The sequence below is a fragment of the Paenibacillus pseudetheri genome (genome assembly GCF_924513355.1).
GTDB classification, from domain to species: domain Bacteria; phylum Bacillota; class Bacilli; order Paenibacillales; family Paenibacillaceae; genus Paenibacillus_AQ; species Paenibacillus_AQ pseudetheri.
Genome location: NZ_CAKMAB010000012.1, coordinates 1 through 115,343, shown reverse-complemented (window position 1 = coordinate 115,343; position 115,343 = coordinate 1). Strand labels below are relative to the sequence as shown.

Below are 115,343 nucleotides of genomic sequence, written 5' to 3'. Positions count from 1 at the left end.
AGCCTCTAAATTCACAAGGCATGTCCTATCTTGAACATTTTAACGTATTCAATGCGGAAAGCCACAAAAATTACATATGTTATCTATTGCCCTTTTGGCTTCAGAAAAGCTGTGGGCTTTCAGCAGAAATTACCCGTCAAATGTCGATGGGCAATGTCTTCTTCATGCTATATTTTTTCATACAGGATGACCTGATGGACAGCAAAGAATCCTCTACATACGAAAGACTACCTTTAGCGAATCTACTCTATGTTGAATTTTTGAATATCTACAGAGTTTTGTTTCCGAATGACTCCTCTTTCTGGACATCGTTCAATCGTTATATTGCTCAATGGGCAGACAGTGTTAGTAATGAAACCGCCAGTGATTATTTTCTTAACGATCGGATCAAGATCCCTTATAAAGCCAGTCCGCTCAAACTATCCAGCACCGCTGCCCTTCTGCTATCTGGTAAGGATTCTCTTATACCGCAGTCTGAGGAAATGATCGACTCTGTTCTACTTACACTACAAATGCTTGATGACTATGAAGACTGGAACGAAGATTTATCAGAAGGCAGTTATAATTGTCTCCTCTCACTCACACGAAGCTACCTATCCACTGATAAAACAACCACACTCACATCAAAAGAGGTCGAATTCTTCCTGTTTACAGCAAACGGACTACGTACCTATGCTGAACTAGCGCAGGATACGCATCGCAAAGTGATGTCTTCCAGCTTGGATGTACCTCATCTCCTGGCATTCCACTCCATGTTGGTGATGAACTTACAACAGATCTCCGATTCCATCGAAGCAGAAAAGCAGCTTTTAAAAGGTGGAGGCTTGTTTTATTATTTGTCAAAAAATATATAATAATTCTATTATTTTGTAATAAAAAGAATAGTATTAGCACAATTGCTATGTTATATTATTAAAGGTAAATATATACATTTTGGAAAGGGTGATTATTTTGTCAGAAGCAGTTCTTAGAAATCAAGTCATTCAAAAGGCATGGGAAGATCCAAGTTTTAAGCAAAGACTACTCGCAGATCCAAAAGCAGCTCTCCAAGAAGCACTTGGCGTAATCATTCCCGACAGCGTTACCTTGAAAGCCGTTGAAGAAGGTTCAAATGAATTCTATCTTGTAATCCCACCAAGTCCATCCTCAGATGTATTGAAAGCAACCGCAGCACCACGCGGTTCTTGGTAAGACAGCAGGATTAACCTCATAGGGAGTAGGAATCATCCGGAGCTTCTGCCAATGGCAGTATGGTAATGGATTCGGTTCCTACTCCTTTTTTGCTTGTAAATCTCACTTCACCTTGCATAGCTTCAATGATGCGGAAGGTGACCATCAATCCTAAACCTGTTCCTTTATTTTTTTTGGTAAAATACGGTTCTCCGAGCCGGTGCAGAACATCTGCGTCCATTCCCTCCCCGTTATCTTTGATGTGAATAATCACTTTATCATCTTCACCGTATACCGACATATAAATGAACCCTTCTTCACTGAATGATTCAATACTGTTCTTGATAATGTTAATGAACGCCTGCTTAAATTTCGAGGAATTTCCTTTTACCCATAATTGGCCGGATACATCCAGAATCATTTTTCCTCCATTGATGTGACACAGGGGCTGCATAATACTCTCAATATGCTTGAATTCATCATATAAATTCAGACTAGAGATCGTCTCAAATTCTGGTTTAGCAAAAGTCAAGAAATCAGTAATAATATTGGATGCTCGATCTAGTTCACTTAGGGCCATTGACATATAAATTTGCTCTTCGTTAACGGATTTCTCGCTAAGCAGCTGAAGAAAGCCCCGAGTGACTTGTAGTGGGTTTCTTACTTCATGAGCTACAGATGCAGCAAGCTCGCTAATGATCTCCATTTTTTCCGAACGCTCCAATTCATTGTTGAAACGCTCTAGTTCTCTAGAGTAATTAACAACCTGTTGATGGTTATAGGCTAATCTTCGTTCCAGAATTACGATCAAGGAAATAATGAAAGCAACCAGCCCCCACTTCCACAAGAACAAATCATAATTCCCTTTTTGGATGTAATACCATAATAGCTCTGCAACTACAGTAAACGCAGCGGTTCCAAATCCAATAGCAAACACAATAGCATCTTTATTTCCTTTAAGAGAGAACATAACCACACATGCGATCAGCAGGATGAATTGGAGGATAAGGATGAACCCTATAATGGTGGTAGAAATAAAATAATAAAATTCAATATAGTGATTATTTGATAGGAGATTGATTAAAAGAAATAACAAGCAAAAAGAAGAGTAAAGTACTTGAAATTGACGAAATTTTCGAATGATACTGAACTTACCACTACCGAATAATTTCTCAAATAAAAAGGTAAGCGCTGGGAGAAGTGAAAAAAGGGCTAAGTCTAAGCATACGTTACTAATCGGCCCCAATTTATTGTAAAAGGTATAGATGAAGGGGGAGTAGGTTATAGAAAGGATCCCGGTAGCCGCTATAACCACTGCTAGTGAAGCAACACTGGAGAAATAATCTTTGCTTATGTATAGAGCACTTATAAATAGAACGATAGCCACCAGAAAAAAAGCGCAGCCCAAAATCACATCACTTAGTCCATTCTCAATATATTCATTAATTAATTGACTGTGTTCACCGATCACTACACTTTCTTTAATTCCAATTCTGTCTTGCATGGTTTTTGTCCAGATATATAACGTTTTCCCGTTATCTGCTTTACTTAAAGGCAACAGCAAAGAATAGTTATCCTTGATATATTTACGATTCTCCTCGAAGATCAAACGATCCTCCACATACACTCTCACATGAAGGGCATATAAAGTATCGATATACACCGAAGGTGACACATAACTTAAATCGGGTAAGGAAATACGGGTCCAAGAAGAGGATACTCCTGAAGGTAACTCTGGGAGTCCCTTCTTAGAATCTACGTTCATCCAGCTTTGCTGGCCTTCGCTCCACGGAATCTCTTTTCCTGCATTTCCTGTTTCATCCCCCCATTTCATTTGCCACTTTGTAATTTCTTGAGATGGATTTGGGTTCGCCGCCGATACAATATTAGAGCCGTAACCTATCAGGAGGAGTGAAAGGGTGATTGTAATGTGGAGTATTCTAACCATCAAGCGCATATAGGCACCTCAGAAGGAAGTTTCAGAAACAATATTCTGTGTATTACTACTTCGCTCACTATACTACCCTTTCCTTCTAAAAAACGGAATAAATCATTAAATTCTCCTAATTTTTTCTAGCCATTGGCAATTTAATAATAATCACCGTTCCTTCTCCCTTCTCACTCTTAAACTCAGTTGTCCCTTCCATTGCCTCAATGATCCGGAAGGTTACCATAAGTCCAAGTCCTGTTCCTTTTGTTTTATTGGAGTAGTAAGGCTCACCCAATCGAGCCAGCTCACTACCATTCATCCCTTCTCCATTATCACGTACACTGATCATTACATAGGCTTCGGATTTCCAGGCCGTAACTCTAATAAGCCCATTATCCTGCAAAGCTTCGATGCTATTTTTTATAATATTAATAAACGCTTGTTTAAATTTGGCAGATGATCCAATCACGCAGAGTTCCGGCTGTAGATTAAGTTCAATGACTCCCCCTTGCAAATTCGCAAGCGGAGCGAGAATACCCGACACATGCCGTAACTCCTCAGATACATCAAGCCTCTCAATAGTCTCTAGCCCTGGCTTAGCAAAGGTAAGGAAGTCTGAGATAATCACCGTAGCTCTATCCAGTTCTGCGATAGCCATCTGCATATATTCCCTCTCCTTATGATCTGAACGTTCTCCTAGGATCTGAAGGAAACCACGGGTTACCTGTAAGGGATTCCGTACCTCATGCGCTACAGAAGCCGCTAATTCACTTATAATCTCCATCTTCTCGGAACGCTGCAAATCATTATTAAACGTCTCAAGCTTACGAGAATATTCAACGAGTTGTTCATGGTTTCTCGTAAACCTTCTCCCCAGAATGACGATTAAGGATAATACGAAAACCATCATCCCCCACTTCCACCAATATAATTGATAGGATTCTCTGGATATGTAGTATACGATCAATTCGACAAGAGATATAAAGGCAAAGATTGTAAACCCTGTAGTAAAAACAATAGCATCCCCATTGCCGCGATAAGTATGAATAAACGCTAAGCTTACCAATAATATAAATTGCACAATCATAATGACGCCTAGAATATCAGCAGTCATGAATCTATAAAATTCTTCCAGCTGATACGACAGAAGGATATTAATAACCATTAGTGAAAGACAGAATATAGAATAAACCAATTGAAACTTACGGAATCGGGTGACGACTTGTTTTTTCCCTGAACCGAATATTTTCTCAAAATAAAAGGTTACGGATGGCAATAAGGTGTACAACGCTAAATCAAAGAAAACAAGTACGATTTCCCCATAATCCCCGAGGATGATCGGCAAGAACGAAGAATAAGTAACCACTATGACTCCAATGGATAAGAGAATTAACACTAACAAAAATCCGTCCGTATAAAATCCTTTTCTCAAAAATAATGAACAAATAAACAGGACAATAGCTATAAAGATAAACGTCGCCCCAATGATGATATCCATTAAGCCCTGCTTTACATAAATGGACAACAGCTCACTGTAGCGATCTACCCTTATTTCGCCTTCTATTCCTAAATCCTTGCTTCCTCCCTGGGTCCATATGTATAGTTTCTTTCCTCCATCTTCTGTGGATAAAGGAATTAAAATTTTTCTGCCATTGAAATTATATTTATTCTCAGAATTATATACTAACGCGTTATTCACATAAGCCTTGACGCTATTTCCATATACTTTATTAATGAATAACGCGGATTTCTCGCTCATTTGCGGCAAAGAAAACCGGAGCCACGCTGAGGATGTACCTTTTGGCGTCTCTGGTTTGTTATTATGAGGCGTTACGCGAATCCATTCATCGTCTGAAGCTGCTACAGCTTCTTCGACAGTCTCTGCTTCTGTATTTCCAAATCTAATCTCCCAACTTGGTAGCGCAGAGTCTGATGATTCAGCACTCATTATCGCCGCACCGTATGGCACTATTGCTGTTAGCAATAGAAATAATAGCAAAGTAGCCGCTATCTTTGGTTTTGGCAACTTCATCGTAGCACCTCAGTAATTCATTAGTTGTTTAAATGATCATATATGATTCTTAATTTCGACAACCTTCGCATTATTCCTGCCTATTCTTGTAAATTTTCTCGAAAAAAGACGTTATTTATCGGCGTTATTTCCCTGATTATTTATAAAACGATTCGATCATAGGCAATCGGGTAAAGATACATATGAGAAGTCCAAATCTTATCCTACTGAGGGAGTGAACGGATATGGAAGATACACCTAATAAAACTGAAGCCGATTTTGTATATGAGCGCTATATACAAGCCGATATTGATGAAGAAGATGTTGTCAATGAAGATGCCGACCCCGTGTTGGTTGGCGATAAATATTTGGCGGCGGATATTGGTTTAAACCAACCTGAGGAAACATTCGAAAGAAATGACTTACTGGAATCCGATGCATTCCTGGCTGCTGAAACGGCAGGACTAACAAGCAGCGATATGGATAATGCTGAGGACGAGGAGCTACTAAAGATGGAAGAGGAGGATCCGCCACTGGAAGATATTCCTGATGCAGATGAGGTGTATCCAGGATCCATCATCGACCCTGCTTCACCACCAGTAGATGGCATGCCTGGAACGGACGTCTTAAACGGATCACAGGGAGATTAGAATATATAAGGCTGCCGGGCTAGGATCCGGCGGCCTTATGTGTTTTTCAATATGAGCACTGGCTTCAGTAAGGGTTGCTCTTGTAGCTACCGGTTATTCTGCTGAACGCGCTGCAGCAATTTGGGAATCGAGCTTGCGGGTCTTAACCAATACCGCTGCTACAAGCAGCATCACCCCATTGATCACAAACACCCAGCGGATCTGGATAAAAGCCCCCAGTAAGCCGCCTATAATAGGCCCGGCCATTGTCGCGAGTTGAGATGCCGCTTGGTTGAGACCAAAAGCACGTCCACGAAATCCGGGCTCAATCACTTGTACAATCATTGCATTTACAGATGGAAGCACACCTGCATAGAACAAGCCGTAAGCAAAACGAAGAACGGCGAACTCTACATAACCCGTAACAAAGAACTGAAGAATATTACCGATACCTCCACCGATTAACCCAATGAACAGGATCATCCCGAAGCCCTTCCGGCTTCCGATTCTCCCCCACTGCGGAGCCATTAGCACAGTAGCAATACCCACAGCAGAGAATACAATTCCTGAGCTTAGCGAGGCACTGCTCTTGGCGATTCCCATGTCTAGCAGATGTATCGGAATAAGCGGCTCCAGAATCATAACTGAAAAGGTGCTTATTCCCGCCAGCGATAACAAAGTCATAAATGCGCGATTGCTTCGCGCTTCCTTGATATCATCACTTACATGAGACCTCGGAGCAGATCGGTCAAAATTCTCTTCTTTAGCAAAAAAAGTAGCGATAAGTGCTGAAACGAGTACAATACCTGCTGAGAATAAAAAAGCAACCCGATTGCTTGTATAAAAACTCACTACACCGCCGATCAATGGACCAATGATACTGCCTGTTGCTCCGGCTGTAGACATAATACTCAGCGCATAACCAGTCTTATCCTCAGGTGTGTTCGTAGCCACCATGGCAATCGCAGCGGGAACAAATCCAGCAAGCAACCCTTGCAGTACGCGTACGATCAGAAAGACGTAAGGATCATGCACGAAATAATTAATCAGATATAAGGCTGCCAAACTGAAGCCCGAGCGAATAAGCATCGGCTTCCGGCCATATTTGTCAGCGAGGGAACCCCAAAAGGGAGAAATTAAAGCGCTGGCTAGAAAGGTTATACCAAAACTAACCCCAGACCAAATTTCCAAATGATTCGTAACCCCAAGCTCGTCACTCAAAAAAATAGAGAGGAACGGAATAGAGATCGAATACGCCGTACTACAAAAAAAGACACCCACCCAAAGCACGATCAAGTTCCGTTTCCATGAGAAGCGCATGATCTACACATCCTTTCTTGATGTCCTCGCGGAAACATTCCTATTATTGTAAACCTCTTTTGAGAATGTGCCAATCCCACATGTCACAACTGACCTTTGCATGTAAAGGGACAAAGAGGTTATTATGAGAAGTACCTACGAGATTATTCAAGAAAAAAGGAGAGATTGATTAGTGAAGTCTACACGAGCAAGATCTGCTATCCTAATGGTCATGTTATGCCTGGTGATGGTTATTGCAGCAGGTTGCGGTAATAAGCCTACCAATAACAATGCCAGCAGTAATAATGGAAGCAGCAGTGGAGCAGCAGGAAATAACGCAAGCAGCGAGACAAATCCTGGGGCTAACGAAGGACTTCCTTCAGCTACAGCAAGCCACCCCATTGTGACCATTGAGATGGATAACGGAGGCATCATCAAAGCCGAGCTTTATCCTGAAGTTGCCCCTAACACTGTGAACAACTTCATCTCACTGATTCAAAAGGGATTTTATGACGGCACTATATTCCATAGAGTGATCCCTGACTTCATGATTCAGGGCGGTGACCCTGATGGTACTGGTATGGGTGGCCCAGGGTATAGTATCGCAGGAGAATTCTCCGGAAACGGGTTTACTAATAACCTGTTGCATACGGAAGGTGTTCTGTCCATGGCAAGATCGCAGGCTCCAGATTCTGCCGGTTCCCAGTTCTTTATTATGGATGCAGCTTATCCTAGTCTAGATGGAAGCTATGCCGCTTTTGGTAAAGTTACCGAAGGCATGGACGTGGTTAAATCCATTGTTGGCTTGAAAACAGACAGTTCAGATCGTCCAGAAGAGCCACCGGTGATGAAGAAAGTAACCGTCGACACACTTGGCGTCACTTACCCAGAACCACAAAAGGTACAATAACAAGCAAAAACGCCTTCGGCGTCCTTAGTGGACGCAGAAGGCGTTTTTACTTACTTGTAAAAGACTAATGAAAGTACCTGAGCGTCTTATCCCCGTAGTGATCTTCTGCTAAGAGCATGTTGACCGTTTCGCAGGAAAGTACTACGAGTATTTCTTAATAAGGAAATCCGTTCCTCTGCAAGCTGATTTGCCGCAACAGAAGTAGGTATTCCATTTAGACGTGAGATTTCCAGCACGCGGGTGATGTTATCGTAAATTTTTGAAACCTGCTTAAACGCACGTTCCTTATTATAGCCATTCAGTTCATCCGCAATATTAATAACGCCACCAGCATTAATCACATAATCAGGAGCATACACAATGCCCATTTCATGCAGAGTATCGCCATGATAGGCCTCTTTTAACTGATTATTGGCTGCGCCTGCGATCACCTTCGCCTTAATTACCCGAAGAGACTCATCATTGATCGTTGCTCCGAGTGCGCATGGAGCATAGATATCACAGTCTGTACTGATAATATCTGCGGGATCGACTGCTTTGGCGCCGTAAGCCTCTACTGCACGCCCCACAGCTTCTTTATGAATATCGGTTACTATAAGCTGAGCGCCCTCTTCATGAAGATGCTTACACAGCGAAAAAGCCACATTTCCAACGCCTTGAACGGCTATAGTCTTTCCTTCGAGCGAATCACTGCCAAACGCTGCTTTGGCCGCTGCCTTCATCCCTTGGTATACGCCATAAGCCGTAGCTGGTGATGGATTACCCGAGGAACCATAAGTAGGAGATGTACCTGTAACATAATCTGTCTCCTGATAAATGATGTTCATATCTTCTTCTGTAGTGCCAACATCCTCGGCTGTTATGTATCGTCCATTCAAGCCCTGTATGTATCTTCCGAAAGCACGGAACATCGCTTCGTTCTTATCCTTCTTGGGATCCCCTATAATCACTGTTTTCCCACCGCCTAAATTTAGGCCGGATACTGCATTTTTGTACGTCATCCCTTTCGCTAATCGAAGCGCGTCAACAATCGCTTCCTCTTCTGTAGCATAGGTCCACATCCGTGTTCCACCCAGTGCGGGCCCTAAAGTCGTGTCATGAATGGCGATGATTGCCTTTAATCCTGATGCTTTATCCTGACAAAATAACAGTTCCTCGTAATCGTCCCTCTCAAGTGTTGCAAACAATTCCATTCTTAATATCCCCTATCTCTTTGTTATATTCCACATGTTGGTTGTTACTCTTACCTCTCAAAGTATTGTAGCAGAATGCGTCGTAAAACAAAAAGAACCACGTCACCATCATAACTTCCAATGGATGACGTGGCTCTTATATGAATGCTACTGCACCGAATAGAGTGCAATTGTCAAAATGTGTTACAGCTTAGCAATCGTTTCTGTAAGAACAGGAACGATTTGTGATTTACGGGATACTACACCTCTGAGAAGTGCTTTATTGTCATCCAGCTTAACATTGTACGCCGTTTCAACTGCACCTGCAACACGACCCAGAGCCAGACCTACGGAATCATTATTAAGGATATCTGTAACCACGAACAGGAACAGATCCAATTCTTTTTCGGCAATAATGGAAGTAAGTGCTGTTTCTAGTTCAGCCTGCTTGGAGAGAACATCATTAACATCTACTGCGTTCACTTGAGCGATTTCGACTTTGTATTCACCCATTTTGAATTCCTTAGCATCCAAGGAAATCAGTTGAGCGATACTCTTGTCGCTAAGATCAGCTCCAGCTTTCAGCATGTCGAGACCGTAGCTTTCTGCATCTACACCAGCGATTTCAGCAAGCTCGCGTGCTGCAGCTACATCTTCCGCTGTGCATGTTGGTGATTTAAACAGCAAGGAATCAGAAATGATCGCAGACAGCATCAATCCGGCGATTTCTTTAGGAATAGAAACTCCGTTTTCTTTATACAACTTGTTAAGAATAGTAGCTGTACAGCCTACTGGCTCAGCACGATAGTATAACGGATGTGCAGTCTCAAAGTTTGCGATCCGGTGATGGTCGATAACTTCAACCACGCGCACTTGATCAATGTCATTCGCACTTTGTTGGCGTTCGTTATGGTCAACAAGAATAACCTGATTTGCTTCACCAGCTACGTTCTCTACCAGACGAGGAGCAGCGACTCCGAAATGATCAAGCGCAAATTGCGTTTCACCACTAACGTCACCCAGACGAACGGCCTCAGCATCCCAGCCCAATTCCTTTTTGAGTGCAGCATAAGCAATTGCAGAACAAATGGTATCCGTATCCGGATTTTTGTGTCCAAAAACCAAAGTTTTTTCCATTTCCAATCTCCTTACTATGTTTTAGTGAGATTAATATACCATACATTGATAGCGGCTTCCAGATTGTGTGGTTTGAAAAGTGCCTTATCGGCATTCAATTAGCCTCTTCTAAGGTTGCTCACGCCCTAGTCTTTGGAAGTGGTACCGGCTTGTCCTCCCCATGCAGTGGCTCATTATCTGAGAAAAGGTCCGGATTCTCTGTCAGCATCTGGCTTAAAATATCCGTCGTTTCTACCGTCCCACATACCCTGACTAACGCGTCTCCAAAGTTACCCTTGCGCATGGCACCGCCCTCTTCAAGCTCACGCTCCACCTTCCAAAAATGCTCCGACCAAGAGAGGCCACAATGTCTGCGAGAAGGCACCATGATTTCATCGCCACCCGGACTCACCGTATATAGCTCCTCATGGGTATCCGTCATTCTGCCTGGAATATCGACCCACTCTTCAATGCCATGAATGAACGTATTTCGCCGAAGATCGACTCCCAGCAGTACAATTTCCGCCTTTCGATCAAGCAGCTTGCCCCATGCTGAGCCACGGGCACACGGCGTATCCCAGCGTTCATCCCCCGTAGTGAATTCCTCAGCATCTGCACCTAAAGCCGCTACAGAATGTGTCGGATGCCAAGAGCGAATAACACCTGGACGTTTACGGAACAACTCCGGTAATATCCCTACACAAGATGGGGAATCTTGAACAGAGAACCTTGGATTGTCTGCATTAATATAAGCCCATGTATGAGTTGGCAATACGAGCAGTCCGTCCTTCATATATTCACTGAGTACATCCAGTACTGTGTTCGCGCCTCCATCTACTTCCCCAATGCTTTTTAATGAAGAATGGACCAGAATAGTCCCGTGTGGATCAAGCTTTAGCTCCTGCAATTGTTTCATCAAGCTAGTTGTTGTGTGCATTGTACGCTCTCCTTATGTATGAACTGGATTTTATGATGCATAAACATCTACTTGCAAAAATCGCATTTTACTATTAAAATTATAGTAACTTAATAATACTCACTGAATATTTTAAAGATCACAATATAACTTACTCACATTTAGCATTTACACGGAGGTAATTACACATGACATTAACATTAAAAGGATTACACCACGTATCCGCAATTACAGGTAAAGCGCAAGAAAACTTTAGGTTCTATACCGAAGTACTTGGACTGCGTCTCATTAAAAAGACAGTAAACCAGGATGATATTTCAGTGTATCATTTATTCTATGGTGATGAGAAGGGTAATCCCGGAACCGAATTAACTTTCTTCGAACTCCCGATGGCGGGCCGCAACCGTGAAGGCAATAACAGCATCTCCGCGCTCTCCCTTCGAGTGCCAAGCGATGCTGCACTTACCTATTGGGAGCAGCGTTTCACCGAGCTTAACGTAGAGCATGGAACGATTCAAACACTCGGTAGCCGCCAGACTTTAGCCTTCCGTGATCACGAAGGGCAACGTTTCATTCTAGTATCTGACGAAAATGATAATGGTGTTGCCGGCGGCATCCCTTGGGCTAAAAGCCCGGTACCTGCTGAATATGGGATTGTTGGCCTAGGTCCCGCACATCTTACAGTAGAAAGTGCAGAGCATACGGCGGTTGTACTGGAGCAATTGCTTGGCTTCCGCCGCAAAGGCACTTATCCTTCAACAATTGCGGGCCAGCCAGATGTAATTGTATTCGAGACTGGAGAAGGCGGATCAGGTGCAGAGGTTCACCTAGAGGAACGTAATGATCTAGAGCACGAACATTTGGGACGAGGTGGTGTGCACCATGTTGCATTCCGCGTGGATAACGAGGAGGAATTGAAGCAATGGGTCGAGCATATACGTACAGCTCAGCTTCCTAACTCCGGATTCGTGGATCGTTTCTACTTCCGCTCCCTTTATTTCCGCGAGCCTAACGGCATTCTTTTTGAGCTAGCTACAGACGGACCAGGCTTTGCAACAGATGAGCCGATGGAACGTTTAGGCGAATCCCTTGCCTTGCCACCTTTTCTGGAATCAAAGCGTGAGCAAATCGAGGCTTATCTGAAGCCGCTGGATACTCGGCAATAAGATTCTTCAGCTCACTTAATAAAAGGTGTGAGTCGCTTATGCGCTCACACCTTATTTTTTTATTGAAAATCAGCTGTCTTCCTTACAATGTCTAAGAGCTCCGACAGAACTTGAATTTCGTATTTCGGTTGAACACCCGACGTATTCTCTTTACCAAGCGGGTTAAACCAGCAAGTATCGATCCCGTAATTGATTCCGCCTTGAATATCAGAGGTTAAGGAGTCACCTACAATCAGTACTTTTTCCTTATCCGAAATCCCCAATTTGGCAAAAGCATAATCAAAAATCCCTGTCTCCGGCTTCTGACATCCAGCCTCCTCTGAAATAATGATCTGCTCAAATGTTTCACTAAGCGGTGATCCTTGGATTCTGGAAGTTTGCACTTCTTTAATTCCGTTCGTAATGATTGTTAATCGATAGCCGGCAAGCTCCTCACACAGCTCGATCGCTCCCTGGATGAGAAAGGTTCCCTCGCCTAAGAAACGTAGATACGCTTCACTAAACGCCTCAGGATCTAGCTCGAGCGCATTCGCAGCGAATAACCGATTAAACCGTTCCACGCGTAATGCCGCAGAACTAATCTTCCCCTGCTCCAAATCCCGCCACAGCGCATGATTAATCTCCTGATAACTGGCAGCATAATCCTCAGCACCTGTGGGCATCCCAACATGTAGAAATGCATTAGATAACGCGTGACTTTCTGCCATTCCGTAATCAAACAGTGTATCGTCAGCATCGAATAAAATAACGTCGTATTTCATAAATATCCCCCAAAACTCTTTTCTCAAAAAGGTACTACAGTGATACAATCAAGTCAACTTATCAGTCAGACGACAAAAATTTACTTTTTTAAGGTAGTTTTAAGCGAATTGTGTTATTTTAAAAAGAAAACGGTGGTGAGCGTCATATTATACGTTTTATCGTTTCTAATGTCTTTTTCTATCGTCTACTTTCTAATTCCGCCGCTCGGCAGACTAGCTTTCCGACTTGATTTTGTGGACAAGCCTCGTCAGGACGTTGAGCGTAAAATTCATAGAGAGCCTATACCGCTTACGGCCAGTTACGCCATATTCATCGGATTCTTCATTACCTATCTGGTATTTGCCCGTGAATTCTCTATGGAAACCGTCGCACTGTTTGCAGGGGGCGTACTTCTGCTGACCATAGGTACCATAGATGATTGGTACAAAACAAAAGGTAAAGATTTCCCAGCGCTGCCCAAAATGATTGTGCAAGTTAGTGCGGCTGTTCTTGTTTATCTTTCCGGCAACGCATTTACAGGCTTCTACAACCCCTTCTCAGGGGATTATATCGTTCTACCCGTTGTATTACAGTTTCTGCTAACGATTATCTGGATCTTCGGTGTAACTACTGTCATTAATTTCTCTGATGGTATGGACGGTTTGGCTGGTGCCTTAACTGCGATTTCGGCCATAACACTATTTATTGTCGCGTTAACTAAAGGGCAATCCGCTTCTGCGATCATGGCAATTTCACTAGTCGGCGTTACGATTGCTTATCTACGCTATAATAAACCACCTGCCAAAATCTTTATGGGCGACGCCGGGGCTACCTTTCTCGGTTTCATCCTTGCAGTAATCGCACTCGACGGTGCGTTTAAGCAAGCTACGGCCCTGTCGCTGTTCATCCCGATTCTGGCGCTGGGCGTTCCGATCTTCGACAATATTTTTGTCGTCGTCAAACGCTTTATCCAAGGCAAGTCCATTTACCAGGCCGACGCTACCCAGGCTCATTACCGCCTGCTTCGTGCAGGTCTAAGCCAGAAGCAAGTCGTTGCCGTGTTATGCTTGATCAGCGTTTGTCTATCCTTATCCTCTATCATTCTGTTGTTGATCGAGACTTAATTATTATTTGCGGATAGTACCGTACAAGAGCAATCGCATCGGCTAGTCCAATGAACTAATAAAAACGAGCAAGTTTCCAATACGGAGACTTGCTCGTTTCTTGTTTGAAGTTCATCTTCTTTAAACCCCTACCTCGGCATCCAAACAAATCATCTCATCTGTCACTTTGCGTAAACTCGGCCAACCTTCGGTAAATCCCTACGATCTCCTCCATAGGCATCCTCACTAATCCACTGGAAGAGGGAGCTACAAATTCACGTACACCGTCTACCTCCGGAGGTACATCCCCTTGAAATCCCCAATTTGCTTTAGTCCTACGGCTAAACTCTGTATATACACCTTTTCCTACAAAACAGGCGACCTGTGGGCGATATAATTCCAGCTTGGAGCGAAGCAATTCGCGGCCCTCATTATATTCCTCACGGGTAATATCGTCGATTCCGCGTGTAGGCCTGGCAACAATATTTGTAAAGCCATAACCCAGCTTAAGTAGATCCCCGTCCTCAGATGCGTCGTATAGCCGAGGAGTAAGCCCTGAATTGTGCAAGATTCTCCAGAAATTATTTCGCGGATTCGCGTAATGGTGCCCCACTTCACCTGAACGAATACTCGGGTTAAAACCAATAAATACAATCTGTAATCCGTGATCTAGGTGATCTGATATTCCATCCATGTGATTCTGCCTCCTAACCAAACGATGTTCTATTTCTACAATGGGGTATACACATTAAGACAGGAAGACGGAATGGGGTCCGCCAGCCATACCTCATTACCCGCATAATAAAAGGTTACACCCATTTGACCAGCGCTAATCGTATCAACAGTCAGCAGTATCAAATTCCCTCTCCGACTTCCGGCCAGACTCGCAAAATGAGTCCCTTCGGACAAATGAACATATTGGCGTCCCATTGATTGGAGTCCCTCTTCCAAAATAGCAGAAAGCACACCTGCATAGGTTCCGTGATATAGCGTAGGTGGTGGATTACCCGGCTCATAAGCGATTCTGGTATGACTATGCCCGTACCGGGCTTTGATTCGGTCTCCTTCGATTTCAAATCGCTGCTTCTCGCAACTTGTAACAACTTGCCGGATGTCTCTCACAGTCACCTCAGACCATCTAGGAGCTTTCACAAGCACGGACAACAAATCATCCACCGTACAGGAACCATCCTCTGGGTCCAAAATAAGGCCATACTGCTCTGGAGTATGCCGGAGCAATTTAGTCATAAATTTACTTAACGACACTTCTGTAGCATTGCTTACCATTATATTTCCACCTCAATTCATAACTCATTTCTATTCTCTACAGCCGTGGATCTACAGGATCAGACTCCAAAGACAGCGCAGCAAGCATACATTCATGTACGCGTTCTATCGGCTCTCTACGAATAAAGCGTTCCACCGATTCCCGGCTAAGCGCACATTCCATTAAGGCATTTCGCTCTTTTTTGCTTGTTTTGCGCTGCTTGAGGCGTACAAGATTGTCCGGCTGTAAATAATCTATCCCATAGATAATATGCAGATATTTACGCCCTCTCACCTTGAGTGCAGGCTGAACCAGTTTATCTCCATTACGTGTTATAAATGTTTCCGGTTTGATGACAATCCCTTCATGCCCATCCTCCGTCATCTCTTCCCACCAACGGATGATCTGTTCCTCGTCCGCTTCATTACAAACCGTGCGGTATTCAGTCTCCATAAATAAAGGTGACAACTCCGCTAGTTCACGATTATGCTCCATATGCCAAAGATGACTGTGTTCAAAGAATGTTTGTCCGCTATGTGCTAAAGTATGGAATGGTGCAATCTTAATCCCGTCCAATCCACTTACGTCCCAGCAATACTTTTGGAAAGCTTCCTTAAAAAGATGAACATTCTGGAGCTTCTCCTCCATTTCCAGTATCCACGAGGCAACATCTCGCCCTGATTTTTCAGCCTCACGCAGCTTCTCCAAAAGATGCTCCCGATCCAGCAAAGCAGCTTCAGCCACATGGGCATATTGGGAGGAAATCAGCTCACGGGCCTTCAAGTTCCACGGTACGATCTCCGCATCTAGGAGTAGCAAATCCGTGTTATTTTTCGTGAAATAATTCGCCCGTACGAGATCCGCATTCAGCCTACGTAACATTTCAGATTCAGTATCCCTGTCAAAAAAAGCTCGGCCTGTCCGTGTATAAATCGTGCCTAACGATGGCCTGCCCACATACGATAATGCCGCCTCTTCATCCCGGAATAACAATAGGATGGCCCGGCTGCCCATATGTTTTTTCTCCGCGATCATTGTCTTCACACCTTGTGCACGGAAATAAGCAAAAGCTTCACGCGGATGCTCCAGATAGTTCTCATCTATAGACACTGAAGGCGGCGGACTCATGGTCGGCGGGATATATACCAGTTCCTCTAGTGGAACCGTAAAGTGGGAGACCGTGTCTATAGCCGCTTTAACGAACTCTCCGCGCACAGTTATCTCACCATAAAGGTCAGTCTGGACTGAGTAGCCCTCCACGAATTTGCGCAGGTTAGGTGGTGAGAATCTTCCCCGCTCCCAACGAATTAACGGACTATCCGGATCACCTGCATAATCGAGTTTTGCTTTAACACTAACAAATTTCCCTTCAGGGTAACGGTACGCAGTTAAAGATCCGCCAAATACAGCACCTTGGTCGATGTTCACTGTATTTTTCACCACGGTTGGGAAAGGTCTAGGATCATGCCCCCAGACGATGATCTCTCCAGATTCATGCTCGACATACCATTCTTTCCTTACAGGAGCACCCTTGCCATCCATTCCATCAGTGTCCCCATATCGGCAGAAGTCCTGAATCCGTTTGGACTGCTTACCGATAAATTCATCGCGCATTCCGGCATGGGTAACTACGACCCGCCGCACGCCATTAAGGCCAAACAACAAGTGACTTGGCGCGGACAACAGAAACTGCTTAAGTTCATCCCTAAGCCTGTTTGCTTCCTCATCGCCTGCTTCTAGCGCAAATGCCTCCAGCTCAGTAGAGATATTCTCATCTCCGTGACTTAATGTAACTTTGCGACCATCCAGGTAGCGGGCGATTTTCCAGCCATGGTTGCTGTCAATCATGCGGGCGATTCCAGCATCTACATGCTTTTTCCAAAACTTCATCGTCTTCAGCGATTCCGGGCCCCGGCTCATCACATCCCCCACAGAAATTAACTGCCTACCCTCGGGGTGCCTGTACAACCCTTGCTCGTCTTCCTTATATTCCAATCTTTCGAGTAGCTCGATCATCTCTTCATAACAACCATGAATGTCGCCGATGATATCAAGTCCTTTATCGATTTCAACCCAAAGTGGGTTCTGCTTACGTTCAAAAAGTACTGACTCCGTATTTTTCAAAAAATAAGTCGAGGCAAAGCCCTCGTCCTTAACACTCCGTAGCGAACGCTTGAACTGTCCATATTGTTGCTTGACCCGCTGGCGGCCGCGTGGATGCTCACGCTGAACATCCCGCTGCAGCAGCGTTTCCTCTGGAACATCGAGTACCCAAGCCATACATGGAACATTATGCTTATCTGCTATATCTAAATATTGCTTACGGTATTCCTCTTGCAGATGTGTAGCATCCACCACCGTCAGCTTTCCTAGTCGACAGCGCATGGCAATCACTGAATTCATTGCTTCAAATGCTAGACTTGAGAGCAGCTGATAATCATTAAAAATAATATCCGCCTCTTCGCGGGGACGATTCTTCCATTCCATAAAATCAGTGTCGCCAAGCATGCTACGGAAATCATCCGATGAGATGATTTCTGTCTGCAACAATGTGCCTTCATCTACTAATCTACGCAGTAAAGTGGTTTTTCCGCTATTGGAGGGACCGACCAATACAATAATTCCTGCATGCGGAAAAAGTATCGTTCGCTGCCTTTCTGTTTGCTCTTCTATAGTCATTACAATGCCCCCTCCTTACTAAATATCGCCATCTGCGTCGGGTATCCAAAAGTGTCAGAAGCTTCGCCAATTCCTTTAAAATCAACCGAATAATCAAAGGAACTCGTCCAGCGCATACACCATTCGGAGAATCCTGCTCGTCCCCATTCAAAACGGTGATCACTATGCCGCATTTCTTTCGATTCCATCTCATACACCTCGTTATACTCCTTGTTCGGTGTAGTCAGGATCAATACCTTAGGACTATATTCCGACAGAATAGTCTCCATCACTCGAGCCAGCCTATGCTCGTCGATATGCTCAATAACCTCACATAAAACCATAATATCCTTGTTCCGCAGCGTTTCATCGAAATAGAACAAAGAACCTGTAACAGGCGTCGGCACCGTAACTCCTTCTCGGTCTTCAAGCTTCGAGAAGCGATCGATTGCGCGTAACTGTGAGTTTGCCGAAGGCTCAACCGCCCAGATCTGCTTGACGCCCGGCACACTTCCAAGTCTTGCCGAAAGTTTTCCTTCACCGGAACCAAAGTCAACAATACTACTCTTGAAAGCCAACCCTTCTACTGTTTCTGCAATCGCCGCATAACGCAGATCATTTAATCTAATTTTAGGCTCAACTGAAATCTCAGCAGGAGTAATGGCCACTTTTTCAGAAGAAGGGGAGGATTCCTCTCCATCAAATTGTTTAATAAGATTAGCAAATCGTAGTGACCGCTTGAGAATTAACGCACGCAACGGATGACTATCCAACCAGCCTTCGCCATAACGCCTGATTTTTTCAATCTCATCATCACTGATAAAATAATGCTTATCATCATCCAGTGCCGGAATCAAAATGAACAATTGACGAAGGGCCGTTTGCAGTGTCTGCTCTCCGCGCAGCCTAATGTATCGAGCTGAACTGCGGCTTTTTAAATCAAAAGAATATACTGCATCTCCTCTTTCAACCTCAAGCTCGTAGCCAAGTGCATGAAACAGTTCCTCAATCGTGTGATCAGGCAGATTCGATGCAACCGGCCCAAAGGACAGCTCCAATTGAAATTTGTGATCTACCCAAGGCAAAAATACTTCCTTAGGTTTTCCGTTAAGAGCTGTACCTAACGCTGGGCGGATATAGGAGCAGAACCGGCTGCTCGTAACAAACTCCCGATCGTTAATATATTGTGTGATGTCATTATGAGCAGCACTTCCTTTGACTAGAGCAATTGGATCTGGTGTGACATAGATAACGGCCTCTGTCTCTTCGTCGGAAGCTGCAGTGAATACTATACGCACTCTAGCTTCTTTATCGCTCCTGTCATATAAATTATGCGGGTTTTTAGCCAGCAGATGGGACAACATCCCTGCTCCTGACCCCGTCGCCTTGATGATTAAATGCATATCTTCATCTCTCCTTAACCATTATTGAACTGCGGATTTACCAGCTCCATTGCCCCGTTTCTCCCCAGACCTCTATCAGTGCTGATCGGAACAAGATATCTAACGCTTCATCCATAACACCAATACTCTGTTCAAAAGCAGAAGCAACCGCCTCGTAATGAGCAATTCTCTCCTCCAAATAAGTATTGATAACATCCAAGCGCGGCTCCAGATTTAGTTCATCACCGGACATTTTACGAGATAACAGGTTCTGCACGGCTTCCTGTAATTCTGAACCTTGTGGAATCAAATCCTGTACAAGCACATTAAAATCGAGCGGCGGCACTTCGTTGTATTTTTCAATCCAAGCGCATGCTAAGAGTGGTCTTAATACGTAAAAATATTTCTTAATTTTAACCTCACTGCCTTGCAGATAATCCCGGTAATTTCCTCGCGCCATGTTCAAATAGTGGTAAATGCATGATTTTGGCGAAAAGCTTTGTGGCGAGAGCAAGCGGATGCTTTCCGCTACAGCGTACTTTTCTTCATAGCGAATCGGTGATTCTAACCATTCCAGCAGAGGCGGATTAGATTTCCGAAATAGATTAAGCCCCTTCTTCAAGTCCCAACCGTTAATATCAAGCATGTCACTAATCGGCCGCTCTATTACATCTCTGTGCTCAAAAATGGATAAATACGCCTCAGGTTTCCGTATGTATAGGAATCTAACATCATAATCACTATCTTGGGATGGAAATCCCCAAGCCCGGCTCCCCGATTCACACGCATACAAAATGCGGACTTGTTCTTCAGATTCAATGGTCCGAAGCTGCTGAATGATTGATTGATGTATTTCCGACATATTAATTCCTCCCTTAAACCTTCTAAATATGCAAAAAAGACCATGGACTCCATCGTCCATGGCCGGGCTTCACCTAAATACAGAACTCCTTACCGGTTAGTACAACGTTGTTGATTCACCGGAAACGAATATACTGGTTCTAAGGCTGACCTGTAAGCCAAGGTAACAGACGGACACAAATATGGATAAGCATTATACGATAGCTGATTATTCATATTGTTATTCATCTTTCCTTACCCCCAAGTCAAATTATATTTCATTCAGTTCTATTTCATCCTTAACATATCTCCAAAAGCATAATCCAACTATCCAGTTTCTGTCAACCAGTAGTCTTTTATCTATAATGTTCTACTTAGCATATTCCTATTTCAGCAAAGCCTTCAACCCAGGCGTCAAATCCGATGCTTTTAACATCACGAAATCCGTATAGCCGCCGTTATATATCAACTTGACGAGGTAGTCGCTGTTCTTATACGAATAGGATCGTCGCTGTTTCAAAATGTCCGCTAGCACTGCCTTGTCCTCTGTAAGAATGACTTGATTCTCATTGCCCGCAAGTTTCAACAGCAGCTCAGGGTCATATACATTTTCTGCCGTACGATTATGATCAACCTTTACAAGCTTCGCGGACTCCACATCCTCAGCGTTAGTACGCACCTTGTTAGCATAGCCTTTTTCCTCCATCCATTTCTCCAGCTCGTGATAGGAAGCGAACCATGAATAATTGAAGAAGGTGCTACTACCAATACCGTCAATATTAACAATAGGTGCTATATTCGCCACTGCTGCCCTATCATCCGTTTGATCTTCATAGGACATGTTCAGGATTTCTTTTTTCAAAATCGCCTTGAATTCCGTTATTTCTTCAGGATCTGAGATGACCACTTGTTTGTTTAGATTCCCTACCGAACTGTTAATCCGAATAAGATCTATATTCTTTTCCAATTGTGAAACAGCATACTGCGCACGCTTGAAGCCTTCAGACTCCATTACGACTTTTAGTTCTGGTTCAAACCCTTTTAATGGCACCAGATATTTTCTTAGCAATTCTCGGCCGTTATCCAAGCTATACGCTACAGTAAACGATTGGTACTCGCTATAGTCAAAATAAGGTTTGGATAATTTATTCTCCGGACGAATCGTTGCAACAGCTAGATGAAGCTTTCGGACAGCCTCGATATACTGTTTATCTTTAGAAAAAAGATCCTCATCCGTTAAAAAATTGCCTCCAAATGTATCGCCCGCCCTGTTATACATCCAATAGCTGCTTCCTGCAAATACACCACTAATTTTGTCTTCAGAAGGTACTCTAGTTTCATATCCTGTTAATCCTGATGCAGGAATATATAAGAAAAGACCTAGCAATGCAGTATAAATTGCAAATTCAACGGGCACCTTACGCGTCACAATCTGCCAAGTTTTACGAATGATCATTTCTGCGGCAATATAACCAACAATCGCTCCAATAGCGTATCCACTAATGATCCATCCTATCTGCTGATGCTTCATTTGCGCAAAATAGTTACCAGCAATAAGCATACAGCAGATCATTATTCCCGCTTTAAAAAGAGGATTAAAATACACGAAGGCAATGGCCTGACCTGCTTTTTCCGAATGCCGTTTACGGTATAACAGATAGGATAATCCAATAAATAAAGCTGAAAATCCTACATAAACCCACAACTCTACTGAGCTAAAAGGATTACCTGAAATATTCATCATTCGAATAAAAGGGGACCAATATTCTAGATTGTTATGGTATGCGGATAGCTCAGGATAACCATATAAATATATCGATAAATGACTATCCAATAGTAAGATCCCTACTGCCGGAAGGAGGAGAAGAGCATAAATTATGATTCCTTGTAAAACAGATTGACCTGAGCATATTCCAACAAAGACACTGAGACAGAACAAGAACAGCGTAAGGACAGTTACCGCGATACACCAGCTCCAAATTTCATTTCCTTGAAAAATATACAAGTTCCCGCTCCACTGCCTAACCAACGCCACAACTGCAGCTGTCAGCCATACGGGTATCAGAAGCAGAAGCAAACCACTAAATAGATGTGAAGTTAACAAATGCTCGCGACGAAGAGGCAGGCTATGCCACATATCTGATGGCGATTTCGTTTGCAGGTAATAGAATAAAAATAGACCTGCAACAACAGGCATGCTTACGATGAATATCATCTGCATTTCACCAGTAATACGGAATAAATGATCAATTTCCCGCGGTTTTGCGTTCGGATTGTTGCTCATGAACAGCTGCAATGGAAGTGCGAACATTAGGCCAAGTGCATATATAATTCCCATCCAGCCGTGCTGGCGGAGGTTCTGGCGAATAATACTGCTATTAAAGAAGTATCGGCTGCGCATCATATCCGGCATCCCCCATTTCATAAATAAAGATCTCTTCTAACGTCAATGGAAGTAAATCGAATACGTAAGGCTCATACACGTGAAAAGCTGCCGTAATTCGCTCACGATCCCCTTTTACTATGTACAGGTTCACGCTACCCCGGCGTTCTTGATGTAAAATTTGCAGTTTGGCCGATATTGCTGTCTCGTGCCGTTCATCTCGGAATGCCACTTGTATCTTATGTGTATCCGCCTTAAGATCATCCAGATCCTTCTCAATCAGCATCTTCCCACCATGCATAATACCTACGTGATCACACAGATCCTCAATTTCACGAAGATTATGTGATGAGATAAGGACTGTCAGTTCGCGCTCAGCTACTTCTTGAAACAATATGTTTTTGATCTGACGCCGCATTACCGGATCTAACCCGTCAATCGGCTCATCCATAATAAGCACATCCGGCATACAGCTTAAACATAACCAGAATGACGCTTGCCGCTGCATCCCTTTGGAGAAACGACTAAGCTTACGCTTCTTATCGAGCTGAAAGACGGTTCCCAAATCTTCAAAACGCTTCTGATTCCAGCTCGGATAGATCGAGCGATAGAAGGCTGCCATTTGCAGCATGGTGGATTGCGGGAAAAAGTAAGGAGAATCCGGCATAAAAATAACCCGTTGTTTAGTCGTCGGGTGTTCGAATACCGCTTCACCATCCACCTTCACGGTCCCTTTATCTGGAGAGTAAATGCCCGCCAAGGTCTTCAGCAGCGTAGTTTTACCCGCGCCATTAGAGCCGAGCAGCCCATAAATCGTCCCTTTACGTACCGTTAAAGAGATATCGTCGACTGCCTTCTCCCCTTGAAATAACTTACTGACGCCTCGAATCTCAATCATTACTCTTCCCTCCTTCTCTCTGCTTCTCCACTTGCTCATACAATGAACTAATCTCAGCTGCGGTGAACCCAAGGTATACCGCTTCCGCCATCAGTCTAAGCAACTCATCACGTACTTCGGCTTTTTTAATCTCATTTTGTTCTTTTTTCATTGGGGCTACAAAACTCCCTTTCCCCTGCAGTGAATAGATATACCCCTCACGTTCCAATTCACGGTAAGCCTTCTGAATCGTATTGGGATTCACGGTTAGCTGCTGGGATAACGTCCTTACCGAAGGCAGTTGTTCATCCGTCTGCAAAATACCATGCAGAATCATTTCCTTGACCTTATCGGTCAGCTGCTCATAAATCGGCTTCCGACTGCGAATATCCAGTTCGAACATAACCTTCCTCCTTCCACTATCTTGCATTAAATCCATTATGCTGTGTATTAACTGTACTACTATTATTAATACAGTTTGATCTTTATGTCAACGCAAAAAATCCCCACAGTTATTTAACCACTGCGGGGATTTTATCTCATAAATAGACACTTTATTAGTCCGAGGTATTCACAGTCTCGACTCTTGACTCAGAAACATCCGAGTTCGTTCCTGCTGTGGATGATCAAAAATCTGCTCTGGTGTTCCAGACTCCGTAATCTCACCTTTGTCCATGAAAATCACACGATCCGCAACATCACGAGCAAAGTTCATCTCATGAGTGACAACAATCATCGTCATATTCTCCTCAGCAAGTTGACGAATGACGCGTAGTACCTCGCCCGTGAGTTCAGGATCAAGCGCGGAAGTGGGTTCATCGAACAATAGAATATCAGGATTAAGCATTAATGCTCTCGCAATAGCAACCCGCTGCTTTTGTCCACCCGACAGCTTTGCAGGATACACATCCGCTTTTTCAGCAAGCCCTACCTTAGAAAGTAAGTTCTCGCTTCTAGCCATAATCTCCTTCACGCTCTCCCGTTTCAACATCCTTGGAGCTAGCTCTAGATTGCCTCGCACCGTTAAATGTGGAAATAGGTTAAAGTGCTGAAACACCATTCCCATGGATGCCGTGATCTCACGAATACTTGCTCCACTAGCGTATTTTCCATTCTCCACGAGCGGCTTTTCTTGGATGAAGATGCTTCCTCCCGTAATTTCCTCTAGATGGACTAGACTACGCAGCATCGTACTCTTACCTGAACCCGAAGGTCCGATAACAGCGACGGCTTCTCCCGCCTGGATATTGAAACTAACCTTCTTCAACACATCCAAATTGCCGAAGGATTTCTGTAAATCACTTACTTCTATCATGTTACTCATATTCAGACAGTCCCTCTACTCGAATTTAAAACGTTTCTCCAGTGCTTTGAAGAATAAAGTGAGCACCAGCGTCATCAGTAAGTAAATCACTCCCGCCACTACAAAGGGGGTTACAGTAAAGTCTCGATTCACTGCTGTTTTGGCATAGTTCAGTAGCTCAGGTACAGCAACGGCATACAGCAGAGCCGTATCTTTGACCAAGGATATCGATTCATTTGCCACTGCTGGCAAAGCTACCCTAAACATTTGAGCTAGAATTACCTTGCGCAGCGTTTGCCATTTACTCAGTCCGAGTACTTTGGCTGCTTCATGCTGCCCTTTATCAATGGAGAGCATACCCCCACGGAAGATCTCCGCGAAATAGGCCCCATAGTTAAGAATAAATCCGAGACTCGCCGCAACGAAGCGGTCCATGACCAGATATTGTCCAATCACCGGAATCTGTGGTAAACCAAAGCAAAAAAATAACAATTGCAGTAAAAGTGGTGTTCCCCGCATGACATAAATATAGGTATGTGCAATCCAAGCCACGGGCTTGATCACACTCTTCGCCATCAAAGTGACTAGGAACCCGAGCGGAATCGACACCAAGATAACAATAAGGAACAATAAAATAGTTGTACGCGCGCCTTCTAACATCGGCCCGGAAATTTGTATTATATAATCCATTTTCATTTCTCCAATAAACTCTTATATTGACCTTCTATTTCAATACCTTATTCTCACCAAACCACTTTGTGGAGATCTTCGCAGCCGTTCCGTCGTTGTTCATTTCATCCAAAGCCTTTTGAAGTAATTCTAGTAGTGCCTCATTGCCTTTCTTAATTCCAATACCATACTGCTCAGGAGCAAGCGATTCATCTAGTAACTTAAAGGTATTAGGCTCTTTTGACATATAATATCTGGCTACCACTTCATCAATGACTACACCGTCCAGGCGCTTAGTTTTCAAATCTGTGAGCGCTAGCACATTATCCGGAAATTCCGACAGATTAGCAATTTGGTCTTTAATCGGATTAGCATTTAATGCATCGGCAGCAGAGGATAGACTTTGAAGTCCTACCTCTTTACCAGCTAAATCCTCAAGCTTTGAAATAGCCGAATCCGCAAGTACGACTACTACCTGACTATTCTCAAGATAGGGCTTAGTGAATAATACCTTTTCCTTACGTTCATCTGTGATGGTATAACCATTCCAAATCATATCAATGCGCCCACTATTCAGTTCTGACTCCTTAGCCGACCAGTCAATAGGCTGAAAAGTGATTTCTTTGCCCATTTTCTCAGCTGCAGCTCTGGCATAGTCGATATCAAACCCAACAATTTCATTGTTCTCATCTCTAAAGCCCATCGGAGCGAACTTATCATCAATCCCGATCACCAGCTTTCCATCCTTGCTCCCAGAAGACGAACAGCCTGATAAAGCTGCAATAACCATGATCATAAATAAAACTAAAAGTGCATTTTTCTTCATCTCTTTTATCCCCCATCGTTGACACAGCGCTGTGTGCTTTAGTTCGCTAATACGTTATCAGAGTATCATGATAACATGAGAAATTAACTACGTCGATAGATTAAAGAAGCCTACATGTGTCAAATCCACAAATATTTCAGACATCAAAAAAAAGACGGCAGATCAAATCTGCCGCCTCAACAATATGAATGATATAATTTCACTAGCAGATTTAGCGCTTATCGTTCCAAAAATTGTTAGGCTCCATATCTGAAGTAATAATATGAAACGCATAGCCTTCTTTCTTCAGTGCCTCTAGGATACGCGGAAGAACTTTAAGTGTAGCCTTTTGATCATGCATTAGAATCACTGGGCTGCTCTTCTTCAGGCTATGAACTTCTCTCATAACCGTATTATAGATGGAATTACTATCGTTCTTATATCTCCAATCCTCAGAGTCAACGTTCCAATCCCACAGATGATACCCTTGGGTTAGTATCTTATCTCTATAAGCTTTTGTTAAATAAGGTTTACTACCATAAGGTGTACGAATCAGTGTTGTACTTTTACCTGTAATCTTCTTCAGAATTGCATTATCGTCATTCATCTCTTTCAACGCAGAAGCTGGAGAAGCATAAAATTTATCTTTCACATGTGTCATGCCATGTAAAGCAGGTGCATGTCCATCTTTCACTAAGCGTTTCACTTGAGACGCGTGTGCGTTCATGTTATTTCCTAACATGAAGAAGGTTGCCTTCGCATCATACTTCGCCAAAATATCAAGTAGTTGAGAGGTTGTAGCGGATGGGCCATCATCAAAGCTAAGATATACGACTTTCCCCTTTGTGCCTGTCGTCCCTGTAGTTACATTCTGTTGCAAAGCCTTTTTATGTTGATTCACGAATGCAGCATCGTCTAATTTAGCTCCGGAATTATACACCCTTAGTAAAGATTGAGCTGGCTTAAACGAAATTGAAAATCCAAGATAAGAGGTCATCTTCACAGGAACCATCGTTCTACCATTTTTCACAAATGTTTTCAGCGGAATAGTCTTTCCATTAGGGAGAAGAGCTGTTGCGTGATCATTCAGCAGTTCGATGGAACCGTTATTCCCTTTAACATGAATTCCAACACCCTGAAGGGTAAGATTAAGATTCAGTTCTAGGGACAAATCACGCAGTGAAACATAATATGTATCCTTTGTCGACACTGCATCAATCTTAGTTAATTTATCGTTCACCCCTAATTTCAGGGATCCTGCCGCACCCGCTGCATTCACTGTATCTATCTCTCGTACCAAGCCCGTACATACGAATAATACTATAAATAATAGCCACACTTTCTTTTTAAACATCTTAAAAAATCTCCCATCTCGTATATTTACCTATAACATTATCATAGATTAATAGTTAGAAATTTGAGAGATTGTAACTTAATACAGAATAATTTGTTACCCTTTTCGACTTTCGCAGATATTTCGACAAAATTCATCAAACGGAGATTTCGGCCAAATCCTTTCACACCAACAAAAAATGGTTAAATTCCAATCCTTTTGCACAAAATAGATGTGTCCAAATTAGCAACTTTAGTTAATTATTGAACAAAGTTTGAACGAAAAAAATAACCATTAAACAGCGCGGTTACAGTGATCTTTATCATATCATTAGGAACTTGTAACAAATTGATCACACATATTTAACTTGATCGCCATTATTAAGGTCTATTATGGCTTAAATGGGAAAATAAGTCTTTTGCTTTCTTTCTCATTAGTTCTTACTATATATGAAGGTAATGATGAGGGTTAATTAATAGAAGTATTGAAGGAAGGAGCTTAAGCATGAACAAAAAGGGACCGTTATACGCTTTATTTCTCAGCCTAATTTTACTCTTGCCAGGATGCAGTTCAATCGCTGTTCTGAATCCGAAGGGGCCGGCTGCGAGAACTCTGTCTGACACGATCATTCTCTCCATTGTTGTGATGCTCGGTGTTCTAGCAGTTGTCTACATCTTATATGTCTTTGTACTTTTGAAGTACCGCGCTAAGAAAAGTAACGAAGATTATATTCCTCCTCACGAGGAAGGAAACAAATGGTTGGAGGCCATCTGGATTACAATCCCGATTATTATCGTGGCATTCCTCTCCGTGGTCACTGTCAAAACGACAGTAGATGTAGAAAACGTTGCAGCGGATTATAAAGATCAGAAACCGCTTGTAATCTATGCTTCCTCCTCCAACTGGAAATGGCATTTCAGCTATCCTGAGGAAGGTATTGAAACCGTAAACTACGTGAACATTCCAGTTCACCGCGCTGTCGAGTTCAGATTATACTCTTTCGGTACGATCTCAAGTCTCTGGATCCCTCAATTGGGAGGACAAAAATATGCGATGAGTGACATGCTTACCACTCTGCATCTTTCAGCGGATACTGTAGGTTCTTATACCGGAAGAAATGCGAACTTTAATGGTAAGGGTTTTGCCCACATGGAGTTTGAAGCCCTTGCGATGACTGATAAGGACTATCAAGAATGGGTAAAAGATGTTAAAGAAACAGCAGGTCCATTAACCGAAGACGAATTCAAAAATCTTTTGAAAATGGAATATGTCGGACGTAAAACATACACCAACACTCACTTATCCTTTAGCCCTCCTCCGGGAGACCATGGCGACCATATGAGTAATAATGGTAAAGAAATGGATATGGATAATGGAACTATGGAGCATCAGGATAATAAAGAAATTCATCCGTCTCCAGCACCATCTAGCGAGACGGAGTTTAACAGCGAACCTAATCCAGAACTGGATGAACAGAGCACCACACATGAAGGACATTAGTCCATGTTAATTGAGCAAATTGAAAGGAGCGATTCCTAATGGATTGGGATAAATTCAAGGTTCACGGTGAACCCCTGATTTACGGAGCTATGGCAAGTATTGTTCTGGCTACAATCGGGATTATCGTCGGCCTGACCTATTTTAAAAAATGGGGATATTTATGGCGCGAATGGTTGACTACGGTTGACCACAAACGTATTGGGATTATGTATATCCTCGCTGCGCTACTAATGCTTTTCCGCGGCGGCGTTGACGCTATGATGATGAAGCTGCAAACTGCAGCTCCAGATATGAAATTCCTTGACTCACAGCATTACAACGAGGTATTTACAACACACGGCTTGATTATGATTCTCTTTATGGCCATGCCGTTTATTATCGGTCTGATGAATGTTATCGTTCCGCTACAAATCGGTGCCAGAGACGTTGCCTTCCCGCGTCTTAACGCCGTCAGCTTCTGGCTCTTCTTCTTCGGAGCAATGCTGCTTAACATTTCGTTTGTTATCGGGGGATCACCTGATGCTGGCTGGTCTGCATACTTCCCACTAGCAAGTATAGAGTTCAGCCCAACGGTTGGTAACAACTACTACTCGCTCGCGCTACAAATATCAGGTATCGGTACACTCCTCACAGGCGTTAACTTTATTGTAACGATTCTGAAGATGCGTGCTCCTGGCATGAAGTTGATGAAGATGCCAATGTTTACTTGGTCCGTACTAATCACGAACGTAATTATTGTTTTCGCCTTCCCAGTGCTTACGGTAGCGCTCGCGTTGATGATGTTCGACCGGTTGTTCGGCTCTCAATTCTTCACGATGGCCAACGGCGGTATGGATATGTTATGGGCCAACCTATTCTGGGTATGGGGACATCCAGAAGTATATATCGTTGTATTGCCGGCGTTCGGTATTTATAGCGAAATTATCGCCACCTTCTCCAAAAAGAACCTGTATGGTTATACATCCATGGTCTTTAGTATGTTGATTATTTCCCTCTTGTCCTTCTTAGTATGGGCTCACCATTTCTATACAATGGGTCAAGGCGTTATGGTTAACAGTTTCTTCTCGATTACAACCATGGCTATTGCCGTACCAACAGGTGTTAAAATATTCAACTGGCTATTCACTTTACGAAAAGGGCGAATAACCTTCACGACACCTATGCTATACACCCTGGCGTTTATTCCGATCTTTACGATTGGTGGGGTTACAGGTGTCATGTTGGCTATGGCCAGTGCCGATTACCAGTACCATAATACGATGTTCCTGGTAGCGCATTTCCACTACGTTCTTATTCCAGGTGCCGTGTTCGCCGTTATCGCAGGTTTCCATTACTGGTTCCCTAAAGTATTCGGTTTCCGCCTAAACGAACGTCTTGGCAAGCACGCCTTTTGGTGGATTATTATTTCCTTTAACGTAGCGTTCTTCCCGCTGTTTATTCTTGGACTTATGGGTATGACTCGTCGTCAATACACCTACTCCGCGGATACCGGATTTGGACCGCTAAGTATGCTCTCGTTTGTCGGGGCAGTTGGTCTAATGATTGGTTTCGTTATTCTAGTCTATAACATCTACTGGAGTACACGTTATGAGCCAAGAGATACCGATGGAGATCCATGGGATGCACGTACACTGGAGTGGGCAACCAAGAGCCCGATTCCGGCTTACAACTTCGCAGTGGTTCCAACTGTAAAAACACGCGATGCCTTCTGGACTTCTAAAATGGACAAAGTACCACTCTTTGAAGATAAGATTACTAAGATTCATATGCCTAGCAATACAGGAAAACCATTTATTCTGGGTGTTATCTTCTTCGTCGCAGGATTCTCTCTGGTATTCAGTCTCTGGATTCCAGCAATTATCTCCGGAGTAGGCATCCTCATCGTTCTAGCGGCTATGTCCTTCGATCGGGATCACGGATTCTACATCCCTGCAGAAGAAGTTATTGCTACTGAAAAGAAATTGCGGGGTGAGACAATATGAAAATAGATGCGTCTAAGCCGCTTGAATACTCAACAGAAGAGAATAGTAATAAAATCTTTGGCTTCTGGGTCTTTCTAGGAGCAGAGATTGCACTGTTCGCTACGTTGTTCACTGTTTACTTTGTAATGGTAGACCGTTTTGCCAGCGGCCCTAGCGGGCCGGACCTTTTTGAAATTGGTCCAGTGATGATCGAAACATTACTGCTGTTGACAAGCTCATTTACGATCGGTCTTGCAGTTCATGCTATGCGGCATGGTTACCAGAAAGCTATGATGGTCTTTTTCGGACTAACCCTACTAATGGGTCTCGGCTTCCTTGGTATTGAAATCATGGAGTTTGTCACTTATGTTCACGAAGGGGCTACACTTCAAACCAGCGGATTCCTTTCCAGTCTCTTTGTACTGCTGGGAACACACGGAGCTCACGTATCGTTCGGATTCCTGTGGGGTGCGGCTATCTTAATCCAGTTGAAGCGTCAAGGTATTACTCCGGCTACGGCCAATAAATCCTTTATCTTCTCGCTGTACTGGCATTTCTTGGACGTTGTCTGGATCTTTATTTTCAGCTTCGTCTATCTGAAAGGACTGATGTAGCATGATGAAGCAACTGTTTCCAATTCGCCATGTGATGGGTTTCTTAGCCTCTCTTGTCCTTTCTGTGGCTGCACTTGCTGTAATCTACCTTGATCTATCTAATAGTGCGAACATGGCTATCCTGCTTATTACAGCGCTCATTCAGGCTTCCCTGCAGCTCTTCCTGTTCATGCATATTGGAGAATCAGCTGATACCAAGAAAGAACTCTACCTCAATATCGCCTATGCCTTATTCGTTGGCTTAGTTACGATTTTTGGTACGCTCTTCATCTTCGTATGGGGCTGGTATGCTTAACTCCATTCAACAACACACAAAAGGACGTCTCCAAAGCCTAAATGGCTCTGGGACGTCCTTTTTTTTCATTTCGCGTTATAATTTAAATCGTGCTAAAGTCTTCTGCAGATCTTCCGCCAGCACCGCTAAATACTGAGCTGATGCGGACATTTCCTCCATAGCAGACAGTTGCTCCTGACTAGCTGCGCTGGTGTCTTGAACACCCACTGCCCCTTTATCGGATATAGCATTGACCTGTTCCATTGCTGCCGCTACACCTTGTGACTCTAAAGAGACATGCGCAACTGCCTCTCTAATCTCTTCCGTCTGCAGCGTAGCTTCTTTAATAGAGCTTTGAATCTCATGAAACGCTTGAGATACGAGCTGACTTTGAACTACACCGTTAGAGACTAGCTCAGAGCCGAAAGCCATTGATTCTACTGCTTTTTCAGTTTGCTTTTGAATATGCGTAATAATATCTGTTACTTTCAGTGAACTGTTTCGCGTCGCTTCTGCAAGACCCCGAATTTCTCCAGCAACTACAGCAAAGCCACGTCCATGTTCTCCAGCTCTCGCGGCTTCGATAGAAGCATTAAGCGCCAGCAGGTTCGTCTGTGTTGCAATACCGTTAATCGTAGTAATAATTGTATTTATATCCTGAGACAGTTGTCCAAGGTTACTAATAATCTCTTGGCTCCGAGTTACGCCGGAGTCGATTTCCTTCATCTGTTCAATGATGTTATCTACGGCGATTACCCCTCGATCTGTTGAACCAGAAGCGACTCCCATAAGGTCGGACATTTCAAAACTGCTACTTTCTACGGCCGAAATATTATTGGTCATAGCTTGTATAGACTGAGAGGTACGATTAATGCTTTCCGTCTGTTCATCAAACCCCGCTGCAATCTCTCCTGAAGATTCGGCGATCATTTGCGAAGCCAGCGAGGTCTGCTCAGCACTAGCGCTCATCTCTTGCGATGAGGCTGATAACAATTCTGCACTCTCAGCAATGCCTTGCATCATCTTCCGTAAGCTCTCCAGCATATTGTTAAATGAGCTATTAATTTGGCCGATTTCATCCTTAGCGGTATACGTTGCTGTGACGGTTAAATCTCCATTTTCCGCCCGCTTCATTAAACCTTGCAGTTCCTTAAGAGGTTTCGTAATCAGTCGAATGATCGCAACACTAAGCACGATACAAATAATCAAAGAGAACGATATTAATACTATACTTTTAGTCTTCATGCTCTTAGCGGTAGCCATAGACTCTGAATTATGATCTCCAGCTCCCTTTTGCAGCGAATCGCTTATTCCTTTAAGCATATTGATCATTTTCTCACGGGAATTACTAAACTCACCTGTAAATACTTGAAAGGCCTCTTGACTACCTTTGCTATCCGCAACCTGAATAATATTCTCTCTTTGTGCACGATAGTCTGTTAAGGAGGACTCATATTCCTTTATTTTACTCACTACCGTACTATCATTGTATTGGACTGTCTTCAACTTGTTCAAAAGGTTATTATTTTCCTGAACTTTCTCCGCAATGCTCTCTTTCAGTTGTTTGTTCTTATTTACATCAACGCTAATCAAGCGCTCCAAGAGAAAAGCTTCAACGGCCCGATTGTTTGTACGCATTTGTCCCACGTAAGAAACAGGCAACAAGTTTTCATTATACGTCTCTGTTGTTTTTTGGGCCATTTTGTCCATGGTGATAAAGCCAGTTACCCCCACAATGTTCAACATGACTACAGAAAATACCACTAGGATCCCAATTTTGAATTTTACTTTCATATTCTTCATCTGCATTCCGCCTTCACATGATCTTACTAACTATCTATTTTTATCGGTAAGAAAGACGAATAGTGTGATGATTTTTAAATAAAAACATGAATAAAATGTCGAAAAAAGGTTTCTGTTGTCAAATATTGCAACGAACGAAAACAAAAACGGACACTCGATCCGCTAATACCCCGAATCGTAGTGTCCCCCTAACGAATAATCAATCGTACTTATTCTCCTGATGAATAGTACCAATATAATATATCACCATTCTCTAAAATGTAGCTGTCCGCGCTGATACTTGGATCAGCATCTCTATTCGTCTTATACTTCCATCCACTGCTTTGACCGCCATCAAATTCGGACAAACCATCTATAGATTTCACGTATTTACTACCAGCGTTTCCGGATGATACTACCTTATCGCCTAATTGACTAATCAATAAGCTATGAGCCGTTTCACCTTCTTTTAGCGCTACTGTTATACTGTTCAGAATCGCACCCTTCTTGTTATCCCCAACGACTGAAATGGTAGCCGTAGCTTTAACAGGAGCAATAACATCTGAAGCAATGTTTAGTGACTGAGAATAACGCGCCACACTAGGCACACTATCTTTAGCATATCCAGTAATAATGATCGTATAGGTATTCGCTGGCAGACCTTGCTCAAAAGCAGCTACACCCTTAGCATTTGTGATTGCCTTCTGATCACCGATCAAGACCTGCACGCCAGCGGCTGGAGAAGTCACTGGATCGGAAGTAAAGGTATCCTTATTCCACACCCATTTTTTCTGAGAAACTGTTACTGTGAAAGCTTCACCCGGCTTCGGCTGTGCAGAGGATACAACCGCAGTATCAACAACCTGTGTGGTTTCTCCGGCATAATATACAAGAACACGGTCGTATTCCTGTAATTCAAAAGCGTCCATACCCACACTTGGATAGATCCATTCACCGCTACGCCATACTACGAAGCTCCACCAGCCATCATAAAGGCCTTGAGTAACTCCATGAATGCCCGATACAAAATTACCATACGACGATTTCGTGATATCTACTTTAAAATCATTAGATAACCCCAATTTCTGCAAAGCTTCAAGCGCATTGGAAGCCTTTAAAGTCCCCTCACCGATCAGTCCTTGCGGACCCTCAACGGTAAGTGAAGCCGTTACATTCTTAGGAATTACCTTTAGATCTTGAGTATATTTAGCTATCGATGGCGCTTTTCCTTCACGATAGCCTGTTACAGTCAGCTTGTAATCACCTGCTGGAACATTCCCTGCGAATAACGCCTCGCCTTTAGCATTCGTTGTTACGATGCGATTTCCAATTTGGACCTGAACGCCAGAAGCTTTGGCAGTTACCGGGGAGGACGTATTCGTTACAGCGTCCCATTTCCATGTCTTACTAGTCACTACTACAGTAAAAGAATCGCCCTCTTTAGGGCTTGGTTTGGACACCGTTACCGAATCTACAAGTTTAGTATCATCTCCAGCATAATAAACAAGTACCTGATCTGAATCTTTAAGCGCAAAATCACTCATTCCAACATCAGGGTTAATCCATTGACCGTTACGGGATACGGCATACATCCATCCGTCATAGCCGCCGTAGCTTCCGGCCGGAATGTTTCCAATTCCTGTGACATATGCACCGGAAGGATTCGTGATCAGCAAGTTCGTCTGAAGAGCCAACTTCTCTAGTGCACCAAGCACGTTATTAGCATATCCATATCCCTGTGCTAAAGTACTCTTAGGACCCTCTACAGTAACAGGTGCATAGATTAAGGCATTCTGAACGGATGACTTAGAAAAATCGTATAACTTACTGTTACTGCCTTTATATAGTAGATTGTAGGCTACAAGCGCCTGAAGGCCCTGCTCAGTAGCTAGAATATTACTGCTTCCGCCACGGCTATGAGTAAAGCTGCCGTCAGCGAGACGGTAGCTCAGTAGATTCCCGATCAGATTCACTTTATTCTTGGTAAATTCTAATCCGCTTGGATCTACATCGAAGGAAGTGAGACCTAGAATAGCTTGGGCTGCGCTCTCAGCACTATCTCCGTAACCTCCATGGCTATCTTGAGCATTGGATAGCCATGCTACGGCTTGTAGCCCTGCTGTGTAGGCTTCTGGATTACGCTTATGTGCCGCTAGAGCGGCCAAAGCTATCGCTGTCATATCAGGCTCGCTCGCGCCTGACGTTAAAGCAAAGCCACCATCTTGATTTTGCTTAGAAATAATCTCAGCAATGAGCTTATCCACTGTCCATTTTGCGTGATATGGAATGTTATATTTACCAGAATCCAGTGCAATCAAAGCATATACTGGATTATTAAGTGTCTGTCCACTGATTTTGTCATGATTATAGATCTTCTCTATTAAATTATAGCCAGGAGTTGTTCCGCTTCCAGCAAAGTTGGTAGGATCAGCACCAATTGCTCTTACTGCGAGTACGATTCTCGCATAATCCGTTACGCTCGCGAAATTGCCCTCTGCATTCTTCACCTTTTTCTCAAGGGATAGGCTATAACTCGCAGGCAGTTTATATCCTGCTTGAGCTAGTCCAATGGCTTGCCAATCTGACTGCACGCCACCCTTTAGAATAAACTCTGCAGCCGTATAGGTCGCATCCGCAACATTAATTCGCTCCGCCTTAGCAGCTGAATCGCTAGATTCATCTAGTCCTGTGCTAACGCCTGCCTCTGCGAAGATGGTTCCTGCCGGAGCAAGAGATGTTCCTAAAATTGAAATGACCATGAATATGGCCAGTCCAAGTACAAAAAACTTGGAGTTGATTATTTTCTTCATTGTTCAACCTCTTTCTATAAAGGAATGGATACTACATAATAAGAGCGCACAACATAAAGACCGCCCCTATGAAGGGCGGTATTACCTTATTTTCATAATCATATCTATTAATACATAGCATGTCTATAGAAAAGCTTTGTATGAGTAACAAAAAAAGAACAGCAGAACCAAACCTTTCGGCATCGTCCTGCTGATCAGAAATTCCTTTATTCAGCTGTTCCTTCCGGGCTTGCAGTTGGCGAAGGTTCAGCACTTGAGTTAACACCCAGTGTATCCATAGGAGCGGGATCTACAATCAGTGTAAATCTTCCCGCCTTGATCATACTTTTCTCTACGATGGTCGCTCCCGGTTCCAAGGTAACCTCCACCTGATAGGATGGCTGTACTGCTTCTGTGACAGCTGTCGCGGATGGCTCAACTGTGCTATTATCCGCATCAGATACCGGGGTAGGAGACGGTGAGGCATCAACATCTGCGTTAGTAGCGTCTGCGCCTTCAGCCGTTTCAGCAGTAGTGCCTGTGGCATCCGCTGACGGAACTGGACAAGTTCCATTGCTAGCAGCGACCTTAAAGCTCTTATCCACCACATTGGATGAAGTCATCAGACTAATCTCCGGCGGATTAAATTGCACACAATCATCCGCGTTGGCAAACGTGAACACCAATATGCTGCTCCCCTTATCTCCTTCGACGCTCTGATCCTTCAAGTATACTGAAGCCGGAGGCAGTTCATTGCCTGCACTCTGAACGGGTGTCGGCTCAGGGCTTGTCCCTGGCAGAGCCGTCTTTGAATCATCCGGGCGCAGCATACTGAATACGATAATTGCGATAATCACCAAAATGCCCGTGATGGAACCGGAGATCAGGAGTCGAAATCGACTGCGGCTGATCCAGCGCGCCAGCGGGGAAGCGAGCTGGGAGCGAGCTTCATTGTACACATTTTGAAGAGCAGGCCGTGCTGTAGCGACATAGCTTTTACGGAACTCACGATTCTTGAAGGCTTCGCGGTCACTGCTCTGGAAATACTTCAGAATCGCCCGGCGGTAACCCGGATAAAGCTTTTTATTCGATATCGTAAATAAAGAATTTCCTTGAGACCATGCAAAGAATCGATAGATAACATCCTTATCCGTACCGGCTTTATTCTTTACTAATTCCAGGAGTGCGTCATAATCCAGCGGACCACCCTCGCGCTGACTGGTGTAGTAGAAAGCTAGAGGCAGACGTTCAAATGGCTCTAGCACTCGAGCTTCCTTTAGCAAACGACGACCCAGTAGCTGCACATCGTCTAGTTCCTGCGGAGACAATCCTGCAAAAATCTCCTCATTCGGCTTCTCTTCACCAAACCAGCGGTAAGCGGCACGCAGCGCATTCTCTTTCTGCTTGCTAATCCTGTCTAGTGGCGGCTGCCAATCGACAACATTACCATAACGTAAGAAAACAACCTCTAGTAAGTCCTCCTGCGTCATTTCAGTAAGGGATAGCCTGTTCAGCAAGAATCTGTCTGCTGAAGCAGCAAGATCCTGCATTAGAGAGAGTACTTTAGGTGAAACGCCTGTACCTCTACGTCGATCTTTTTCTGCTTTATCTACAGTGCCATGAATTTCCGCCACGGCAGCAACCGGATCAGTTTCCAGTTGTAGCTTTTCCAGCAAATAGTCCCTAACGGCATCCTGAGCAAAGGGCTGCTCTAACGCAGCTGGCAGAAAACGGCCCCAATGGAGCACAAAATTCAGGATGTCCGCAGATTTAGATGCAGCAGCTAGTCTTGTCTCCATATAAGGTTCAAGTAGCTGCTTACGGAAATAAGTTTCAGACATCACGCGCTGGAAGTAGGCTGCACTTAACTCATCATTACTCTCAATGATCCCGTAAGCGGCACCCAAGATATCCTTCCGGCCCGCTTCCACGCTATGAAGCATTCCATTAATGAAATAATCGACGATTCTGATTTTGTAATTATGATCTTTGAGCACAAAATAATCCTTAAAGCACTCCATAATAGCAGGCTCCGGAACATTCCTTTGCCGGACTAAATCAAATTCTCGGTCGAACCGCTCCAAGAAAATATCATTCAGTCGGATTCTGGAATGAATAGCTCCCTCCGCTTTAAGATAAGTGAGCAAACCACTCAGCACTGCGCTCTTGTTCTCTGTATATAAGTGCTCATTCCCCTGCTCAATCTCATAAAATACGGCTAACTCATTATAAAGAGCGAGCGATAGTTTATGCTCAGGACTTTCTCCACGCAGGATCTGATCGGCAAAACTTACGAAATCGTCAAGATCCCCTGGATTCAGAAGTAAAAGCTTCCAAACCAGATCAGCATACGGCTGACGGGACTCACCAAGATCTACATTCCCCATCCGACCGGAAACCAAATCGAAGGTGAAATCCTTCTCGATGCTGCGATCACCGGAACGGAGCGAACCTTTTTCCACGAAGCTAAGATGTATATATTTACGGCTCTGCGGTTCATTAGCATACGTAATCACGCCTAATCTACGGCGGAATTCATACGGCAGCACGCTATATAAAATCTCTGTAAGCTCCACCGCACGTGCGGACAGCTCCGTGATAGGTACATTTAGAGCGATATAGATTTTTTTCTTTCCTGCCACAGAGAGCATCACTGCTTGCAGCAATGCCTTAAATATCCCTTCATTAATTCCTAACAAGCGTAAACCCGCTATAGGATCAGGGCGACGATCCGTACGTATAACTGGAATAGCTGACAGCTCCGGCAAGGTTCCGCCCAGCTCTCCTTCATAGCTTTTTGCGAAATCAGCATGCAGAAAGTCCCCGTAGCTCTGAATAATCTCCTCTGAACGTGAGGCAGGAACTACAAAGTTATGTGCAAAAAAGGCGCTCCGCTGACCCGTAAAATCCGTCGCTTGATAACGACTCATCCCAATAACCGTGTCGCCATTCTCTGCATGGAACAGGTGCAGCGCACTAGGATATTGAAACTCATCCTTCTCCCCACGCGCGGCCAGCTCTGCTGGAGCATCGTAGAGACAGAAGGGATGTAGTGTTTTTTTGATAAAATTATTGTCCAGACTGTCCGATTTCGCTACTGTATCAAAGCCTTCAGTGGAACGAAATAATCCGCGGCGTTCGCGGGTATACATTTGTTGGGTGATCTTAGACCCTGAGAAAACATTCACGGGCCGTCGCTCCCCTCAATATACTTCAGCTTATGCAGCAGCCAAATAAACGGCTCGTCTACGCGAATCGGGCTTACTACACCCTCAATCTTCTGATTCACAGGATTACTGCCCAACGCAGATACCGCAAAATAGCCCGTATTCGAAAAGTACACATCCATCGTATCTTTAAAAGGTCTGTCCACCTTACCAATAAATCTGCGGATTTCTCCGTCGATGTTATGGAATTCATCCATATTCAATGTTTTGCGATGGACATAGTTATTGAACACATTACTGTTGGACTTGATGTAATCGCCATCCTCATCCTTCAGCGAATGCAACATATCACTTTTCGCAAGAACGACTGCTGTTGGAATGTCAGTTTTGCTCTTTTCCTGATAGGCAATAAAATCACCGAACATCGTCAGCACAACATCACGCGGCTCGTCATATTGCGAGACCCATTCGCCCGGGCGATCACCGATGTTAATATGAATCTTCTCACGGATCGAACGGATTTGCAGCGGATCGACCATAAACAGAATACCGGCAGAGTTCTTAATATGTTGACCGTGTAGTCCGAGATAATCCTGATCCACCATGCCCTCACCTGCTACATCAAAGAACACAAGTGTCAGCGGCGGCTTTTCTTCATCCTTAAAAACAAATTGAAAGATAAACGGCTCCTGCATTTTCTCCTTCTGTGTGGAAGCTAGCAGATCCCCGCGTTCAAACAGCGGTTCTTCATAGAGCGTACGGAACTTACGGCTAATCTCCGCGTTGAGCGGCATACAAGCGGCATCGAAATGACCTGCTGTCGTATGCTGCAAGGTATGAATCAGCGCGGTCATATATACCGACTTCCCGACTTGGGAAGCTCCGATAATCGAGATAATGTTACTTGGAACCTTACCTGCAGTCACAGGCAGCTCGTTATGGCAAGATGGACATAGCCGTCTGCGTGTAAGCACTCCATAACGATCCGTAAGCCCTGTTAACACATGATCGGTATAATGATGGTATTCTTCCGGAATATCCGCCGGATTAATGATTGCTTCTATGTCATCCACCGTATCGAGCCCAAAGCGCTCACGGTATTTATTCAAGGCATCATCCTCGCCCAGCGCGTAATTCTCATCGTCCTCTCGGCTATGCATAGCCCGAAAGACTACATCCTCCGGAGAGAACTTAGTGAAGCAATACGGACACACAATATCATAAAAAAGCGGCCTTGGCTCCGGCTGATTCTTTTTCATAAAACGGCTAAAAAAAGACATCTACTCATCCTCCCAAAAGTTGTATCTGCGTATCTTGCTATGGACAGGCATTGTCCAACACTCGCTTGTACGCATAGACTGATCTTACTCCGGCACCAGCTCGTAATAAAGCCCATACTTAGGACCGTCGGTGAAAAAGATGCGTACAAAATCATCCTTACCGATCTCAATCGGCGGGAGTACATTGCGTCCAGGGGCGAAATCCTGTACAAAGGGAAAGAGAATACCATCCTCTTTCCCTGCCGGATGTCCTCCCCGTTTCTTAACATAACAGAGGACATCTCGAGCCACTGGAACTTCTGCCGTAATCGCCATATGTACGGTCTTTTGTTTTCCGAATAATCCTCTTTTTTGTTGAACGGAATAATAGATTCTGGCTTTGCCTGCACTGACCACCACACGGTTCGCACCGTCACTTTGCCTCACCAGCAGTGTCTCTCCGTTCTCAGCAAGGCGAGCGTATATGGTATAGGAGACTAGGCCGATCTCATCCAATCGATCACGGTATCCATTGTTAGATTTGTATTCCTCACGAGTGTAGAGCTTCATTCCGACCGGAGGAATATCCCCGGTGCCAATTGAAGCCTCTTCTGCGGAGGTCTTATGGATGTACACCGCCTGCACGCCGTCCGGCCAGCGCCATCTCAGCGTACAGAACCGTTCATCCACTTGAGATGTCACATCCGTTATTACCAGAGCGGAAGCATTATCCTCGGCGTACCTCATCACTGTAAACCCCTTTCAACTACTAGAATCCTTTGCTATTCCGATTTCTCCGTCGATCAGGAAAGCTTTCTGACGGTGGATTAGGAGCTGCATTATTTCTTCTATTACGATAAATACGTCCTTCACCTACCGGAATGACGCCTGTAAATAATGAGATGATTGCAGCCAATATAAGAACAGCAAGGAGGCGAATTAGGCCGTCAGTGAAATTGTGCCCGCTAAGCCCAAATTCCAGAATAAGCCCTGCGAACAACCCTGAGATAACGCCGCCAATCCCGAAGCTTTTTGCTAAATGACGGTTATCAAACATAATACCAAGACCGAGTCCAAGTGCAGCACCGATTAGCATCAGCGACAAAATACGAACTGCAGCATAGTATGGACTATCTGCCGTAGCATCACTACGCACCGTAAGCAATGTTCGATCTCCCAAACGATCATAGATTTGCTGGAATACATCACCCAAAAGAGCCGTATCTGTCACATCATAATAGTGACCGCCCGTTATTTTCGCAATATCCTGCAGCAACTGGGTACCGACAGGATCCTGCATCCCCAGACCAATGGTATTTACGGCAATGCCACGATCTATATAGGTCTGTAATTCTCGTGAGGTGTCGAAATTACTCACTCCGTCCGACAGCAAGATAACCATAGCGCCTTGATTTTTTCTGCCGTCACTGTCTATCTCCTTAAGTGCTTCCGAGATCGCACCACTTATGTTCGTGCCACCCTCAGTTGGTTTCAAGTTATCAATGGCAGTCAACACCTTCTCACGATTCTGCGAATCCGAGAGTGGTGTTAACGGCTGGACGACTACAGCTTCGTGGTTAAATGTCACCACCGCTACCTGATTGTCATTGTCCATTCTCGCAATTAACGCCTTAGCGGCTGAATAACGGCTGTTATCAGGATCACTCTGCGCCATACTGCCAGAGTCATCGATAGCCATTACTACATTCTTAACCGGTTTAGCACCGCCAAAATTCAGCTCATAAACGAATTCTGTTAATGCTCCAACTCCAAGCGCAAGGACAATCATCAGAGGCAGCAGCTTCCATGAAAGCCCTAGATAACGCTGCTTCCATGAGGCTCCGTTCAGTCGTGGCGAGATCATCTCTGCAATCAGGCAGCCGATACCGATACCGAGCGCCACAATGGCGAAATAAATTCCCACGAGCAAGATGGAAGGCAGATCGTTGTACCAGCTTAGCAGCCACTCGCCAAAAAGAAAGGCGACCCCGCCGCCGATCAGACTGAAGAAGAGCAGGAGCAGATTGATTTTTCTCTGCATCGTTATACTTCCTTTCCGGGAGAAACCTGAATTGTACTTTGTGCAATAGAATGGAATAAAAGAAACATCTATTTCTATTCTATTGCATAATGTGCATTGGAAATAAGGAGAAATGTCCCTATTCCAGAAATCCACTTAAAACTAATGTATCAAATACAATAGCACTCTAATTAAAGATTGTATCCGATGAATCTATTGCACAAAGTGCAATAAAGAAACTCCAAGTGAGAATATCCATCTATTACGTAATCACCGCATCTCAGGAAGCTGCTCTTCACTCACCCCATGAAGCTGATAGCCATTCTGAGCATAGGTTTCATAATAAACCTTACCATTACGGTAATAAAGCAAGTCTTCTAAATGGAAACCACCCATCAGATTTAACTTCTCCACTCCGCTCCTGCGCTGTTCATGCACGAAGCCTAAGCGATAGATGCGAGTCGTCTCATCCACACCAAATGCGTAGCGCAGGAATTCAGATGCGCTGTCTCCGAAGAAATATTTTTCCTCATGACGATGCTCTTGCGTGTATTCGAACAGACGAACATTGATCGTCGCGCTATCCTCCAGATTATGGTACAGACGCTTGAACAACTCTTCCTTAGATAGAACCTGACGGTTCTCATAAGCAGCCGCAACATTTGCACGCCGCAGCAGCTCTTCCTCGAAAGATAGAGCAAACGGATCAGCCGTTAATATTTCCCGCTGACAAACGCCAATCAAACGCTCCGCTACCGCTTTTTTGCCTTGCTCTAAAAGCTTAGAAATGCTACCCATGTACTTGTCACTAAAGAATATCCCTGGCCCACGCCGGGTCTCAATCTCTTTCATTACTTCTTCTGTGACAACTCGATAGTATTCCATCACGTTCTGGCCAGTGGTTTCGTTCGTTCGCCCAATGCTGTCCATCACAGTAATACGCAACTCTTCTTCGAGCGTCTCCATAGCTTTCACACGAGCCACACATTCCACGTGAAGCTGCTCAAGCGCAGATTCCAAACGACTGCACAGCGCAAGCTCACTTTCCATACATAATAGCTCGTATTTTTTGCCATATACCGCAGAGAATAAGTAATGAATGAAGTTGCGTACCGTTCGTTTGTCAAAAAGCGGCACACGCTGGAACGGTTGGCGCTCCACACTTTCCGCATAAAGATCCTCAAGCTCATCCTGCGCGGAGACAAGTGCTGAACGCAATCCAGTCATATGCTGACGCAAAGCATGCAGCACACTGCCACCCTCATCGCGATCAGCTGTCCAATCCGCAAGCTGATAGAATGTTACTGCTGGTGTAGCTGTTTCCTGTACCGCCAATAGGGTGCGCCATCCGCGAAGTGGATGAATACCTTCTACTCTCCGGTTAGACTCTGCGACAAAATTATTACGGAAATAAGCTTCGCCCCCATCACCGAACAACTGCTGTTCAGCTTCACGAAGTGACAACTGCTTCAGCTCATTGTAGGACGGACGTCCGTGGCTCATTAGCCCCGTCATTTCACTAAGCCCGTCTTTCTCCGGGACTAGCTGCGTAGCATGCTCCCGCAAACTATCAGGATCCAGTCCTAATAGAGATTGACGCTCGCGCATAGTCCATGGACTACCCTCACGCATATCTGCTGCAAGGCGCCGGAAGGCGTGATACAGCACGGCCAAGGCAATTTGGACATTAGGTCTTCTTACGCCAGAAAAGCCTGCGGAGGCGTAGCCCTGTCTTCCTGTGCTACCTCTGATACCGCTTTTGAAGGTCATATTGTTATAACCACCGTGTCCGGTTGCCTGATCAGAGGTCGGGCGGACACGGTTCTTAAGTAAACTAATATGGGAGATGATCTCATAGTTATCATCCATGCCGTGAGCCGACATCATGCCGCGCTCATTCTTATCGGAGAGCAGATACACAAGGTCAAATAAAGCGGAAGGACCATGGCTCACTGGAATCGACAGACCATCTTCGGTTACAAGCAGCGGCGCATTAAACGTATAGTCCGTAGCTTGCATTCTGTCCAATTCACGCAGAAAAGCCAGCCCTACTGAGCTGGAATATCCAAAATTATCCCCTTGCTCCCGCTCATTGATTAAAGCGTAGAGATCCGTCTGTACCGACTTAAAGGACTGGCTGAGTATTGCACGAGCCAGCAGTGTGATTTCGGGCAACAATACATTAAGTGGGTCATCGACCCGCGTAATGATAGAGAGGTGGATCACGTCAAAAGATGAATATAGCCGTCCATAATCCGCTATACTGTTGCTCAGCCGCCGAATAACTTTATTCATTTCAGCAAGATAACGTGTATCCTCAAGAAACTTGCGGTAAAGTTCATGACGCACAGTGCGTGGATCTGACCCTGCCATATCCGGCAAGGTCATGGCCAGCACCCGGTCTTTTCCTCCTGCATCAGAGCCACTCTTGCTTCTGTCTGTTTCTTCACTCTTCACGCCTGACACAGCATGTAATGCCATAACACCGCCGGCGTTATCCCATTTTCGTTCGCAGCTATCCAGCACCGGACCGATGGCCGGAGCAACCTTGTCGCCTACGAACAGAAACAGGGCAGGGTAATGGATGCTGCTGCGTCCATCCCCTTTACTGCGCTGTGCCTCTTCCTGTACCGCATATTGTTCACTATAAGATAATGCCAGTGTTTTGATCATAGGCCTATTTCAACTTTCTGCGGATACTGCCGAGTTTGCTAGTCATACTCTTGTAGAAACTATACATCTCATCGCCGCTCTCATACTCTACCCGTTCATACTCCAAGCTGTCGCGTGCTTCAAGGAAGGATACATACAGCCCTTCCAGCTTATAAAGCAATGGGGTAACGTCTTCAGCGGCAGTCATTTCACTCGCACGACGAGCTGCCTTACGCAGCAGAACGCTGCGGCTCTTCTCATCCAGCTCCCGGAAATGGCGGTACACGGCATATTCCACGTAGCTACGTTCTTTCATCAAGTTGGCAAATGGCTCCCAAGCATCTTCTTCTTCATCACGATCATAAACGTAGAGTGCGCCTTTCTTGATAATGCTGTCCGTGTACAACGCTTCGATGAATTGGTCCATCCACTTGTCTTCGTCCAGATATTGATGGAGCAGACCTTCAAGCTCCGTTGCTTTGGCAGTCAGTTCAGCATATTTGGCTAGTTCAACACGAACACGAGAAATCAGTTGCGGTGAACGAATTAGATTCTCCTGTGCCATTTCTTTGTTAATGCTGCCAAAAATATCTTTAATGCCTTCGCGCTCCAAACCCTTCTCGCGCAAATTCTTTAGTTCATCAGCCGCTTTCTTCACTTCTCCGAGATTCGGACGTGAAGAATTTAACTGCATATCAAAGCCACTCAATAGAGCATCCATATCAAATGGTTTCGTGAACACAACAGAGTATCTGTTGCTTGTGTTCTCGTCTACACCTTTTTCGATGATCACTCCGCTTGCCAACGCCTTTGCAAAATCTGCACGCACACGAGCGTTATAATCACGTACACGAGAATTGACATAAGTGTCACCCCATGATTTTTCCGGAATCGGAGAAGGCAGATACGTCCAGTTGTTCTTATCCGTCATCACCAGATGGCGGCCGATCCCTTCCTTATCGAGAATGGTCCGCTCATAGTTCTCTTCAAACACCCGCAGCGGCGTGTATACGAAGAGTGGCACACCGTTACGTGTGTTAAGCCAGAAAATACGGTTTTTCACTTGGCTTTCTTTGATCGTAAATTGCGATTTGCCAAGCGCATTATTCTGATAATTACGTATCCCTTTTAGGATACCCGGCGCTTTAACAGGCACGGAAACAAAACCCCATGATGGGAAATGCAAGCTGCCCGAGCTGTTGCTAAGGTGGAAGGTAGGCACAGCCTCTTCGTCCAATTTACCTGCAATAATCCGCTCTACAAACTTATCCAGCGGCTCTTCATGGCCGAATTTCATCACAAGGAAATCTTCCATCGAACGGGTGATCAGATCCCCGAATTTATCACTAAGGAACTCTGAAATCGAGCGAACGATATCAATCTCCTGCTCCTTAACCCAGCGTCCGGAGTACTTCAGCATTTCACGGGTAAAGTCGCGAATCAGGTCGTCGCCGTCCTTCTGATCCATGATTTTAGAGATGGTCGCCGAAATATCAGGTACGTTAACAATGTTCCAATAATAAGTTTTGTTTCCTTTATAATCCGCCTGCTCTTCACCATTGATAAGGATGTCCCCATTCTTGGCAAAAATCGAGCTTAGTGCACTAAGAATCTCTGTAAACACACCATAAATCCGGCTGTTTTCATCGTTTAAGAGCTCGTATAAGTCCTCATAAAATTGAATCATTTGCTCAGTACGTTCTACATCGGCATGCAGCCAATACTCATTGATCTTAGCGTCAATATAGGCATTTTTCTTCTTCTCTTTGGATACAAAAGCACTGCGTGCATCGCTCAGCTTCTCATCCGCACTGTCCTGCGCCGTCTCAATATCGCGTGGCAAACGCAGCAAGCTTTCACGTAAAGCCTCAATATAAGACTGAATCAGCTTCAAAATACAGAAGCCCTTTTCGGTGTACAGCAGGCGGGAAACGTAGAACGGCCCTTGCTCTGGGTGCAGGAAGATGCGCTCCAGCTCTTCACTGAAACGTCCAACAATTTCGCCAGGCAGCTGTTTTTTCGATTTAATATATTCTTCACGGGCACGAGCCAGGAAGTTCTGCTCCAGCTCTGTATCCATACTTACCACTTGATTCTTGACTACATTGGCATGACTCAGACGTTCGCTGTTCTCGTAACCTGGCAATGGCTCAGGCACACGGGATTCAAAGGTTTTAATCATACTGTCGAGATCAATCCCAAGCTTGCGCGCGAATTTTTCAACATCCTCTTGACCAGGCGCCTGCTGGAACATTTTTTCCATTTTATCAAACAAGCGGAAGGCCAGGTAAGTCGTCATTTCCTCAATCGGAAGCACGGCAGACGAGGCGCCGATAATGTTGTACTCATAGTTAGCTGGATAAGTCTTATTCATCTGTGCAATATTGGTGCGGATATTACTAATATAGTCATGAATAGCGAATTCTTCGCCAGACGCTTTTTCTTCACTCGCCATAAAGTTCGTGATGTTCTCAGCTGTTACGTTCATACAGTAATCATACGCATTCTCTAGCAGTTTACCTTCGGTATTCGTTGCAGAGATCAAATGGCATAGATTAAATGGTGCCAACGGTGAATTTACCGTCAAAATATTTCCGTATTGCTGCTGGAATCGCTCCCCGCGGCTGTCCACATTCATCCAGTAATCCAGCTCTTTAAGCGCCGCATAACCGTTCTTACGAATATATTCACGCGTGTGCTCGCTTAAACTTTTGTTAGACAGATTCACGTCCGGTGTAAATAAATAACCCAGTGTGTTCACACGGTCAATCCCGGCTGATCCATAATCACGTTCAATAATACCGCGTACGATATAGGCAATATCGAGGAAAGCTCCACTACCTGTACCGCCTGACAGACCTGTCAGCAGAAAGACCATCAGCTTTTTGTTAGTGCCTACGGATAAGGTCTTAATCTTCTTATCAATCGCGCCTACCACCTGATTAATCTTGGTGAACAAGAGCAGACGTCCAGCCTGCCGCACACCAGCAGCACCATTCATACCATCTGTGATACTCAGCTCAGGTGATAACCAGTCCGTAATGTACGAGTCCAGAATACTGCGGTTCTGCAGCAATCCGCCGATTTCAGCATTCGCCAGCAGAACAAATTCATTCTGAGGATCGAGTCCGATCCCTTTGTATTTCTTTCCGCGATCCTGTTCATTCGTTTCAAAAGCTAGAAACTCTACATTATCCGGCTTGTCCCGCTTCTTCTTGGATATCGGATCTTCCGGCAGCTTAAAGCGGCGGTTAATCTGATATTTAAGACGCAGCAGGGCATCAATGCCCGTGCCGCCTAGTCCAATAATCAGAATCGGATTATCAATCGTATCCACCCTGATCTTATCGCTGACAATCCCGCCGCCTAGTGATACATCCAATTGCTGTATATGCTCTCTTACTACTGGTTTCATATGCTTTATCCTCCTAAAAGTTTTGCGGAAGCTGTACTTCAGATTTCTTGCAAAACCACTTCTATACTAAATATTCGAGATAAATCGTCTTATCTACCGTGTGCAGGGACACTGAAACGCGGTCACCACTCTTCAGCTCAAGACCACGCGAGGCATCCGCAGCACGTCCGGATTTCTCTACAGTAATACCTTCTCCACTGCGTAACAGCAATCGGTCATTCTTAGCTGGTGTGAAAATAATGCTCTCGCTTTCCTTCAGCTCAGGTGCTAATTGCAGCAGCTGATGAAGGGTGAACTTGCCTCTGAATCCAGCAAGCTTCTTATATTGTGGGTAGGTCTTCTCACCCGTATTGCCGTCTTTAACCTCAATTACCAGCTGTCCAACAAAACCACGTGCCGATTTCTTATTCAGCACATACCATGCGGCAGCGGCTGCCAACACCAGAAGAATACCACCTATAATGTAATACAAGGTATTGGACGAAGCTTCTTTCAGAGGTTCTTCTTTGCCAGTCCCTGTCGGAGGGCTAGTAGTTGCAGTGCCACCTGCCTTCGCGCTGATCTTTACAGGAGCACTTTCACGATAGAAACTGCTTTCCTCTGCACGAACCTTCAACTCATAGTCATGGCTTTCTTTTACCTCGAAGGTCCCCTTAAAAACATCCCCGGAGTTATCCAGTTCGATTTCCTGTACATCACCTGTATCGATATCTGTAGCAAGTAGTACCGCCTTCATATCTTGATACAAATTACTGAGCGTTACCTGAGTACCATTGCTGAACAGGTGGGAGGTAATATCAATTTTATCACCTTTTTTATAGGTTGCTGATGGCAATGCATCGATCTTAAGCTCCAAATCATAGTTAAAAACTAGATTAATATCAATTTTATCCTTTGGCACGCCTTTGACCTGAAGCTTCCAATCTCCTTCCTGCGGTGACAGTAGCTTAATCAAGCTATAAGTAGAAGACTTGGACAGCAGGACATTGTTTGAAGGAATCCCAACTTCTTTCCCTGACGGGTCCGTTAGCTTCGCTGTCACAGGCTGTGAAGACATAATTGAGATATTAGCTTCCAAAACACTGCCGTTAGGCACGTTGACGGTCACATCCTGATAATCCCCATTTGCAGTGATCGACTGCACAGGTACTACCTTTAGCTTCAGATGACTAGCAAAAATTTCACTAAGTATTTGCGGAAGATCATCTGCGGAGTCTGTCGAAAATGCTTTACCACCTGTCTCATTGGACAGATCAGCGAGCTTCTGTTTATTCAGCTTGCCGTCTGCATTAAGCCCAATCGTATAAATGGGATAGCCATTCTTCTTGGCGACCTCCACAGCGGCGTTCAGTTCTTTATCCGATTCGCTTTGCGTCCGGCCTGTTGTTTTGTTGAAATCGTTATTGCCATCAGCTAACATTACGATGATTGGCTCATGATTCGGATCGCTACCATTCTGAAGCACCTTCACAGCTTCTTCTACACCGACAGCAATGTCGGTATAAGCTCCACGGTCCAGTCCATCAATAAAATCCTTCAAATCCTGTTTATCTGTCTCTGAACTTATTTCCAGCAGGGCCTTCTCCCGCTGCACTTTGTCGGTATAGGCAACAATACCTACTTTATCACCTTGGGTAGATAGCATATCTATGAACATTTTCATCGCTTCATTCGCGACCTTGTTCTTGTCACTAGTCTTCATGGAATTGCTGACATCGATAAGAAGCACAGCATCAATGTGAGATTGCGCCGACGTTGCCGCATAGGCCTGAACAGCTGCAAAAGGTGAAGCAGCAAGACATAGAGCCAGCAGTAATGCCGGGAGGATACGTTGAATAAGTGTCTTAGTTGTTCTGTTTCTTTGATATTTACGAAGCATAAATAGGGCTCCTCTTGTGTTATATTAGGCTCATATGACAGGTTCAGCACTATCGCTAAAATCTGTAAATAGTATGCCATTATGATATAATTAAACCTTGTAAACTTCAACTTTAGGACCGCCGGACCAAAGTAGCAATGATGCATAGAGTGATCATTCTATGAGCCATCCAAACTGCGAGGCGTCTATGAGAAAGGACTGTTCCATGATTTCATACGTCATTCTTGGGATTACGTTCCTAATTGCCGTAATTCAGATTTCCATCTATGTTGCACGCCAACGTAAACCATTAACTCGTGATGATATTAACGACCGCCTACTGGCCGCTTTGAACGGAGGCGATAAAGGCCGTGAATAAGAAAAGACCTGTTACCTTTCGCTCTTTCAAAGCTCCTCGTTACGCTTATGACAAGCTGCGCATTTGCCGCCACTGCGGGCAATACACTGCTCTCGGCGAAGATCGGTGCACCAATTGCGGTAAAGCCTCACTCATTACGGTAGAACAACAAGCCGCATCCATCGCAGGAAGAAAAATGCATACGCGCCTCCTATTCATCTTACTGCTTACGCTAGCCTCCGTCTATTTTGGTAATAGCATAGATCAGATGATGTTATGTGGTGCCGGAGGGATCCTCCTCGCTGGACTATTGTACTATACGCAACGAAAAGTACGGCAGAACGAGAATCTTCGTTCTCTTAACGAGCTGCTTGGCCGAGGAATTGGCATCATCAAAGAGGGACTAGAGATCAACCGTCAGGAGGCTGTCTCCGTACTCCGTGAGGATGATGTGCTTGCCTACGAGAAGCTACGCGAACTCTCCATCCTGCTTCGTGGTGACCGGATTGCACGGCAACGTATCGCCTTGCTGCATGGGTTTTTGCTTCGCAAGGATATGGATTTAGAACTGGAGCAGCTTCTTCTGAAAGACTTCGAGCCACTGCTGGCCGAATATATCGGCGAGATCGCTAAGGTCCGTCCTGATCTGATCAAAGATCGTACACTACGATACGTAAAGAACTATGAAGTAGAAATTCGTCAAATGAATAGTGGTATGACCATCCTTACGGGAGTTGCTGGAGCTGCAGTAAGAATGAAGCGTTATGCCCTGCTCTATTCCAGTATGATCGGCCGATATGTGCAAGATCTGCCTAAAGACCGCTTTATGCGGTTATCCAAACTTATCGCTGCGAATCCCCATGAACCGTGGAACGGCCTGGACCATAGAGTAGCTGACATTCGCGAAGCCAAATACCGCTGGGACCCGGAAGTTCAATAGATGTGAAACTTATACTAAAAAGAGGCTACTCTATATGACGTTCAAACCATTAATAACCCTGCGAAACTTTATGATCATTTTGTGTATAAGCATGCTTGTGATGCTTGGACAGAAGGTTTTTCTCATCGCCGACAAAATTCAAATGACCAAGGAAGCCGACCGTCTTTATGCTGCAGGCGATCTGATAAGTGCAGAGAATCAGTATCGCCTAGCGGCGGCAAATCATTCCATTCTTTATATGGAAGAGAGGGTTGCGAAGCGGCTTAATGAGCTGTCACCAATCACGGCCATCCGCCAAGGTTTGAATGCCTTGGAATCATCCGCTAAAGCACAAGCTGCGACTAAGGATTTCACCGGATTTATGAAAAGTTATGATACTCTCCTCAGCTTAAAAGCTACATATATGAAGCCCGGTGGTCCTTATGAATCCTATTATCGCCAGTTATCAACCGATTCAGGCATTTCTGACCAGTTTACAACCTACTTCCGAGAATTTAAGGAGCAGTTTCTTACCGAACTTGCTCAGAGCCAGAGTGGAAATACGGGTGAAGAGGACTCTTTTAAATGGAATCTATTACAAATTCCTGATGTTTATTACGGAAGCGCCGCTTCCAAGAATGAGTTGCTAGCCTCCAAGTTCAAAAGCCACGATACAGCTAAATTAAAAGCCTTAGCAGGCACAGGAAACTTTTCAGGCATACTGGAGACCGCCCTCTCCATGATGAATGCTTACAACCAGCATAATTATGAAGCTTCATGGGTACTTGGGCAGGCAGAAAGTAGCGGAAAGATCATCCTGAACAAAGATCTAGAGAGTGATAACATCACCGCCTTTGCTGGGCATGCTGTATCCTATCGTAATTTCGCAGGATCAGCAGGGGTCACCTTATCCAAAGTTCTAACCTTAGTCGATACTAGTAAAGCTAAACTACTGAAAAATGCCAAGCGCATGACCAGTAAAGGTCAATATGCTGAAGCTATTCAGCTATATGGTGATCTTGCTCCGCTTGAGGATACCTCTTCAATTATTGCCGCTACAAGGCTGGCTTGGAATATTGCCGAGCCTGTACGCCTCCTTCCGGGCGGTGAAGAGCAAGGCAAATATGAGAACGTCATCTCCAACAAAGGACTACATGGCAAGAAGGTCATTGTGGCTGGAATTGACAGCAATGGTGTCCTCTATTATGCAGCAATGAATAACGACGAAAGTGTCATTACTTTAACTGGAAATATTTTACCAAAATTTGAGAGCCTGCGCAGTCTTACTTTTAATGATCAGCTTGCTGCCTCTTCAGGTTCTGGTGCCCCCGTGGTTCTGGCTGAATCCGAGGTCGAAGGTGGACGTACCCTTTTTACAGCATATGAAATGAAATCGGATGGTATTTCACAGTTGTTTTCGATGGCTGGAGATAGCTACGAACTGCAGTCCGATGATTCCATACTCGTACCTAACGCAGATCTCGGAGACGGTGTCGATGGACAGACGGCACGTTATCGTAAAGTAGATGGCAACTATCAATTTACTGAGATTGTTCAGGAGTATGCGGTAATTTCAGCTTCCGATGTAGCGCTTCATCCTTTTGAAAAGGTATCTATTCACTGTGAAATCATCGTAGATAACTTCGGCAATACACTTGCTTACTCGAATGGAGTTTATATTTTACTTCAAGGAGACGTAGGTTCCGTTACAGGTAACGCGTTAGTTAGTGGTCAATATCAGAACGGTTATCAGCTTGTTGGAACGGACATGGGAGAGCAATATGTGCCTGTGTTTGTGGTGGAATCCGTGGGTAGTATGAGCTTCGGGCGATAGGGATTACGGGATTATGAGATACGCAATTACGGAATTACCCTATACTTGGTACTGGTAATCTATGGATAGCTGGAAATAATCAAAGGGTAATCTGTTTACCGGATTATGTACGTATTGAAGTAACCCAAAGAAACAGAAAAAACAGAAGAAACCCAAGAAATTTATCTTGAACTTGGGTCAGTCTTCTGCTCATTTACCCCAAAGGGGATAATCTCTTACCTTATACGAAGAAAGTTTTACAGTTTAAAATTCCGAAGTCAAAGCAAATGGAAAAATGAATCATTGTAACAGATTTCTCTAACATTTTTTTTGATGAAATCAAACTCAAAAGCCTAAATCTGTGTTCTCATTTACATAGAGCTCACTGGGTTGAATTCGATGTTGGCGGGTGTTCAACAGCTCTGGCAAACGCCCTATCCGCTCAGTCAAACGGGATAGTTTTTGCTCATGAAAATTAGATAACCCCGTATGAATCCGGTCTTGGAAAGGTTCAAGCCATCTTGCTTCCAAGCTATCAGAACCGAAATAAACCCCGAGCAGAGAGCCAGCTGTTGCTCCAAAGCTGTCCGTATCGTTGCCTTGCATCACCTGCTTGCATATCCCGTCACCGACATTGTCTGCAAATCGAAATGTATTAATTAAGGTGCCTATTTCCTGATAAACCTGACAGTGGAAATAATTCGCATACTTATGGTTAATGCTCTGATAAGCTTCCAACCAGTTATCTGCATTCGCTACCATCTGCAGGCAATCCTCAGTAATCTCATAGAACCGGCTCCTTCTAGGTACGAATTGCAGTGCAGTACTTATTATTTCAATAGGATCGCGCAGCACGTGTGCGACAGCAATTGCAGCGGCAATGAACATCGTGGCATAAATACCCGTCCGGCGATGTGTAAAACTTGCATCACGCCAAGCTAGCTCAGCGGCAAGAGCGGGTTGACCGGGGCAGGCATAGCCGTAAGCATCTGCGCGAATCGCCGCCCCGCATAGTTCTGTATCTTGTACCAGGAAGTCGGGCCAAGCCTCTATTTCAGAATGATTGAATAGTTCCCTATCATGCTCCAAATAGCTAATCCCTGATCGAACCAAGATGGCCCTCTCCGGACCCCAAGTTGTACTTATCGGAAGATGATTTATCCATAAATCTCTTAAATTTCTTTTCGTAAAACCATCACCAAATTGTTCTAGCGCCATCATTCCCATTAATGTGTAATTGATATCATCATCAGGTGCCACATAACGAATTCGCCCCCGCGTCGTCTCAAACCAGGACCAATGACGACGATCCAAAGCATGGAGAACTTCTTCAGAAATGTAATCATTCAGTGGCCATTCCCCTACAGAAGTTAACGCTTGACGTAATTCCGACAAGCTGGGGTTGACCTCTATCGGTTTGCCCAGCATTGAACCACAGACTGAAGCGAGGAATCCTGCCTCTACACGCTTGGAGCTATCCTTCAGATTCAAGACTCCGATCTGGCCTAGAGGTCGATCCGGATCGCATTCCCGCCATATCTCCTCCAAATCGTTCGGCTCATAGTAAGACCATTTGTCCCTCATTGGAATATCAGCCAAGCTATGGGCGAATTCCAAATAGGCATCATAGCTTGCGGGAAGCTGTTCCAATTGGGCTAAATAACCGGAGGTTTGGTGCCCCTGTGCAAATTTATTGCGTAGAATCCCCTCCAATTGATGTTTAAGAAATGCAAGTGATGGTAGCATGCTGTATCTCCTTTGTCCGATTATTAATCTACATTAATTGTACTTTTACATAAAAATGAATACTTTGACAGATGGAATAGCAGCCATAACCATTGCCTTCATTGTGTGTTGCTATTGATTATTCCTTAACAGATCCTAACGTAATTCCATGGATAAAGAATCTTTGCAAAAACGGATAGATAACTAGAACGGGAATCATTGCAATAAAGATTTTGGCTGCGTTCAATGTCTGATTAGACAGCTCACTCATCTTTTGAATTTGTTCTGCAGTCATGGTTTGCGCATCAATGATAACGACCAATTGCTGAATGTAGGTTTGCAACGGATAATGATCGGCACTTGACATTAGCACAAGACCGTTAAAAAACTCATTCCAATGATAGACTATACTGAATAAAGTAACTGTAGCAAGCACCGGAACAGCAAGAGGAATATATATTTTAACAAGCATATACCATGGGCCCGCTCCATCTACTAACGCTGCCTCTTCTATCTCCTTGGGCAGATTGCGAAAATAGTTAATAACGAGAATAACACTAAAAACCGGAACGCTTTGCCCTAGCACAAGTGCCCAAATATTATTGATCAGACCTAGTGATTTAACAGTTTGATACCAAGGGATCAAGCCGCCGTTAAACAGCATAGTAAAAACCAAAATCCACATGAATACATTTCGAAAAGGTAAATCTTCGGCATTTTTGGATAATGGATAGCCCAAGAGAATGATAATCACAAAATTAAGACTTGATCCTAATACGACACGCTGTATTGAAATCCAAAACGAATTTAAAAACTTGCTGTCACCCATAATTTCTTGATACGCACTAAAATTAAATCCCACCGGCCACAATCCAACCTGACCCGAGGAGGCCGCCGCATTCTCACTTAACGATATTACAAGCGTGTACCATAAGGGAAGTATACACAAAAGTGCAGTCCCACCCAAAAGCACGACAAGTAAAACATCAAATACTTTGGAGCCAAATGTTTTTTCTATAACCATAGTAATGCTCCTTTATTTTTAACATGGATTCAGACCGAGATGCTAGAACAAAAACCACGTCGTGAAAGACGATTCAAACTATTAAAAAATACGATAATTTGCAAACTTCGCAGCGAGGAAATAGGAAATTGTAATTAAAGTAAAACTGATAACAGATTTTAATAAACCCATCGCCGTTGCCAATCCATACTGTAGATTCAATAAACCGGTTCGATAAACCCAGGTATCAATAATATCCCCGCTTGAATAAACAAGAGGATTATAAAGGTTAAATATTTGGTCAAATCCAGCATTTAAGACATTGCCAAGACTAAGCACAGAGAGCAAAATAACCGTTGTAATAATTCCGGGTAACGTGATATTTAGCAAACGTTGAAAGCGCGATGCACCGTCAATCGCAGCCGCTTCATATAAGGAGGGATTGATTCCCGTCAAAGCCGCTAAAAAAATAATTGTATTAAATCCAAACTCCTTCCAGACATCACTCCCAACAACGATGAAGGGAAACAAATCCGCTCTGGCAAAAAATAAAGTAGGACTTATACCGAACACAGACAAGATCCCGTTAACTGGTCCTTTATAAGAAAAGATATCCAAAAGAATACCCGAAAGAATAACCCAAGATAAAAAATGGGGTAAATAAACAATTGTCTGAATCCATCTTTTTAAAATCGTCAAGCGCAATTCATTCAACAACAGGGCAAAGGTAAGCGGTACGATCATATTCGCGATAATTTTCATTACAGCAATAAAAATCGTGTTAAAAAATATCGTTTTACTATCATTAAGCGTAAACATATACTTGAAATTTTCCAAACCAATCCACTCAGAATGAAACATGCCTAAGCCAGGATTAAAGTCCTGAAAAGCGATAATGATCCCGAACATCGGAACGATACTGAAAAGAGTCAACCACATAAATCCAGGCAGGAGCATGAGGTAGTAATGCTTGGCATAACCCTTGGTTTTCATTTTGTATATCACTTCCATTCTCACTTGTTTAAAAAAAGGCGACAGATTTCGCTGACGCCTCTAAAAATTTTATTGTTTTACAACTTCGTCTACTTCTGAAAGAATTTGATCTCCGCCTTGCTTCTTCCAATCTAGTACAAACTGATCAAAGGAATCTATTGGCTCTGTACCCATAATAATTTTGAGGAATGTTTCCTTTTCCAATTTATCCAATGCAGCCCATCTTCTTTCCATAGTTTTGGTCTGCGAATAGGTAACGCTGTATGTTCTCTTAAAAGACTCTTGCAATGGAGATATGCCAACAAATGTAGAATACATTCGTTTCCATACACCTATATCCGCATTCGGGTTCCAATATTGGATATCATTGTTATCGTAAGGCTCTAGTTTAACTTTTTTTATGTTTTCAGCATCAGCTTTTAATAGGTTATATCCGGGAAGATTCAAATCTTCTGGCTTTTTGGTGCCGGCTAAAACCTCTTTCAACATTTTATAGGTAACATCCATTACATCCATAGAGGCGAAGACCAAACGTAATGGATAATTACTAATTGCAACATTCACATCGAATTTCGATTCATCTCTGTACAAGAGATTTTGCATTTTAATCGCCGCCTCAGGATGCTCGTATCCCTTCCGAACAACAAGGTATTGGTTAGAAGGGTTACCCATATGTGGAGAGAATTCGCCATCCATATCAAGAGGTACAGCATAAGCCTGCCAGTTTGCTTTCGGATTGTTCTGGTACGCATCCGCTAACGGCCCATACCCGCCTGACCACCATACTCCAAAATAAATGCCCGAGGTTCCATTCTTGATCAATTCCTGAGCATTTTTGCGAATGCTCATTTCCTTGTCGATTAAACCTTTGGTATAGAAATCACGCAGCTTAGAAAGCGCCTGTTTCGTTTCAGGCTGAATGGAACCGTAAGTTGTTTTACCACTAGAGTCCTTCAACCAAAATCCCGGATAGGAATGGAAAGCGGCAAAAATGGGGTCAAACCCATAGTTGTTACTATTCGGATTAATAAAATCTGCATTGATATTACCACCCAATTGCGGACCCGTGATGGCAACCGTATCTGCCTTCCCGTTACCATCGGGATCCTGTTCTACGAAAGCCTTTGCCACCTTTTCCAGCTCATCTATCGTTTTCGGGGGCTGTAGACCCAGATTATCTAGCCAATCCTTGCGAATCCACATGTAATGGACCATATCTGCTTCCGGCGTTACATTTGGTAGCGCATACATTTTTCCGTCAACTGTGACTGATTTGAGCGCTAACCCGTTCGTTGTTTCAATGATGCCTTTAATGGTTGGCGAAGCATATTTATTATAAACCTCGGTTAAATCCTCAAGCTGACCACTCTTTACCATTTGTCTAAACTGCGTCTCCTTCACAACCATCGCATCAGGCAAGTCGTTACTGGCAATAGATAAATTTATTTTCTGCTCGAAATCTTTTCCTGCTGCGGCCTGCCAAACAATCTTCGTATCAATGTTCAATTGTTCTTTAACATAACGGGTATACTGGTTATTCTCGGGAGAATCCCCGGCAGGCAAGCTTTTATCCGACGCATCAATCTCTTTTCCAATTTTAATCGTGATTGGTTTCTCCGATTTCCCAAAGGGATCCGCTTCCTTTTGAACGGTTCCAGTTTGTGTTTCTTCCGTTAAAGACTTCGGTAATTCTTTGGAAGAACTTGAATTACTACATGCGGTTAACACAATTAACATTCCGGCTAATAAAATCTGAATGTATTTTTTAGACTTGCTCATGCGTGCCCCTTCTTTCATTTTTGATTTGTCTACAACTAAAAGGTATCACACAAGAGCCTCTCGCTTAGATAGGCAATGGTTATACGTTTAGAGAGGGAAATGACCGAAGATTAAGGAAGGCTTCGCAATCTTTTAGCAGTTATCCAACAATTATCCCCCTATTTATCGGACATATTTCTACCTGTATCATGCGTTTGCCGATATATACTCGGAAGCATGTCCGTTTGCTCTCGAAAGGTGCGGCTAAAATACTTTTCATCCATATACCCAACACTCTCTGCAATCCAAAGGATTGTTTTGTTGGTATAAAGCAGAAGCTCCTTTGCTTTTTCGATGCGGACCTGGCGTAAATAGTCGCTAAAATTCATACCAACAATTTCTTTAAAGCATTGGCTAAAGTAGCTCCGGCTCATATTGACCCTTTTAGCAATGTTAGCCGCAGTAATCTGTTGGTTCATCTCCTCATGAGCGATATACGCTGCCTTAATAATACATTCCACAACCTCTTGCGAAAATGTAGGTTTATCAATGGATTTACGGATCATAATACGTACGGATTTACACCAAGCATCAACCTGCTCCCAAGAATCAAACGAATCCGGGAGTTGAATTTTCACTAAGCTCACAGGATAAAATAAAAGATTCCATTTATCGATTAACGAATACAGCAACCCCAGCAACTTCGCCTGAGGTAACCGCATCAACTTCAAAGCATGGACATGATTATTAAATAAGCTGTCATGATAAATCCATTCATGAGACGACCATCGCTCCTTCATAAGATTTATGCTTTCTTCAGACCGTACTTGCTTGTGATTGTCCAAATCCTGTAGCAAAATAGACCGTATGCTAAAATGCGAATCATAATCGTAAAAAAAATCCTTCTCTCTATATTCTCTTAACAGACGATGTACATCTTTATGATATTTGCCATAGAGACCCTTCAGATTTATCAGTGCCCACCCCGGTTTAGTGCTGATTACCTGTGAAATCCGCTCTAACCATATTTCATTTGGCTGCTCCAATGGTTGCGTCCAGAGCCAAAGGTTAATATCCACTTCAATTATCGATTGATCTGCGTTTTCGCTCCACTCCTTTACCAAGTAATCTCCAACAGCCTTATTTATTGATAGCAATACATAACCACGATCAAATGCAAAAATCTCATTTGGATTTGGATCTCGTTTCTGTTCTTGCGCAATCCGGTTGTATATTCTTTCAAGCACTTCCTCAAAGCGCTCTTTTTCAAGCTGAACTTTAGCAATGTAATCAATCGCGCCTAATCTAAGCGCCTCTTGGATGTATTCAAAATCCTGATGGAGCGTCAATACTACAATATAGATATTAGTGAACTCTTTACGGACCCTTTTTATTAATTCAATGCCCGACATAACAGGCATAGCAAGGTCAGTAAGCAGCAGATCAACACTGTTAGATTCTATAAATTCCAAGGCTTTTTTACCATTACTTGCTTCACCGACAACCTCCATATCAAAATTATTCCAAGGCATTGCCGAAATAAGGCCTTTTCGAACTAATTTATCGTCATCAACGATCATCACTTTTATCATGATTTGGTTCAACCTCCAATAGGGGTAAGCTTAAAAAAATACTCGTTCCTTTTCCTAAAACACTACTAATTTTCAACTCGGCCTTCTCGCCATATTGGGATTCAATCATACGCTTCACATAGTTCATCCCTATGCCCATACCAACCTTTCTATTTTCAACTTCTGGGTTATTCAATAGATTTTTTATGGTTTCTTCTGACATCCCAGACCCGTTATCATGAATCGAAATATTGATCGTTTGGGTTAATCTCACATCAACTTGGATGAAACCATCATCGCTTAAACCATGATAAAGGGAGTTTTCCACGAGTGGCTGAAGGATGAACCGTGGAATCGGCATTTTCATTACGTCTTCATCCATATGAATCTGTACATCAAATTGAAAATCATAACGAATCTGCTGCAAAATAAGATATTGCTTCAACGCCTCAATTTCCTCTTGTATCGTTGATGCTTGTCCTAACTTACCCAAATTATAATGCAGCAATTTGTTTAATGAGGATACAAGACGATCAATTTCGTTCTGCCCGTTCATCACGGCGAGCCAATGCACCGTATCCAACGTATTCATCAAAAAATGAGGATTGATTTGATAAAGGAGTTTCTCGACTTCAAGATCAACTCTGCGCCTCTCCTTCTGCTCAACTTCCGTAAATAAATCCCAAATTTGTTCTTTCATTTGCTGAAATTGATCCAAGAGGAAATCAAACTCCGGTATTCTTGTCCTTGCTATGCTAGACTGGATTCGGTTTTGCGCCATTAGCTTAATTTCTTTATTGAAGCCATTCAATGGTCGATACACCATTTTCCATAATAGCCAAGCCAAGAATAGACTCATTCCCAAAAAAACTACGGCAAAAAGTGCAATTTGAATAAACCAGCGATTGATCTCTTTGTTATAATCTGCTTTGGGGATTACGGAGACAATGCTCCAGCCTTGATTGCTCGCTTTCTTAAACCAGTAAAATCCATTTTGTTTACCGGAGGATTTTCCCTTTTCAATGCCTGGGAACGTTGTATCTATTGCAAATGTATTCGGTAATTCGCTATAGGCGATCCTACCATTATTGTCAACGAATATATGGGAGTTCTTCCCTCCGGTTTGGTCATTATTAAGGATGCTTTGTGTCAAATGTAACCCTGTTTCAATGTAAACATAAACATCATCTCGATTAGGGAGTTCGACTTTTCTTAAAGCAGACAATACATATTGATGATCAAAACGGTTGTTGCTTATATGTGGACCATAATAGGAAATCCCAGAATATTGAGCTAACAATGGCAATTTTTCCGGAGAAAAATTATCCTTGACTCCCGAATTTTCAAGATCATAGGAATGATCATCTTGGAAATAATACAGGGTTAATCCGATACCAGGATTCGTGAAAGTGATGAGACTTAATTCTTCCTTCAGATTGCTTTTCATTTTTACTCGTTCGTATGGTTCACTATCTGTACTTGATAACAATTGATCTAATTTTTTGCCTACACTGCCTTCAAATGCAAGCTGTTGGGATACATGGTTCAAATTACTGATGGTATTCTCTAACGAAAGCTCAACTTGATTTAAATTACTTTGAATACCGCTTTGAATTTTATTTGTAAGAATCGAGTAAATCGTATAGTAAGAAATCAGGCCTATGCTAACAAACGGAATCAACGAACTAAATAAGAAGATAATAATAATCCTCTTTTTTAAGGTCAGGTAGTGATAAAGAAATGATTTGAAATTTCTTCTCATGTTGAAAAACATATAACCACACACCCCCAAAAATAACTTTTTAATCTTGATAAGCTTGGAACACCTTTTCATTCACTATAATGATAGCATGACTGATTTTATCTGAAGATTGAGACTCTCTCAAGGCTTAATATTTTTCAAGAAAACAATAACTTCACGGCATAATCAATCGCCATACATGATCATCACCGATAAAAACCCCTTTTTCCGGACAGAGTTCAACAATTGAAAGAAGAAAAAGCCATTACATATGCTTTAGTGTCTCTGATTTACTGACCGAAAAGTAAAATAGTTTGACGCATATCTTGCATGTAAGAAGTAGTGCGAATTGAAAAACGGCAAAGCCTTATTTCTTCAGCTTTGCCGTTTTTATTTTGACTTAGTTTTTTCACTTCTTTTTCATGGTATATAAATTCCTGCCATCTGTATCTGTAATAAATTTTAGACCCATAGCTATTAAGGTCGGGCGGAAGTTCCATCCGGTAGACGAGCTAGTGTCCAAGCTGGAACCACGTTCTCACATGGGAATTTGGCAGCCATTTTCTCATCCATATCAATACCCAAGCCTGGTTTCTCATTCGGGTACACATATCCGTTTCTGGATTCAGGTATACCAGAGAATACTTCGTGAATTTCGTCTTTAAAACCGTTCCACTCCTGAATGCCGAAATTGATGCTACTGACATCCAAATGTACGTTTACTGCATGCCCTACCGGGGAAACATCGCCAGGACCGTGCCATGCCGTACGAATACCATAAGCTTCACAAAGTGATATCATCTTTTGGGCTGGTGTTATCCCGCCGATTTGGCTTACGTGGATACGAATATAGTCAATCAAACGTCCTGAAATCAACGGCATCCATTCGTTCGGATTGTTAAACAATTCACCCATCGCGATAGGTGTTGTCGTGTGCTGACGGATCAGTTTAAACCATTCAATTTGCTCTGGAGGTAGTGCATCCTCCAAATAGAACAACTGGAATTTCTCTAGCTGCTTAGCAAAGCCTACCGCATCGATTGGCGTCAATCGTTCATGACTATCATGGATCAACTCTACTTCCCAGCCTATTGTGCTTCGTAAATGTTCAAACATTTCAATAATGCCTCTCATATATACCTTAGGGTCATAGTATACACCATCCAACGCATTATCCGGCTTCACGATCTTGTGATCACGTCCACCGTACAATCCCATTTGACAGCGAACATAACGGTAGCCCTCTTCCAGGCAGGCGCGCACGTTTTCCCCCACTTCTTCTTTGCTGTTGCCATCAGCATGCTTATATATTGCTGCACCTTCGCGACACTTCCCGCCAAGCAGTTGATATACTGGCAGTCCAGCAATTTTCCCTTTTATATCCCACAAGGCCATATCTACTCCGGACAAAGCATTATTAAATTCCGGTCCATTTCTCCAATATCCGCTAACCATTGCCGTCTGCCAAATATCTTCAATGCGTTGCACATCCTTACCGATCAGGAATGGCTTCAAGTGGTCTTCAATAGCCGATGCTACAGTCAAATAACGCTGTGTAAATGTAGCACAGCCCAAGCCATGCAAGCCGGGCTCGGAAGTCTCAATTTTAACCACAACCAGATTAATCCCCTCTGGAGCAGTCAGTATTGCCTTAACATCGCGGATAATAATCATATAATTCCCTCCCTTATCCGTATATCCATTTCCACTTTTACATCCTATACTGACCAACTGCGAATAAATTACTTTATCAGAACGGTACAAGGCTACATTATTTATCAAACTTGCTCATGCGTTCACTTCTTTCACTTTTAAATTACATTACATTTTAAAGGTATCACACAAAAGCCTCACGCTTGGATAGACAATGGTTATACGTTTAGAGAGGTAAATGACCGAAGATTGGAAATATTTCATCTTGTTAACTTTTTCTTGAAGTTGACGGCTTATTTCTTTCAATTGTGCCTCTAGTTCACGTACTCGATTCACGCTGGCTGCCGGTTCATACTTTCGTTCTCGATACTGGCTCATCCTAGATGCAGGGTGCTTTTTGGGATGTTGAGCTCTTCCGCATACTTTCAGTGGCTCCTCTTAGTTCTGCCTCTGCGAGTACATCTCCATATAATATGAAGGTCCACCCTTCACCCTCGCCCGAGGCATTCAGCTCATCACACGAAAAAAGGACTGCCTCCCGGCAGCCCCCAAATCCGCGCAAACATTTATTTTAGCTAAAAAATCTATCACCCGATCTACTCAATCGCAATATAAATCTCAATCTGCGTATTAGCAGGATCAAAATTCCGCGAATCGTAAATTTCAAAATCTCCGGTGTAAGTTCGTACCTCTGTAGATGCCTCAAAATACGCCCAAATCTCCCCCCACGCTTGCGCGACCACTTCGAATACCGGACCCTTTTTCGTTGTAAAAACCATGTATTTGCTCTCCGGAACAGCCGCACTCACGATGCCGCTATCCGCTAAATGTCTCTCCACAGCGACTTCATGCCCAATCACAACGGTATATGCACCCGACGCATCACTCTCATAATCTGTATACAAAGCATAGATATACTCAGGCTTAACCGTATCCATCTGCCCCGCAATATTACTCTGAAAATACGTTTCCCACAGCCGCGATAAGCCCCCATCGGGACCCATTTCCACTTCGTTTGTCGTACGTATGCTAACCCCAGCCAATGTCATTTTCGGTTTTTGTGCAAAATAGGTATTCATCATTCTAATCATTCTCCCTCATTTCCTGTGATTGAGTTCAGTATACACAGGGGAAGTGGACATCTGTCTGTCCAGTTAGAGCAGAATTATCGATTTGGGTTATAAAAGCATCAATGGGGTAATGAATAGTATGGAACTACACTCGAAGGGAATGACTCAGCATGTTAAAAATTAAATTAGCTGTCATCTACTACAGTGCCACAGGAACTAACTACCAGCTAGCACAATGGGCCGCGGAAAGCGCCGAGAAAGCGGGAGCTGAGGTAAAACTGCTGAAGGTGCAGGAGCTGGTTCCCGAGGATAAAATCGCGGCAAATCCGGCCATGAAGGCCCTGGCTGAGAAGACAAAAGATATCCCTGTTGCAACACCTGATGATATTGTGGAGGCAGATGCGATTATTTTCAGTTCTCCAACCCGTTACGGTAACATTGCTTCTCAAATGAAGCAGTTCATTGATACAACCGGAGGGGTATGGGGCAAAGGACTCACGGTAAACAAAGTCGTCAGCGCCATGAGCTCAGCACAGAATCCGCATGGCGGACAGGAAGCTACGATCTTGGCACTCTACACATCGATGTATCACTGGGGAGCGATTGTCGCTGCACCTGGTTATACTGATCCCGTCACATTCGGTGCGGGGGGCAACCCGTACGGAACAAGCGTCAGTGTGGATGGAGACGGTAAAATGATCGAAGAGCAGGGTCGGATCCGTGACGCTGTTTTTCATCAAGCGAAGCGCACGGTTGAAGTGGCCGGCTGGGTCCAAGCAGGCAAAAGTAAAACCGCCAATAGTCAGAACTAGACTTCCACCTATCATTCGATATAGCAAAACACCCCTCGGAGCTACCTTAGTAGCATGTAAACCGAAGGGTGTTGTTTATTTTATTTACTCTCCAGGATACTTAAGACCCCACTGTGCACGTATTTGATCCAGCAGTTTCAGAATCGCTAACGATTCATCCAATGTCATCACCGGACTCTCTGTAAGCCCTGCCTGAAGACAACGTCCTACTTCTTCTGCTTCAAAACAATATCCGATAGAAGCTCGATCATCCACAAAGCTCTCTACCTTCTCATCCCCTATATAGAGCGAAGCAGATTTCGGGTTCACTAACGTCCCTTCAACAATTATACGGCCCTCTGTTCCAAACACATGCGCTTCCTCCAGCATATTAAGACGAATGCCGCCGTTCAACGAAGCCGTCTTCCCATCACCATAGGACAGCAGCATGGAGAAATGCTCATCCACTCCAGTCTCACCAATATGAACCGTACTGGATATAGATTCAGGATTAGGCCCAAACACCGTCGAGGCAAAAGAAACCGGATAAATCCCAACATCCAGCAGCGCGCCCCCGCCCAGCTTCGGATTCAGCAGTCTGCTTTCCGGATTCCAGTCGGTGCGAAATCCTAAGTCTGCCCTCACCAAACGAACATCACCGATTCTACCCTCGGCGATCCATTCTCTAACCTTCACAATCGCCGGGATGTAGCGACTCCACATGGCCTCCATCAGGAACAGCTTATGATCTCTAGCGTAGGCCACCACTTCTTCCAATTCTCCGCTATTCACGGTAAAAGGCTTCTCACATAGGACAGCTTTGCCTGCACGTAGCGCCAATAATGCATTGTCTTTGTGAAAAGGATGTGGCGTTCCAATATATACCGCGTCTACATTCGGGTCATTTACCAATTCCTCATAGGTAGCATAGGCATGTGGTACTCCATGATCCCTCGCGAATTTATCTGCACTTTCCTGTGATCGCGAACCCACGGCATATGCCACACCATTGCTGGCATGAGCTAAATCAGTAACAAACTGATGGGCAATCCAGCCTGTACTGAGAATTCCCCATCTTACCTTGTAAGCGTTATCTATTTTCATTTGCATGTTCCTCCTAATCCTTTTGCTAAGTCTCTTTAATTCTATCAGACCATTCTAATAAATGTATAGGAACTGATGCCAGCAAACACCACCGTCACCACCAAAATAGCAATATTCCAGGTCCTGCTCAAAGCCGCTGAATGCTCGTTAGAGCTCTGAATAAACGCTTTTTGCAAAAGGAACTGCAGGAGTTTCATGATTATAAATCCCAAACATCCAAGCCCGCTTTGCAAAACAACCTCCAGACTAGACTTACTTACAAATCTATCAGCCATGTTCCCATCGTAATGGATCGGGACCCTATCAGGCATTTTGGAATATAGGAATAGATAAATAGCTACAGGAATCAAGGCTACCACACCGCTTAAGATCATCATCAGTTTGGTTTTGGACAACATGAATAACCTCCTTATACGGAACAATAATCTCTAGTTATTCTCCTTCCACTTCAATCAAAAATATCCGATCCTTAAAGCCACCACGACGTTCAGCTTTCTCCGCACGAAGCTCCTCCAGCTCTGCGCTATTACTTCCATGTGTCTCCGCCAGCGCTTGAATTACTTCCAGCATGTCAGCAAGCTCCTCTATAGCTTCTTCCTTACTCACTGCCCGAAAATATTCCTCCGACTCTTCTTTCAATTTTTTACGTAGTTCAGTTATGTATTCTTCGGGCTCTAATATCCTTGTTGTAAAGTCTTTACCTTGAGAAGCTATCAGGTTGGGGATTCCGTCACGCACTAGCTTTTCATATACGGGCACTTAAGTTCTTCCTTTCTATTTGATGTTCAGACTGCCTTCACACTTGATCTGCCCCCACCATTAGCCGTTCTACAAAAGGAATATCTGCAGGAGCAAAAGTGAACTGACCGAGTGCAGCTGGAAACACCCACCTATATTCATCGTGATCAACAAGTTCAATTACACCTCCCAGATATCGGGCTTTCCAAGCAAACAGTCTGATCTCGACACTCCCATAGTTATGCTCGTTCACGCCAAAGCTCTCATAGGGCAGGATTGTTATCCCCATCTCCTCGTGAAGCTCTCTTTGTAGACAATCTGCGATGCTCTCATCCTGCTCTATTTTGCCGCCAGGAAACTCCCACAGACCTGCCTGAGATTTGCCTTGCCTGCGCCGGGCAATAAGAAGCTGTCCTTCCTCATTATGTATAATCGCTGCCGCCACCTGGATCACAAGGAACACCTCCTTTATTGCTAATTATTAGACAGATACTTCTATTAAAACATACATTTCATTCCAAACCAAAGAGACTCTCCCAAAAGCTATTAGGCCCGGGAAAGTCTCTTCCGTACAGTTTCTCTATAAATTCACAGCAACATCTTCCTTACGGAAAGACTGCTTCTATTTCTTCAACACAAGCTCTAATCGAACCTCAAGATTGTTCTCCGTACCCAGCACAACGGTGTGTGGATTACTTAAGCCAAAGTCAGAAAAGGCCACTGTTGTTGTACCCGACAGCATCAGCTGTCCACCACTGTACGCTGCTTGAGACTGGAAGGTAACGTCCTTTTCCACACCCTTCACTGTAAGCGTCCCTTGCATTTCAACCGGCACAGTTGCTCCTTCGGTCCATTCTGCTGGCAGCTCCGAGAATGATTTCACTACAAACGTAGATTGTGGAAATTCCGTAACGGCTAGGAAGTCTTCCCCCTTTACATGCTCATCTCTTTGACCATTGCCAGAGTCCAGAGCGCTCATATCCACAGTTCCTTCCCCAGCCATCGAAGTAGAATCTTCTATATTAACTTTCCAGGTACCTTGAACTTTGTTATCTACGAAGTTGACTGTTTCTTTAGAGGTGGTTACCGACCAATATACTTTAGAAGTGTCCGCAACCGTCCAGTTACCGTTTAATTGTTCGGCTGTGACCGTCGCACCTGCTGATGCGCCAGTGTTATTCGTGCTTTCTCCATTACCTGCTGTTGAGGCTTGCCCTGGAATCACGGACTCGATCTGTACATTATTGCCCAGCGATTTATCCAGCAATGTATAACCTGTGACTACTCCTACGATAATGACTCCGGCCGCGATCAAGGCTATTCTTTTTCTCTTCATCCTGTTCCCTCCAATATTCAAAATATTCTCTATATTTTCAAGCTCGTCCCTCATTCTAGCAAAGCAATATGTCGGGAAGAAGTCAGAGCAGAGCGAGCTATGATGTGTTAAACTTGTCGTAATTTTATTGATTGGAGGACCACCACATGATGAGATCTATTCTAATTGTTGAAGATGAGGAAGCTATCTCCAGGGTCCTCAGTGCTTATCTGAAAAAAGCAGGCTTCCATGTCACCCGTGTAGCCGACGGACGTGCTGCGCTGGAGTCTTTTGCTATAACACCTCCCTCATTAGTATTACTCGACATCATGCTGCCAAACATGGACGGCTTTGAACTGCTAAAGCTGATCCGTGAAAAAAGCAGCTGTCCCGTGATCATGCTCACCGCAAGGGACGGGATCAATGACCGTCTAGCCGGTCTCGACGGTGGTGCGGATGATTATATGTCTAAGCCCTTTATTCCTGAAGAAGTGGTGGCACGCGTGAATGCGGTGTTACGCCGTCCTTCGCAGTGGTCCGATGGTAGCCGCAAACGGCATTATGGCAGTTTGTTTATCGACTTTACTGCACGAGCTGTCTTTTTAAACGGGGTTGAGCTGAGTCTTAGTCCACGCGATATGTCGGTCATGTTATTTCTGGCTGAAAGACCTAATCAAATATGTACTCGCGAGCAATTAATAGAACATGTCTGGGAGATGGATTACGAAGGAAGTGACCGGGCCGTGGACTTGTCTATCAAAAGACTTCGCCAAGCGCTGTCGCATTGGCCAGTTGATGAGGGGGAAATCCGTACCCTGAGAGGGACAGGATATCAATTATGGACAACCTAAAGAAAAGCAGCCCCAAACGTACCTCGATTCTCTCCTACTGGACGATTCGTTACCTGCTCATCATTAGTGTTGGCCTCCTGCTAACTGCGCTAACGACGTTCTGGTGGATCCAACAAGAAGCTATGAGTAACCGGATGCAGACCACTGGATTATTAGCACAGGAGATTGCCGACCGGAGCGTAAATCGTGAGGGTTCCATTGAGATCAGCCAGAATCTTGGAATGCTCATTGAAGACCGAAAACGATTCTTCAAGTTAACCGTAGAAATGTGTGTAATCATTACGGATCAGCAAGATCAGATGCTGTACTCTATGCCGCCTCTAACTGAAGATGAGATGAGGCATAAACTTAATGATAGCCTTAACGATTCTCGCAGCCCGGAGTTCAAAGCTGCAGTAGCGTCCATACAATCGGATGGGGAAACGCTGGGACAGGTGATTGTCCTTCAATCCAAGAAATCGCTGAGGCATATCCCGCAGGAGGAGATCATTTTTTTCTCCGTTCTCTTGTTATTTCTAATCATATTAAGTTGGCTAACCATTTACCTCTTGTCTCGTAAACTGGCAAAACCGATCCAGAAAGTAGCCAAAGCAGCCGCTCAAATCAGCCATGGCCGTTATGATATCGTTCTGGATAAGGACGCCAAAGAACGAGAAATCCATGAACTGATGTTGTCTTTTGAAGAGATGGCAGGCAAGTTACAACAATTTGAGCAGTCCCGTGCGGTTATGTTAGCCGGTGTATCCCATGAACTAAAGACACCAGTAACCTCTATTAAAGGCCTAATCCATGCCGTTCGTGAAGGGGTTGTCGAAGACGATGAAGCTGTGGAATTTCTAGATATTGCTTTGCAGGAAGCTGGACGATTGCAACGGATGGTTGCCGATCTTCTGGATTACAACGCACTGACTGCAGGAATCGTCTCTGTCCGTCACGATCGACTGGATGCCGTGCCACTGTTATCTGAAATCGTGTATCAATGGAAGCTGACACAAGCGGATGAAGTTGCGGAGCCTATGCTCCATATGCCAAGAACTCCCTTATTTTTGTGTGGGGACCCGCTACGTATCCAACAAATCATCGTCAATTTACTTAATAACAGTGTACAAGCCAAAGCCCCAGACCGAATGGTGCAGCTTACAGTAGAGCTACTCGAACAGCAAGGTCATGGCATGGCGGAGATTCGTGTTCAGGATAATGGGCTGGGCATCTCATCGAATCATAGTGAGTATGTCTTCGAGGCTTTTTTCCGAGGTAGCGACAAACAGAGCACACTACGTGGTCTAGGACTCGGCTTAACCTTCAGCCGTCTGCTGGCAGAATCTATGAACGGAAGCCTTGTACTTGAGGAGCACTCCGAGGAAGGCTGCACCTTCGTGCTGTCTTTACCGCTTGATCACTAAAAAATAGTCTGCGGGCCATCGTCATGGTATAATCATGTGCACAATCACACCGAAAACCGGAGGCTGTATATGCTTACTTTTGAACAAAAATTAGCGATTCTCGACTCTTACCCCCAACTGGAACGTAAAAACGTATCCCTTGGGCGCGTGAACTATCACTACGAGGAAAGCCAGCATGATAAGAAAACCGTTGCTTACCACCTGCATCCTAATGGGAATGGTTATGTGTTCGCAGGCTTATTGCGGGGCTATGAGGCAGATGATAAGGGCTTTGTGAATATTCGCGACTACTCGGAGTCCGAGCTGCGGAGTCTGCTGGATGCCTCCATCACCTCACTGTCGATTTACATTCCGGACGCCCCTGTAGCGAGCAAAAGAAAGAAAAAGGCTGCGGCAGCCGCCGACTCACTCTGGACTAATGATGAGGGCCATACACTGACTCTAAAACTTGAGGATGATTTATGGTATGTCTATGCCGACCTTAATCTAGAAATGGCCTTTGAGACCCTTGAAGAAGCTAAAGAATATTTAGCGGAAGAGGGATTTACAGCACAAGGGTAAGCAGGGGTAATAATAACTCCTATCAAAAAAAATAAAAAGAGGTGTCCTAACAGCCATTTGTTTTGGCGATTTGGACACCTTTTTTCAGTTGCACGCTTGCAAAATGTAAGTAAAAAGAAAGCTATCCACCAAACCCAAATTATGGTTAGATGAAGGGGAAGCTATATCCTAAAGGGAAAGAAGCGTGAACGCACATGAGTTTTGAAATCGTAGAAGCCACTATACCGGAGATCCAAGCTGCATTAGAAGCCGGAGAAATTACGTCAAAACAACTAGTTCTCATGTATTATGAACGCATAGCTGATCATGACAAAAATGGCCTGACGATTAACTCTGTGCTGGAGATCAACCCTGATGCATTATTTATCGCAGAATCTCTAGATGTTGAACGTACGATCAAAGGCTCCCGGGGACCCCTGCACGGCATACCTGTGTTATTGAAGGATAACATCAATACCGGGGATAAAATGCATACTAGCGCAGGCTCGCTGGCTTTGGCGAATTCTTTTGCCGGGGAAGATGCGTTTATCGTTACCAAACTGCGTGAAGCCGGAGCAATCATTATGGGTAAAGCCAATATGACCGAATTCGCCAATTTTATGACGAACGGCATGCCCTCTGGTTATAGCTCCCGCGGCGGGCAAGTCCTTAACCCTTACAATATATCTACACCAACAGGTGGCTCCAGTGCTGGTTCTGCGGTAGCTGCCGCTTGTAATTTTTGTACAGTCTCTGTTGGCACAGAAACCTCGGGATCGATCCTTAACCCCGGTAACTTAGGCTCCATTATTGGCATTAAGCCAACCGTTGGACTGCTCAGCCGTTCGGGAATCCTTCCGCTATCCAATACACAAGATACTGCTGGTCCTATGGCCAGAACCGTTCGTGATGCTGTTCTGCTGCTAAACGCAATGCTTGGCAATGATACTCAAGATGCAGCTATGGGAACGAATATAGGTAGAATTCACGAAGATTACACTGTATTTCTAGACGAGAATGGCTTGCAAGGCGCGCGTATAGGTATCCCGCGTGATTATTATTTCGAGGAGCTAACAGAAGAACAACTTGCACTGTTCAATGCTTCCGTAGATAGAATGAGAGAGCTTGGGGCGACCATCATTGATCCTACGGATATTAAGACCGCCCGGGAAATTAGTTATTCTTCTGTGGTATTGAATGAATTCAAAACAGCTTTGAACGCTTATCTATCTCGTTTAGGCCCTGGGGCACCGATGCGAACCTTAAAGGATATTATAGATTTTAACCATGCACATCCTGTGGAGACTTTGAGATATGGCCAAGCTACGTTAATAGATGCGGAATATACCTCTTCCGGCACACAAACCGAACCAAAATATTTGCTGCACCGTGCGACTGACCTAAAACTATGTAAGGAAGAAGGCATCGACGCCACTATGAAGGAGCACAATCTGGATGCTCTGCTGTTCCCCGCCGATTTCGGTGCCAGAATTACTTCCAGAGCAGGATATCCATCCATCGTCGTGCCTTCCGGTTATACATCAGCCGGCGCCCCCTTCGGTGTAACTTTCTCAGCGAAAGCTTATCAGGAGCCTACACTCATCAAGCTCGCCTATGCTTATGAACAAAACTACAAGATGCGAAAAGCACCATCGCTAAAGAGTTTTATCTGATTACTTCTTATATTAAAAGGCCCGTAAAAAACGGTGATGGTCTCATTCACTGTTTACGGGCTTTTATTTCCAAACTTTATATATACTTACTCGTAATCACGCTGATTCTCTTCATCGGCAATATTCTGAATTTCATCGGAGTGAATTAGAAATAACTCATATTCCCCTTCAGCATGCAGCTTCAACGCCCGCTCTTTAAAAAACTTCGGACTCCCCTCCGCTGCATCCTCATCATAAAAGAGCAGTATTCCGTCACTTTTGCGGAACAACAAATCGTCTCTAGCCCGAAACTGCCAGCTACCGTCATAAGGAGCATTACTGACTGCCCCGAAGAAATCCGCACCCGCAATAATACGCCGATATTCGTTCTGCTTTTCTTCTTTCCATTTCTCCTCCTGTCCAGTATGCGCTGTAATGATCCCAAGCTTTAAGTCCGGATATTGCAACTTAAGTTCGCTCACCACCTCGCATGCCCACAGATCCACACCATACTGGCCGGGCGTAATCACCCACTCCACGCCTTCTTCGATCAAAGGTTTTAGTCGGTTAGCCAGTGCCTTTTTGATATAAGGAATCCCTTGATGCTTATTGTCAAAAATACCGAGCTCGTGCGCACGATACCCCGTTACTAGTAAAGTCTTCATGTGCTGCCTCTCTCCTGAACGTTGGCTTATCCTTTAAGTCTACATATTTGTTCATTATATAACATTTGCATACTTTATTTCTTAGGCAAACTTTCAGCTGAAATTAAAAAACTTTCAGAACCGTTTGTTATATTCCTCCTAAACTATCTTCAACCTACTACGGTGGAATAAAAAATGAGAAAGTTCGTACCTGTTCTAATATTGGGAGGTCTACTCGCTTTCTCTATTATCGGCTGACTGCAGCGCGAATTCGGAGGCCGAAGGAACAGCTGCTGCAAATGACCAAGCAGACACAGGTTCATCAGCACAGCAGCCACAAGTAAACGGCGATCAGCAGAATGGGGGCCGCAACATGTCCATTAATTTCGGCAAGATTAAGAGTGTAAGCGATACTACCCTTACCATCTATGCGGATACCAAAATCGTAGCGGTTACCTTCGACAATGGCACGCGTCAAGAAAATTCGATCACCTTAGCAGAACGGAAGGCTGATGATATTATCCAATACACACTTAAATCGGATTCCACTGTGGCGGAGAGCATTACATTAAGTAATGGCAATCCGGGTGGAGCTACTTCAGATGACAGCATGAGCAGCAGCTAATGAAATGCTTCGTAACAAAAAAAGATCTCCGGGGACAAGCTGGGTCCCGGAGATCTTTTTATATAACACACGAATTAGTTCTTATCAGACAAAATCAATACTCCACGAGCTGGCACAACTGCAGAACCGCTAACCTTATTGCCAGTCAGAAGATCCATACGCTCAGTAGCACCAATATCCGCACTCAAATCACCAGTGGTGTGGTTCAGCAAGAATAGGTAGGATACGCCTTCCTTCACACGTTGCACAGATTCGATACCTTCCGGTGCAGTTACTAGCGGCTGAATGTTCTTGTCGGCACACAGATTGGCTAAGAATCCTTTCAAGAATCCTGCTTCTGGGCTGGTAGCCACGTAATACGCTTTACCTTCACCAAAGTTATTCACAGTCAAGGCTGGCATTCCTTTATAGAAATCAGATCCGTACTCTGCCAAAACCTCAGCGCCTTCGGCATGAATCAGATCGCAGAGCAGATCACATTTGTAAGAACCACTCAAATTGCCCCACGCCTTATCCATCACAATCTCATTGCTCATCCCTGGCAGAAGTGCATCAATTTCTTCAGCCCAGATCCCGAGTACGTTGCGCAGTTCCCCAGGGTAGCCACCTACGGTTACGAGGTCGTTCTCATTAACAATCCCGCTGAAATAAGTCGTAATGAATGTACCGCCTGCTTTTACAAAAGCTTCAACCTTCTCAGCAAAACCCGGCTTAACCATATACATCACAGGTGCGATAACAATCTCATATTTGAACAGATTCTCTTCTACACCGATCATATCGGCTTCGATATTTTGTTGGTAGAGTGCATCATAATATTTATGAATTTCATTCACATAATCCAAAGCTACGGATGGTCCGCTTGAAAGGTTGATTGCCCAGCGGTTTTCCCAGTCATAGATAATCCCTACTTTAGCTGCACTACGTGCATCCAATAGTTGATCTCCAAGCTGTCCCAGCTCTTTACCTAGCTCAGCGCATTCACGGAATACACGCGTATGCTCATGTCCGACATGCTCAATAACAGCTCCATGATACTTCTCACATGCACCAATTGAACGACGCAGTTGGAAGAACAGAACAGTGTCTGCCCCACGCGCAACAGCCTGATAACTCCACAAGCGCATAACCCCTGGACGTTTCAAAGAGTTATAGGGTTGCCAGTTCTGCTGGCTTGGCGTCTGCTCCATCAGCATGAACGGTTGTCCATTCTTCAATCCGCGCATGAGATCATGCGTCATAGCTGTAAAGCTGACCGGAGTATCGAGTGAAGGATAGTTGTCCCAAGAAATGACGTCCATATGTTTAGCCCACTCAAAATAGTCCAGTTCATCATAAAAGCCCATCAAGTTAGTGGTAACAGGTACGTTAGGACTGTGCTCCTTAATCGTATCACTCTCAATTTTGTAGCATTCCAGCAAGCTATGCGACATAAATCTACGGAAGTCTAATGAAATACCTTGGAAGTTGGTACGGTTGCCATCCCATTCTTCACTCAGCTCACTAGGCAGTACAATTTCTTCCCAATCATAAAACGTATGTCCCCAAAAACGTGTATTCCACGCTTTGTTTAATGCATCCAGAGAACCATAACGATCCTTCAACCAGACACGGAATGCCGCTTCAGATAAATCAGAATAATCATAGTTACTGAACTCATTCGAAACGTGCCAAGCTACAAGCGCCGGATGATCCTTATAACGTTCAGCCAGCTTTCCTGCCAGCTTCGCTGCAAACTTACGGTAAACTGGACTGTTTGGATTCGAGTTATGACGTCCACCGAACTTACGTTTTCTACCCTTCACATCGACACGAGTCACTTCAGGATAACGATGAGCCATCCAAGCTGGGTGCGCTCCTGTACCTGTTGCCAGACATACGTAAGTACCATTTTTATATAGTCTATCCATTAATTCATCTAGTGACGAGAAATCATAAGTGTCTTCGGAAGGTTGGATCAGCGCCCAGGAAAATACATTAATTGTGGCAACATCGATTCCTGCCAGCTTAAACATACGCTCATCCTCTGCCCATACAGGCGCATCCCATTGCTCTGGATTGTAATCTCCACCGTACCAAATCTTAGGTAATTTATCGTTAATCACACTTCGCACATCCTTTATAGTATAATTATATATATATTGTAATCGGTTAACCTCACGCTATAAATATAAAATAATCTTCCCAGCATATAACAATATGGAACTAAGAGGAGATGGAGTCATTGAAGGGAATCGTGCATCGTAGAATTGTGTTCCCCCATGAGGGTGGACAGGATCTACCTATCACATTAGACAGTATCGGTCACAATCATCAACAGGAAAAGGTATCTCGCTTAGATGGCTACGAAACTTATCATTGGCTCCAAACGGCGTCTGGAGAAGGGGTGATTCATTTTGAGAATAAAAGCTTCTCCCTTCCCGCAGGCAGCGGTGTGTTACTTCTTCCCTATACCCCACATCGCTATGAAGCTTCGGCTGCTAACTGGAGCACCTCTTATTTAACGTTCGGAGGCAGCTCCGCAGGATCTATTCTGGAGACGCTGGGGATGAATATGAATTCTTTTTACCGCTGGGAAAAAGAAGCCCCTCTCTCCAACTTGCTAAGAGAAATACTTGATCAATATGATGCCTCACAGGACATGTTTGGTCTGACTGCCTCCACTGATGCTTATCGCTTTCTGCTTACTTTAAGCAAATATGGGCAACTGCATAACAACACAACGATATCCCGCAATGTGGATAAGCTGCAACCCTTGCTGAAATGGATGGACAGCCATTATGGTGATCCAGATCTCGGACTTAACGATCTAGCCGATCAGCTCGGAGTATCAGGGCGATATCTCAACAACCTATTCATACAAACCTTTGGGCTATCTCCTTATGCCTATTTCGTACGGTTACGTATCCGTAAAAGCAAAGAAATGCTCGTAAGCCAGCCGGATCTTACTGTAAAAGTCATCTCGCAGAGAGTCGGCTTCCGTGATGTTAGCCATTATGTTGCCACCTTTCGCAAGCAGTCGGGGACTACACCGGAGCAGTTTAGACGACTTCACTAATACTCTAAGGTGTACAGCTTAATCGCCTCCTGCGTAGTGAAATGCTACATAAGGTTGCGTATGACAGAGCTCATCGCTGTGTGGATCTCATTAGTATGGGCATGTGTGTCAGTGTAACTGCATTTTGTACACTTAAATCAGCCTGTTCAGCAGAAAATATCCATATAAGTGTATTCTGTGCAGTTATATTCTCGGCATTTGGCTGTGAACCGCGATTCTTCGCATTATAGCTGCACTAAATACAACAAAACCCAATTTATAACCCGAGAACTTTAAATAAGTGTAGAAAGTACAGCTATTCCGTACCACATCAACTGGGATACCTCGACAACTCCCCCGCCCAAAGAGTACATTCAATTGCACTTCATGCAATAGAATCTTCCTTTTTATCTCATTTTGAGCATTCTAATGCACTTCGTGCATTAGAACATGGTAAAGCCCATCAAAATAGGGGATTTTCACTAATTTGATTGCACAAAGTGCAACAGATCTCAAATTCCACCACCAAAAAAGGAATTCTATTGCACAAAGTGCAATCACAAATCTCAAGCACAATCATAAGTACAAGGGTTCAAACACCCAAAGGATAATTCCCTCTCCCCATCAACACTAAGCCATTGAGATCATTCGGCAAGCGAAACCAGCCTTGGTCATTATGGACATGATGATGGAATCCGGTAATGGCGTAGAATTAATGACATGGGTTAACGAATTTGCCGGCAACATCAAATTCATTGTGGTCAGCGGACATAATGATTTCGAGTTCGTGCGCCAGACTGTACGTCATGGTGGAATTGATTATATCCTTAAGCCCATTGAAGCGGAGGCAATAAATGTAGCAATCGCTAAGGCAGTAGCTGCTTGGCGTTCAGAGGAAGCTGACCGTAGCGAACGACAAAAGCAGAACATTCAGCTTAATGAGTTCAAGCCCATCTACGGATAAAAACTGCTATCCGCGCTAATTGATGACCCGATTAACTCGGAATTATGTCTTCGAAGGTTGCGAAGCGATGGCATTATCCCGGAAAACGTCATCTCTTCGCGCCTAATACTGGTGCAGACAGATACAGGAAATAATCTCCTACTTAACCGTTTTGGAGGAGACACCGGTCTCATGAACTACGCTATCGTCAATATCTGTAATGAATTTTTGCAAGGTCAGCGTAAGGGTGTGGCTTTTCGTTACTGGGGAGGTCCTTCGGAGATTGCCATCATTCTATGGGATATCCAAACGTCTGTTGTCGAGCTTATAGGGAGAATTAATCAGGGTATCTACTCTACTTTGCAGGTCCGAATGCATTTCGGAATTAGCTGCATCGGCAGCCTGCCTAAGCAATTATCTTATCAGCGTGCAGAGGTGGCTGAGGCCTTACAGCGTAGAAATTTATTAATTCATGAGGATTACTGCCATTTTTCTACTACCTCCGAAGAATTTAAAGAGCGCAATGAAACCGCAAAGACAGAAATTCAAGGAAATGCATCGCCGGCGATCTTCGCACATGTGAAGGAAGATTGGAAAATGGCGGTCATCAGCGGAAGCTCTGATGTATTATCCGCGGCAGCGCAGCACTGGGTGGACGAGCTTAGCCGATGCGGAATTGTTACACCGGAGATTCTAAACTCGTGGAAGAATGATGCACTCTTATTTCGTTCCCAGTTGGTACGGGAAACGTTAGGTCCTGATGCCGATAGCGCACTAGCCGAGTTAGAACAGGCCGACCAGCTTCACCCAGCTCCTTATACGAACGGTTACTCGTTCTCCTTATTTGCTTGGCGTGACTGGTCATTTGATCTGATGGAGCGAATATCAGAAGTGATAGCCGCTAAACAAGCTAAAGAAAGCAATCCTATGCATGATATCGTGAAATATATCGAACTCAATTATGCCTCTGATCTATCCTTACAGGAGATTGCCGGAAAGTTCTTTGTTAGCCGCGAATATATTTCACGCCGATTCAAACAGGAATACAGCATTAATTTCTCCGATTTCATCGTTAAACGTCCAGATAGATAAAGCTAAATTGCTTATGCAGAACCCTCGTCTAAAGCTGTCGCAAATTTCCGAAATGGTTGGGTTTCATGATGTGAAGTATTTTAGCAAGGTATTCAAGAAACAGGTTGGTGTATCACCCAAGGACTATCGGAACCAGTTTAAAATTTAATTAATAACACGCTACGAGAAAACGGTTGTCTCCTTTATGGAAGACAACCGTTTCTCGTAGAAATATAAAGATAAAGTATAGCGTGAAACTTATATATTCTTATATTTTTAAAAAGGCGTCCGCGACCGTCTTACCGGCTATGCCGTTCGGATGCGGGTCGTCTGTTCCACTCATAAACTCTGGTCTGATCCGTTGATCGTCTGGTGCAGGCAATGACAATAGGCATGCTATATCAAACACCCGGCTCACACCTATAGGCGGATTAGACAAAATCTCACGATTCACCTTGCGCCAAGTTTCTTCTCTTTCACCCTGAAAATTGAACGGTGGCACCGTACTTAGAATAATACTAGTTTCAGCATTTGCCCCCTTGATCTTAGAAATAATGGTCTGCAAATCACCAAGAAGCTCGTCCGCCGAACGGCAACCTATATCAATATCATTTACTCCGAGTACGATCATCACTTCATCACTTTGCTTAGTTTTGTTTAGCCATGGACCATCCGCGGCGACATCATAAGCTCTAGCCCAGCCAGAGCCGAGATTCCATACACCAATATCCGTGCCAAGGCCATCAGTAATTCTCGCGACCCAATATTCGTACTCATCCTTTAATGTCCGCACACCTTGAGTAATCGAATCCCCCAAGAATACTAGTTTCTTGGTGACAGATTTCCTATACCCAATGAAGCTTGGCAGTACTAAAAGATTATCAGACGCTGTAAAACCATCGGCTGATTGCTGTGCGGCAAGATTTCCGGGCGCGTCATAAGCTGTAGCCAACATCCCTTCTACATTGAAAGGAATCGATTTACCTGCAGTGAGTGTCTTAATCGTCCACGTAAACGCCAAGTAATGATCCTCCGGTAGAACAATGCTTGTCTCATCACTCCAGAAACATTCGCCAGCCGCAACGGTTTTTGAGGCTTTTCCCTCAAAGGTAAGCGCATGCTGTGTATTTTCAGTTACCGTTCCGTCTGGTACTGTTCCTCCGTCAGCGATATAAGCTGTTTCGATAACCCAGTCGCCTCCAGGTTCACTGCCTACAGCTTCTTGCCCTTGATCCCATGTAGAATCCACCGCGTTGCTATGCCAGAACTTTAACTTCAACGTGCCATTTTCCCTTAAACGAATATAAGTCCGGAAGGTATGCGTAAACGGTTCTTGCCTATTCATTATAAAATTCGCGGCAGTTGAAAGAACCGTTGCTGAGGTATATTCCGTCTGGTTCAATACTCCACTTCCCTTTGTTAATTAGTATCCATAACGTTTCCCCCGTTATTCAGTAAGATTGTAACACTAAAACCTCTCCAATAAACCAAGGGGACAGATCATCCACCCAGTTTACAAGAGAGGTTATGGCTATATCAATATGCTTTAAGAAACAATCTTATTTCAATGTGATCGTAAACGATACGGTTTTTGCACCTGCGTTTACTTTTACTGTAGTTTCATCTACTTGCTCTGCACCTTCTACAGAAGCGATAGCTCCCAGATCTTTAAGGGAAAGCGAGAATTCTTTACCGCTACCTTCCGCAGTAACTGTTACCGTACTGCCTTTACGGTCAGCCTTCACAGTCAATTCAGGAGCACCTTTGAGATCACGAACGGTTGCAGAAGTCGTAGTGCCATCTTCAAGTGAATACAAGCCGAATTTCACGCCATTCGCATAGTCGTAATCCGGTTTGTTATCCACACTGCCGATTGCCATCAAGGAATTCTGGCGAACGAATAGTGGCAGGCTAAAGAAATCATACTTCTCTTTGCGCCATGATCCGCCTTGCACGGTCTCACCAGTAAGCAAGTGAGTCCAGCGACCAGCCGGCAAGTAGTACTTCGCTTCGCCGTTTTCTTGGAAGATAGGGGCTACAAGCAAGGATTCACCTAGCATGTATTGACGATCCAACACTTCGCAAGTAGGATCTTCCGGGAATTCCATAACCATAGCCCGCATAGAAGCCCAGCCATGTTCATGAGCCTGTCCTGCTACATCATACAGATAAGGCATCAAGCTGCATTTGAGTTTGGTGAAGTAGCGAGTGACATCGCAAGCTTCATCATCATAAGCCCAAGGCACACGGTACGAAGTGCTACCATGCAGACGGCTGTGACTGGACAATAGTCCAAACGCCAACCAGCGTTTGAATACATGTGCCGGAGCCGTGTTCTCAAAGCCACCGATATCATGACTCCAGAAACCGAAACCAGACAATCCTAGAGACAATCCACCGCGAAGGCTCTCTGCCATGGATTCATAATCTGCGTAGCAGTCACCGCCCCAGTGAACTGGGAACTGTTGGCCACCGGCAGTTGCAGAACGTGCGAACAATGCCGCTTCATTTTTACCAAGCTTCTCTTCTAACACTTCAAATACAACCTTGTTGTACAGTTGAGTGTAATAGTTGTGCATTTTCATCGGATCAGATCCGTCGAAGTAAACTACATCTGTAGGAATACGCTCGCCGAAGTCTGTCTTGAAGCTGTCTACGCCCATATCCACCAAATCACGCAGGTAGCCGGCATACCATTCACAAGCCGCAGGGTTGGTGAAGTCCACCAGTGCCATACCTGCTTGCCACAAATCACATTGATAAACGTCACCGTTAGGTTTTTTGAGCAGATAACCATTCTTCTTACCTTCTTCAAACAAGCGGGAACGTTGCCCGATATAAGAGTTGATCCATACGCAGATCTTCAGCCCTTTATCTTTCAGGCGTTTCAGCATGCCTACTGGGTCAGGGAATACACGCTCATCCCACTGGAAATCGGTCCATTGATATTCACGCATCCAGAAACAATCGAAATGGAATACGCTCAGCGGCAGATCGCACTCTGCCATACCATCTACGAAGGAGTTTACGGTTGCTTCATCGTAGTCGGTAGTGAAAGAGGTCGTCAGCCACAGGCCGAATGTCCATGCTGGCGGAAGTGCAGGTTTGCCAGTAAGTGATGTATAGTTGCTGATAACTTCCTTGATGGTAGGACCATCAATCACGAAGTATTCTAAGCTTTCTCCAGCTACGCTGAATTGCGCTTTTTTCACTTTTTCCGAAGCGATCTCATAAGAAACCAACTCAGGATGGTTAACAAATACACCATAGCCTCTGCTGCTTACATAGAAAGGAACATTCTTATAAGCTTGCTCGGAGCTAGTTCCACCGTCTTTGTTCCAAAGATCTACGGTCTGTCCATTCTTTACAAACGCGGTAAAACGCTCACCCAAACCATATACGAATTCACCTACACCGAGATCCAGCTCTTCACGCATATACGTGTTGCCGTCTTGATCCGTGATATAAGCCATTGATTTGTAACCGCTGCCTGTAATTCTCTCGTCGCCGCGATAGAAATCCACAGCCCATTGCTGGCCTTTGCGAATCACTACACGAAGTCCGCCGCTGATCAGCACAGTCTCCGAATCGGTTTCTTCAATCTTAACGTGATCTCCTGTACCTTTCGTGAGTTCGAAGACTGGACCGCGTTCTTGTACGCCATCATGATGAATAATCTTAACCCCTACCACACCAGGAAGCGGGGAATGAAATTTAACAGTAAGCAGGGTTGAATTCAGCGTTGCTGAACGTCCTGTGATTGGAGTTGTTTGAGTAATTGCTGTTAATCCTTCTGGAGTCTTTTCTACAACATAATTTTGAACTGCGCCGTTAATCGTGATACCATCACGCACCAGCCAGAGACCATCAGTAAATTTCATTGTGTACTTGCCACCTTTCAATTTGGTGTTTATAGTTGCATTATACCGATAAAAAATGAACAAAACTAATACTAAATAGCTCATTTATAACACTATTTTGATATTTGATCCGAAAGGAGTGGCATTTATGGACCGTACAACCCAGCGTTTGCTAAAAGAAGACAGAGTCCATGGCGATAGCATGTTTCCGCTTGCAGCTTATTGGATAGAATTGCCTGCTGGAACCCATGTCCTCGACACCCATTGGCATGAAGAAGCGGAGTTTTTTATGCTGCTCGAAGGAGAAATTCTGTTTCAGGTGGATACCGAATATTTCCCACTTAAAGCCGGTGAGGCTGTATTTATCGAGTCCGGTGATATTCACGCTGCCTATGTACTTAACGAAGACACGCCCTGCAAATTTTGTGCGCTCGTGTTTCTTCCTGATCTTCTGGCTAGTGCCCAATATGATACGATTCAGCAGAACACCATCTTACCCCTTCAGGAGAAAAGACAAAGCTTTCCTCGCCACCTAACACCGGCTGTGAAATGGCAACATGAACTTCTCGGGCACTTAGAACGCATGATGGACGCCTACGCTGCGCAATCTCCCGGGTTTGAAGCTTTTATTAAAGGCACGTTACTCATCATGCTCTCGCTGATTGCTCCAGAGGATCGTTTTGTAAACCGCAGCCAGCTGGATGACGCTGATACTACTAAAATCAATCGACTTAAGAAGATTATTCTCTATATTCAGGATAACTATCAGGAGCCTATTCGAACTCGAGACCTATCCGACCTTATCCCTATGAGTGAAGGACAGTTCTGCCGTTTTTTCAAAGAAATGACCCGTAAGACTCCAGTAGACTACATTAACTCATACCGAATTCGCCAAGCCGCCGATCTGCTGCAACAAAGCAACAGAAAAATATCCGACATCGCATTCGAGGTCGGATTTGATAATGTGAGCTATTTTATTAAAGTGTTTCGCAGAGCGATGAAATGCTCGCCTTCGGAGTTCAGGAAGGGGTCCCGTTGACATCTTGCTGATCGACTTAGCTAATGGCTCACTTTATTAATTCTTCCTGTTCATCTACCGATATACTATAGATAGATCTTATCGTCGTAGGAGGAGAATGAGCCATGCATATAACGAGTATGACCTCTGCTATGGGAACGAGACTTAATGTAGCTGTTAGTCACCAAACTAACGATAAAACCATCAATTCAAACAGCAAAACAAGTGGTAGTGGAGACCACTTATCGATAAGCAAATCTGCAAAAGCAGCTTTTCAAAATCAATCAAAAATGAGCGGAATGGTTGATTCACTACTTAAACAAAAACAGAGTATCATCGATAGTAAGAACAGCCTAATTGAAAGAACCACCAAAAACTCATATAACCTTGATTCAATTCAAGATCAACTTAAGGAATTCGATAAACAGCTCCAAACGATTGACCAACAAATTGCGAAGTACACCTTTGAAGAGCAACAAAAGAACTTAGAAAAAGCTCAAAAAGAAGATCCATCGGATGAACCTAAAACCGAGCAAGAGATACAAAACGAAAGATTGAATACGATTGTTGCTATAAGCCAAAATGCTTCACAAATGGAGGTAGTTTCTTCTACCCACTCCAAGATGCATGGCGAGGCAAGAGTTCTGACCAAGGAAATCGAACTGGATGAAGCTCGGTCTACTCATTCTGCAACAGCCAAACGCAAGCAGTTATCCAAAATCGAAGATAGGATATCGGAAATGAACGAAACGTTAGGCGATACCATAAAAGACACCGGAGATAAAATTAAAGATCAGGAACGGACAGAGAAATTAGCCACCTACCAAGAAATCCAGCGTTTAGCCGAAGACTCTGAAAAGTCACAGCTAGAAATACTAATCTAACAAAGACAATATTCTTATATAGAAAAAGCAATCGGACCTCGACCACATCAAAGGGTTTGCCGATTGCTTTTTTATATGCAGATGATGTTATCTTTCAACTATTCCTTCCGAATCACAATAAAGCAGGTGCTGTCCGGCAAGGCTACTTCCTGTCCGCTCTCATCCATGAACCTTACTCTATCACGCAGCGCTTCGGTATAACCTTCTTGCAAGTAATGCCGGAAGACTTCAATCTTTGCCTGCTTTCCTAAAGTCTGATCAATAAATGAGGCAAACTCCGTAGGGGTAAAATAACCAAACTGTTCTTGGACCTCATGAATGTAAGCCTCCTCGCCCCAGGTATACGTATATAAAAATTCCATGGCATCATTAACAGGCATGAGTACTTCTTCTTCCCCTAATCTCTGATACTGAATCTGACGTCCGGCAAAATCCTTCGCATAACGCTCCAGCCATGCCATACCGTCCTCCTCCAGAAAGCGAACTCTCCGCAGCAATGCTGTGGGTTCGGTCATGATCCCATCACGAATAATGATAACCCCACCCACTGACAATACATCAAAAGCACTTCGCAGAGCGGCCGAGACGGTGTCATGATTGAACTTTTTACCATTAAGCGGCACATAAGAATATAGCTCATGCAAAATCGAAGAAAAAATTACCGTGCCCACCGTTCCAGCCTCTACGAAATCTTCAAGGTTCAACGCATCTCCCTGCAGGACCTCCCACTGACGACCTTCCCGTTGCTTGCGCTGCCTCAGAGCTTCCACTACATTGCTCGATATATCAATGCCGATAGGGGTAACCTCTGGCATCCGCTCTTCCAGCAAATCCAGCAGCACACCGCCGCCCGGGCCGATATCCAGAACTTTTTTCCCAATGACATGCTCCAGAATCACAGCCTTATAATCTGCTGTATTATTCATTTGACTTAAGTAGGTATCTTCATTATGAAAACGGTCGAAGGCGTCTCTGCGTAGCTCGAACAGGTCGAATAACAGCAATACAGCACGTTCATACAAGGGTGATTTTTCAGCTTCCATACAGAATTCGATCAGCTTCTCTGCCGCTGCCGAGAATTGGAACTGAAAAAATATCGTGTCTGGCAGATGTTCCTTCGCATATGGACGGAGCATTAGATGAGGATTCTCATCAGGTAAAGTCCCTTTTTCGATATCTTCCCATGTAAGCTCCGATAAATATTTTTCTATAATCCGCTTCTTATAAACATTGATCTTCTTAACACCCTTGTAGTCATAGTAAATGCTGTTCATAACCTGCTCGAAGCTGATATGGCATAGGGGTTCATTCTGAGCCCTTTGAGCTGCAAGCACCATCACCTTCAGAAATTGCTCCAACGAGAAGGTCTGCATTGCAGATTCCACATACCAGAAGATAGTGTTACTTAAAGACTCCAACCGTTCCGCATGGAAGCCTTCCTGTGTCAGCTTTGCCCATTCCGTAGTGAAGTCCTCTCCTCTAGAGATCGGACCTAGCCGCATTCTGCGCAGTCTTTCTTTCATCGGCATTGGACTAGCAAGTTCACCGGATGCAATCAGAGTGATAAGCTGTTTCACTTCATGCTCTACATTCAGCCATAGCTCGGCGGATACAGCTCCGATGATGCAATGATTGAGTACGGTCAGCAAGCGTTCAAGTTCCTCGGCAGTCAGCAACTGTTCTTCTACAAGATCACGAAGCGGCTTATTTACCTCCGGAGGCACCTCCCCACGGATTTGCTGTCCTATAAGTCCATGGGTTTCAATAAGCCGATGAACCAGTGCGCTTTTTTCAGAGACCGTATCACTCAAATGTTTCCCGTATAACTGTGCGGAGCCGATGTTATGTACAAAACAGTTAATGCCTTCCTCCTGCCAAAGTAACCGCTCCTTCAATGTGCCACCCTTAGCTGCTTCTGACCAGATTAATGTTTCTTCCACAAGCTCTTTGATCCAAATCGAACGGGGAAGTTGGTCTAGCAGCTGCAAACTGCGTTCCACATAATCCAGCACGGGATTCCTGTAGTCCAGCTCCTCCAGAGATTCCACACGCTCCAAATTTACAATCTGCTCCTCGGCTTGGACAATAAACTTCAGCCAGAGGTTATCCTCCAAATGATCTTGTATTCCTTCACGGTATAAGGTGATGGCTTCCAACGATTTCAGCATATGCTCCTCCTTCGCTCCAAAGTGGAGACTATAAAGACCTATTATTATATATACACTCCCGTTAATTAAAAAACAGAACCAGGACTCATGAAATAGCCATGTCCCAGTTCTGTTTGCATTCCAAGCCTTAAGTTCCGAACCGTTGCCGATATCCGCACTTGCGGCACAGCTCTTCCACTGCCTCTCTACGAGAGAACCCGTAAAATAGATTGTTTGCTCGCTCACCCTCTACGATTTCTGAGAACGGAGTCTCATGAATGTTTCCGAGGTTAATGACTCCTTCACCATCCAGACAGCACGGTACAACGGTACCATCCACAAGGATTGCCGCTTGGCTGCGTAGCGCATGACAGAACCCTTTTCCGTCATCTTCCGGCTCGTTCAGTGCAGGCCAACGGAACTCATGGTCCTGATTGAGATACACCCGTGGAGCAACCTTGACGCCGCTGCCAGGTACAACCTTTTCTTCGATCTTGAAATCAAGGTTAAAGGCTTCCTCCAGCACAGCAAGGGTCTCACGGTTCCGGTTCTTCTCCAGATTGGTCAGATTATCCTCCGTCAAATTCCACAGCCGGAAGGAAATAATGACCCCTTGCGCGGAGGCTTCCCGTACAAAAGAAATAATCTCCGACAAATATCCTTCGCGGTTCTCAGATCCCTCATGCCCGTCAAAGCTATGCAGAGAGAAGTTCATCTGTCGTAGTGCAGGTTTGCCGAGAATCTTAGGGCCTGCCTTATGAATTAACGTACCGTTGGTAGTAATATTGACCTTGAACCCTTTGGCATGTGCCGCATCCAACAGCTCACCAATCTTGGGATGCAGCAACGGCTCACCTTTTACGTGAAGGTAAATATGATTACTATGTGGCTTAATTTCATCTAATATCGTATTAAAAGTATCGAGCTTCATAAAGTTCTTCGTTCGGGCGGTTGGTGGACAAAAGCTGCAGGCCAGGTTGCAGACGCTTGTTATTTCAATGTATACCTTTTTAAAAGTCTTCAAGTGCTGCTCCCCATTCTATTTATAGATCTGCGGCATAGCGGAGGCCGATCTGTGCTCTGGCTTCCTCCATAACTTCTGCTACTGCCAAGGAATTGGCATGTGTATTAACTCTGCTTTCCCGTTCACCATTCTTAATCAAGTTGATAAATTCCTCAACCTCATAATACATGGACTCGAACACCTGAGGCTGCGTTAGCTCCTCGACAGTTCCGTCACGATACTGAATCTTCACTTGGTAAGGCTGGTTGATCTTATCGATCACCATTGTACCACTTTCCCCTTGAATCTCGGCTGGTAAATAGGAATCAGCGATCTTGGAATGCATCACCACTGCGTCCATATCATCGTATTGCATAACAAGACTTCCTTCACCATCCACTCCAGAAGAGAGCATTAGACCCACGGCCTGTACAGAATTCGGTTTCCCGAACAACACTACCATAGGATACAGACAGTAGACACCAAGATCCATCAATGAGCCGTTAGAGTAGGCTGGGTTAAAAGCGTTTAACACCGTTCCCTGCCGATAAGCATCGTATCTCGATGAGTATTGACAATAGCTCGCGAAATAACGGCGAACTTGGCCGATTTTATACAAATTGTCTCTGATCACTCCGAAATTCGGCATGAATGTCGATTTCATTGCTTCTACCAACAACACATCATTGTTCTGAGCGGCTTCAATCATTGCTCTTAGCTCCGCACTGTTTGAGGCAGCTGGTTTCTCACAGAGGACATGTTTGCCATGATTTAAGCACATAATCGCCTGTTCAGCATGCATGGAGTTCGGGCTTGCAATATAAATAGCATCGACATCTTTACTGGAAACCATATCTTCCAAATTCGTATAAATTGTAGCTCCAGCATATTTTGCAGCAAATGCCTGACCTTTCTCCATTGTGCGGGAGTACACGGCTGTCAGGATAAACTCCTCATTCTCCAAGCCGGCTTGCACGAAGCGGTCTGTAATAAAGTTTGTTCCAATGACCCCGAAACGAATTGTCATGATAATCCCGTCCTTTTTAGTTCTTACTAAAACTCTATATGCTATTTTCTCACTCTCTGGGTAGTCATGTCTACTTTTCAGGACAAATTTCCGACAAATTCCGATAGATCCACCTTGTGAAAAAAATCACCACTCCTTCATCTTTTGTCGATATCAAACTATTCATAGTAAACAGCGACATTATTTGTCGAAGGGTGCAGTAAAATGTCCCCACAAAGTGGGGCTTTGCTTCGATGCATAATCAGGTACTTTGCGGGGGCCCCAAATATATGCATTCTGAAACGTTAAAAAAAGGCTCCTATTCTTAACTTAAGAACAGGAGCCTGCTGAGCCGTATGGAGTTTCAACTTATTTATAAAAAGCCTGCAATTGACGCACAATTTCATCCTTATCATGATCCACTACGGTTTGGTGTTGTGGCATCTCGAACAACGCTTTAATTTGTGCCGGGAATTCCTGCTTAATGTCGATCAGAGTAATCGCCTCATCAAACTTAGCTGGATGTGCGGTCGCAAAGGTAATCCCAATCTCATCCGAGCCATTAAAAGCTTCGTAAGCTGCGATTCCACATGCAGTATGCGGATCAAGCAGGTAACTATATTCTTTTTGATACTTAGCAATTGTATTCAAGCATTGGTCATTCTTCACGCCAAGTGCTGCAAAATCCTTCTGCACCTGCTGAAGCGCCTCGCCTTCAACCGTAATCTTGCCCTCGGTTTGCAGCTTGGACATATACGCAGATAGTTTCTCGGAATCCTCGCCTACCAAATAATATAGATACCGCTCAAAATTGCTCGCCACTTGGATATCCATCGAAGGACTGTATGTGCTTGTGAAGCTGCCCGGTTTGTATTCACCAGTGTTCACGAAACGCTCCAAGATGTTATTTTCATTTGTAGCAATAATCAGTTTGTTAATTGGTAATCCCATTTGCTTCGCCAAATATCCGGAGAAAATATTACCGAAGTTGCCGGAAGGCACGCTGATGTTAATCTTCTTCTCGCTGCTGCCATCGACATGCAAATACGCATAGAAATAATAGACAGTCTGTGCCAGAATACGTACAAAGTTAATGGAGTTGATTGCACGCAGATGATAGCGGCTTTTAAAGTCGAGATCCGCGAACAGATCCTTGATCACCTTTTGGCAGTCATCAAAGTTACCATGAACAGACAGGTTCAGTACATTGCTGTCATCAACCGTAGTCATCTGCAGCTCCTGCACTTTACTAACCTTACCATGAGGATGAAGAATACAGATCTTGATTCCTTCTTTGCCGCGAACGCCCTGAATCGCAGCCGCCCCAGTATCCCCCGAGGTTGCTCCGAGGATGTGGATGATCTTGTTCTGCTTTTTGGAAATATAAGAGTACAGCTCACCCATAAACTGCAACGCTACATCTTTGAAGGCAAAAGTAGGGCCATGGAACAATTCCAGTACATATAAGGAATCATTCACTTGGTGAATAGGCGTTACTTCCGGCGTGCGGAAATTGCCATAACTAGTGTTGACCATTTCCTGCAAATCTTCTAACGGAATCTCATCATTAGTGTAATAGGCGAAAATCTTCAGGAACAATTCCTGGTAGCTAAGACTTCTCCACTCTTCTAAAGTAGCTGCTGAAACGACAGGAATCTCCGAAGGGACCATCAATCCGCCGTCATCAGCAAGTCCCATCAACACCGTATCGATAAAGCCCTTAGGTTCCACATTGCCTCTTGTGCTTATATATCTCATGCTCATCCTCCTGAACCCCTCTATAAATATATATATAAACATAAATTCCACTTTATAGCTGTTTGTTTTCCCTATATACTACCACGTTTACGCGCTAAAGTCCGTTAATTCTTTGTCTTATTTTGTAGCTCTTTCCAGACGGTTTTGTTGCTGTACTGCCGTTCTGTGCTGACATCCTTGCCGAACCATTCCGGCGCCTTGAAGCTTTCCGCTTCCTCCAGAGATTCAAATTCAACCTCCAGAACGGACAATTTCAGCTGAGAATAGACGTCGATCTCAACCGTTGTGTCATTCCACACCGCCGTAATCCGCTCTTTGACCAAGGCTACCGCATTAACCGCCTCAATCATTTGATTATATAAACCCTCTGAGATAAAATATTCGATCTCTTCACGTTTGATCCCTTTGCCATCTTTAAACGTATGAGTGTAGGTTACTTCACCTGAGTCCAGATCCGTAATTTTACGCACACGCAGCTCTTGTCCGCCATCTATTGCCAGATACGTCTGATCGATATTATGCCGGGTGACAATCTTCAATTCGCCTTCTTGAATAAGCCGCTCCGGAAATTCCGGCAGCAGAAACTTGCGTTCGATCTCCAAAGCCATGATGTTTCGCTCCTCAATGTGCATTTATTTTATATTAATAATCATCATAGGGGTGAGACAAACCCAAGTCAATGTAGATTATGGGGAAATAGGTCATGCTCTTATCGAATTACCTCAATAAAAGAAACAGCGGCAGTCATGGACATGGAGACAAAGCCCTAGACTGTCGCTGTTTAATTGAATCATAGTTACCCTTAAACTTAACGAATAGTGGTTAATTTTACGTTATCTAAAGATTTCCTAACAAAGTGGACATATTTTTTTGATTTTCTCCAAGCCAAATCATTTCCTTCGCAAAGCGAGCTGGTGGTACACTATGTTGATCCATATTAGCATTAATCCACCATGTGCTTTCCATATACCACAACAACTGTAATGAATGTGTTAAATAGCCCTCTACCACGTCGCGTTCTTCACTGTACCCTTCCATAAACGCCGAAGCCAGGGAAACATCTAAATTATGATCTAAGGCACATGACATCACAGCACGAGCTACATCAAGCTGCGGATAGTCATATTTTAGTCGATCAAAATCCAGAATTGCAGTTAATCCGTTATCATTAAATAAAAGATTATCTACCCAAAGGTCACGATGTGCCCATCCTGTTTGGAGTAACTCGAGTAGTTCTATATTCATTTCTTCAGTAGCTTTAAATTGAGTTTCTATATCAGCAAGCAGCTGAGGTTTACCAATTCCCTTAGTCTTTTCCCACACGGAGTTCCAATGTGCTAGACGCTCCTCACGGCTTGGAGGAATAAATTGCGGACTATTTCTAATGCCAAGTGTCCCGTCATTTAGCAATCGATGCATTTTTCCTGTTGCTCGACCTAAATCGTATATTTGATGGACATTGATTTTACCTGGTGAAATTAGTTTTCCCTGGCAATATTCCATCACCAGGAAGCGTTCTCCAATATCAGATTCAAGCAAAATACTTTCATTCTGTGTTAGTACTTTGGGGCACGTTAGACCTTGGTCATACAATCTAATCTGTTGAGAGAGTGCTAACAATATCTCCTCTGACTTATATAATTTATATCTTTCTTTGTTGTATTGTTTAAGTAAAAATTCCCCTGCATCCGTTGTTACTTTCCACTTTAAGTTTAACCAGCCTCGTTTTATTGAAGTAGTTTCAATTACATTCAAACCAAACAAACGATGAAATGTCTTAATTAGATCATCCAAGATCATTTCCTCTGTTAATATTGTCTCCATTTGGTCAACTCCTATATTTATGGTGTCTAAGTTTTTATTCCTTATGGAGACCTATATAACCTCTTGGATAAATCTAAGTTTTTGCGTAAAACTGCCTTAAATCATCAATCTGTTATTAATTTTGAATACATATTGATATTTATAAACTTTCCGTTTACTCTTTCATACCTTCTTAAGGTTCCCTCAAACATAAAGTTCAGCTTTTGTAAGACTTTTACTGAATTCACGTTTTCGGGTTCTACTTTTCCTTCGATTCGATTCAGCTTCAAAGTTGAGAATGCGTAATCTAACAAAGCACTTATAGCTTCTGAAGCATATCCTCTTCCCCAAAATGCTCTAGCAATGTCATATCCAATCTCCGCTTTCTCATTTTCAAAGTCTAAGGAATTAAAACCACAAGAACCTATGATTTCATTGGATTCCATTTCAATGATAGAGAAACGAATAGCTTTGTTCTCAAGAGAAAATTCATCAAGAAATTTTATCATATCTTTTGCCTGACTTTCATCAGTAAAACAATCAATATTCATGAATTCGGTAACCTCTGGATCAGACCAAACTTTAAACAAACTTGGCGAATCCGATACCTTCATTTTTCTTAAATGTAATCGTTCTGTGTGTAACTCTGTAGTTAACATTATTTTTACCTCCATTAAATTATAATAGTTGGCTTAAAAATAATGGTCTCTGCGCATAGTTCAGTCCCTTCATTCATCATTCACTATTAGAGTATCACACTATCTCTAAAACGAATAATATACCTCTTTCCCCTCAAGAAAATCGCGACATAGGGTGCTGCATATTTTGGAGGCATGCTCTTGAATCCAGCCGTTCCTCTCAGGATCATGAATAAAAAATACGTAACTAATAAAAATATCCATAAATATTTGTCCTTCAATGTACCGAATCTCATCAAGCGAAAAGCTTGATTTAGAGGCATAACCATCCAATAGCGTTTTGCGGAGCTCACTTTTCAGCATGGAGGATGCAGAGCCCAACGTAATAGTCTGCAAAATGGGACTGAAAGTGAAATGTTCGGTATTGGTCTACGAAATGTGAATGAGAGAGTCCGCCTGCATTACGGAGAGGAGATGCTCTGATTGCTGCGTATTGCAATTGTTGACGATGAAATCCTGATCCGCGAAGGTCTGGCCCGAATGATCAGCAAAGAAAATACTGAATTTCTGGTCATCGGCACCTACTCTGATGGGAAACTTCTACATGACGAGTTACCTTCACTTCAACTTGATGTTGTGATTACTGATATTCGTATGCCGCAAATTAACGGCTTTATCAATTGGAGGAAGAGCAGCAGTTCTCTCGTGACAAGGAGGTACGTCACCGTTCCGGTCTCTTACTGACCCTTCTTCAAGTCGACGAGCCCCTTCCCCCTTGCTGTTGTCGAGCCTTACTTTGCCCCAGCCTTATTTCTCAGTCTTTGTGTTCAAAGGAAGATCAAGAGAATCCGTCTGTTTTTGTGTAGACAGTCTGCGGCAAGAGATGGCATTTAGTATCGACAGCTTAGAGATTCAAAATGGACTGCACGTCTGTATCCTGTATTCTGCAAAGCAACTCTTAGACAGCGATAGGAATGAAATCGGCGATAGGATTTGTATCTCTGCCAATGGTATAATACTGCATGTAGGTACTAGCAGTTCCTATAATGATACCGCACATTCAGCAGCCTGAGATCAATATTCTTGAGCCTTTAATGCGATCAAGGAACCATTAATCCATGATCTGCAGATCCTGAATATGGATGGTGCTTTAGAGCGCGTGCATAACTTATTCTCAGTGCTGAAATCACAACAAGCTGTGCCTGATCAAATTCTCCGTGATTGCCGATGGGTTGTTGAATCTGCGCAGAAAGAATTGCAAGAATTTGAGGCCCTCTACAAAGGTCTGCCCTATCTTGGTCTGGATGAAAGCATCGCGTCCAGTATGAGATTCAGTGAAATCGAGCGGATCTGAACACCTTAGCGAATATGGTTTTTTTGACACCAAGCTATCTAAGTAAGCTGTTCAAACAAGAGACTGGTCTTACATTAGCGGACTACATTACGGAAATCCGGCTACGTAAAGCCAAGCATCTGCTCAAGAATGCCCCTGACCTAAAGATTCACGAGATTGGAGCAGAAGTTGGATATGGCGATCCCGCCTATTTCAATAAGCTTTTTAAACGTGTAGTCGGCGTTACACCCAATGAATATAAACGAATTTCTATCGTATAAGGAGCTTGATCACTTGCAATCACAGATTCATACGAGTAGTGATAATCATGAAATCACCGTCTATGACACCACAGAACTATACGGTGAACAAGGTGCGTTCCGCGTCATGCAGTTTTCCAATCAGGCCATTCAAGGTGCGATGGATCTCCATCACCCAGAACGAGTTGTGTTTGAATATCCGCGAGCCATCATTCACTTGATGGAATTCAATGCTCCCTCTTTCGAGGAAGCCTTTCTTATTGGACATGGGATTGGAACGATTGCTGGGCATTTTCTAGACAAAAGATTTAAAGTAGCTGAACTAGACAGCGAAGTAGTCGAATTAAGCCGCCGCTATTTTGGATACATCCAAGATAACGTAGTGATCGGTGACGGACGTCAGATCCTTGAAGGTGAAGAACCACAGAAATATGATTACATCATCTTGGATGCTTTTACCGCCGCGGGTACGCCGAGGCACTTAATCTCCAGTGAATTTTTCAGCATCGTGCATTCAAAACTGAATCCCGAAGGGTATCTCCTGATGAATCTAATGGGAAAAGGTGAGAATGACCCACATATTAACGCGATTCACACCACGCTCGCGGAAGAATTCACCTATATCAAATCCTTTTCACTGCCTTCAGATGGGGCTGCGGATCTCAAAAACATCATTATTATAGGTGGATTTAAGCCGATCCGCTTTCAAGCTCGCCACATGGCAGGCTTTAATGAAATCCAGCTTGGGCAAGGATATCTTATTCGGGATTAAGCTATGCATATAAAAATGACCTCATCCTCCACTTCACTGTGGGTTTTGAGGTCATTTTTGGGTTGTTACTATCTGATATCCTTTACACCGGATTAGGGACAAAACTGCCACCTCGGCAATACTTCAAATAATTTAGAGCATGTACTTGTCCAGTCATTTCTAGTTCACCCTGATAGACAGGATCATGCCAGCCTTCAATATCAATAGTTCCCTTATAGCCGGCTTGGCGCAGAATCGAGATGATATCCACCCAGTTCGTATCTCCGAAGCCAGGCGTCCGGTCCCACACATAAGACTTAGGTCCGTGAATTCCGTATTCCTTGACGATATCCCAGGCAATAGTGGCATCCTTGCCATGTACATGGAATACCTTATTCACCCATTTGCGTAGCTGTGGAATCGGATCAATGAGGCCTATCAGCTGGTGGCACGGTTCCCATTCCAGACCCAGATTGTCTGCTGGTACAGCATTGAACATTTTCTCCCAGGCTGAAGGATTGTGAGCGATATTCCACTCTCCAGCCTGCCAGTTTCCACCCATAGAGCAATTTTCAAAAGCAATTCTTAGGCCACGATCGGCTGCCCTTTTGGACAATTCACTAAACACCTCTGCAAATCTCGGAATCGACTCGTCAATCGAAGAACCTGGAAGACGTCCAGTGAATCCGCCGATAATATCTGTGCCGAATAAATGGGCATGATCAATCAATCGCTCCCAGCTGGCGAGTGTGTCAGCGTTGTCGCCTGTTCCTGAAAGTGGATTGCCATAAATCCCAACAGAAGAGATGACAAAATCATGTTCAGCAGCTAGTTCCCTAAGTCGTGCAGCTGTTTCTACAAGATTGGTTTCACCTGTGGTCTGCCAAAAGTTCAGGTTAAAGGATTCAAAACCATGCTGAACGATTTGCGGAATCACGGTGACGGCCTCCCCGCCACGAACCAGAGTACCTATTCTCAATGTGTCTTGCATTTGGGTTACCACTCCAGTGATAGCGTTTATAGTCAGTATTAAACCTTAAGTGTTTTGAGCATCTTGCAAGAGCCTCGCTTGAGCAATACCGCATCGTAGACAATATGCTGATGAGCTGACCGTCCAGAAATTAGATCAAACAGAACGCCCACACTGGATAAAGCCATTTCTGTACCCGGTTGGCTGATCGTATCAAGTGAAGGATGAAAATATTCAGCCATTTCGATCCCGTCAAAGCCAATGATTGAAATATCATCCGGAATAGACAACCCTGCGGTAAGCACCGCTTTGGCAGCACCGATAGCAATCGTGTCGGAGGCTGCAAATATTGCGGTTACTCCCTTATTCCTTTTAAGTAATCTTCGCGCTGCATCAAATCCAGAGCTAGGACTGTATTCACAATCCTCCACAAGCTGTGCATCATAAGGCAGATTATGTTCTTCCAGTGCTTTTTTGTAGCCCAAATAACGCCGGTTGCCTGTCGTTTCATCCAGTAATGGGGACTTGGCTAGAAAACCAATACTCTCATGTCCAAGTGATATCAAGTAATTGGTGGCCTTATAAGCTTCCTTCAATTCATTAATGGTGACACTAGAAAAGATATCAGGGTCCACCTCTTGTGTGGAGGTGATCGTCGTCAGTACAAAAGGAACCGTCAGCTGCTTGAATTTCTCTTCGGAATGATTGTAAGTTCCGCCCATGAAGATGATCCCGCATAGATTCTTTTCTTTGGTCAGCTGAATCGCCGCATTAATTTCATCCGTTCCATCCTCTACCTGATGAATGAGGAAAGGGTACCCTCGCAGATTAGCCTGCCGCTCGATTTCTTTGATCATATTAGAGAAGAACGGATTCGTAATCCCCTTAACCATAAGTGCAATGTTCTTAGACTCCGTAGTTTTTAGATTTCTCGCATTGGAATTGGGAATGTAATTGTATTCCTTAACAACATTCAGAACCTTTTCCCGTGTAGCCTTGCTCACCAGCCCCTTATTGTTGATGACCCTGGAAACCGTCGAGATGCCCACACCGGAAATCCGCGCGATATCCTTGATATTTACGTCCACTATACTCCCCCACTTATAAGTAAGGGAGCTATATGCTACTATAGCTCCCTTACACCTTTTAACGTTCTTTAGTTCACTGGAACAAACTCAGCCAATTGCTTTTCTACTTCGGCAATAACCTTGTCAATTCCTGCTTTTTTCAGTTGCTCACGGTATTCCGCTACAGCAGCTTTAGGATCTTTGCTTGTTTTACCAAGCATCAATTGAACACCAAGCTGGGAATTTACGTTGGAGATCGAAGCAATCTCTGTAGTAACATTCGCTGGATCGAAAGTAAAGCCGTTGTATGGATCATTGATAGCCACTTTATCCCACTCTGCGAACAGAGAGTTACGGATTGGGTTCTCTGTGTCCGTAGGAACTACGAATTTGTCATTACGAAGTGACCAAGCAGCGAAACCTCCGCCGTCTGTTTTTTCGTTGAAGCCTGCAGGCTGCTTTTTAACTCCATTTTCCATGACATATTGCTTACCTTCAATACCGTTTTGGATGAGGTTGTAGTAGCTTTCGTCAGTCATGAACTTCTCGATCACCATCAGAGAGCGCTCTGGATTCTCAGAGTTGACACTAATTACGGTAGAGTTATCAACACCCATTTTACGTTTAATCTTCTTGTTAGCTTCTGCAAAAGTATAGAAATCAGTTTCTACCCCTGGTAGTGCCGTCTTATCCCCGCCATATTGACCGAGCCAGTCCTGAGTATGCGTCAAGTAACCCGCGGAGTTTGCTGCTCTGAAGTTATCCTTGCTTCCAAGTGATGAGGACAGTACATCTTTGCCCCAGTATCCCTTGTCTGCCCATTCACGCATCTTCACAGCCCAATCTTCGAATTCTTGGGTGTAGGCTGGAGAGAATACTGTTTTGTAGTCCTCTGCGCTCTTAGTCACTAAATTGATTTCATTTGTTGAGATCCCTGGTGCATTAAGCCACTGACCAGTAGTATCTACGAGCATTCTGAACATATTTTGTGCATCTTCAGCTTTACCATTAATAGGTGGGAATGATTCATTGGCAACTACATTGTCCATGTATTTAACCATATCGTCGATAGATGCAATTTTTTCCATGCCGTATTTTTTCAGCAAGTCTACACGATAAGCATAACCGCTTGGTGTATATTCGCTATAAAGACTCGGAACACCATAGATTTTACCTTTGACCTTCGTATTTTCCCACACACTTGCTGGAATTTCTGCCTTCAGCTTAGGAGCAACTTTGTCGAGCATGTCAGTAATGTCTACCAATGCACCTTCACTTGCTAATGTATAGTAGTTTACCGGTGCTCCAGGAGAAGCATGTGACAAATCAAATTTTTCACCAGAAGCAAATAGCAATGGATATTTCGTTGCAATATCTGGCCAGTCGATATATTTAATTTCTAAAGTTGTATTGATATCTGCCTTGAGTTTTTTGTTAATCTCAGCTAGAATCGCCTTATTTTGAACACCTTCACTGCCCCACAAGTAGTACGTCAGCTTAGCTTCTTTGGAAGTATCGACTCCTCCTGTATTGTTAGCAGATGTTTCTGGTGATTTAGTAGCTGCTGCATCATTGCTAGAAGCATTGTCTTTGGATGATGAGCAAGCTGTAAGTGCCCCCGTAAGCATTAGGACAGCTAGTAAAGAAGACGCCATTTTTTTACCTTTCATTAGGTAAACCTCCCTTTTTTTCTGTTAATAATGATTGCTTGATTTATAATAAACGCGCCTTCGAAAAGGAGACGTCCATTAACCCTTTACTGCCCCGATTGTGAGGCCTGTTACGAAGTAACGCTGTACAAATGGATATAGAAGAATAATAGGTCCAGTAGCTAGCACAGCTGTAGCCATTTTAATGGATTGCGTCGGAAGATCAGCAGTATTGATTACCGCCCCCGAATTGACTAGCGCTCCGAGATTCGCCTGATTGACCATTCGCTGCAAGAAGTATTGAAGCGGATACTTCGTCGGATCGTCGATATACAACATTCCGTTATACCATTCATTCCAAAAGCCCAGTGCCGAGAACAATCCAATCGTAGCTAAGGATGGAACTGCTAGTGGAATGAATATCCGCCAATAGATGCGGAAGTCACCGGCGCCGTCAATTGTAGCGGATTCATATAGGGAATCCGGAATAGCTTTCATAAAGTTACGCATTAGGAAGATGGACCAAGCGCCCACTACACCCGGAAGGATCATGGCGAATAAGCTGTCCTTCATATGAAGATGTTTGACCATCAGGATATACGTTGGAATCAAACCACCGCTGAAAAGCGTTGTAAAGTAAATCATAAAGGAGAAGAAATTACGATATTTGAAATCTTTTCGGTTAAGTACAAACCCAGCCATTGACATCATGAATAGTCCAAGTACCGTACCTACTACGGTGATAAAAATCGTAACCTGATAAGCACTTACTAGTTTGCCAGAGTTATTTAACAGCAATTCATAAGCCTTTATTGAGAATTCCTTTGGCCAGAGCTTATAGCCTTCACGGACAATTTCCTGTTCATTCATGAACGAGGAAGAGATCATTAATGCAAAAGGAAATACACAAAATAGTGCAAAGATTGTAATGCAGAGATAGCTGACCGCTTTAATGAGAATACTGCCAGAATCCTGCTTGATTTTTGATTGTTCCACTGATATCACCCCTATTTCGTTTCTGAATTTAGAATAATGCGCTGTCTGGTTCGACCTTACGAACAATAAAGTTTATCACCAGTACCAGAATCAGACCGAATAAGGATTGATAGAAGCCGACTGCCGCACCCATGGAGAAGTTGAATTGCCCCACTAATGAACGGAAGACATAGGTATCAATGATATCCGTCTGCGGATACAGCACGGAGTTAGTACCAATCAGGTTGTAGAATAGGTCGAAGGAGCCTTTAAGAATGCCACCCAATCCGAACAACAGCAATAGAATAAAAGTAGGCTTCAGAATTGGAAGAGTCATGTAGCGAATCCGCTGCCAGGTCGTAGCTCCATCCATATAGGCCGCCTCATACAAATCATGATTAATTCCTGTAATGGTTGCCAAATAGACAATCATACCGTATCCAGTTCCAGCCCAAATCTTAAAGGCAACAATGATATACTTCCAAATCCCAGGATCAGAGTAAAATTCATAACGATCTAACCCCAAGCTTACAAACATCGTATTAATAAAACCTGAGTTGAAGTTGAACAAGTTGTAGGCAAACACACCGACGATAACCATAGAGATAAAGTTTGGAAGAAGAATGACGGACTGCGTTATCTTCTTGAACCACTTACCTGCTATTTCAGATAACATAATGGCGAAAACGATTTGAATAATATTCCCCAAGGCAAGAAATACAACATTGTAGAGTAGTGTATTTTTGGTAATATTCCAGAGATCACCGTTTTGAAACAGGAACTCAAAGTTCTTAAGGCCAATGAAATTACTACCGAAAATACCCTTATTGAGCTTGTAATCTACAAATGCGACGTAAGCGCCAGGCATTACCGCATAGTGAAAAATAAGGAAATATAGGATTACAGGCAGCAACATCAGAAAAAGAACTTTGTTCTTAATGACTTCCCGGAAAATATTCCCTCCCGCAAGCTTAATTCTAGCCAATGAGCCCACCTCCAATTTGAAAGATGCATTCCGTCACATGCATAATTTAGCTTCCTTTCTTGTCCCGCAACCAGTATGAAACTGCTTGCTCATCCTTTATGATAAAGCGTATCGGATGATATAGAAACGTTTCCATAATTTCTTTGAAACTCCCTGTACGAAAATCATACTCCCTAGATGTATGCGCTGTCAATTCATTTTATTTTTGATTTTCTAGTAATAAAAATCACAATTAACATCCTATATATAGTGAATCGGTCGATTTCACGAAGATAATTGACTTTTTATGGCCTTCGGACTAAGATCGATATGTATCGTTAATGGAAACGTTTCTATTTGTTCTTTTTCAAACATGTCAGCCTCTAACATGAGCTCTGATGATGAACTCCCCGTTCTTATCTATTTCATGTCTCATCCAATTATATTTATCTGCGTGTGCACAGCGGCGAACTCAAATAGCAAGCGCTTTCTTATTGGTATTGCACATCTATTTGTCACAATAACTTTCAATGCGCTCACGAGGAAGGTGTTAACCATGACTAAACTGTTTATCCAAGATCTTGTGAACGATATGACGCTAGAAGAAAAGTTGGCCCAATTAACCCAGCTAGGCCCTCACTATTGGGGATTGGATGATACCGTGGATTTAACCGGTCCATTCAAGGAACTGAACATTAAGTCACAGGTAATGGATAATATCGGAAGTGTTCTGAACGGGATTGGAGCTAGAAATGTAATCGATCTACAGACCCGGCATTTGCAAGCCAGCAGACAGAAAATTCCCCTGCTCTTCATGGCGGATGTCATTCATGGCTACAGAACCATCCTTCCGATTCCACTAGCGATAGGTTGTAGCTTTGATCTGGAAGCCTGCGAAAGGTTTGCTGAAATTGCGGCCAAGGAGAGCGCGGCTGCCGGCATTCACCTGACTTTCTCACCTATGACGGATCTCGTACGCGATCCGCGCTGGGGACGGGTTATGGAAACCACTGGTGAGGACCCTTACCTGAATGCCCGTGTAACCGAAAGCATGGTACGGGGTTATCAGGGCAAAGACCTGAAAGAAAAAGGACGTATCGCTGCCTGTGTGAAGCACTTCGCCGGTTACGGCGCTCCCGAAGGCGGTCGTGAATACAATACGGTAGATATGTCCCTCGGCGTTTTACGTGAGTTCTATCTGCCAGCCTATAAGGCTGCCGTAGATGCTGGTGTTGCCATGGTGATGGCTGCATTCAATACAATTGATCGTATACCAGCAAGCGGAAATTCCAAACTTCTACGCGGAATTCTGCGTGAGGAATGGGGCTTCAACGGCGTTACCATCGCCGATTTCAATTCTGTTAATGAACTAATCCCTCATGGTGCTGCCGAAGATGGTCGCGAAGCAGCGGAGAAAAGTCTGGCTGCCGGACTTGATATTGAAATGATGTCCACCCATTATCTAAACCATGGTGCGGGTCTAGTCGAGGAAGGCAAGCTTGATATTTCCTTGATCGATGAAGCCGTTGTTAGAGTGCTAGAACTCAAGGACGCTCTCGGCTTGTTTGACAATCCATTCAAGGATGCAGATCCACTAGTAGATGAGGCGCCTACGCCAAGCGTGGAGAGTTTGCAAGCCGCGAGAGAGCTCGGTGCCAGCTCAGTGGTACTGCTGAAAAATGACAATGACGCTCTGCCCCTTAAACATGGTATGAAGATTGGATTGGCCGGTCCCTTCGCCACCTCTATTCATGTGCTTGGCGGCTGGTCTGGAACGGAAAAGGACCCTGCAGTATCACTCTACAACGGCATCTCTCAGAAAACATCTCCCGCGAATATTATTACAGCTATGACTGGGGAGCTGGGAAGCATGCTGGAGGGTGTTTTTGATGTGGAGGATGAAATCGAGGAAGCCTTCCAACAGCTGAAAGATTGCGATGTAATTCTCGCGGCTGTCGGCGAGAATCAGCAGGATACCGGGGAAGGTGGAAGCAAAACCAATCTGCGCCTGTCGACCAATCAGGAGAAGCTGATCTGGCGTCTGAAAGATACCGGCAAAAAGATTGTTACCATTGTATTTAGCGGCCGACCGCTGGAACTTAAGCCTGTTCTTGAGGCCAGCGATGCTTTGCTCCAAGCCTGGTTTCTGGGTACAGAATCCGGAAATTCATTAGCTGATGTGCTGTTCGGAGATTATAATCCGTCCGCTCGTTTATCTATGAGCTTCCCTTACTCAGTTGGGCAAATTCCTGTTTATTACAATGCCTATCAGACGGGACGCCCCTATGATCCCTTATATCCCAATGTACGTTATGTAACCCGATATCTGGATTGCCCTAATGACCCTCTGTTCTGCTTTGGTTATGGTCTGAGCTACTCCAGTTTCGATTACAGCAACTTCAATGTAGATGCTGCCGATCCGGTTGTTGCCTCTATTGAGGTGGAGAATACTTCAGACATCGCTGGCAAGGAAACCGTTCAACTCTATATCCATGACGTCAGTGCAAGCGTCGTTCGCCCGATCAAGGAGCTGAAGGGCTTCCGACAAATTACACTCGCAGCGCATGAGAAACTAGTGATTTCTTTCGAGATTACTAGAGATATGCTGATGTTCTATGGAAAAGATGATCAATTGGTCTTTGAACCTGGGGAATTTGATATTATGATTGGTAGGAACTCCGGTGATTATTTCACACAGCGGATCTGGATTGGATAACTATATTAGACAGTAAGGGAGATAACCCGAATGAGACACAGCTTATCATTTCAGCAAGATGGAACCTTGAAAATTGTACAATTCACTGATCTTCACTGGATGGATGGAAGAGCCGAAGACCAGCGTACCCGGGAACTGATGGAACGCGTACTGGAAGCGGAACAACCTGATCTTGTGGTCTTCACGGGAGATCTAATATACACCGCCCCTGTCTCACCTGGTGAAAAGGCGTGTGAAGACCCCGCCCAAGCTTTTCGGGATGCTGTCGCTGCTGTGGAGAAAACAGGTACCCCTTGGGCCTTCGTATTTGGTAACCATGATACAGAAACCCTGATTTCCCGCAGTGAATTGATGCAGATTGCATTAGAACATCCCCACTGTCTGGCCGAAGCCGGTCCAGAGGATCTTGAAGGTTCAGGCAATTACACGCTTGAAATAAAAGATCAGGATGGCCAAGCGGCTGCTGTCCTTTATTTTGTTGACTCGGGCAGTTACTCCGAGATGGAGCATATCCCTGGCTACAATTGGATTAGCCGGAATCAGATCAACTGGCTAACTACTGAATCCGCTCGGCTGAATCCGAAGACTGCTGAAAATAGACTACCTGCATTGGCTTTCTTCCATATCCCGATTCCTGAATACCAGGAAGTATGGTCAACACAAGTCTGTCATGGACAAAAGCTCGAGCGTGTATGCTCACCACATGTTAACTCGGGATTGTTCACCGCTTTGCTTGAAATGGGCGATGTGCTCGGCACTTTTTGCGGGCATGACCATATTAACGATTTTACGGGTAACCTGTACGGCATACGCCTCTGCTACGGGCGGGCGACTGGCTACAATACTTATGGAAAAGAAGGCTTTATGCGGGGCGCACGCGTCATCAGACTGACCCAAGGCACCCAAGACTTCGATACCTGGCTTCGTCTTGAAGACGGATCTGTCCTACTAGAACAGCCAATTCATCAGCCTGAACCTGCTGCCGGTTCAGAACATTAATCGTCTTACTTTATTGTTTGCAATCTTTTTGCTCATTAATAGTTATAAAAAGAACCCGCATAGTGCTGGTTCTTTTTTATGTTCCAATATTAGCTTGTTCCCATACTCCCCATTACATCGCTTTTTTTGTTAAAATAGAGTAGTCGACGTATTAAGCACTACAGCGTCAGTCATGGAACGGAGGCAAGTACCTGTGGATTATATTATTCTGGACATCGAATTCAACGGCCGTAAGTTTGCCAGTGAGCACCCTATGGAGGTCATTGAGATTGGAGCTGTCCGGTTAGACTCTTCATTGCAGTATAAGGATGAATTTTCTTCCTTGATCAAACCCATATATTTCTCCACCCTTAATTCATTCATTAAGAAAAAAACCGGTATTCCTCAAGAGGAAATCGATATCGCAGCCCGCTTTCCAAAAGTCATCACTGCGTTTAGAGAGTGGCTTGATCTAAGTACGGACGGAGTGCTGCTGCTTACTTGGGGCGGCGAGGACATGAAGCGAATCATTCAGGATGTGCGTATGCACAAGATGGACGATTCCTACTGGATGTCTGCTACGTATTTCGATCTGCTGAAGGGTGTGCTGCGAGCTCGCGGCCTAAGCAATGATATCAGTGTCGAAGGCGCGATGGCTTTGTTTGAACTTGAACCTTCTGGATCTGCTCACCGTGCGTTGGATGATGCAAAGATGACTTCGGAAATCTTCCGCGCTGTGTTTAAGGATTTGGATTTTGAGCGCTCACAGCATTACGTAGATACCTTTTCTAATGCCAAAGAACGCAAGACGGTCAAAGTCGCTATTAAAGCGATGAACTCACAAAAAATAGTACCTACCTGGGACCTTGTTCTTGAACACTACTTCTCAGACAAAACAACCCTAGTTGATCCTCGGAAATTAGAGGAATTACAGAATTATTTTGCGGCACAGATGGGTCAAAAATAACTTCAATCATCAGCAAATCATAGCAGCGGCAGTCTTCCCAATGATCTTTAGCGGGTAACTGCCGCTGTTTTGGGTAGAATAAAAAAACATTTGACCTTCACGCTACGTAAAGGTGTACATTAAATTTGTGGGAGGTGATACTACGGAATACACAGTACAGAAGCTCGCTGAGCTAGCTGGAATCAGTACGCGAACCCTGCGCTACTACGACGAGTTTGGCATTCTTAGGCCGGCGAGAATCAACTCCTCGGGGTATCGTATCTATGGCCGCGCCGAAGTGGATCTACTACAGCAAATTTTATTTTATCGAGAGCTTGGTTTAAGTCTGGAGCGTATCAAAGCTGTTCTGACTGAACCGTCATTCGACGGAGCCAAAGCGCTACGGGAGCATCATGACAAGCTGCTTGAAAAGAGACATCAATTAGATCTACTAATCGCTAACGTCGAACAGACGCTGGCTCACCAAGAAGGGAGAATGACTATGAGTGACGCTGAGAAATTCGAAGGCTTTAAGCAAAAGCTGGTAGAGGATAACGAGAAGAAGTACGGTCAAGAAATTCGGGGGAAATACGGGGACAGCACTGTAGATCAATCTAACAAGAAGCTTAAAGGTATGACAGAAGAACAATATGCGGCTATACAGCAGCTTGAGGAGGAAATGTTCGAGACGCTTCTGCAAGCGATGGAGCATGGAGATTCTGCCAGTGTATTGGCACAAAAAAGTGCTGACCTGCACCGCCAGTGGCTCTCCTTCTACTGGGATTCCTATTCCAAAGAAGCACATGCTGGCGTAGCGCAAATGTATGTGGATGATGAACGTTTTACTAAGTACTACGACAAGCACCGTCCTGGACTTGCTGAATTCCTAAGAGATGCCGTTCACGTATACACGGGAACAAAATAATGAAACAGAAATAGAGCGGCACCGGAAATCCGGTCGCCGCTCTTATTTCTATTCTCCGGAAACTTGCTAATAACTCCTATAGACTGCGATGCAGCAGCGATAGTACATTTCGAAGCTCACCCACAGCTACCTGCCCAGGTGCTGAAGGCTTATGCGCCGCTCCAAAGGTAATCGCAGAACCAAATATTTCACCGGCCAGACGGCTAATTACCCCAGCTCCCGCCATGGACATTGTAATAATCGGGCGATCTGCATATTGTTCTTTCATGATATGCGTAGCTTCCAGTAAAGTCAGTACATCCCCTGTATCCTGAGGCATCACCGCAATTTTAGGCAAGTCCCCACCAAGCTCCTGTGCCTTGCGTAATCGCGAGATGATCTCCTCTTGAGAAGGTGTTCCATGAAAATCATGATTCGAGATAATGACAGACACGTTATGAGCATGAGCAGTCTCGACTAGTAGCTTTACATCCTGTTCCTCATTGAATAATTCAACATCAATGATATCTACTAGACCACTTTCAGCAGCAGCTATATTCAATGCTATGTAATATTCCGTGCTAACCTGCTTCTCGCCGCCTTCTTTGGCACTCCGAAAAGTAAAAATCAGCGGTAACTCCGGAATTACAGAATGAATTTCTTTTAGTGCTGAAATGACCGCCTCTACGTCTTCAACTTCATCAAAAAAATCCGTCCGCCACTCCACTAAATCGGGACTAAGTTCTTTTAATGATTCGGCTTCCTGTTTCAGTTCAGACAAGGTAGCTCCAATCAACGGAACACATATTTTAGGGATTCCTTCGCCAATGATCACATTTTTAACGATTACTGTCCTGCTCATTATTTCAGCCCCTTATCCAGTCGTCTGCTATAAATTCTGTATTGTTTATTTTACTGCCGATACATGTTTTAGAAACTGTTCAACCTCTGATAACTGCGGCAGCGATGGGATCGCGCCTTCTTTCCCTACAGCCAGTGCTCCAACAGCATTAGCGAAGCTCACTGCTTCTTCCAACGTTTTTCCTAAGACCAATTGCTGGGCTAATGCCCCATTGAATGAGTCTCCGGCGGCAACCGTATCTATCGCCTTGACCGGGAATCCCGGAACTGACTTAGCGCCTTCAGCATTAACGATCAGTGCGCCTTTAGCTCCCAAGGTTATGATCACGTTTTTAATACCTTTTTGCAGCAATATACGGGCTGCCTGCTCAGCAGTCTCTAAACTATCTACCGTCATTCCAGTCAAAATTCCCGCTTCCGTCTCATTAGGTGTCAGAAACGATACTTGACCCAGCATCTCGTCTTTAAGCACTCTAGCTGGTGCTGGATTCAGAATGACCGGAATTCCATGACGATGCGCAATGGCAATAGCATGCTCACTCATCGCCAGTTCCATTTCAAGCTGCATCACAATCATCTCAGCCTGGCTAATTATAGACTCTAACGCCTGTATATCCTCTACAAAGAGATCAATATTCGCTCCAGGTACAACGATAATCCGATTCTCTCCATCTTCTTCAATAACGATTGAAGCTACACCTGTTGCCTCAGTCTCACTCACTGAGATATGTTCTATATGAATACCTTCTTGCTTAATAATCTCCAGCATTTCGCTTCCAAAGGTATCTTTTCCGACGCTTCCGATCATACTAACCTCAGCACCCAGACGTGCTGCGGCAACGGCTTGATTCGCTCCCTTTCCACCGGGAGATAGAGCAAATGCTTGTCCCATAAGCGTTTCTCCTGCATTCGGTGCCCGGTTCGCACGTACTACCATATCCATATTCAAGCTTCCAATCACAACTATACCCAACTTAAACACCACCAATAATTATTTCTTCAATCTCTTTATCTTAGGGTCTTCCCTTGACTTTATCAATCACTTCCGTTGATTTTGCCCCTAATTGGCTATTTTCACCAAATTGACGTTATGCTTTTGTAGATAAAGTATGCTAGAATGATGGTGCAATCGCTTCCACAACGGTTGTTGACTGTTTTTTGAGCAAACGTTTGCATCGTAGATAATGCCAGCAGCTTTACTGCAATTCAATCTAATCCGCGATTAGGAGGCTTATCAAGTGAACGAACAAAAATTACCATCAGTAGCTTATTTCAGTATGGAGTACGGGTTACATTCCGATTTTAAAATGTATGCCGGAGGACTTGGAATTCTCGCAGGTGACTACATTAAGGGAGCTAAAGATATCAATGCTCCTATCATCCCTATCGGGCTGAAGTGGAAACAAGGTTATACGGATCAAAAAATTGATGCGAACGGTAATCCTTACGACTCCTATCACAATTATGTTTATGATTTTCTTGAAGATACTGGGGTGAAGGTAACTGTAAAAGTCAGAAAGACCGATGTGGTGTGCAAAGTATGGAAGACTGATTATTTTGGCAACAGCACGTTGTATTTACTGGATACGGATATCCCCGAGAATAATGATGCTTGGATTACTGGACAATTGTACGGCTGGTTCGGTGAGGAACGGATCGCACAAGAGATCGTACTTGGTATTGGTGGAGTAAAAGCTATGCGTGCTCTGAGCATTCCGATTGATGTCTATCATTTCAACGAAGGCCATGCAGCCTTAGCAGCCATCGAGCTCATCCGTGAGAAAATGTCCGGAGGCAGCACCTTTGAGGAAGCTTGGAAAGCTACTCGGGAAGAGGTTGTGTTCACTACACATACGCCGATTAAAGAAGGCAACGAAACCCATCCACTCGACCGCTTAGAGTATATGAGTGCATTCAATGGTTTAACCCGCGACCAGATGGAGCGTATCGGTGGTGAGCCGTTCAACATGACGGTTGCCGGTCTGCGACTCTCCCGTATTTCCAATGCAGTGGCTCAGCTTCATGCGGATACAGCCAATAAGATGTGGAAAGAGGTTGCTGGAAGATCGGACATCATTGGCATTACTAATGCCATTCATACCCCTACCTGGGTAGATGAAAGAATGACACAAGCCTATGAACAAAATAGCGATTTATGGACAGTGCATAAGGAAATTAAGGGTGAACTGATTGATTTCATCAAAGAACGGTCCGGCATTAGTCTAAATGCTGACAATCTACTCATTGGCTTCTCACGTAGAGCTGCTCCTTATAAACGTAGTGATCTGATCTTCTCGCAGCCGGAAATTATTGAGCCTTATCTGGAGTCTGGCAAAATACAAATCGTCTTCTCTGGCAAAGCCCATCCACTCGATGATAACGGCAAAAAAATCGTCAGCAATTTAGTGGCGATGATGAAAAAATATCCAAAGAGTGTTGTCTTCTTGGAGAATTACGATATGACTATCGGCGCACAGCTGACACGCGGTTCAGATATTTGGCTCAACAATCCGCGTAGGCCACTGGAAGCAAGTGGTACCTCCGGGATGAAAGCAGCCATGAACGGCGTATTGAACTGCTCTATTCTAGATGGCTGGTGGCCGGAAGCCTGTATCGATGGCGAGAATGGCTGGCAAATTGGAGACGGCTTCGAGACTACTGACTTCGAGGTTCTGGATAAGCATGATAGTGATGCGCTATACGACACCCTATTGAATCGAGTACTCCCAACCTATTATGAGAATCGTGAACAGTGGGTACAAATGATGCAGAAGAGCATCGAAACCACTCGCACCGAATTTGCCACCAAAAGAATGCTGGATGAATACTACAACAGAATGTACATTAAAAATTAAGTACAGAGTACGGATATTTCTATATCAAAATAGAACAGCGCACCCTCCAGTGATGGTTGAGGTGCGCTGTTTCTTTTTTAATTCTGCTTAGTAATTAATCACTCTATCTATCATATATATCTGAATGGGACGACGATTACCACATACTGTAATGTGTCAATTATTCAAAAAGTGTTGCATTTTCCCCAAAAAACATTAATATAGAACTTATACTAAATCTAAAATCAAATCTTACGAGGTGATTCTATTCATGAGCTCCAATAATAATAATAATCTTACGACCAGCTGGGGTGCTCCAGTAGGCGACAATCAAAATTCAATGACAGCCGGTGATCGTGGTCCTACTTTGCTGCAAGATGTCCATCTGCTTGAAAAATTAGCCCACTTTAACAGAGAACGTGTTCCAGAACGTGTCGTTCATGCTAAGGGTGCTGGCGCTCATGGTTATTTTGAGGTCACTCAGGATTTAACTCAATATACTAAAGCCGATTTTTTATCTGAGGTAGGCAAGCGTACCCCACTCTTCATCCGTTTCTCAACGGTAGCTGGGGAGCTAGGTTCTGCTGATACTGTAAGAGACCCCCGTGGTTTTGCTGTGAAGTTCTATACCGAAGAAGGAAACTATGATCTCGTAGGTAACAATACACCTGTATTCTTCGTTCGTGATGCAATCAAGTTCCCCGACTTTATTCATACACAGAAGCGTGATCCACAGACACACTTAAAGAACCCTAATGCGGTTTGGGACTTCTGGTCTTTATCGCCGGAATCTCTACATCAGGTTACGATTTTGATGTCAGATCGCGGAATCCCGGCTACGCTGAGACATATGCACGGGTTCGGAAGCCACACCTTCAAATGGGTAAATGCCGAAGGCAATGCCGTCTGGGTGAAATATCATTTCAAAACAGAACAAGGCATTAAGAACCTTGCTCCAGATCTTGCCGCCAAAATCGCCGGGGAGAACCCAGATTTTCATACAGAAGACTTGTTCAATGCTATTGATAAAGGGGATTTCCCAGCGTGGAAGCTCTACGTGCAGATTATGCCGATTGAAGATGCGAACACTTACCGCTTTGATCCATTCGATGTAACCAAAGTATGGTCGCAAAAAGATTATCCATTAATTGAGGTAGGCCGCATGGTACTGGATCGCAATCCAGAGAATTACTTCGCGGAAGTAGAGCAAGTTACGTTCTCTCCTGGCTCGTTCGTCCCTGGTATTGAAGCTTCTCCTGATAAATTGCTACAGGGTCGACTGTTTGCTTATGGCGATGCTCATCGTCACCGTGTAGGTCCTAACCATAACAGCCTGCCTATCAACCGTCCAAAAGTGGAAGTGAAGAACTATCAACGTGACGGTGGCATGGCACTCGGCAACAATGGCGGATCCGGTGCCTATTACGAACCTAATAGCTTAGGTGGACCTAAAGAAGCACCACAGTACAAAACATCACCTTTCGAAGTATCTGGAAATGCCGACAGTGTCTCCTATAATAGTGATGACCATTATACACAACCTGGTAACTTGTATCGTCTGATGAGTGAAGAAGAACGTACCCGTCTTGTTCAAAATATCGTAGGCGCTATGACACCAGTTGAAAATAACGATATTAAACTTCGTCAAATTGTTCATTTCTATAAAGCTGATTCAGAACTGGGACAGCGTGTTGCATCCGGTTTAGGATTATCCGTCCCAGGCGGGTTATAAGACTGTAAATGCACTTATACAATCAAAGAGGACCTTTACCCGTAAATGGGAAAGGTCCTCTTTTTTCATAAGAAAAGCTAAAACATATAATAAATAAGTACGATCACGATGCATAGCGTGGAGACAACAGATAAGCACGAAAAAAACGTATTCCAGTTATTGCCTTTCATTTGTCTTATACACGACCAGTATACTGCTTCTTTGATGCTCTGCCCCATCACGTGAAGATTTAACTACCGAACCGTAACTGATATTCACAATCTGATCCTCACGCAGCCCTGCCAAGAACTCATTAGCCTTATTCTCAGCATACGAATTATCAGCATCTACAAACTCTTTTACTTGAATCATCCTGATCTCTCCTTTAATAAATTTTAGTTACTTTTTATGTCTAGATTCTATAGGTGAACTCAACGAAATGTACATGGCGTATCACTCCCCTGGTAACATTTAATGTGAAATTATCTTCAAAATATAGCATAGGCATTCCGCAATTTTCTACGAAATGCCTATAACATCAGCCTATCATAGCACCCAACTATATAATAGTCAAACGTTTTAAATACAATATTTAGTAAGAATTAATTGCCTATGCAAAATGGATTGGATTTACATATAGAAGCTGTTATACTGATCAGAAGGTTCCCTCTAGGGGACCTCTATTTGCATAGGAGGGATTTTAATATGGCAACGCGTCATAACAAATTTACAAAGAATGTGTTACTTAGAGGGGGTGAAATCTACTATGAACCATAGTCTAATTTATGAAGGCTCAAGGACACAACTGGTCCAGCAGCTTATTTATTTTGATGAGGAAAAAATTGCATTTCTAAATCAGTATTTCCCGGAACGAAGCAAACAAAGAAGTAATGCTGAAACGCTGTTGTCCCGTTATTGCTCCGAGCTGGAACAATTACTTTCCCGGTTTAATGGAGAAGAATTGAATTCACTCGTATTGATTGGAAGTCAGCTTCAGCTACGCTACTTAGACGACAATACTACAGATACCTACACCATCGTATTTCCAAACCAGGCAGAACCCAATGATAACAAGATTTCAATGTTCTCGCCTATTGGTATGCAGTTGCTGTTAGCTCAGATCGGCAGTACATGTCAGCTAGCTATACCTTCAGGTGAGTTGTCAGTAAAAATCGAAAGTATTAAGTTTGTGAATTGTGGTGAGGTAGCCGTTCTTATTTAAGCCAAACTCGCACATATCACCAACATTAACAGCGTCCCTTTCCAATCTTATGGAAGAGGACGCTGTTCATCTATTCAGCCTGCTAAGCACTTCTTCATAATTTTATTTGAGCCTCAATCCTTCACCCAGTTTGCTGACTGATTTTTCGATACGAGATGCTCTGGTTTCAGGTCTTTTCGCTGCTTCGATCCAAGACACATATTCCTTCTGATAAGAATAAGCCAGACCTTTAAAATAAGCTTCTGCCTGCTCATGGCTACTTAGCGCATCAAGAAAATCCTCTGGGGCTTCTACCTCCCGTAATTGATGATCTTGCTCCATCGTCACATGCACAATATCACCAGGTTGAGCTTTCGCTAAATCACGCAGTTCTTTCTTTACCACCATAAAATGCTTTCCGTCTCCATGGGGCATAAGCGTTCCTCTATAGGGGATTCCATTTACACTTCCTTTAACCTGTACCCTGGACTTTGTTTCAAATATTTGTTCGGCATCAAAAGGGACGTTAAGATAAGTCCAGCTACCACTTGCATCAGGTCTAACTAATTTAGCCTCAAATTCGAACATAGCTACCTCCTCAATTAAAATCCCTAAGTTCTATTGTATCCATATGAATGTAACTATAATCGAGTAGGAGGAGGCGGTAAGCCTCCGTCCTCTCACACCACCGTACATGCGGGTCCGCATACGGCGGTTCCAAAAGGTTAACAAAGTTCCAGATAACGTGAAAGCAGACTTTTCAGCCCTTTCGCTTCCCAATAGGAAGTCGTAAGGGCATTATTCGTGTTCCGGGACA

Annotated in this window: 99 protein-coding genes and 1 pseudogene (1 of these 100 running past the window's edge); 36 read left to right on the top strand and 64 right to left on the bottom strand. The window is 44.0% G+C overall.

Annotation, left to right across the window (positions count from 1 at the left end; genetic code table 11):
• On the top strand, positions 1–854 hold the 3' portion of the coding sequence (locus tag L1028_RS13510) for a hypothetical protein (RefSeq protein ID WP_234534616.1). It extends 79 nt beyond the left edge of the window; the window shows 854 of its 933 coding nt (coding positions 80–933); its start codon lies off the left edge, out of view; the stop codon is at positions 852–854.
• Positions 855–951: 97 nt separating this feature from the next.
• On the top strand, positions 952–1,191 hold the full coding sequence (locus tag L1028_RS13505; RefSeq protein ID WP_170880314.1) for an NHLP leader peptide family RiPP precursor: 240 nt from the start codon (positions 952–954) through the stop codon (positions 1,189–1,191).
• Positions 1,192–1,207: 16 nt separating this feature from the next.
• Here the strand turns inward: L1028_RS13505 and L1028_RS13500 are convergent, their stop codons facing one another.
• Both L1028_RS13500 and L1028_RS13495 read right to left on the bottom strand, forming a co-directional pair.
• The gene (locus L1028_RS13500) at positions 1,208–3,118 is read right to left on the bottom strand and encodes a sensor histidine kinase (protein ID WP_234534693.1); all 1,911 of its coding nucleotides are present in this window, start codon (positions 3,116–3,118) and stop codon (positions 1,208–1,210) included.
• A 115-nt stretch (positions 3,119–3,233) separates the two neighbouring features.
• The gene (locus L1028_RS13495; protein WP_234534615.1) at positions 3,234–5,132 is read right to left on the bottom strand and encodes a sensor histidine kinase; all 1,899 of its coding nucleotides are present in this window, start codon (positions 5,130–5,132) and stop codon (positions 3,234–3,236) included.
• 224 nt (positions 5,133–5,356) lie between these two features.
• Between L1028_RS13495 and L1028_RS13490 the strand changes: the two genes are divergently transcribed.
• Positions 5,357–5,761, top strand: a complete 405-nt coding sequence (locus tag L1028_RS13490; protein WP_234534613.1) for a hypothetical protein — start codon at positions 5,357–5,359, stop codon at positions 5,759–5,761.
• Between the two features lie 93 nt (positions 5,762–5,854).
• Here L1028_RS13490 and L1028_RS13485 read toward each other — a convergent pair whose 3' ends face one another.
• The gene (locus L1028_RS13485; RefSeq protein WP_234534611.1) at positions 5,855–7,060 is read right to left on the bottom strand and encodes an MFS transporter; all 1,206 of its coding nucleotides are present in this window, start codon (positions 7,058–7,060) and stop codon (positions 5,855–5,857) included.
• A 205-nt stretch (positions 7,061–7,265) separates the two neighbouring features.
• Between L1028_RS13485 and L1028_RS13480 the strand changes: the two genes are divergently transcribed.
• Positions 7,266–7,949: a peptidylprolyl isomerase gene (locus L1028_RS13480; protein ID WP_234534691.1), complete on the top strand. Its 684-nt coding sequence runs from the start codon at positions 7,266–7,268 to the stop codon at positions 7,947–7,949.
• An 86-nt stretch (positions 7,950–8,035) separates the two neighbouring features.
• On the opposite strand, the gene L1028_RS13475 is transcribed toward L1028_RS13480, so the two are convergent.
• From L1028_RS13475 to L1028_RS13465, 3 genes are all read right to left on the bottom strand, one after another.
• On the bottom strand, positions 8,036–9,142 hold the full coding sequence (locus tag L1028_RS13475; protein WP_234534609.1) for a Glu/Leu/Phe/Val family dehydrogenase: 1,107 nt from the start codon (positions 9,140–9,142) through the stop codon (positions 8,036–8,038).
• A 183-nt stretch (positions 9,143–9,325) separates the two neighbouring features.
• On the bottom strand, positions 9,326–10,258 hold the full coding sequence (locus L1028_RS13470; protein WP_234534607.1) for a manganese-dependent inorganic pyrophosphatase: 933 nt from the start codon (positions 10,256–10,258) through the stop codon (positions 9,326–9,328).
• 118 nt (positions 10,259–10,376) lie between these two features.
• Positions 10,377–11,174 (bottom strand): AAC(3) family N-acetyltransferase, encoded by a 798-nt coding sequence (locus tag L1028_RS13465; protein ID WP_234534604.1) that lies wholly within the window; start codon positions 11,172–11,174, stop codon positions 10,377–10,379.
• Positions 11,175–11,341: 167 nt separating this feature from the next.
• Between L1028_RS13465 and L1028_RS13460 the strand changes: the two genes are divergently transcribed.
• Positions 11,342–12,319 carry a ring-cleaving dioxygenase gene (locus tag L1028_RS13460; RefSeq protein WP_234534602.1) on the top strand — a complete coding sequence of 326 codons (978 nt, stop codon included), beginning with the start codon at positions 11,342–11,344 and terminating at the stop codon, positions 12,317–12,319.
• Between the two features lie 59 nt (positions 12,320–12,378).
• Here L1028_RS13460 and L1028_RS13455 read toward each other — a convergent pair whose 3' ends face one another.
• Entirely contained in the window at positions 12,379–13,080 is a 702-nt protein-coding gene (locus tag L1028_RS13455; protein WP_234534601.1) for a YjjG family noncanonical pyrimidine nucleotidase, read from the bottom strand.
• A 168-nt stretch (positions 13,081–13,248) separates the two neighbouring features.
• Here L1028_RS13455 and L1028_RS13450 point away from each other — a divergent pair, with 168 nt between their 5' ends.
• A complete protein-coding gene (locus tag L1028_RS13450) occupies positions 13,249–14,184 on the top strand; it encodes an MraY family glycosyltransferase (RefSeq protein WP_234534597.1) in 936 nt (311 codons plus the stop codon).
• A gap of 154 nt (positions 14,185–14,338) precedes the next feature.
• Here the strand turns inward: L1028_RS13450 and L1028_RS13445 are convergent, their stop codons facing one another.
• From L1028_RS13445 to L1028_RS13390, 12 genes are all read right to left on the bottom strand, one after another.
• Entirely contained in the window at positions 14,339–14,857 is a 519-nt protein-coding gene (locus tag L1028_RS13445) for a mismatch-specific DNA-glycosylase (RefSeq protein WP_234534595.1), read from the bottom strand.
• 35 nt (positions 14,858–14,892) lie between these two features.
• Entirely contained in the window at positions 14,893–15,450 is a 558-nt protein-coding gene (locus L1028_RS13440; protein ID WP_234534593.1) for an RNA 2'-phosphotransferase, read from the bottom strand.
• 37 nt (positions 15,451–15,487) lie between these two features.
• Positions 15,488–18,109 carry a polynucleotide kinase-phosphatase gene (locus L1028_RS13435; protein ID WP_234534591.1) on the bottom strand — a complete coding sequence of 874 codons (2,622 nt, stop codon included), beginning with the start codon at positions 18,107–18,109 and terminating at the stop codon, positions 15,488–15,490.
• The gene (locus tag L1028_RS13430) at positions 18,109–19,491 is read right to left on the bottom strand and encodes a 3' terminal RNA ribose 2'-O-methyltransferase Hen1 (RefSeq protein WP_234534589.1); all 1,383 of its coding nucleotides are present in this window, start codon (positions 19,489–19,491) and stop codon (positions 18,109–18,111) included. The genes L1028_RS13435 and L1028_RS13430 overlap by 1 nt, the downstream gene beginning before the upstream one ends.
• A 37-nt stretch (positions 19,492–19,528) precedes the next feature.
• Positions 19,529–20,332: a nucleotidyltransferase domain-containing protein gene (locus tag L1028_RS13425; RefSeq protein ID WP_234534587.1), complete on the bottom strand. Its 804-nt coding sequence runs from the start codon at positions 20,330–20,332 to the stop codon at positions 19,529–19,531.
• Positions 20,333–20,695: 363 nt separating this feature from the next.
• The gene (locus tag L1028_RS13420; RefSeq protein ID WP_234534586.1) at positions 20,696–22,735 is read right to left on the bottom strand and encodes a DUF6449 domain-containing protein; all 2,040 of its coding nucleotides are present in this window, start codon (positions 22,733–22,735) and stop codon (positions 20,696–20,698) included.
• Positions 22,689–23,591, bottom strand: a complete 903-nt coding sequence (locus tag L1028_RS13415) for an ABC transporter ATP-binding protein (RefSeq protein ID WP_234534584.1) — start codon at positions 23,589–23,591, stop codon at positions 22,689–22,691. Before L1028_RS13415 ends, L1028_RS13420 begins: the two co-directional genes overlap by 47 nt.
• Positions 23,584–23,973, bottom strand: coding sequence for a GntR family transcriptional regulator (locus L1028_RS13410; protein WP_234534582.1), 390 nt, complete (start codon positions 23,971–23,973; stop codon positions 23,584–23,586). The genes L1028_RS13415 and L1028_RS13410 overlap by 8 nt, the downstream gene beginning before the upstream one ends.
• Positions 23,974–24,141: 168 nt before the next feature.
• Positions 24,142–24,894, bottom strand: coding sequence for an amino acid ABC transporter ATP-binding protein (locus L1028_RS13405; RefSeq protein ID WP_423803039.1), 753 nt, complete (start codon positions 24,892–24,894; stop codon positions 24,142–24,144).
• Positions 24,895–24,909: 15 nt separating this feature from the next.
• Positions 24,910–25,569 (bottom strand): amino acid ABC transporter permease, encoded by a 660-nt coding sequence (locus L1028_RS13400; RefSeq protein WP_149646444.1) that lies wholly within the window; start codon positions 25,567–25,569, stop codon positions 24,910–24,912.
• A 28-nt stretch (positions 25,570–25,597) separates the two neighbouring features.
• Complete coding sequence (locus L1028_RS13395; RefSeq protein WP_234534581.1) at positions 25,598–26,368, bottom strand: amino acid ABC transporter substrate-binding protein; 771 nt, start codon at positions 26,366–26,368, stop codon at positions 25,598–25,600.
• A gap of 211 nt (positions 26,369–26,579) precedes the next feature.
• Positions 26,580–27,701 carry a polysaccharide deacetylase family protein gene (locus L1028_RS13390; RefSeq protein ID WP_234534579.1) on the bottom strand — a complete coding sequence of 374 codons (1,122 nt, stop codon included), beginning with the start codon at positions 27,699–27,701 and terminating at the stop codon, positions 26,580–26,582.
• A gap of 483 nt (positions 27,702–28,184) precedes the next feature.
• Between L1028_RS13390 and qoxA the strand changes: the two genes are divergently transcribed.
• From qoxA to qoxD, 4 genes are read left to right on the top strand one after another with little or no spacing between them, the layout of a single operon-like run.
• Positions 28,185–29,180, top strand: coding sequence for a cytochrome aa3 quinol oxidase subunit II (qoxA, locus tag L1028_RS13385; protein WP_094871516.1), 996 nt, complete (start codon positions 28,185–28,187; stop codon positions 29,178–29,180).
• 38 nt (positions 29,181–29,218) lie between these two features.
• Positions 29,219–31,162: a cytochrome aa3 quinol oxidase subunit I gene (gene qoxB / locus L1028_RS13380; RefSeq protein ID WP_234534577.1), complete on the top strand. Its 1,944-nt coding sequence runs from the start codon at positions 29,219–29,221 to the stop codon at positions 31,160–31,162.
• The gene (gene qoxC, locus L1028_RS13375; RefSeq protein ID WP_076283869.1) at positions 31,159–31,755 is read left to right on the top strand and encodes a cytochrome aa3 quinol oxidase subunit III; all 597 of its coding nucleotides are present in this window, start codon (positions 31,159–31,161) and stop codon (positions 31,753–31,755) included. Before qoxB ends, qoxC begins: the two co-directional genes overlap by 4 nt.
• A gap of 1 nt (position 31,756) precedes the next feature.
• Positions 31,757–32,050, top strand: a complete 294-nt coding sequence (gene qoxD / locus L1028_RS13370) for a cytochrome aa3 quinol oxidase subunit IV (RefSeq protein ID WP_179085737.1) — start codon at positions 31,757–31,759, stop codon at positions 32,048–32,050.
• Positions 32,051–32,125: 75 nt separating this feature from the next.
• Here the strand turns inward: qoxD and L1028_RS13365 are convergent, their stop codons facing one another.
• The 9 genes from L1028_RS13365 to L1028_RS13325 all read right to left on the bottom strand — a co-directional run bounded on the left by L1028_RS13365 (position 32,126) and on the right by L1028_RS13325 (position 50,992).
• Positions 32,126–33,832 carry a methyl-accepting chemotaxis protein gene (locus L1028_RS13365; protein WP_234534575.1) on the bottom strand — a complete coding sequence of 569 codons (1,707 nt, stop codon included), beginning with the start codon at positions 33,830–33,832 and terminating at the stop codon, positions 32,126–32,128.
• Between the two features lie 209 nt (positions 33,833–34,041).
• Complete coding sequence (locus L1028_RS13360; RefSeq protein ID WP_234534573.1) at positions 34,042–36,621, bottom strand: DUF4430 domain-containing protein; 2,580 nt, start codon at positions 36,619–36,621, stop codon at positions 34,042–34,044.
• A gap of 206 nt (positions 36,622–36,827) precedes the next feature.
• Entirely contained in the window at positions 36,828–39,788 is a 2,961-nt protein-coding gene (locus L1028_RS13355; RefSeq protein ID WP_234534571.1) for a GAP1-N2 domain-containing protein, read from the bottom strand.
• On the bottom strand, positions 39,785–41,047 hold the full coding sequence (locus L1028_RS13350) for a TRAFAC clade GTPase domain-containing protein (protein ID WP_042124368.1): 1,263 nt from the start codon (positions 41,045–41,047) through the stop codon (positions 39,785–39,787). Before L1028_RS13350 ends, L1028_RS13355 begins: the two co-directional genes overlap by 4 nt.
• Positions 41,048–41,131: 84 nt before the next feature.
• Positions 41,132–41,773, bottom strand: a complete 642-nt coding sequence (locus tag L1028_RS13345; protein WP_042185104.1) for a hypothetical protein — start codon at positions 41,771–41,773, stop codon at positions 41,132–41,134.
• 22 nt (positions 41,774–41,795) lie between these two features.
• On the bottom strand, positions 41,796–43,067 hold the full coding sequence (locus L1028_RS13340; RefSeq protein ID WP_234534569.1) for a vWA domain-containing protein: 1,272 nt from the start codon (positions 43,065–43,067) through the stop codon (positions 41,796–41,798).
• Between the two features lie 249 nt (positions 43,068–43,316).
• Positions 43,317–45,719 (bottom strand): tubulin-like doman-containing protein, encoded by a 2,403-nt coding sequence (locus tag L1028_RS13335; protein WP_234534567.1) that lies wholly within the window; start codon positions 45,717–45,719, stop codon positions 43,317–43,319.
• A gap of 4 nt (positions 45,720–45,723) precedes the next feature.
• Positions 45,724–49,113, bottom strand: a complete 3,390-nt coding sequence (locus tag L1028_RS13330; RefSeq protein WP_234534565.1) for a tubulin-like doman-containing protein — start codon at positions 49,111–49,113, stop codon at positions 45,724–45,726.
• A gap of 61 nt (positions 49,114–49,174) precedes the next feature.
• On the bottom strand, positions 49,175–50,992 hold the full coding sequence (locus tag L1028_RS13325) for a vWA domain-containing protein (RefSeq protein ID WP_234534563.1): 1,818 nt from the start codon (positions 50,990–50,992) through the stop codon (positions 49,175–49,177).
• A gap of 187 nt (positions 50,993–51,179) precedes the next feature.
• Here L1028_RS13325 and L1028_RS13320 point away from each other — a divergent pair, with 187 nt between their 5' ends.
• The 3 genes from L1028_RS13320 to L1028_RS13310 are packed head-to-tail and all read left to right on the top strand — an operon-like array spanning position 51,180 to position 54,082.
• Positions 51,180–51,350: a hypothetical protein gene (locus L1028_RS13320; protein ID WP_234534561.1), complete on the top strand. Its 171-nt coding sequence runs from the start codon at positions 51,180–51,182 to the stop codon at positions 51,348–51,350.
• On the top strand, positions 51,343–52,269 hold the full coding sequence (locus L1028_RS13315; protein ID WP_234534559.1) for a hypothetical protein: 927 nt from the start codon (positions 51,343–51,345) through the stop codon (positions 52,267–52,269). The genes L1028_RS13320 and L1028_RS13315 overlap by 8 nt, the downstream gene beginning before the upstream one ends.
• 34 nt (positions 52,270–52,303) lie before the next feature.
• A complete protein-coding gene (locus L1028_RS13310) occupies positions 52,304–54,082 on the top strand; it encodes a hypothetical protein (protein ID WP_234534557.1) in 1,779 nt (592 codons plus the stop codon).
• Positions 54,083–54,406: 324 nt separating this feature from the next.
• Here the strand turns inward: L1028_RS13310 and L1028_RS13305 are convergent, their stop codons facing one another.
• From L1028_RS13305 to L1028_RS13265, 9 genes are all read right to left on the bottom strand, one after another.
• Positions 54,407–55,807, bottom strand: a complete 1,401-nt coding sequence (locus tag L1028_RS13305; protein ID WP_234534555.1) for an ADP-ribosylglycohydrolase family protein — start codon at positions 55,805–55,807, stop codon at positions 54,407–54,409.
• A 118-nt stretch (positions 55,808–55,925) separates the two neighbouring features.
• Complete coding sequence (locus L1028_RS13300) at positions 55,926–56,810, bottom strand: carbohydrate ABC transporter permease (RefSeq protein WP_234534553.1); 885 nt, start codon at positions 56,808–56,810, stop codon at positions 55,926–55,928.
• Between the two features lie 81 nt (positions 56,811–56,891).
• Positions 56,892–57,782 carry an ABC transporter permease gene (locus L1028_RS13295; protein WP_234534551.1) on the bottom strand — a complete coding sequence of 297 codons (891 nt, stop codon included), beginning with the start codon at positions 57,780–57,782 and terminating at the stop codon, positions 56,892–56,894.
• Between the two features lie 69 nt (positions 57,783–57,851).
• Complete coding sequence (locus tag L1028_RS13290) at positions 57,852–59,561, bottom strand: extracellular solute-binding protein (protein WP_234534549.1); 1,710 nt, start codon at positions 59,559–59,561, stop codon at positions 57,852–57,854.
• A 158-nt stretch (positions 59,562–59,719) separates the two neighbouring features.
• Positions 59,720–61,132: a response regulator gene (locus L1028_RS13285; RefSeq protein WP_234534547.1), complete on the bottom strand. Its 1,413-nt coding sequence runs from the start codon at positions 61,130–61,132 to the stop codon at positions 59,720–59,722.
• Positions 61,110–62,885 carry a sensor histidine kinase gene (locus L1028_RS13280; RefSeq protein WP_234534546.1) on the bottom strand — a complete coding sequence of 592 codons (1,776 nt, stop codon included), beginning with the start codon at positions 62,883–62,885 and terminating at the stop codon, positions 61,110–61,112. Before L1028_RS13280 ends, L1028_RS13285 begins: the two co-directional genes overlap by 23 nt.
• A 444-nt stretch (positions 62,886–63,329) precedes the next feature.
• Positions 63,330–64,526: an enolase C-terminal domain-like protein gene (locus L1028_RS13275; RefSeq protein WP_234534543.1), complete on the bottom strand. Its 1,197-nt coding sequence runs from the start codon at positions 64,524–64,526 to the stop codon at positions 63,330–63,332.
• Between the two features lie 147 nt (positions 64,527–64,673).
• Complete coding sequence (locus L1028_RS13270; RefSeq protein WP_234534541.1) at positions 64,674–64,883, bottom strand: hypothetical protein; 210 nt, start codon at positions 64,881–64,883, stop codon at positions 64,674–64,676.
• A 218-nt stretch (positions 64,884–65,101) separates the two neighbouring features.
• On the bottom strand, positions 65,102–65,587 hold the full coding sequence (locus tag L1028_RS13265) for a GyrI-like domain-containing protein (protein WP_341482540.1): 486 nt from the start codon (positions 65,585–65,587) through the stop codon (positions 65,102–65,104).
• 158 nt (positions 65,588–65,745) lie between these two features.
• On the opposite strand from L1028_RS13265, the gene wrbA reads away from it, so the two are divergent.
• Positions 65,746–66,387 carry an NAD(P)H:quinone oxidoreductase type IV gene (gene wrbA / locus L1028_RS13260; protein ID WP_234534539.1) on the top strand — a complete coding sequence of 214 codons (642 nt, stop codon included), beginning with the start codon at positions 65,746–65,748 and terminating at the stop codon, positions 66,385–66,387.
• Positions 66,388–66,471: 84 nt separating this feature from the next.
• Here the strand turns inward: wrbA and L1028_RS13255 are convergent, their stop codons facing one another.
• From L1028_RS13255 to L1028_RS13235, 5 genes are all read right to left on the bottom strand, one after another.
• The gene (locus tag L1028_RS13255) at positions 66,472–67,470 is read right to left on the bottom strand and encodes a Gfo/Idh/MocA family protein (RefSeq protein ID WP_234534537.1); all 999 of its coding nucleotides are present in this window, start codon (positions 67,468–67,470) and stop codon (positions 66,472–66,474) included.
• Between the two features lie 44 nt (positions 67,471–67,514).
• Positions 67,515–67,868, bottom strand: coding sequence for a DUF1648 domain-containing protein (locus L1028_RS13250; RefSeq protein WP_234534534.1), 354 nt, complete (start codon positions 67,866–67,868; stop codon positions 67,515–67,517).
• A 34-nt stretch (positions 67,869–67,902) separates the two neighbouring features.
• On the bottom strand, positions 67,903–68,229 hold the full coding sequence (locus L1028_RS13245; RefSeq protein ID WP_234534532.1) for a nucleoside triphosphate pyrophosphohydrolase: 327 nt from the start codon (positions 68,227–68,229) through the stop codon (positions 67,903–67,905).
• Between the two features lie 37 nt (positions 68,230–68,266).
• The gene (gene mutT, locus L1028_RS13240; protein WP_234534529.1) at positions 68,267–68,662 is read right to left on the bottom strand and encodes an 8-oxo-dGTP diphosphatase MutT; all 396 of its coding nucleotides are present in this window, start codon (positions 68,660–68,662) and stop codon (positions 68,267–68,269) included.
• 168 nt (positions 68,663–68,830) lie between these two features.
• Positions 68,831–69,544 (bottom strand): YceI family protein, encoded by a 714-nt coding sequence (locus tag L1028_RS13235; RefSeq protein ID WP_234534527.1) that lies wholly within the window; start codon positions 69,542–69,544, stop codon positions 68,831–68,833.
• 149 nt (positions 69,545–69,693) lie between these two features.
• Between L1028_RS13235 and L1028_RS13230 the strand changes: the two genes are divergently transcribed.
• The 4 genes from L1028_RS13230 to L1028_RS13215 all read left to right on the top strand — a co-directional run bounded on the left by L1028_RS13230 (position 69,694) and on the right by L1028_RS13215 (position 73,990).
• The gene (locus tag L1028_RS13230) at positions 69,694–70,374 is read left to right on the top strand and encodes a response regulator transcription factor (RefSeq protein ID WP_042193322.1); all 681 of its coding nucleotides are present in this window, start codon (positions 69,694–69,696) and stop codon (positions 70,372–70,374) included.
• On the top strand, positions 70,362–71,777 hold the full coding sequence (locus L1028_RS13225) for a sensor histidine kinase (RefSeq protein ID WP_234534525.1): 1,416 nt from the start codon (positions 70,362–70,364) through the stop codon (positions 71,775–71,777). The genes L1028_RS13230 and L1028_RS13225 overlap by 13 nt, the downstream gene beginning before the upstream one ends.
• A 69-nt stretch (positions 71,778–71,846) precedes the next feature.
• The gene (locus L1028_RS13220; protein ID WP_234534523.1) at positions 71,847–72,338 is read left to right on the top strand and encodes a hypothetical protein; all 492 of its coding nucleotides are present in this window, start codon (positions 71,847–71,849) and stop codon (positions 72,336–72,338) included.
• Positions 72,339–72,532: 194 nt separating this feature from the next.
• Complete coding sequence (locus L1028_RS13215) at positions 72,533–73,990, top strand: amidase family protein (RefSeq protein ID WP_234534521.1); 1,458 nt, start codon at positions 72,533–72,535, stop codon at positions 73,988–73,990.
• Positions 73,991–74,076: 86 nt separating this feature from the next.
• Here the strand turns inward: L1028_RS13215 and L1028_RS13210 are convergent, their stop codons facing one another.
• Entirely contained in the window at positions 74,077–74,634 is a 558-nt protein-coding gene (locus L1028_RS13210; RefSeq protein ID WP_234534519.1) for an SLOG family protein, read from the bottom strand.
• A gap of 352 nt (positions 74,635–74,986) precedes the next feature.
• Here L1028_RS13210 and L1028_RS13205 point away from each other — a divergent pair, with 352 nt between their 5' ends.
• Positions 74,987–75,238, top strand: a complete 252-nt coding sequence (locus L1028_RS13205; protein ID WP_234534516.1) for a hypothetical protein — start codon at positions 74,987–74,989, stop codon at positions 75,236–75,238.
• 74 nt (positions 75,239–75,312) lie between these two features.
• Here the strand turns inward: L1028_RS13205 and L1028_RS13200 are convergent, their stop codons facing one another.
• A complete protein-coding gene (locus tag L1028_RS13200) occupies positions 75,313–77,343 on the bottom strand; it encodes a beta-galactosidase (protein ID WP_234534514.1) in 2,031 nt (676 codons plus the stop codon).
• 119 nt (positions 77,344–77,462) lie between these two features.
• On the opposite strand from L1028_RS13200, the gene L1028_RS13195 reads away from it, so the two are divergent.
• From L1028_RS13195 to L1028_RS13180, 4 genes are all read left to right on the top strand, one after another.
• A complete protein-coding gene (locus L1028_RS13195) occupies positions 77,463–78,296 on the top strand; it encodes an AraC family transcriptional regulator (RefSeq protein WP_234534512.1) in 834 nt (277 codons plus the stop codon).
• Positions 78,297–78,957: 661 nt separating this feature from the next.
• The gene (locus tag L1028_RS13190) at positions 78,958–79,239 is read left to right on the top strand and encodes a response regulator (protein ID WP_234534509.1); all 282 of its coding nucleotides are present in this window, start codon (positions 78,958–78,960) and stop codon (positions 79,237–79,239) included.
• Positions 79,240–79,410: 171 nt separating this feature from the next.
• Positions 79,411–80,310, top strand: a complete 900-nt coding sequence (locus L1028_RS13185; protein WP_234534507.1) for a helix-turn-helix domain-containing protein — start codon at positions 79,411–79,413, stop codon at positions 80,308–80,310.
• A gap of 13 nt (positions 80,311–80,323) precedes the next feature.
• Positions 80,324–80,458, top strand: a complete 135-nt coding sequence (locus tag L1028_RS13180) for a helix-turn-helix domain-containing protein (RefSeq protein WP_234534504.1) — start codon at positions 80,324–80,326, stop codon at positions 80,456–80,458.
• Between the two features lie 99 nt (positions 80,459–80,557).
• On the opposite strand, the gene L1028_RS13175 is transcribed toward L1028_RS13180, so the two are convergent.
• Entirely contained in the window at positions 80,558–81,691 is a 1,134-nt protein-coding gene (locus tag L1028_RS13175) for an SGNH/GDSL hydrolase family protein (protein WP_234534502.1), read from the bottom strand.
• Positions 81,692–81,848: 157 nt separating this feature from the next.
• Entirely contained in the window at positions 81,849–84,170 is a 2,322-nt protein-coding gene (gene yicI / locus L1028_RS13170; protein ID WP_234534499.1) for an alpha-xylosidase, read from the bottom strand.
• Between the two features lie 127 nt (positions 84,171–84,297).
• Between yicI and L1028_RS13165 the strand changes: the two genes are divergently transcribed.
• Together L1028_RS13165 and L1028_RS13160 are read left to right on the top strand one after the other, a co-directional pair.
• A complete protein-coding gene (locus L1028_RS13165; protein ID WP_234534497.1) occupies positions 84,298–85,188 on the top strand; it encodes an AraC family transcriptional regulator in 891 nt (296 codons plus the stop codon).
• Between the two features lie 104 nt (positions 85,189–85,292).
• Positions 85,293–86,051 (top strand): hypothetical protein, encoded by a 759-nt coding sequence (locus tag L1028_RS13160; protein WP_234534495.1) that lies wholly within the window; start codon positions 85,293–85,295, stop codon positions 86,049–86,051.
• A gap of 98 nt (positions 86,052–86,149) precedes the next feature.
• On the opposite strand, the gene L1028_RS13155 is transcribed toward L1028_RS13160, so the two are convergent.
• From L1028_RS13155 to L1028_RS13120, 8 genes are all read right to left on the bottom strand, one after another.
• Positions 86,150–88,219 (bottom strand): class I SAM-dependent methyltransferase, encoded by a 2,070-nt coding sequence (locus L1028_RS13155; RefSeq protein ID WP_234534493.1) that lies wholly within the window; start codon positions 88,217–88,219, stop codon positions 86,150–86,152.
• 127 nt (positions 88,220–88,346) lie between these two features.
• A complete protein-coding gene (locus tag L1028_RS13150; protein ID WP_042124302.1) occupies positions 88,347–89,222 on the bottom strand; it encodes a radical SAM/SPASM domain-containing protein in 876 nt (291 codons plus the stop codon).
• 19 nt (positions 89,223–89,241) lie between these two features.
• Positions 89,242–90,228, bottom strand: coding sequence for a Gfo/Idh/MocA family protein (locus L1028_RS13145; RefSeq protein WP_234534490.1), 987 nt, complete (start codon positions 90,226–90,228; stop codon positions 89,242–89,244).
• 348 nt (positions 90,229–90,576) lie between these two features.
• Positions 90,577–91,965 carry a threonine synthase gene (thrC, locus tag L1028_RS13140; protein ID WP_234534488.1) on the bottom strand — a complete coding sequence of 463 codons (1,389 nt, stop codon included), beginning with the start codon at positions 91,963–91,965 and terminating at the stop codon, positions 90,577–90,579.
• Positions 91,966–92,069: 104 nt separating this feature from the next.
• Complete coding sequence (locus L1028_RS13135; protein WP_234534486.1) at positions 92,070–92,573, bottom strand: CYTH domain-containing protein; 504 nt, start codon at positions 92,571–92,573, stop codon at positions 92,070–92,072.
• 229 nt (positions 92,574–92,802) lie between these two features.
• Entirely contained in the window at positions 92,803–93,789 is a 987-nt protein-coding gene (locus tag L1028_RS13130) for a phosphotransferase (protein ID WP_234534484.1), read from the bottom strand.
• Between the two features lie 104 nt (positions 93,790–93,893).
• Positions 93,894–94,442, bottom strand: a complete 549-nt coding sequence (locus L1028_RS13125) for a GNAT family N-acetyltransferase (RefSeq protein WP_234534482.1) — start codon at positions 94,440–94,442, stop codon at positions 93,894–93,896.
• 90 nt (positions 94,443–94,532) lie between these two features.
• Positions 94,533–94,802 (bottom strand): hypothetical protein, encoded by a 270-nt coding sequence (locus L1028_RS13120; RefSeq protein ID WP_234534480.1) that lies wholly within the window; start codon positions 94,800–94,802, stop codon positions 94,533–94,535.
• Positions 94,803–94,889: 87 nt separating this feature from the next.
• On the opposite strand from L1028_RS13120, the gene L1028_RS13115 reads away from it, so the two are divergent.
• From L1028_RS13115 to L1028_RS13100, 4 genes are all read left to right on the top strand, one after another.
• On the top strand, positions 94,890–95,150 hold the full coding sequence (locus L1028_RS13115; protein ID WP_234534478.1) for a response regulator: 261 nt from the start codon (positions 94,890–94,892) through the stop codon (positions 95,148–95,150).
• Between the two features lie 415 nt (positions 95,151–95,565).
• Positions 95,566–95,760, top strand: coding sequence for a hypothetical protein (locus L1028_RS13110; protein ID WP_234534476.1), 195 nt, complete (start codon positions 95,566–95,568; stop codon positions 95,758–95,760).
• A 14-nt stretch (positions 95,761–95,774) separates the two neighbouring features.
• Entirely contained in the window at positions 95,775–96,020 is a 246-nt protein-coding gene (locus tag L1028_RS13105) for a helix-turn-helix domain-containing protein (RefSeq protein ID WP_234534474.1), read from the top strand.
• Positions 95,992–96,771, top strand: a complete 780-nt coding sequence (locus L1028_RS13100; RefSeq protein ID WP_423803038.1) for a spermidine synthase — start codon at positions 95,992–95,994, stop codon at positions 96,769–96,771. The genes L1028_RS13105 and L1028_RS13100 overlap by 29 nt, the downstream gene beginning before the upstream one ends.
• 82 nt (positions 96,772–96,853) lie before the next feature.
• Here L1028_RS13100 and L1028_RS13095 read toward each other — a convergent pair whose 3' ends face one another.
• From L1028_RS13095 to L1028_RS13075, 5 genes are all read right to left on the bottom strand, one after another.
• Positions 96,854–97,741: a sugar phosphate isomerase/epimerase family protein gene (locus L1028_RS13095; RefSeq protein WP_076299082.1), complete on the bottom strand. Its 888-nt coding sequence runs from the start codon at positions 97,739–97,741 to the stop codon at positions 96,854–96,856.
• A 38-nt stretch (positions 97,742–97,779) separates the two neighbouring features.
• Positions 97,780–98,808, bottom strand: a complete 1,029-nt coding sequence (locus tag L1028_RS13090; protein WP_234534470.1) for a LacI family DNA-binding transcriptional regulator — start codon at positions 98,806–98,808, stop codon at positions 97,780–97,782.
• Between the two features lie 68 nt (positions 98,809–98,876).
• On the bottom strand, positions 98,877–100,457 hold the full coding sequence (locus L1028_RS13085; RefSeq protein ID WP_234534468.1) for a DUF3502 domain-containing protein: 1,581 nt from the start codon (positions 100,455–100,457) through the stop codon (positions 98,877–98,879).
• A 78-nt stretch (positions 100,458–100,535) separates the two neighbouring features.
• Positions 100,536–101,432: a carbohydrate ABC transporter permease gene (locus L1028_RS13080; protein ID WP_197069743.1), complete on the bottom strand. Its 897-nt coding sequence runs from the start codon at positions 101,430–101,432 to the stop codon at positions 100,536–100,538.
• Between the two features lie 28 nt (positions 101,433–101,460).
• Positions 101,461–102,405, bottom strand: coding sequence for an ABC transporter permease (locus tag L1028_RS13075; RefSeq protein WP_423803040.1), 945 nt, complete (start codon positions 102,403–102,405; stop codon positions 101,461–101,463).
• 526 nt (positions 102,406–102,931) lie between these two features.
• Here L1028_RS13075 and bglX point away from each other — a divergent pair.
• From bglX to L1028_RS13055, 4 genes are all read left to right on the top strand, one after another.
• On the top strand, positions 102,932–105,091 hold the full coding sequence (gene bglX, locus L1028_RS13070; protein ID WP_234534464.1) for a beta-glucosidase BglX: 2,160 nt from the start codon (positions 102,932–102,934) through the stop codon (positions 105,089–105,091).
• Between the two features lie 30 nt (positions 105,092–105,121).
• Positions 105,122–106,090, top strand: coding sequence for a metallophosphoesterase family protein (locus L1028_RS13065; RefSeq protein ID WP_234534463.1), 969 nt, complete (start codon positions 105,122–105,124; stop codon positions 106,088–106,090).
• Between the two features lie 193 nt (positions 106,091–106,283).
• Positions 106,284–107,036, top strand: coding sequence for a 3'-5' exonuclease (locus L1028_RS13060; RefSeq protein WP_234534461.1), 753 nt, complete (start codon positions 106,284–106,286; stop codon positions 107,034–107,036).
• 112 nt (positions 107,037–107,148) lie between these two features.
• On the top strand, positions 107,149–107,940 hold the full coding sequence (locus tag L1028_RS13055) for a MerR family transcriptional regulator (RefSeq protein WP_234534459.1): 792 nt from the start codon (positions 107,149–107,151) through the stop codon (positions 107,938–107,940).
• A gap of 76 nt (positions 107,941–108,016) precedes the next feature.
• On the opposite strand, the gene aroD is transcribed toward L1028_RS13055, so the two are convergent.
• Positions 108,017–108,781 (bottom strand): type I 3-dehydroquinate dehydratase, encoded by a 765-nt coding sequence (aroD, locus tag L1028_RS13050; protein ID WP_234534457.1) that lies wholly within the window; start codon positions 108,779–108,781, stop codon positions 108,017–108,019.
• 45 nt (positions 108,782–108,826) lie between these two features.
• Positions 108,827–109,762: a ribokinase gene (rbsK, locus tag L1028_RS13045; protein ID WP_234534455.1), complete on the bottom strand. Its 936-nt coding sequence runs from the start codon at positions 109,760–109,762 to the stop codon at positions 108,827–108,829.
• 256 nt (positions 109,763–110,018) lie between these two features.
• Here rbsK and glgP point away from each other — a divergent pair, with 256 nt between their 5' ends.
• Positions 110,019–111,635, top strand: a complete 1,617-nt coding sequence (gene glgP / locus L1028_RS13040; RefSeq protein ID WP_234534452.1) for an alpha-glucan family phosphorylase — start codon at positions 110,019–110,021, stop codon at positions 111,633–111,635.
• A 250-nt stretch (positions 111,636–111,885) separates the two neighbouring features.
• A complete protein-coding gene (katA, locus tag L1028_RS13035; protein ID WP_234534449.1) occupies positions 111,886–113,346 on the top strand; it encodes a catalase KatA in 1,461 nt (486 codons plus the stop codon).
• Positions 113,347–113,502: 156 nt separating this feature from the next.
• Here the strand turns inward: katA and L1028_RS13030 are convergent, their stop codons facing one another.
• Positions 113,503–113,697 carry a sporulation protein Cse60 gene (locus L1028_RS13030; RefSeq protein ID WP_234534447.1) on the bottom strand — a complete coding sequence of 65 codons (195 nt, stop codon included), beginning with the start codon at positions 113,695–113,697 and terminating at the stop codon, positions 113,503–113,505.
• 394 nt (positions 113,698–114,091) lie between these two features.
• Between L1028_RS13030 and L1028_RS13025 the strand changes: the two genes are divergently transcribed.
• On the top strand, positions 114,092–114,547 hold the full coding sequence (locus L1028_RS13025) for a GreA/GreB family elongation factor (RefSeq protein ID WP_060625163.1): 456 nt from the start codon (positions 114,092–114,094) through the stop codon (positions 114,545–114,547).
• Between the two features lie 102 nt (positions 114,548–114,649).
• Here the strand turns inward: L1028_RS13025 and L1028_RS13020 are convergent, their stop codons facing one another.
• Both L1028_RS13020 and L1028_RS31485 read right to left on the bottom strand, forming a co-directional pair.
• Positions 114,650–115,114: a YdeI/OmpD-associated family protein gene (locus tag L1028_RS13020; RefSeq protein ID WP_234534445.1), complete on the bottom strand. Its 465-nt coding sequence runs from the start codon at positions 115,112–115,114 to the stop codon at positions 114,650–114,652.
• Positions 115,115–115,251: 137 nt separating this feature from the next.
• Positions 115,252–115,343, bottom strand: a pseudogene (locus L1028_RS31485) (group II intron maturase-specific domain-containing protein); the annotation flags it as partial.

Excerpts from the sequence above, each read along its gene's own strand:
- L1028_RS13500 (WP_234534693.1), bottom strand. The coding sequence starts at position 3,118 with ATGGTTAGAATACTCCACATTACAATCACCCTTTCACTCCTCCTGATA.
- L1028_RS13495 (WP_234534615.1), bottom strand. The coding sequence starts at position 5,132 with ATGAAGTTGCCAAAACCAAAGATAGCGGCTACTTTGCTATTATTTCTA.
- L1028_RS13490 (WP_234534613.1), top strand. The coding sequence starts at position 5,357 with ATGGAAGATACACCTAATAAAACTGAAGCCGATTTTGTATATGAGCGC.
- L1028_RS13485 (WP_234534611.1), bottom strand. The coding sequence starts at position 7,060 with ATGCGCTTCTCATGGAAACGGAACTTGATCGTGCTTTGGGTGGGTGTC.
- L1028_RS13480 (WP_234534691.1), top strand. The coding sequence starts at position 7,266 with ATGGTCATGTTATGCCTGGTGATGGTTATTGCAGCAGGTTGCGGTAAT.
- L1028_RS13475 (WP_234534609.1), bottom strand. The coding sequence starts at position 9,142 with ATGGAATTGTTTGCAACACTTGAGAGGGACGATTACGAGGAACTGTTA.
- L1028_RS13470 (WP_234534607.1), bottom strand. The coding sequence starts at position 10,258 with ATGGAAAAAACTTTGGTTTTTGGACACAAAAATCCGGATACGGATACC.
- L1028_RS13465 (WP_234534604.1), bottom strand. The coding sequence starts at position 11,174 with ATGCACACAACAACTAGCTTGATGAAACAATTGCAGGAGCTAAAGCTT.
- L1028_RS13460 (WP_234534602.1), top strand. The coding sequence starts at position 11,342 with ATGACATTAACATTAAAAGGATTACACCACGTATCCGCAATTACAGGT.
- L1028_RS13455 (WP_234534601.1), bottom strand. The coding sequence starts at position 13,080 with ATGAAATACGACGTTATTTTATTCGATGCTGACGATACACTGTTTGAT.
- L1028_RS13450 (WP_234534597.1), top strand. The coding sequence starts at position 13,249 with ATGTCTTTTTCTATCGTCTACTTTCTAATTCCGCCGCTCGGCAGACTA.
- L1028_RS13445 (WP_234534595.1), bottom strand. The coding sequence starts at position 14,857 with ATGGATGGAATATCAGATCACCTAGATCACGGATTACAGATTGTATTT.
- L1028_RS13440 (WP_234534593.1), bottom strand. The coding sequence starts at position 15,450 with ATGGTAAGCAATGCTACAGAAGTGTCGTTAAGTAAATTTATGACTAAA.
- L1028_RS13435 (WP_234534591.1), bottom strand. The coding sequence starts at position 18,109 with ATGACTATAGAAGAGCAAACAGAAAGGCAGCGAACGATACTTTTTCCG.
- L1028_RS13430 (WP_234534589.1), bottom strand. The coding sequence starts at position 19,491 with ATGCATTTAATCATCAAGGCGACGGGGTCAGGAGCAGGGATGTTGTCC.
- L1028_RS13425 (WP_234534587.1), bottom strand. The coding sequence starts at position 20,332 with ATGTCGGAAATACATCAATCAATCATTCAGCAGCTTCGGACCATTGAA.
- L1028_RS13420 (WP_234534586.1), bottom strand. The coding sequence starts at position 22,735 with ATGAAATGGGGGATGCCGGATATGATGCGCAGCCGATACTTCTTTAAT.
- L1028_RS13415 (WP_234534584.1), bottom strand. The coding sequence starts at position 23,591 with ATGATTGAGATTCGAGGCGTCAGTAAGTTATTTCAAGGGGAGAAGGCA.
- L1028_RS13410 (WP_234534582.1), bottom strand. The coding sequence starts at position 23,973 with ATGTTCGAACTGGATATTCGCAGTCGGAAGCCGATTTATGAGCAGCTG.
- L1028_RS13405 (WP_423803039.1), bottom strand. The coding sequence starts at position 24,894 with ATGAGTAACATGATAGAAGTAAGTGATTTACAGAAATCCTTCGGCAAT.
- L1028_RS13400 (WP_149646444.1), bottom strand. The coding sequence starts at position 25,569 with ATGAAAATGGATTATATAATACAAATTTCCGGGCCGATGTTAGAAGGC.
- L1028_RS13395 (WP_234534581.1), bottom strand. The coding sequence starts at position 26,368 with ATGAAGAAAAATGCACTTTTAGTTTTATTTATGATCATGGTTATTGCA.
- L1028_RS13390 (WP_234534579.1), bottom strand. The coding sequence starts at position 27,701 with ATGTTTAAAAAGAAAGTGTGGCTATTATTTATAGTATTATTCGTATGT.
- qoxA (WP_094871516.1), top strand. The coding sequence starts at position 28,185 with ATGAACAAAAAGGGACCGTTATACGCTTTATTTCTCAGCCTAATTTTA.
- qoxB (WP_234534577.1), top strand. The coding sequence starts at position 29,219 with ATGGATTGGGATAAATTCAAGGTTCACGGTGAACCCCTGATTTACGGA.
- qoxC (WP_076283869.1), top strand. The coding sequence starts at position 31,159 with ATGAAAATAGATGCGTCTAAGCCGCTTGAATACTCAACAGAAGAGAAT.
- qoxD (WP_179085737.1), top strand. The coding sequence starts at position 31,757 with ATGATGAAGCAACTGTTTCCAATTCGCCATGTGATGGGTTTCTTAGCC.
- L1028_RS13365 (WP_234534575.1), bottom strand. The coding sequence starts at position 33,832 with ATGAAGAATATGAAAGTAAAATTCAAAATTGGGATCCTAGTGGTATTT.
- L1028_RS13360 (WP_234534573.1), bottom strand. The coding sequence starts at position 36,621 with ATGAAGAAAATAATCAACTCCAAGTTTTTTGTACTTGGACTGGCCATA.
- L1028_RS13350 (WP_042124368.1), bottom strand. The coding sequence starts at position 41,047 with ATGTCTTTTTTTAGCCGTTTTATGAAAAAGAATCAGCCGGAGCCAAGG.
- L1028_RS13345 (WP_042185104.1), bottom strand. The coding sequence starts at position 41,773 with ATGAGGTACGCCGAGGATAATGCTTCCGCTCTGGTAATAACGGATGTG.
- L1028_RS13340 (WP_234534569.1), bottom strand. The coding sequence starts at position 43,067 with ATGCAGAGAAAAATCAATCTGCTCCTGCTCTTCTTCAGTCTGATCGGC.
- L1028_RS13335 (WP_234534567.1), bottom strand. The coding sequence starts at position 45,719 with ATGATCAAAACACTGGCATTATCTTATAGTGAACAATATGCGGTACAG.
- L1028_RS13330 (WP_234534565.1), bottom strand. The coding sequence starts at position 49,113 with ATGAAACCAGTAGTAAGAGAGCATATACAGCAATTGGATGTATCACTA.
- L1028_RS13325 (WP_234534563.1), bottom strand. The coding sequence starts at position 50,992 with ATGCTTCGTAAATATCAAAGAAACAGAACAACTAAGACACTTATTCAA.
- L1028_RS13320 (WP_234534561.1), top strand. The coding sequence starts at position 51,180 with ATGAGAAAGGACTGTTCCATGATTTCATACGTCATTCTTGGGATTACG.
- L1028_RS13310 (WP_234534557.1), top strand. The coding sequence starts at position 52,304 with ATGACGTTCAAACCATTAATAACCCTGCGAAACTTTATGATCATTTTG.
- L1028_RS13305 (WP_234534555.1), bottom strand. The coding sequence starts at position 55,807 with ATGCTACCATCACTTGCATTTCTTAAACATCAATTGGAGGGGATTCTA.
- L1028_RS13300 (WP_234534553.1), bottom strand. The coding sequence starts at position 56,810 with ATGGTTATAGAAAAAACATTTGGCTCCAAAGTATTTGATGTTTTACTT.
- L1028_RS13295 (WP_234534551.1), bottom strand. The coding sequence starts at position 57,782 with ATGAAAACCAAGGGTTATGCCAAGCATTACTACCTCATGCTCCTGCCT.
- L1028_RS13290 (WP_234534549.1), bottom strand. The coding sequence starts at position 59,561 with ATGAGCAAGTCTAAAAAATACATTCAGATTTTATTAGCCGGAATGTTA.
- L1028_RS13285 (WP_234534547.1), bottom strand. The coding sequence starts at position 61,132 with ATGATAAAAGTGATGATCGTTGATGACGATAAATTAGTTCGAAAAGGC.
- L1028_RS13280 (WP_234534546.1), bottom strand. The coding sequence starts at position 62,885 with ATGTTTTTCAACATGAGAAGAAATTTCAAATCATTTCTTTATCACTAC.
- L1028_RS13275 (WP_234534543.1), bottom strand. The coding sequence starts at position 64,526 with ATGATTATTATCCGCGATGTTAAGGCAATACTGACTGCTCCAGAGGGG.
- L1028_RS13270 (WP_234534541.1), bottom strand. The coding sequence starts at position 64,883 with ATGAGCCAGTATCGAGAACGAAAGTATGAACCGGCAGCCAGCGTGAAT.
- L1028_RS13265 (WP_341482540.1), bottom strand. The coding sequence starts at position 65,587 with ATGATGAATACCTATTTTGCACAAAAACCGAAAATGACATTGGCTGGG.
- wrbA (WP_234534539.1), top strand. The coding sequence starts at position 65,746 with ATGTTAAAAATTAAATTAGCTGTCATCTACTACAGTGCCACAGGAACT.
- L1028_RS13255 (WP_234534537.1), bottom strand. The coding sequence starts at position 67,470 with ATGAAAATAGATAACGCTTACAAGGTAAGATGGGGAATTCTCAGTACA.
- L1028_RS13250 (WP_234534534.1), bottom strand. The coding sequence starts at position 67,868 with ATGTTGTCCAAAACCAAACTGATGATGATCTTAAGCGGTGTGGTAGCC.
- L1028_RS13235 (WP_234534527.1), bottom strand. The coding sequence starts at position 69,544 with ATGAAGAGAAAAAGAATAGCCTTGATCGCGGCCGGAGTCATTATCGTA.
- L1028_RS13230 (WP_042193322.1), top strand. The coding sequence starts at position 69,694 with ATGAGATCTATTCTAATTGTTGAAGATGAGGAAGCTATCTCCAGGGTC.
- L1028_RS13225 (WP_234534525.1), top strand. The coding sequence starts at position 70,362 with ATGGACAACCTAAAGAAAAGCAGCCCCAAACGTACCTCGATTCTCTCC.
- L1028_RS13220 (WP_234534523.1), top strand. The coding sequence starts at position 71,847 with ATGCTTACTTTTGAACAAAAATTAGCGATTCTCGACTCTTACCCCCAA.
- L1028_RS13215 (WP_234534521.1), top strand. The coding sequence starts at position 72,533 with ATGAGTTTTGAAATCGTAGAAGCCACTATACCGGAGATCCAAGCTGCA.
- L1028_RS13210 (WP_234534519.1), bottom strand. The coding sequence starts at position 74,634 with ATGAAGACTTTACTAGTAACGGGGTATCGTGCGCACGAGCTCGGTATT.
- L1028_RS13205 (WP_234534516.1), top strand. The coding sequence starts at position 74,987 with ATGTCCATTAATTTCGGCAAGATTAAGAGTGTAAGCGATACTACCCTT.
- L1028_RS13190 (WP_234534509.1), top strand. The coding sequence starts at position 78,958 with ATGATGATGGAATCCGGTAATGGCGTAGAATTAATGACATGGGTTAAC.
- L1028_RS13185 (WP_234534507.1), top strand. The coding sequence starts at position 79,411 with ATGAACTACGCTATCGTCAATATCTGTAATGAATTTTTGCAAGGTCAG.
- L1028_RS13180 (WP_234534504.1), top strand. The coding sequence starts at position 80,324 with ATGCAGAACCCTCGTCTAAAGCTGTCGCAAATTTCCGAAATGGTTGGG.
- yicI (WP_234534499.1), bottom strand. The coding sequence starts at position 84,170 with ATGAAATTTACTGATGGTCTCTGGCTGGTGCGTGATGGTATCACGATT.
- L1028_RS13165 (WP_234534497.1), top strand. The coding sequence starts at position 84,298 with ATGGACCGTACAACCCAGCGTTTGCTAAAAGAAGACAGAGTCCATGGC.
- L1028_RS13160 (WP_234534495.1), top strand. The coding sequence starts at position 85,293 with ATGCATATAACGAGTATGACCTCTGCTATGGGAACGAGACTTAATGTA.
- L1028_RS13155 (WP_234534493.1), bottom strand. The coding sequence starts at position 88,219 with ATGCTGAAATCGTTGGAAGCCATCACCTTATACCGTGAAGGAATACAA.
- L1028_RS13145 (WP_234534490.1), bottom strand. The coding sequence starts at position 90,228 with ATGACAATTCGTTTCGGGGTCATTGGAACAAACTTTATTACAGACCGC.
- thrC (WP_234534488.1), bottom strand. The coding sequence starts at position 91,965 with ATGAGATATATAAGCACAAGAGGCAATGTGGAACCTAAGGGCTTTATC.
- L1028_RS13135 (WP_234534486.1), bottom strand. The coding sequence starts at position 92,573 with ATGGCTTTGGAGATCGAACGCAAGTTTCTGCTGCCGGAATTTCCGGAG.
- L1028_RS13130 (WP_234534484.1), bottom strand. The coding sequence starts at position 93,789 with ATGGAGACAATATTAACAGAGGAAATGATCTTGGATGATCTAATTAAG.
- L1028_RS13125 (WP_234534482.1), bottom strand. The coding sequence starts at position 94,442 with ATGGAGGTAAAAATAATGTTAACTACAGAGTTACACACAGAACGATTA.
- L1028_RS13105 (WP_234534474.1), top strand. The coding sequence starts at position 95,775 with ATGGTTTTTTTGACACCAAGCTATCTAAGTAAGCTGTTCAAACAAGAG.
- L1028_RS13100 (WP_423803038.1), top strand. The coding sequence starts at position 95,992 with ATGAATATAAACGAATTTCTATCGTATAAGGAGCTTGATCACTTGCAA.
- L1028_RS13095 (WP_076299082.1), bottom strand. The coding sequence starts at position 97,741 with ATGCAAGACACATTGAGAATAGGTACTCTGGTTCGTGGCGGGGAGGCC.
- L1028_RS13085 (WP_234534468.1), bottom strand. The coding sequence starts at position 100,457 with ATGAAAGGTAAAAAAATGGCGTCTTCTTTACTAGCTGTCCTAATGCTT.
- bglX (WP_234534464.1), top strand. The coding sequence starts at position 102,932 with ATGACTAAACTGTTTATCCAAGATCTTGTGAACGATATGACGCTAGAA.
- L1028_RS13065 (WP_234534463.1), top strand. The coding sequence starts at position 105,122 with ATGAGACACAGCTTATCATTTCAGCAAGATGGAACCTTGAAAATTGTA.
- aroD (WP_234534457.1), bottom strand. The coding sequence starts at position 108,781 with ATGAGCAGGACAGTAATCGTTAAAAATGTGATCATTGGCGAAGGAATC.
- katA (WP_234534449.1), top strand. The coding sequence starts at position 111,886 with ATGAGCTCCAATAATAATAATAATCTTACGACCAGCTGGGGTGCTCCA.
- L1028_RS13030 (WP_234534447.1), bottom strand. The coding sequence starts at position 113,697 with ATGATTCAAGTAAAAGAGTTTGTAGATGCTGATAATTCGTATGCTGAG.
- L1028_RS13025 (WP_060625163.1), top strand. The coding sequence starts at position 114,092 with ATGAACCATAGTCTAATTTATGAAGGCTCAAGGACACAACTGGTCCAG.
- L1028_RS13020 (WP_234534445.1), bottom strand. The coding sequence starts at position 115,114 with ATGTTCGAATTTGAGGCTAAATTAGTTAGACCTGATGCAAGTGGTAGC.